General features: G+C 47.7%; 69 protein-coding genes (1 of these 69 running past the window's edge). 31 read left to right on the top strand and 38 right to left on the bottom strand.

What is annotated here, in order from left to right:
• Nucleotides 1-650 carry the 3' portion of a GGDEF domain-containing protein gene (locus tag ACQY6I_RS15155; RefSeq protein WP_428242334.1) on the top strand. Its footprint begins 649 nt before the window's first position, so only the last 650 of its 1,299 coding nucleotides appear in the window; the start codon falls outside the window, past its left edge; the stop codon is at nt 648-650.
• On the opposite strand, the gene ACQY6I_RS15160 is transcribed toward ACQY6I_RS15155, so the two are convergent.
• Complete coding sequence (locus ACQY6I_RS15160) at nt 647-1,549, bottom strand: LysR family transcriptional regulator (protein WP_428242335.1); 903 nt, start codon at nt 1,547-1,549, stop codon at nt 647-649. The two genes, ACQY6I_RS15155 and ACQY6I_RS15160, sit on opposite strands and share 4 nt — an antisense overlap.
• Before the next feature lie 99 nt (nt 1,550-1,648).
• Between ACQY6I_RS15160 and ACQY6I_RS15165 the strand changes: the two genes are divergently transcribed.
• Both ACQY6I_RS15165 and ACQY6I_RS15170 read left to right on the top strand, forming a co-directional pair.
• Nucleotides 1,649-2,242 carry a DUF1993 family protein gene (locus ACQY6I_RS15165; RefSeq protein WP_428242336.1) on the top strand — a complete coding sequence of 198 codons (594 nt, stop codon included), beginning with the start codon at nt 1,649-1,651 and terminating at the stop codon, nt 2,240-2,242.
• A 200-nt stretch (nt 2,243-2,442) separates the two neighbouring features.
• Complete coding sequence (locus tag ACQY6I_RS15170) at nt 2,443-3,141, top strand: glutathione binding-like protein (protein ID WP_428242337.1); 699 nt, start codon at nt 2,443-2,445, stop codon at nt 3,139-3,141.
• 68 nt (nt 3,142-3,209) lie between these two features.
• On the opposite strand, the gene ACQY6I_RS15175 is transcribed toward ACQY6I_RS15170, so the two are convergent.
• The gene (locus ACQY6I_RS15175) at nt 3,210-6,221 is read right to left on the bottom strand and encodes a putative Ig domain-containing protein (protein WP_428242338.1); all 3,012 of its coding nucleotides are present in this window, start codon (nt 6,219-6,221) and stop codon (nt 3,210-3,212) included.
• A 444-nt stretch (nt 6,222-6,665) separates the two neighbouring features.
• Here ACQY6I_RS15175 and ACQY6I_RS15180 point away from each other — a divergent pair, with 444 nt between their 5' ends.
• Nucleotides 6,666-8,108 carry an SLC13 family permease gene (locus tag ACQY6I_RS15180; protein WP_428242339.1) on the top strand — a complete coding sequence of 481 codons (1,443 nt, stop codon included), beginning with the start codon at nt 6,666-6,668 and terminating at the stop codon, nt 8,106-8,108.
• A gap of 100 nt (nt 8,109-8,208) precedes the next feature.
• On the opposite strand, the gene ACQY6I_RS15185 is transcribed toward ACQY6I_RS15180, so the two are convergent.
• Nucleotides 8,209-8,637 (bottom strand): MAPEG family protein, encoded by a 429-nt coding sequence (locus tag ACQY6I_RS15185; protein WP_428242340.1) that lies wholly within the window; start codon nt 8,635-8,637, stop codon nt 8,209-8,211.
• 329 nt (nt 8,638-8,966) lie between these two features.
• Between ACQY6I_RS15185 and ACQY6I_RS15190 the strand changes: the two genes are divergently transcribed.
• Both ACQY6I_RS15190 and ACQY6I_RS15195 read left to right on the top strand, forming a co-directional pair.
• Nucleotides 8,967-9,560, top strand: a complete 594-nt coding sequence (locus ACQY6I_RS15190; RefSeq protein WP_428242341.1) for a TetR/AcrR family transcriptional regulator — start codon at nt 8,967-8,969, stop codon at nt 9,558-9,560.
• Between the two features lie 103 nt (nt 9,561-9,663).
• Nucleotides 9,664-10,344 (top strand): type 1 glutamine amidotransferase domain-containing protein, encoded by a 681-nt coding sequence (locus ACQY6I_RS15195; RefSeq protein ID WP_428242342.1) that lies wholly within the window; start codon nt 9,664-9,666, stop codon nt 10,342-10,344.
• 90 nt (nt 10,345-10,434) lie between these two features.
• Here ACQY6I_RS15195 and adhE read toward each other — a convergent pair whose 3' ends face one another.
• Together adhE and pflA are read right to left on the bottom strand one after the other, a co-directional pair.
• Complete coding sequence (gene adhE / locus ACQY6I_RS15200; RefSeq protein WP_428242343.1) at nt 10,435-13,122, bottom strand: bifunctional acetaldehyde-CoA/alcohol dehydrogenase; 2,688 nt, start codon at nt 13,120-13,122, stop codon at nt 10,435-10,437.
• 343 nt (nt 13,123-13,465) lie between these two features.
• Nucleotides 13,466-14,260 (bottom strand): pyruvate formate-lyase-activating protein, encoded by a 795-nt coding sequence (gene pflA / locus ACQY6I_RS15205; RefSeq protein WP_428242344.1) that lies wholly within the window; start codon nt 14,258-14,260, stop codon nt 13,466-13,468.
• 483 nt (nt 14,261-14,743) lie between these two features.
• Here pflA and ACQY6I_RS15210 point away from each other — a divergent pair, with 483 nt between their 5' ends.
• Nucleotides 14,744-14,968, top strand: a complete 225-nt coding sequence (locus tag ACQY6I_RS15210; RefSeq protein WP_428242345.1) for a 2-hydroxymuconate tautomerase family protein — start codon at nt 14,744-14,746, stop codon at nt 14,966-14,968.
• Between the two features lie 109 nt (nt 14,969-15,077).
• On the opposite strand, the gene ACQY6I_RS15215 is transcribed toward ACQY6I_RS15210, so the two are convergent.
• The gene (locus tag ACQY6I_RS15215) at nt 15,078-16,331 is read right to left on the bottom strand and encodes a hypothetical protein (protein WP_428242346.1); all 1,254 of its coding nucleotides are present in this window, start codon (nt 16,329-16,331) and stop codon (nt 15,078-15,080) included.
• Between the two features lie 103 nt (nt 16,332-16,434).
• Nucleotides 16,435-17,871 (bottom strand): protein adenylyltransferase SelO, encoded by a 1,437-nt coding sequence (locus tag ACQY6I_RS15220; RefSeq protein WP_428242347.1) that lies wholly within the window; start codon nt 17,869-17,871, stop codon nt 16,435-16,437.
• A gap of 132 nt (nt 17,872-18,003) precedes the next feature.
• On the opposite strand from ACQY6I_RS15220, the gene ACQY6I_RS15225 reads away from it, so the two are divergent.
• A complete protein-coding gene (locus tag ACQY6I_RS15225) occupies nt 18,004-19,299 on the top strand; it encodes an NAD(P)/FAD-dependent oxidoreductase (protein WP_428242348.1) in 1,296 nt (431 codons plus the stop codon).
• Between the two features lie 151 nt (nt 19,300-19,450).
• On the opposite strand, the gene ACQY6I_RS15230 is transcribed toward ACQY6I_RS15225, so the two are convergent.
• Entirely contained in the window at nt 19,451-20,119 is a 669-nt protein-coding gene (locus tag ACQY6I_RS15230) for a 2OG-Fe(II) oxygenase (RefSeq protein ID WP_428242349.1), read from the bottom strand.
• A gap of 96 nt (nt 20,120-20,215) precedes the next feature.
• On the bottom strand, nt 20,216-21,265 hold the full coding sequence (locus tag ACQY6I_RS15235; protein ID WP_428242350.1) for a hypothetical protein: 1,050 nt from the start codon (nt 21,263-21,265) through the stop codon (nt 20,216-20,218).
• Nucleotides 21,266-21,451: 186 nt separating this feature from the next.
• Between ACQY6I_RS15235 and ACQY6I_RS15240 the strand changes: the two genes are divergently transcribed.
• The gene (locus ACQY6I_RS15240; RefSeq protein WP_428242351.1) at nt 21,452-21,949 is read left to right on the top strand and encodes an NYN domain-containing protein; all 498 of its coding nucleotides are present in this window, start codon (nt 21,452-21,454) and stop codon (nt 21,947-21,949) included.
• Here the strand turns inward: ACQY6I_RS15240 and ACQY6I_RS15245 are convergent.
• The gene (locus ACQY6I_RS15245; protein WP_428242352.1) at nt 21,946-23,154 is read right to left on the bottom strand and encodes a type III PLP-dependent enzyme; all 1,209 of its coding nucleotides are present in this window, start codon (nt 23,152-23,154) and stop codon (nt 21,946-21,948) included. The two genes, ACQY6I_RS15240 and ACQY6I_RS15245, sit on opposite strands and share 4 nt — an antisense overlap.
• 250 nt (nt 23,155-23,404) lie before the next feature.
• Here ACQY6I_RS15245 and ACQY6I_RS15250 point away from each other — a divergent pair, with 250 nt between their 5' ends.
• The 10 genes from ACQY6I_RS15250 (at nt 23,405) to ACQY6I_RS15295 (ending at nt 34,762) form a co-directional block, all read left to right on the top strand.
• The gene (locus ACQY6I_RS15250; protein WP_428242353.1) at nt 23,405-23,749 is read left to right on the top strand and encodes a hypothetical protein; all 345 of its coding nucleotides are present in this window, start codon (nt 23,405-23,407) and stop codon (nt 23,747-23,749) included.
• Between the two features lie 80 nt (nt 23,750-23,829).
• Nucleotides 23,830-24,405 (top strand): DUF2796 domain-containing protein, encoded by a 576-nt coding sequence (locus ACQY6I_RS15255; RefSeq protein WP_428242354.1) that lies wholly within the window; start codon nt 23,830-23,832, stop codon nt 24,403-24,405.
• 44 nt (nt 24,406-24,449) lie between these two features.
• The gene (locus ACQY6I_RS15260) at nt 24,450-25,151 is read left to right on the top strand and encodes an ABC transporter ATP-binding protein (RefSeq protein ID WP_428242355.1); all 702 of its coding nucleotides are present in this window, start codon (nt 24,450-24,452) and stop codon (nt 25,149-25,151) included.
• Nucleotides 25,148-26,407 (top strand): ABC transporter permease, encoded by a 1,260-nt coding sequence (locus tag ACQY6I_RS15265; RefSeq protein ID WP_428242356.1) that lies wholly within the window; start codon nt 25,148-25,150, stop codon nt 26,405-26,407. Before ACQY6I_RS15260 ends, ACQY6I_RS15265 begins: the two co-directional genes overlap by 4 nt.
• An 18-nt stretch (nt 26,408-26,425) precedes the next feature.
• Nucleotides 26,426-27,025 carry a DUF3299 domain-containing protein gene (locus tag ACQY6I_RS15270; RefSeq protein WP_428242357.1) on the top strand — a complete coding sequence of 200 codons (600 nt, stop codon included), beginning with the start codon at nt 26,426-26,428 and terminating at the stop codon, nt 27,023-27,025.
• 306 nt (nt 27,026-27,331) lie between these two features.
• Nucleotides 27,332-28,630 carry an extracellular solute-binding protein gene (locus ACQY6I_RS15275; RefSeq protein WP_428242358.1) on the top strand — a complete coding sequence of 433 codons (1,299 nt, stop codon included), beginning with the start codon at nt 27,332-27,334 and terminating at the stop codon, nt 28,628-28,630.
• A 73-nt stretch (nt 28,631-28,703) separates the two neighbouring features.
• Entirely contained in the window at nt 28,704-29,633 is a 930-nt protein-coding gene (locus ACQY6I_RS15280; protein WP_428242359.1) for a carbohydrate ABC transporter permease, read from the top strand.
• A complete protein-coding gene (locus tag ACQY6I_RS15285) occupies nt 29,630-30,475 on the top strand; it encodes a carbohydrate ABC transporter permease (protein WP_428242360.1) in 846 nt (281 codons plus the stop codon). Before ACQY6I_RS15280 ends, ACQY6I_RS15285 begins: the two co-directional genes overlap by 4 nt.
• Nucleotides 30,476-30,494: 19 nt before the next feature.
• On the top strand, nt 30,495-33,518 hold the full coding sequence (locus tag ACQY6I_RS15290; protein ID WP_428242361.1) for an alpha-mannosidase: 3,024 nt from the start codon (nt 30,495-30,497) through the stop codon (nt 33,516-33,518).
• A gap of 47 nt (nt 33,519-33,565) precedes the next feature.
• The gene (locus tag ACQY6I_RS15295) at nt 33,566-34,762 is read left to right on the top strand and encodes an ROK family transcriptional regulator (RefSeq protein ID WP_428242362.1); all 1,197 of its coding nucleotides are present in this window, start codon (nt 33,566-33,568) and stop codon (nt 34,760-34,762) included.
• A 15-nt stretch (nt 34,763-34,777) separates the two neighbouring features.
• Here the strand turns inward: ACQY6I_RS15295 and ACQY6I_RS15300 are convergent, their stop codons facing one another.
• From ACQY6I_RS15300 to ACQY6I_RS15340, 9 genes are all read right to left on the bottom strand, one after another.
• Nucleotides 34,778-35,890 (bottom strand): winged helix-turn-helix transcriptional regulator, encoded by a 1,113-nt coding sequence (locus ACQY6I_RS15300; RefSeq protein WP_428242363.1) that lies wholly within the window; start codon nt 35,888-35,890, stop codon nt 34,778-34,780.
• Between the two features lie 78 nt (nt 35,891-35,968).
• Nucleotides 35,969-36,493 (bottom strand): menaquinone-dependent protoporphyrinogen IX dehydrogenase, encoded by a 525-nt coding sequence (hemG, locus tag ACQY6I_RS15305; RefSeq protein WP_428242364.1) that lies wholly within the window; start codon nt 36,491-36,493, stop codon nt 35,969-35,971.
• 53 nt (nt 36,494-36,546) lie between these two features.
• Complete coding sequence (locus ACQY6I_RS15310; RefSeq protein ID WP_428242365.1) at nt 36,547-37,020, bottom strand: hypothetical protein; 474 nt, start codon at nt 37,018-37,020, stop codon at nt 36,547-36,549.
• A 409-nt stretch (nt 37,021-37,429) separates the two neighbouring features.
• Nucleotides 37,430-37,819, bottom strand: coding sequence for a hypothetical protein (locus ACQY6I_RS15315; RefSeq protein ID WP_428242366.1), 390 nt, complete (start codon nt 37,817-37,819; stop codon nt 37,430-37,432).
• 237 nt (nt 37,820-38,056) lie between these two features.
• Nucleotides 38,057-38,596, bottom strand: coding sequence for a hypothetical protein (locus ACQY6I_RS15320; RefSeq protein ID WP_428242367.1), 540 nt, complete (start codon nt 38,594-38,596; stop codon nt 38,057-38,059).
• A gap of 865 nt (nt 38,597-39,461) precedes the next feature.
• Nucleotides 39,462-40,646: an MFS transporter gene (locus tag ACQY6I_RS15325; protein WP_428242368.1), complete on the bottom strand. Its 1,185-nt coding sequence runs from the start codon at nt 40,644-40,646 to the stop codon at nt 39,462-39,464.
• A gap of 330 nt (nt 40,647-40,976) precedes the next feature.
• On the bottom strand, nt 40,977-41,792 hold the full coding sequence (locus tag ACQY6I_RS15330) for an ABC transporter ATP-binding protein (RefSeq protein WP_428242369.1): 816 nt from the start codon (nt 41,790-41,792) through the stop codon (nt 40,977-40,979).
• Nucleotides 41,793-41,794: 2 nt separating this feature from the next.
• Entirely contained in the window at nt 41,795-42,850 is a 1,056-nt protein-coding gene (locus tag ACQY6I_RS15335; RefSeq protein WP_428242370.1) for a FecCD family ABC transporter permease, read from the bottom strand.
• A gap of 12 nt (nt 42,851-42,862) precedes the next feature.
• Nucleotides 42,863-43,156 (bottom strand): hypothetical protein, encoded by a 294-nt coding sequence (locus ACQY6I_RS15340; RefSeq protein WP_428242371.1) that lies wholly within the window; start codon nt 43,154-43,156, stop codon nt 42,863-42,865.
• 199 nt (nt 43,157-43,355) lie between these two features.
• Here ACQY6I_RS15340 and ACQY6I_RS15345 point away from each other — a divergent pair, with 199 nt between their 5' ends.
• Nucleotides 43,356-44,438 carry an ABC transporter substrate-binding protein gene (locus ACQY6I_RS15345; RefSeq protein WP_428242372.1) on the top strand — a complete coding sequence of 361 codons (1,083 nt, stop codon included), beginning with the start codon at nt 43,356-43,358 and terminating at the stop codon, nt 44,436-44,438.
• Between the two features lie 128 nt (nt 44,439-44,566).
• On the opposite strand, the gene ACQY6I_RS15350 is transcribed toward ACQY6I_RS15345, so the two are convergent.
• The 5 genes from ACQY6I_RS15350 to ACQY6I_RS15370 form a co-directional block, all read right to left on the bottom strand.
• Complete coding sequence (locus ACQY6I_RS15350) at nt 44,567-44,827, bottom strand: hypothetical protein (protein WP_428242373.1); 261 nt, start codon at nt 44,825-44,827, stop codon at nt 44,567-44,569.
• Nucleotides 44,828-45,474: 647 nt separating this feature from the next.
• Nucleotides 45,475-46,455, bottom strand: a complete 981-nt coding sequence (gene yjfF / locus ACQY6I_RS15355; RefSeq protein WP_428242374.1) for a galactofuranose ABC transporter, permease protein YjfF — start codon at nt 46,453-46,455, stop codon at nt 45,475-45,477.
• Complete coding sequence (locus ACQY6I_RS15360; protein ID WP_428242375.1) at nt 46,448-47,461, bottom strand: ABC transporter permease; 1,014 nt, start codon at nt 47,459-47,461, stop codon at nt 46,448-46,450. Before ACQY6I_RS15360 ends, yjfF begins: the two co-directional genes overlap by 8 nt.
• A gap of 20 nt (nt 47,462-47,481) precedes the next feature.
• A complete protein-coding gene (locus ACQY6I_RS15365; RefSeq protein ID WP_428242376.1) occupies nt 47,482-48,987 on the bottom strand; it encodes a sugar ABC transporter ATP-binding protein in 1,506 nt (501 codons plus the stop codon).
• Nucleotides 48,988-49,067: 80 nt separating this feature from the next.
• Entirely contained in the window at nt 49,068-50,033 is a 966-nt protein-coding gene (locus ACQY6I_RS15370) for an ABC transporter substrate-binding protein (protein ID WP_428242377.1), read from the bottom strand.
• 499 nt (nt 50,034-50,532) lie between these two features.
• Here ACQY6I_RS15370 and ACQY6I_RS15375 point away from each other — a divergent pair, with 499 nt between their 5' ends.
• Both ACQY6I_RS15375 and ACQY6I_RS15380 read left to right on the top strand, forming a co-directional pair.
• Nucleotides 50,533-51,048, top strand: coding sequence for a cysteine hydrolase family protein (locus ACQY6I_RS15375; protein ID WP_428242378.1), 516 nt, complete (start codon nt 50,533-50,535; stop codon nt 51,046-51,048).
• A 175-nt stretch (nt 51,049-51,223) separates the two neighbouring features.
• Complete coding sequence (locus ACQY6I_RS15380; RefSeq protein WP_428242379.1) at nt 51,224-51,979, top strand: SDR family oxidoreductase; 756 nt, start codon at nt 51,224-51,226, stop codon at nt 51,977-51,979.
• Nucleotides 51,980-52,061: 82 nt separating this feature from the next.
• Here ACQY6I_RS15380 and ACQY6I_RS15385 read toward each other — a convergent pair whose 3' ends face one another.
• Nucleotides 52,062-53,744, bottom strand: coding sequence for a hypothetical protein (locus ACQY6I_RS15385; RefSeq protein WP_428242380.1), 1,683 nt, complete (start codon nt 53,742-53,744; stop codon nt 52,062-52,064).
• A 32-nt stretch (nt 53,745-53,776) separates the two neighbouring features.
• Complete coding sequence (locus tag ACQY6I_RS15390; RefSeq protein ID WP_428242381.1) at nt 53,777-54,586, bottom strand: hypothetical protein; 810 nt, start codon at nt 54,584-54,586, stop codon at nt 53,777-53,779.
• Nucleotides 54,587-54,906: 320 nt separating this feature from the next.
• On the opposite strand from ACQY6I_RS15390, the gene ACQY6I_RS15395 reads away from it, so the two are divergent.
• Nucleotides 54,907-55,902, top strand: coding sequence for a helix-turn-helix domain-containing protein (locus tag ACQY6I_RS15395; protein ID WP_428242382.1), 996 nt, complete (start codon nt 54,907-54,909; stop codon nt 55,900-55,902).
• Nucleotides 55,903-56,167: 265 nt separating this feature from the next.
• Here ACQY6I_RS15395 and ACQY6I_RS15400 read toward each other — a convergent pair whose 3' ends face one another.
• From ACQY6I_RS15400 to ACQY6I_RS15410, 3 genes are all read right to left on the bottom strand, one after another.
• Nucleotides 56,168-57,457: a hypothetical protein gene (locus ACQY6I_RS15400; RefSeq protein ID WP_428242383.1), complete on the bottom strand. Its 1,290-nt coding sequence runs from the start codon at nt 57,455-57,457 to the stop codon at nt 56,168-56,170.
• A 262-nt stretch (nt 57,458-57,719) separates the two neighbouring features.
• Nucleotides 57,720-58,736 (bottom strand): amidohydrolase family protein, encoded by a 1,017-nt coding sequence (locus ACQY6I_RS15405; protein WP_428242384.1) that lies wholly within the window; start codon nt 58,734-58,736, stop codon nt 57,720-57,722.
• Between the two features lie 168 nt (nt 58,737-58,904).
• On the bottom strand, nt 58,905-59,528 hold the full coding sequence (locus ACQY6I_RS15410) for a CatA-like O-acetyltransferase (protein WP_428242385.1): 624 nt from the start codon (nt 59,526-59,528) through the stop codon (nt 58,905-58,907).
• Between the two features lie 60 nt (nt 59,529-59,588).
• Here ACQY6I_RS15410 and ACQY6I_RS15415 point away from each other — a divergent pair, with 60 nt between their 5' ends.
• Nucleotides 59,589-61,268: an alkaline phosphatase family protein gene (locus ACQY6I_RS15415; RefSeq protein ID WP_428242386.1), complete on the top strand. Its 1,680-nt coding sequence runs from the start codon at nt 59,589-59,591 to the stop codon at nt 61,266-61,268.
• A gap of 65 nt (nt 61,269-61,333) precedes the next feature.
• Here the strand turns inward: ACQY6I_RS15415 and ACQY6I_RS15420 are convergent, their stop codons facing one another.
• Nucleotides 61,334-63,496 carry a M4 family metallopeptidase gene (locus ACQY6I_RS15420; RefSeq protein ID WP_428242387.1) on the bottom strand — a complete coding sequence of 721 codons (2,163 nt, stop codon included), beginning with the start codon at nt 63,494-63,496 and terminating at the stop codon, nt 61,334-61,336.
• 661 nt (nt 63,497-64,157) lie between these two features.
• Here ACQY6I_RS15420 and ACQY6I_RS15425 point away from each other — a divergent pair.
• Nucleotides 64,158-65,306 carry an iron-containing alcohol dehydrogenase gene (locus ACQY6I_RS15425; protein ID WP_428242388.1) on the top strand — a complete coding sequence of 383 codons (1,149 nt, stop codon included), beginning with the start codon at nt 64,158-64,160 and terminating at the stop codon, nt 65,304-65,306.
• A 59-nt stretch (nt 65,307-65,365) separates the two neighbouring features.
• On the opposite strand, the gene ACQY6I_RS15430 is transcribed toward ACQY6I_RS15425, so the two are convergent.
• From ACQY6I_RS15430 to ACQY6I_RS15465, 8 genes are all read right to left on the bottom strand, one after another.
• Complete coding sequence (locus ACQY6I_RS15430) at nt 65,366-66,442, bottom strand: threonine aldolase family protein (protein WP_428242389.1); 1,077 nt, start codon at nt 66,440-66,442, stop codon at nt 65,366-65,368.
• 1,194 nt (nt 66,443-67,636) lie between these two features.
• Nucleotides 67,637-68,236 carry a hypothetical protein gene (locus tag ACQY6I_RS15435; RefSeq protein ID WP_428242390.1) on the bottom strand — a complete coding sequence of 200 codons (600 nt, stop codon included), beginning with the start codon at nt 68,234-68,236 and terminating at the stop codon, nt 67,637-67,639.
• A gap of 692 nt (nt 68,237-68,928) precedes the next feature.
• Nucleotides 68,929-70,263: a cellulase family glycosylhydrolase gene (locus ACQY6I_RS15440; protein WP_428242391.1), complete on the bottom strand. Its 1,335-nt coding sequence runs from the start codon at nt 70,261-70,263 to the stop codon at nt 68,929-68,931.
• Between the two features lie 845 nt (nt 70,264-71,108).
• Nucleotides 71,109-71,969: an HDOD domain-containing protein gene (locus tag ACQY6I_RS15445; protein WP_428242392.1), complete on the bottom strand. Its 861-nt coding sequence runs from the start codon at nt 71,967-71,969 to the stop codon at nt 71,109-71,111.
• A gap of 1,027 nt (nt 71,970-72,996) precedes the next feature.
• Complete coding sequence (locus ACQY6I_RS15450; RefSeq protein ID WP_428242393.1) at nt 72,997-73,707, bottom strand: DUF4386 domain-containing protein; 711 nt, start codon at nt 73,705-73,707, stop codon at nt 72,997-72,999.
• Nucleotides 73,708-73,950: 243 nt separating this feature from the next.
• On the bottom strand, nt 73,951-74,925 hold the full coding sequence (locus tag ACQY6I_RS15455) for an NAD(P)-dependent alcohol dehydrogenase (protein WP_428242394.1): 975 nt from the start codon (nt 74,923-74,925) through the stop codon (nt 73,951-73,953).
• A gap of 135 nt (nt 74,926-75,060) precedes the next feature.
• Complete coding sequence (locus tag ACQY6I_RS15460; protein ID WP_428242395.1) at nt 75,061-75,621, bottom strand: outer membrane beta-barrel protein; 561 nt, start codon at nt 75,619-75,621, stop codon at nt 75,061-75,063.
• A gap of 237 nt (nt 75,622-75,858) precedes the next feature.
• Nucleotides 75,859-78,480: a LuxR C-terminal-related transcriptional regulator gene (locus ACQY6I_RS15465; protein ID WP_428242396.1), complete on the bottom strand. Its 2,622-nt coding sequence runs from the start codon at nt 78,478-78,480 to the stop codon at nt 75,859-75,861.
• Between the two features lie 179 nt (nt 78,481-78,659).
• Between ACQY6I_RS15465 and ACQY6I_RS15470 the strand changes: the two genes are divergently transcribed.
• The 6 genes from ACQY6I_RS15470 to ACQY6I_RS15495 all read left to right on the top strand — a co-directional run bounded on the left by ACQY6I_RS15470 (nt 78,660) and on the right by ACQY6I_RS15495 (nt 87,042).
• The gene (locus ACQY6I_RS15470; RefSeq protein ID WP_428242397.1) at nt 78,660-81,062 is read left to right on the top strand and encodes a putative bifunctional diguanylate cyclase/phosphodiesterase; all 2,403 of its coding nucleotides are present in this window, start codon (nt 78,660-78,662) and stop codon (nt 81,060-81,062) included.
• 187 nt (nt 81,063-81,249) lie between these two features.
• Nucleotides 81,250-83,652 (top strand): putative bifunctional diguanylate cyclase/phosphodiesterase, encoded by a 2,403-nt coding sequence (locus tag ACQY6I_RS15475; RefSeq protein ID WP_428242398.1) that lies wholly within the window; start codon nt 81,250-81,252, stop codon nt 83,650-83,652.
• Nucleotides 83,653-83,863: 211 nt separating this feature from the next.
• Nucleotides 83,864-84,925, top strand: a complete 1,062-nt coding sequence (gene chvE / locus ACQY6I_RS15480; protein ID WP_428242399.1) for a multiple monosaccharide ABC transporter substrate-binding protein — start codon at nt 83,864-83,866, stop codon at nt 84,923-84,925.
• Nucleotides 84,926-85,307: 382 nt separating this feature from the next.
• Nucleotides 85,308-85,868, top strand: coding sequence for an HNH endonuclease (locus tag ACQY6I_RS15485; RefSeq protein WP_428242400.1), 561 nt, complete (start codon nt 85,308-85,310; stop codon nt 85,866-85,868).
• Nucleotides 85,869-86,015: 147 nt separating this feature from the next.
• A complete protein-coding gene (locus ACQY6I_RS15490) occupies nt 86,016-86,477 on the top strand; it encodes an FKBP-type peptidyl-prolyl cis-trans isomerase (protein WP_428242405.1) in 462 nt (153 codons plus the stop codon).
• Between the two features lie 253 nt (nt 86,478-86,730).
• On the top strand, nt 86,731-87,042 hold the full coding sequence (locus ACQY6I_RS15495; RefSeq protein ID WP_428242401.1) for a rhodanese-like domain-containing protein: 312 nt from the start codon (nt 86,731-86,733) through the stop codon (nt 87,040-87,042).
• Nucleotides 87,043-87,142 lie beyond the last annotated feature (100 nt).

Raw genomic sequence — 87,142 nt, forward strand, 5'->3', positions numbered from 1 at the left:
AGGTGGATATCAGTACCAATGATGAGACCGGTCGTCTGGGTCAGGCTTTTAATGCTATGAACGCCCGTCTGGTGGAGGCCTATAACAGACTGGAGGACTCCCACGCCACCATTGCCAAACAGGCGGAGGAACTCAAAGAACTGAGTATTCGTGATAGCCTGACCGGCCTGCACAACCGCCGTTTTTTCAATGAGGAAGTGGACCGCCTGCACCAGGAAGCATTGCGCTATCACCGACCCTTTTGCATCGTACTCGGAGACGTGGACCATTTTAAAAAAATCAATGATCGTTTCTCTCATGCTACGGGTGATCGGGTATTACAGCAGGTTGCCGATATTTTAAACAACTCATTACGGGACACTGATGTGCTGGCCCGATATGGTGGCGAGGAAATGGTCATTGCCCTGCCCGGCACAACGCCGCTAGAAGCACAGGAGCTGATTGAACGCATTCGTAACCGCATCGAAAACCACCCATGGCATAAGATCTCTGAGCAGCTGGCGGTCACCATGAGCTTTGGTATCTGCGACGAACTGGATCAGCAGCATTTCGAACATATGCTGGTACTGGCGGATGAACAGCTTTATCTGGCTAAAAACGAGGGACGCAATCAGGTCCGTTGCCTGAAACAGCCATCGCAGACTCACTAGGCCCTTGCCATATACTGATGGAAGCGGTCCACCAGAAAATCCACCAGAGCCCGCACTCTCAAAGGCAGATACTGGGTATCGGTATAAATGGCATTCAGCGGTACCCGGCTGCCCTGATAATCGGGCAGTAATGTCACCAGCCGTCCCTGGTCTATGTCGTGTTGCAGATCAATTCGTGCTTTATAAAGAATGCCGGCACCATTCAACGCCCAGTGATGCACCAGCGAACTGTCGTCACTGCTGCGGTCACCTCTCACCTTCACCGTTACGGGACACCCATCAGAATAAAAAGTCCAGTTGGATGTCTGCCGTCCACGGTTAAAGATGGTCAGGCAGTTATGAGCCGTCAAATCTTCCGGTACTACAGGTTTTTCCCGGTCACGAATGTAGTCAGGGGCTGCACACAGGACTTGTTCCACCTCACATAACCGCCGCGCTACCAGGGTGGAGTCCTGCAATAGACCATAACGAATGGCCAGATCAATCCCATCACGCCACAGGTCATGCAGCCCATCAGACGAGTGCACGAATATCCTGACCTGCGGATACGTCCGATGAAAATCGTCCAACCATAGTGACAGCAGCTGTCGGGACAGATCGGTCGGAGCGGATAGATGAATATCCCCCTGCAACGCACATTTCCCGGTTCGTACCTGTGCTTCTCCGTCCGCCAGCGTCGACAATGCCCGACCGGCGTATTCCCGGAATAACTCACCTTCGGCCGTTAACCGAATGGAACGCGTGGAGCGTTCAAACAATCTGACAGACAGATCCTGTTCCAATCGCTTGATCCCGGCACTGGCAGCAGCAGGTGTCAGATCCAGCTGACGCGCGGCCAGACTCAGATTGCCGGTTTCTGCCGCCCGTAAAAACAATCGCAACTCTCCAAGACCATACATTTTCAAACCTCATTTGAAAGTCATTAAACAATAACCTTAATTATCAAATTCATTTTAATACTGCACAATCACCCAATCACTCTGCAATGAATAGAAAATATGACGCTTTCTTTCCAACTGCCGCTCACGGCCATCCTCCATCGGATGCTGCAAAACACCATCGGCTGTCTGCATAAGGCCCGCGATCATGCACAACAACACGGTATGGATGAAACCGAACTGCTGAATGCACGGCTGGCTGCAGATATGCTGCCCATGCAGCAACAGATTGAAATAGTAACGACTGCTGTACGAGGCACGTTGACAAGGCTCTTGGCTGCCGGCCCTGACGACGCTGAAGATCCGGATTACGCCGTCTTCAATCGTGGGGTCGGTGCCAGATTCGACCCTCCCGTCAGCACTTTTGATGAACTGATCAGCAAGATAACGACCTTGCTCGACTGGCTGGCTACACTGGAAAATGAACATACACAAGCGCTACAACCGGAAAGCATCACGGTGCAAATGCATGGACAAGCACGTCTCTTTGAACGTCAGGCATTCATCATGCACTACTTTCTACCCAATTTTTACTTTCACCTGAGCATCGCCTACGGCATTTTGCGTCATTATGGCGTTGCGCTTGGAAAACAGGATTACGAAGGAATGCCGGTCTATCAGACTATGGATATGACCTCATTGCCACGACCTTAAACCGTCTGACGGTTAGGGGCCTCTGAAAAATAGGAATAGTTTTGATGCAGGCGAGGAAGCACCACTCGCAACACCGCAATTTACGGGCGTAAATGAGGATGTGAGACGGGGGCTGACAACGTCCTGCGCGAAAATAGGCCATTTTTCAGATGGTTCCTTAGCTTTGTTACACGCTATCAGACCCTATATTGGAGAGCATCATGCTTGAATTGTTTTACTGGACCACTCCCAACGGACACAAGATCACCATCTTTCTCGAAGAAACCGGACTGCCTTATAAAATCACGCCTATTGATATTGGCAAAGGCGATCAATTTGGTGAACGTTTTCTAAAACACTCGCCCAACAATCGGATACCGGCCATAATTGACACCAATCCAGCAGATGGCAGTGAATCGGTTTCGGTATTCGAATCCGGTGCTATTTTGCAATATCTGGCGGAAAAAACCGGACAGTTTTTACCCACAGAACTGCATGCCCGCTATGAAGTACTGCAATGGCTCAACTGGCAAATGGGTGGACTCGGCCCTATGGCCGGACAAAACCATCACTTTAGCGTCTATGCACCGGAACGCATTCCCTATGCAACTGAGCGCTACGTTAAAGAAACTTCACGTCTGTACGCCGTGCTCGATAAACAATTGGCCGAGCGCGAATACATTGCCGGGGAATATTCCATTGCCGATATGGCGTGCTATCCGTGGGTGGTACCTTATGAGCGACAACAGCAGGATATCAACGCCTTCCCACACTTAAAGCGCTGGTTTGACCGCATGGCTCAAAGACCGGCGGTGATCAAAGCCTACGAACTTGCCAAACAGATCGTCCCGGAGGCTAAACCATTCAGCGAAGAAGAGAAAAAAATGTTATTCGGACAAGGTGCGGATCGGGTCAAATAACCCCCAGCCGCTAAATAAAAAAAGAGAACGCGGCGACCTGGTATGATTGCACAGACCGCCGCAAAAGGTTAGTTGGTGGAGACAACAAAACCTTTACTTTCTAACCTGGAAATCGCCTCATCAGCAGCGGATGTTGGTGACGCATCGTGAGTACGATATACATAAACACGACCGTATTTCACGTCCGGTATGGTATGACTGAGATAGATCAAAAGCCGATCAACCTCATCCGCATCAAACCCCGAACTTCCGCCCTGCCCCAAAACCAAATGATTCAGCTTGCGAGGTGCCCAAACAGGTGACTCGCTGAATGCATCAATGGTATTTAGCCCCATGATATAAAGCGTGCGAATATCATTTGCGCGCAGCTGGGCCAGGTCGCCATACACGGTATTTTTGCCGCTTAATACCAGGTCATCAATACCTTCAGGCAGAGAGGCAATATCGCCGGTTATGGTGTTATGCCCGTATACCCAAATTGAGGAAACTTGAGAGCCTATATCAGCGAGGTTACCGGAGATTGTATTATCACCAGCAACACTGAATGACACCACTCCACTGGGAAGATCCGCAATGTTTCCAGTGATGGTATTTGAATTGGTAACGTAAAAAACAGTCACCGAATCCGGAATATCCGCGATGTTGCCCACAATATTCTGATCAGTTTGTAACAAGACTGTTTTTATCTGTGCCGGTAAATCAGCAATATCACCAGTCAATGATACTTGACCCCCCCCCTGTAGATACACATATTGCAGAGGGTCAGGCATTTCGGATATGTCACCGGTAATATCGGTTCCACTGCCGCCAAGATATAAAGTAGTTAATCCTTGGGGTAAGTCTTTAATTGCACCGGTAACCCCACTATAACCGCCCAATTGCAGTGCTTTTAATTGGGGATTCAGAGCCTCAATCGTACCCACAACGTGACTTTCAGTCCCTGTTACGGTTATTGATATCAAGCTGTCGGGAAGAGATTGCAGAGACCCTGTCAACGAGGCAGAACTCGAGAAATTGACCGATTCCAAATTAGTGAGGCCTGCCAGCCGGGATACATCAAAGCTGAACGTCGCCCTTGAATCAACATCCTGACGATAAGATCCCAGATTTTTTGCAGCATTCAAACCATTGGAAAATGTAATCGTAACACTACCCGCGATTGGCGAAGCATATTCATGAGTCACCCCATAAGTACCACCCCCTAAATCCGTAGATACGACATCCAACTCACTACCATCATTCCAGTTTATTGTCGCTTGACCGCTGTGCAAACCTAACAAAACTCCAAATTTACTGGTTTTGTTAAACGGCAGGTTGAGGGATTTTTCGGATATGTTTTCAACAACATAGGTCACACTGATAGCATCCTCATATCCATCCATATCAGTTGCCGCAACAACAAAATGATAAGTGCCAGGCACGGAGGGGTTCCCCGTAATTCTGCCAGACTGCCCATTACTTTCGAGCGTTAACCCACCCGGCAATTCGCCTTCTGCAATGGAATACACCACAGAGTCTTCGCGAGTCAGCGGTATAAATTCAATCGGCACCGGTTGATCCGTCACGGTGTAAATATCCAATTGATCATCCATGACGCCAACAGGAACACTGGTGATATTAATAGCGCCTCCAGTGTTCGCTTTTAATGCAACAGTCAGTAATTGACCGATTTCCGCGGTAATACTTTCCGAGGTAGCCATCGCATAGGCACCGTCATCGTAGCGAATAAATGCGGTAATTTGGACTGGAGTGCCAGTGGGAATGGGTAATGCATCGGTGGTATCACCCACACGCAGAGTGGTGGTTGCATTCTTCCAACTTAAACGACTTGCTGTGGCAATAATATCGGCCGTACCGACGGTGTCCCCGAGAATCGTTACTTTCACAAACGCAGTCGACGCGATTAAATCCACATTCCACCAGGAAAAATGACTGACGGTGGCCCTCAGGGCCAGCCCGGTGAGTGAATCTTCAGAGGCAACCACTTCACCGGTACCTTCCTGTTGCCAGATACCGGTTGATTCATTCAGATACCAGATGGGAATAGTGTGGCCAACGGCGATATCACTGCCATCCTGGTAGTGGCTGGCATACATTGGCAGCAACACTTCAGCGCTGGCACCGGGAGCCAAATTAATGGTTTTACCATTCTGGGTAAAATGATATTCGACCGTACCCAGACTGAAAATCTGCGAGGGTTCATCCTCACCTTCGGCCACGCCCGAAAAACTACCTGGGAAAGCGGCCATTGAAGCCGGCTTTGAGACGTTGACAGGGGTTATCGTCAACTCGACATCGCCTTCAACCGGCTGGCCGTCAGCGTCCACAAAATCGGCTTTATCAAATGTCACGCCTGCGCCGGCGGCGGCAGACTGAGTGGTCACACCAGGATCACTGATGACCATCACGTCACCGCGCTTAATCAGCGTGACAGTAATGGACACCTCGCCATCGGCTGGTGGAGAGAGAATCGGTACAACCTGAGTGGAATAACCGGGTGCGCTGACATTTAAGCTAAATGATTCCTCAGCAGGCAGCAAAACACTGAATACACCGTCACTATCGATCTGAACATCGGCTTCCACCGGTATGCCAGTCTGATAAACCGTAATGGTACTGTCGGCGACGACGAGTCCGGCAATATCCACAACCCTTCCCAAAATACCGGATTCAAATTCAGGCTGCTCTGCTCCCGGTCCGGGTGCAGTATTTATCATGGCATAAAATGCGGATAGATCAGAAATACCAACCTGGCCATCACCATCCAGATCTGCGGCCGGATCTTTCGACTCAAATTTCAGCAGAAAAATATCCAGGTCATCCATGTTCACAATATTGTTATTGTCGTAATCCGCATCACACACATTGCCATAACCGTCGTGATCAGAATCGAGTTGATTCGAATTTACAACTTCGCGGCAATTATCGCGTGTGTCCGGTATGCCATCACCATCGGTGTCATAGGCAACTGCTGCCAGACTGAATACAGGTAGCGAAAAGAATAATATGAAAACAAGTAAACAGAAATTAGAAAGAAAATTGTGCTGCCGTTTCGGCATAAAAGAATCATGTGAAAACATACTTCCTCCTTAAATGATCATTACCCCATCCCTACTACCGAGGCCATGTGATGCTAGGTTAGATATTACTGATATTCAACACCCCCTCTACCAGACCACAAAAAAGTTGATCTGACGCAGTTTTGTGTTGGCTAACCAAACTGGGTATTAATCACTCTTCCATACCTGTTGCTCTGCCGGCAGGCATTCTGACGGGTCTCGTTCAGGGCATTATCGGCACCGCCCAAACCGGTCACCAAAAAGGGCTTTCAAAACTTTTTTTAAGCCTTCAAAAACGTTCAATCTGCACTAAACTACTAATCAGGTAATCAAATAGATTGTTTTGATTTCTCGGAGCGCTCATTGGCTCTGCCAATGGTGTGGTGCATCTGTGCATCACGTTATTAACCCGGCATAAATACTTGCCGGGTTAATAAGACCAATAATCGACTGCGGAATACGACCATGTCGATGCAGGTAAAACAGGAAAACCGATCCTGGTTCGGGTTGTTATTGGGGCCTGTGGTCATGCTGATTATTGTTGTTCTTCCGGCTCCGGGAGGTTTGTCGGACGCCAGCTGGCATACTATTGGCCTGACGTTCTGGATGGCATCCTGGTGGATTACCGAGGCGGTTCCAATTCCGGTCACATCCTTCCTGCCTTTGGTGATCGCACCGCTACTGCAAATCAATCACATTAATGCCGTGGCGGTCTCTTACGCGCATCCTTTGATCTTTTTGTTCATGGGCGGATTCATGTTATCCATCGCGATGGAACGCTGGTCTTTGCACAAACGCATTGCGCTGAAAACCATGCTGCTGACCGGCAGCAAACCCAGTCAACAGATCGCCGGCATCATGCTGGTCACCGCATTTTTATCGATGTGGATGTCGAACACTGCGACCACAGTGATGATGCTACCTATTGGCCTGTCCATCATTCAGATGACACAGTCAGACGAACAAACTGATGCACCGTTTAACAAAGCTTTGTTATTGAGTATCGCTTATGCTGCTTCAATCGGTGGAGTGGCAACGTTAATTGGCACACCACCCAATGCCTTAATGGCCGCCTATTTAAACGAGAGTTTTCACATCAAAATCAGTTTCGCCAGATGGATGATGGTGGGTATCCCACTTACAGTAGTGCTATTGCTCAGTACCTGGCTCTGGCTAACAAAAATGTTTTATCAGGTGGACAAAAATGTCACCCGTTGTTCCAAGGTAACTTTTCGTTTGCAGTTAAATGAGTTAGGCCCGGTCAAACGAGAGGAAACCGCGGTGTTGATTATCTTTTCCCTGACCGCACTGGCCTGGATGTTTCGACCAATCATTGCCAAAGTAACCGGACTACCTCTGGACGATACGATTATTGCCATGCTCTCCGCCAGCCTGCTGTTTGCCTGCCCTATCGATAGACACAACCGGCGTCTGCTCAAATGGAAGGATGCAACCAAGGTTCCTTGGGGTATTTTGTTGCTATTCGGCGGTGGGTTGAGTTTGGCAGGTTTAATCAAATCATCCGGCTTGGCCGACTATATTGCCTTGCAGGTAGAAGCACTCGGAACCCTGCCACTATGGCTAATGACGATTGTCGTTGTCGCGATCATCGTGTTTCTGACAGAAATTACCAGTAACACGGCTACTGCTGCCGGTTTCTTACCACTACTGGGTCCCATTGCCATGTCAATCAGCAATACCCCCATGTCATTGGTTATCCCAGCTGCCATTGGTGCCAGCTGTGCGTTTATGATGCCTGTGGCGACACCTCCGAACGCCATTATTTTTTCTTCCGGTCAATTGCGTATTGCCGATATGGCCAAAACCGGGCTGGTACTGAATCTGGTCGCCATCTTCTGGATCAGTCTGCTGGGGCTGACGCTGGTTCGATGGGTATTGAACTTCTGAGCCAGGGAAATGGCACTTCCGATAACCATGATAACTGATTCATGGCACTGCCCTTCCATACCATAGCCGCCGCCAACAGCACTATGAAAATCTCAATACCTCAGCGGATAAAAAACATGGCGGCATTAAACGTTAACCCAAACAGTGGAATATTAGACAACGTATACAGAACAAATCTGATTTCAATACGATTACCGAGCACTTGAACCAAACTGTGTGCAATACGCAGACACACATATGCCCAGGCCAAATACAGGTTAACCTCATTGCCACTTCCAATCACCGCGAGGGAAATAGCCAGCGCATAAAAGATCGTCGGCTGCTCCATCAGGTGATTGTAGTTATCGGCTTTCCAGCGCACGGACGGTGGCAAAGCCGACATCTGCTGTCCTTTCAGTGCGTTCGGGTCCGGTTTGATTCCAGCCTTGCGCATGGCCGGCAGACGGGTGGCATACATCCAAACCCACATGACCATCGACCATGCCACCAACGCGATGACCGGTGCAATCATCTCAACACTTGTTTCCATTGTTTCAACCTGCTGCTGTGAATGTCGCCGATGATTATTGAATGGGCAGCTGAAAATCACAATGACACAGTTATTGCCAAACTCAATGCTGTCATTATGAGCACCCGGTAAGCGATTGACGCAGGCACCATTTCCATTGGTTTGCCACCTGTGCATGATGAGATTTAGGGAATTCGTGCAACTTTGCCGGATTTTAATGTCGCATTGCGACGCAGATAATGATTTTGTGGTTCCTTAAGTGGGCAGATGAATAGCACCAGCCTGTCACAGAGATTTCTCTAAAAAAATACTAGACGACTGGTCTATTTTGAACTAGGATGCCCACCATTATGACGAAACATTCAAAAGACAGTCGCCAGCACATACTCGAAGTTGCACAGGAAATTATCAGCTGCAAAGGCTTCAGTGCGGTTGGCTTGAACGAAGTATTGAAAGCAGCAGCAGTCCCAAAAGGGTCCTTCTATCATTATTTCGCGTCAAAGGAAGCCTTTGGCGTTGCCATGCTGGAAGATTATTTTGAGCAATACCTGATCACCATGGAACAGATTCTGACGCGCAAAGATTATCCGGCGATCGATAACCTGATGCTGTACTGGCAGAACTGGCTGGAAACTCAGGGAGGCCAGGAAGCCTGCGGCACTCGTTGTCTGGTGGTGAAACTGGCGGCCGAAGTCAGCGATTTGTCCTCGGCCATGCGCGCAGTATTGCATCAAGGCACGCAAAATATTATTGCCAGACTCGCAGAGGCAATGGTTCGGGGTATTACAGAAGGCAGTCTGAAACTGGCACCGGATACAGCTTCGGCAACAGCAACAACGTTGTACCAACTGTGGCTCGGGGCAAGCCTGATGGCTAAAATCACGCACAGCTCTGATCCGTTACACAGTGCCTTTGAGACCACCAGGGGAATGCTGATCCCCTGACAATGCAATCACGACAGCAGGTATCTACCTGCATTTTTTATCACTGAAAATTAGACGACCGGTCTATTTTAAAATCAACTGACAATTTCAGGAGCATTTCAACATGCAAATTTTAATGGTACTTACCTCTCACGACGAACTTGGCAACACAGGTTACAAAACCGGCTTCTGGCTGGAAGAGCTGGCAGCCCCTTATTATGTTTTCAAAGATGCCGGCGCCACCATCACTCTGGCGTCTCCAAAAGGTGGACAACCACCACTGGATCCAAAAAGCCACGAGCCGGAATCCCAAACCGATGAAACCCGTCGTTTTGAAGCCGATGCAGAAGCAGTCGCCGCCCTGGCAGCCACGAAAAAACTGCAGGACGTCAACATGAATGATTTCGATGCCGTGTTTTACCCAGGCGGTCACGGACCATTGTGGGACCTGGCCGAAGACACTACCTCCATCAGCCTGATTGAACAGTTCGCCAATGCAGACAAGCCCGTCGCTGCGGTCTGTCATGCGCCTGGCGTACTACGCCATGTAAAAGGCAACGATGGCCAGCCTCTGGTCAACGGCAAATCCGTGACCGGATTTACCAATACGGAAGAAGCAGCCGTGCAACTGACAGATGTCGTGCCTTTCCTGGTGGAAGACATGTTGAAGGAAAATGGCGGTGATTACAGTAAAGGAGCCGACTGGATGCCACATGTAGTAACAGATGGCAAACTGGTGACCGGTCAGAATCCAGCATCTTCAGCCGATACCGCTAAGGCTTTGCTGGCATTACTGCAAGCTTGAGAAGATCGTTCGACATAAAAAACACCCGGCAGGGTATCCTGTCGGGTGTTTTTATCAGCCGATATCAGTTATCGGCAAGAGCTAGCTGTCTCAGGCAGCGGGTTCTTCAGATTTTTTCTGGCTCTGTTTGGCAGCCGCATCTTTCACCGGTTGTACCAGCGCTTTAGGTTGTCCGTAAAAGGCTGTTACATACAGGTCTTTGATTTCACTGATCATCGGATAACGAGGGTTAGCCGGAGTACACTGATCATCAAATGCTTCTTCTGACAACAGATCCAGTTTGTCCATAAACTCTACTTCATTCACACCAGCGCCACGAATGCTTTTCGGTATGTTCAGTTCGGCTTTCAACTCATCAATCGCCGCTACCAATAGTTCCACCTTCTCGTCAGCACTGTTGCCACCCAGTTCAAGGTAATCGGCAATCCGGGCATAACGGGTTTTGGCCTGTGGATATTTATACTGCGGGAACGTACCTTGTTTAACCGGTACATCAGTTGAGTTGTATTTCACCACTTCACTGATCAACAGCGCATTAGCCAAACCATGGGGAACATGGAAATGCGCACCCAGTTTGTGAGCCATGGAGTGACAAACACCCAGGAATGCATTGGCAAATGCGATACCCGCCATGGTTGCAGCATAGTGAACTTTTTCACGCGCTTTAGGATCATCCTTACCATTTTTGTAAGCGCTGGGCAGATATTTGAACAGCAACCGAATCGCTTCCAGTGCCTGGCCATTGGTAAACTCATTGGCAAACAGGCTGACATAAGCTTCCAGCGCATGGGTCAAAGCGTCGACACCGCCGTAGGCAGTCAAGCCCTGTGGCAGGCTCATCACCAGATCAGGATCAATGATGGCCATGTTCGGTGTCAGCTCATAGTCGGCGATTGGATATTTTACGCCGGTTTTTTCATCGGTCACTACCGCAAATGGTGTTACCTCGGAACCCGTACCAGAAGTGGTAGGTATGGCAACCATCTGAGCTTTAATACCCATTTTCGGGAAGTGATAAATACGCTTACGAATATCCATAAACCGTAGTGCCAGATCTTCGAAACGGACTTCCGGATGTTCATACATGACCCACATGATTTTGGCTGCATCCATCGGTGAACCACCACCAAACGCAACAATCACATCTGGTTTGAAGGCATTACATTTTTCCACGCCTTTGTTAACGGTACGCAGTGTTGGATCAGGCTCAACATCATAAAACACATCGGTTTCAAGCCCTTGCGCATGCAGAGCATCAGTGACCTGCTCGGTATACCCCTGATTAAACAGGAACGGATCGGTAACAACCAATGCCCGCTTTTTACCTTTCAAATCACTCAGCGCGACAGGCAATGCACCTTTACGGAAATAGATATCTTTGGGGATTTTATGCCACAACATATTTTCACGCCGGCTCGCAACAGTTTTCACATTAATCAGGTGTTTAGGACCTACGTTCTCAGAGACAGAGTTACCACCCCAACTACCGCAGCCCAATGTCAGTGACGGAGCCAGTTTAAAGTTGTACAGATCACCAATAGCACCCTGTGAAGCTGGCATGTTGATCAGGATACGACCGGTTTTCAGACGGCGACCAAACTCTTCGATACGTTCACGATTGTGATCCTGATCGGTATACAGGACAGATGTATGACCCATACCACCCAATTCAACCAGTGCTACGGCTTTGTCCAGCGCCTCATCAAAATCTTTGGCCCGATACATGGCCAGAGTGGGAGAAAGTTTTTCATGAGCGAAAGGCTCATCGAGATCAATGGCATCACACTCAGCAATGATCACTTTGGCTTCTTTGGGGACTTCAACACCACCGATAGCTGCCACTTTGTAAGCAGGCTGTCCAACAATTGCCGGGTTCATTGAACCGTTGACGATAACTTGTTCACCAACTTTCTTTTTCTGCTCAGCAGACAGAACATAAGCGCCACGAGCCTGGAATTCAGATTTAACCTGCTCATAAACACTATCAACCACAACCACAGACTGTTCAGAGGCACAAATGACACCATTGTCAAATGTTTTACTCATCAGCACTGAGCTCACTGCCTGTTTAATATGTGCGGATTCATCAATAACCGCTGGCGTATTACCAGCACCAACACCAATAGCTGGTTTACCAGAAGAATAAGCCGCCCGTACCATGCCGGGACCACCAGTGGCCAGAATCATGTTAATGTCAGGATGGCGCATCAGATGCTGGCTCAGATCCACAGTCGGTTCTTCAATACAAGCAATAATGTCTTTAGGGGCACCTGCCGCAATGGCCGCATCCATTACAATTTTTGCTGCCAGAGCAGTACATTTTTTTGCTCTTGGGTGGGGAGAGAAGACAATACCATTACGGGTTTTCAGTGCCAGCAGCGATTTGAAGATGGCTGTGGATGTCGGGTTAGTGGTCGGTACCACACCTGCGAGAATACCAATAGGCTCAGCCACTTTCATGATGCCGTATGCGGTATCTTCTTCAAGAATGCCACAGGTTTTGTCGTCTTTGTATTTGTTGTAAATAATTTCAGAAGCAAAATGGTTTTTGATCGCCTTATCTTCGGCAATACCCATTCCGGTTTCTTCCACCGCCATTTTGGCAAGACCGATACGCGCATTATTAGCGGCCAGTGCAGCCTGACGAAAAATCTCATCAACCTGTGCCTGCGTAAAACGGGAATATACCCTTTGAGCAGCTTTTACCCGTTCGATCAGAGCATCTAAATTTGCCAGGCTTTTATCCGGACTGGATGCTTCAACTTTTTTATTGGCCATTTTCAGGGCCTCCTATAACTACCAAGAAAGTCATTTTCATTGACAATCAGCAACAATGAATTGCCATTAAATGTAGAGGTATCAGCATTTTTCCTATTGACTCAGATCAGGTTGAATTCACGGAATAATTAATTATTTTCAAAAAATAATTATGAGCCAAAATACATAGAATATGCCTTTAAAATCAAAGACATAAAGAACCCTTCCGATACTGTTTAAAGACCGGAAAATTCACCTGTAAATGTTTTTTTGTATTTATTTTTGGATGGGTGTTTGTGGAATTTTTAAAGCACAGAATATTTCTGTACTAACTATCTATCAGATAGTAATCATGTATACGATATCAATATTCTCCAGTAGCAAGACCATAACTGTTAAAAATAGCACTAATGCGTTTCATAGTGTCAGATGATGGAGGCGTCACACCATTCAAGGCATATTCCTCACCCAATTCCTTCCACTTGTGTTCGCCCAATTGATGGAATGGCAACAGTTCAACTTTTTCCACATTCCCCAGCTGTGCTACAAAACGAGCCAACTCATCGGCATCATCTAAATCATCAGAATATCCGGGCACGACCACATAGCGAATCCACACTTTTTTCTCACGTTCGGCCAAATAACGGGCAAACTTCAGAGCGTACTGATTGGAAACCCCAACCAATGCCTTATGCCGTTCCGGATTGATCTGTTTGATGTCCAGCATGACCAGATCCGTAAAACCAAGTAGAGCATCGAGCGTGTCATCGTAATGTACGGCGTAACCATTGGTATCCAGACAGGTATGAAAACCCAGGTGCTTAAGGCTCTTGAACAGACGATACACAAATTGCGCCTGTAACAACGGTTCACCGCCAGTGACGGTCACCCCCCCTTCAGACATTTCCATAAACGGCTGATAAGGAACAATTTCCTCCACCAGCTCACCGACTGAACGCAGCTCTCCAGCATTCAGATCCCAGGTATCACGGTTATGACAATACAGGCACCGGTACAGACAGCCCTGCAAAAACACCACAAAGCGGGTGCCTGGACCATCGACAGTACCAAAGGAATCGGTGGAATGAACGCGACCGAGCATGTGGTCGGCATCCATTTCATCTCCCGCAACGGGAATCAGGTTTTCAAGTCTGGTCATAAATACTCCTATATTGGCTGACACTATAGCAGCTTTGTCCTTATCAAAATTGCCTCAGGTCAGTCTGCTAAAATGTTGTCGATCACGCAGAACAGGCGTATTGTCGCTATCTGCAACACAGCATTCCCAATTCAGCAACATGGAAATTCTGCTATTCCTGGCAGCGGATATATCCAGCCATCATTATTCACTGCGAAAGCCACTCCAACAGGATTGCATTTCCTCTGTTCAATCTTATGCTAGGGCCTGTCTACACGAGTTTCGTTGAACCTGTTATTGGCTAAAAAGGCTGCAATTAAGTGACGCGGCATTCCGACGGTTAACGTGAAGCTTAGTCATGCTAGGCGAACGTTGACCAACGCAAAGTGCGGCCTTTTTAGCCATAACCCTTCGGGCTGAGGCCGATGAAATGAGTGTAGACAGGCCCTAGTCGCCAGCAACTACTGCAACATCAACCACCATCTCAATTACGAGGAACTTTACATGCCTTACGTCAATATCAAAATCACCAAAGAAGGTGCTACAGCAGAACAAAAAGCAGAATTGATTTCTGGGGTCACACAATTGTTAAAGGACGTTCTCAATAAAAATCCCGCCACAACCGTCGTCGTAATTGATGAAGTGGAAACTGACAACTGGGGCATCGGTGGTGAACAGGTGACCGTTCTCAGACAACAGGCAGCGCAAAAACAACAGGACAAGTCCTGAAGCAGACCAATCTGCGCAGGCAACCAGGAAAAGATGACGTTCCTCAAAGGTACAACTGATAGATCAAAGTGCACATTGGAGATGTTTTTGTGTACGCGGCACGAATCCGCTATAACACCCAGGCGTTAACGAGCGACGCCACTCCCCACATCACAACCGTATAGTGCCAGTTGTTTTTGATGATCGCGCCAGCGGTAGCCTGATAACGGCTCATCAGCGCCAGACCAACACCGGTCAAAGGACTGGTGCCGGTGGAAATGGCCCAGCAGGACAAATATAAAAACCCCAGACGAACTGGATCAGGGCTCAATGGCAATAACAATGGACTGACCACGGACACACTGACAATCGGATGAATCCCTACCATTCCAGCCGTAATCATCACCGCCAGTACAACACTGAATAACCAGGAATCAAACTCAAACCCTGTCAGATCAAACACATTCGGATACAGTAAAATCAGGGCTTTGATGCCTGCAGAAAAAATACCGGCAGCCAGAAACAGCGCAAACTGACTGCCAATGTTAGCCAGCTTATAATTGATAAACTCATGTACCAGATACAGATCAGGACCGCCTCGCATAAACATCATTGCTCCGACAGGTGCCAGCAGGCAAATTAATACCAGCACGCTGATACCTGACCAGATGGAATGCGCCACCATCACGGCCACTGCCAGAAACAGTGGCATGATCAAACTCTCAACCCGAATTGGATAACCCTCGAACACCGCTTTTCGGTTCAGACTGACCTCCAGAATGGACAGTCCTATGCCAATCAGGGCCATCAACAAGCCGGGCCAAAGCACCCCCTGCCAATTCAGGCCTGGCGCATAGGTAAGGGCCACACCGGTGGCCACAAAAAACGGTGACCACCACGCTGCGGCGGAAAAACTCCGCGCCAGAATAACCCGCTGAGATACACTCAGAGCACCGTTGCGCTGCAGTCTGTCTCCGAACACGAACAGCACAGACAAGTTAATAACCGCCCCCAATAAATGCGATCCAAAGGCGGTTGTCACTAGTGCCCGGTTCCCCTGCGGCAATATTTTCTGCTCACTTTCAACATTGGCCAAAGCCAGGAAAGAAACCGCGACAAACATTCCCAACAACGGCAGGTTAACGGCGAAAATCTGCTGCCAGGGTAACCATAAGCCCTGAGTGCCGGCAAACAGTAACGCTGCTCCCCCTGTTATCATCAGAATCGTGGATTGTCGTTGACCATTCCTGGCGATAAAACGCCACATTAGCGCATTGCTGATCCAGGCGGCCAGCGCGGGAGCCAATACAGGAATCCAACCGGCAACACTCATTAAATACAAAATCAGAGTACTGAGAACGATCCAACCGGTATATTTTTTCATGTTACAGCTTAGTGTGAGGAAATATTGAAGTGGCAATTATGATACCAGAAGCCTATGCGGATTCCCCGGGAATATTTACAACAAACCGCAAGCAAACGCTCCGTCAGGATGAGCAACTAACGGCCAGTGATTTGCTCCAGTCCGGTGGTAATTGCGCATAAGAGGCCAGTTCAGGGTACTCCTGAAAAGGTTGCTGTAAGGCCGGCAACAAGGCATTAATTAGCGTGAAATCTTTTTTCTCCGCCGCTTCAATAGCCTCCTGAGCAACCCAATTACGCAATACCAAATAAGGATTATGACCTTGCATCTGTTGTCTTCGCGACGTTGCAGATGTGTCGTTCAATGCGTCGGTATAGTGTTGCCACCATGCGTCAAAGCCAGCGATGTCCAGGGTAAAGTTCCTAACATCCGGTTTGCGCTCATGAAGTTCGGCATGAGTCAGCCCGGTAAAACTGAAATGATAATCCATCTGCCCGCGCTTCAATAACTCAAGCCAGCCAATGGTTAACGATTCGCGCTGTTCCTCCGCCAGTTCTGCTATGCCCAGCTTATGGGACATCAGCGCCATATAATGACGTTGGTAACCGTCATTGTAACCATCGACTGCCTGCTGCAGAGTATCCACGGCCACCCAGGGAGTCAGACAGTTGCCCAACTGTACCAGGTTCCATAATCCAATCTTTGGCTGTTGATCATAAGCATAACGACCATAGTCATCAGAATGATTACAAATGAATGCGGGATCAAAGCGATCCAGAAAACCAAACGGACCATAATCGATCGTATCACCGAGTATGGAGAAATTATCCGTATTCATCACACCATGGCACCAACCCTGTGCCTGCCATCCGGCAATGAGTCGGGCAGTGCGTTGAACAACTTCGGTAAAAAAAGCGGCAATCGGTTCGGCACTATTCAGGCACTCGGGAAAATATTGCTCCAAAGTAAAATCGATCAGAGCCTTCAACTCTTCATGCTGATTGGTATGGAAAAAAAACTGATAATGACCAAAGCGCAGAAAACTACGGGCTACCCGGGTCACCATCGCGGCGGTTTCTCTGGCTTCACGAATCACCACATCATCACTGCCGGTAATGGCCAGCGCGCGTGTTGTGGGAATGCCCAGTCCGGCCATATTTTCACTCATTAAATATTCCCGCACGCTGGAACGTAATACTGCCCGACCATCACCCATCCGGGAAAAAGGTGTCATTCCCGAACCTTTTAACTGCACTTCCCAAATCTGCTGATCGCGATCTTCCAATCCGCCAATCAACGCTGCCCGTCCGTCTCCGAGTCTTGGCGTGTAACCACCAAACTGATGTCCGGCATAGACACTGGCTACCGCATCAACACTACGATGACCACTCAACAAAAAAATATCGTCTTCGCGTAATGGCTGTATTTGAAAAGTTTCGCTGAGTTGCGAATTTTCACTGACTAAATAGGGTTCACTGATTTTCTGAAGCGAAACTGGCACCAAATACGGCCGGTCCAACTGTCTAAACGGAAGGGGTTTGAGAATTTCGTGTAATGGCATAGGATGACAACTGGATCGTTAGCAAAGAACCCTTATTATCAATCTTACCCATGCAGTCCTCAAGTTTTGATCAGGGATTATTCCAATGTGACGACATTGGAATAATTCTTGGAAAATGCGGGGTAAATCATTATGAAAATTGTGGTTGTTGGAGGAGGAGCCGGTGGATTGGAGCTGGCAACCAAACTGGGAAACAAACTCGGTAAAAAGCAAAAAGCAGATGTCTTGTTAATCGACAAGAATCAAACTCACCTCTGGAAGCCGTTATTGCATGAAGTGGCTTCCGGCACTATGGATTCCGAAATCGACGCTGTCAGCTATCGCGCCCATGCACATAATCATAGCTTCCGTTTTAAGATCGGCACTCTGTCCGGCATTAACCGGGAAGAAAAATACATTCACCTGCAACCAGTCGTCGATGATGAAGGCGAAGAAATCCTGCCGGAACGCAAGGAAAGCTACGATATCCTGGTACTGGCTATTGGCAGTATTTCAAATGACTTCGGTGTTCAGGGAATTCGTGAGCATGCAATCTTTCTGGACAGCCCGAAGCAGGCCATCCGGTTCCAGCACAAACTGGTGAATCAGTTTATCCGGATCAACAGACGTCTGGAACAAGAGCCCAACACCTCACTGTCGGTGGCCATTGTTGGCGGCGGCGCCACTGGAGTGGAACTGTCTGCCGAATTGTTCAATGCCCGCCACTGGTTCTCTCTATACGGACTAAAAAACGTAACCTCTGAGCACCTTAAAGTCACCCTGGTCGAAGCCGGCCCTCGCCTGCTGCCTGCACTCAGTGAACGCATCGCCGCGTCGGTACACCAGGAATTATTGGATCTTGGACTCGATATTCTCACCAATACACAGGTATCACAGGCAGACGCCGGTAAACTACATACCGCTGACGGTAAGGTCATCGAGGCTGATTTGATCGTCTGGGCCGCAGGTGTCAAAGCGCCGGATTTCCTGAAGGGTTTTGGCGGCCTGGAAACCAATCGTATCAATCAGATTGTGGTCAATGCTCATCTGCAACCGGATCAGGATGAAAGTATTTATGTGATTGGTGATTGCGCCGGACGCCAGATTGACGAAAAACGCTGGGTACCTCCACGCGCGCAATCAGCTCATCAGATGGCCAGTCTGGTGTATCACAATATTCTGCTTTCGCTGGCAGGCAAACCACAAAAAGATTTCAAATATCAGGATCATGGCTCGCTGGTTTCTCTCAGTCGTTATACCGCCATTGGTAATCTGATGGGCAACCTGACCCGGGGCAGTATGAATATTGAAGGTAAACTCGCACGTATGGCGTATGTCTCACTGTATCGAATGCATCAATTGGCACTACATGGCTGGACAAAAATGATACTCATGACGTTGTCAGAAAAAATTAACAAGATCATTCGTCCCAGACTAAAACTACACTGACATATCGGCTGATTGTCTGCCCTTCAGAAACCGAAGGTAAAACGACATCGAACATGCTCTAACATCATGTTCGATGTCACCTTGGGTAAAGATCGGCCAGAGACTGAAAGCATCCACCACATTTTCATCAATAAAGTATCTTTTTTGCCTGTTACTTGGGAGGATCCACTTTGTCTTCGGTGGAACTGTTCAAACGGAACCAACCGGTCACGCTATAGCGATGCTTGTGCGCAAGCTGCACTTCATGGGGAAATTCTTCACTCATAAAAACCACAAGAGTCCCGTAAGCAGGCATCACTTTTGTAAGAATGTCGTCGCTGTCCTCGCGATAAATGACCAGTTCACCACCATCCTCAACCATCCACCCGGGGTTCAAATAAGCAATTACGGTCACAATCCGATTAGCCTCACCACGGAATGCGTCACAGTGCTTCTTATAAAATGAACCCGGTTCATAATGTGCCCAGTGGGTTTCGAACGAAAATAACCCCAGAAACAGCTCGCGATTCAAAAATGTCTGCAATTTCTGCGTCCACTGCAACCAAAGCTGTTCGGCTGCGGTACGCCCATCGATCCAATGTATATTGTCCCGGCGAATAAAATGGCTCTGAACATAGTTATCCTGACGTCCAACACCAGCTGCTTTAAAGTGCCCGGTTCCATCGGTGATAACCTCGGACAATAAAGATTCGCTTATGTCCTCTGGCAAAGCGCCAGGAATGACACAGTAGCCTTGACGGGTCAAACCATCCGCTATCTGGCGAAAAACGATATCACCGCTGTTAAAATCATCAGAAAAGAGTAGCCTGACGGGGCTCATTGAGAAGTTGCTCCAATAGAATAACGCGTCCTTTTATGGCTACCGGAGAACTTTGTCAATCAATATTTTGCGCCGCTACCATGGCAGCGTTCGATATCAAAAAGGATGCTGAAACTGCCAGTTCAAACTGATCGTCTGAGTGGTCTGCAAACCATCATCGGTTGACTGTATACTGGTCCCCAGTTCCAACTGTACGTCCTGAAAACCGGTATACAAAAACCACAAATCTGTGGCGATCAAATCCCCCATTTTATAACCCGCATAACCTTGCATAGTCACAACCGGATCACCAATGTAGGCACGACCGCGAAGATTGCTTTGCCAGTTTTCCGCAATGCGTCCATGTTGCTGTATAAAGACTTCTGCGCCATCGGAACTGATATCTTTTTCTTCATCACGACTGTAAAAAGAGTTAATCGCCAGGGCACCAAACTCAAAGTGACATTCCCCCGAAGCATCAAGACAGACACCTGCACCCACGGCATTGCCATAGTTGCGAATCTGGGAGTATTGTCGGTCACCTTCACCACCGACATGATTGACAATCACATCAGCATGCAGACGCAGCCGGCTGAATTGCCAGGTTGATGCCCAACCAATCTCAAACTGCTCGGAGTGATCCTGTTCCAATATCGACTGCCAATCAATCCACAGATCAGACGCCAACCATGAATAATCGGCCTGCCACTCCATTCCCTGATCAAGCCGGCCATTCAAGTTTTCATTCACATCCAGCAAAGCGGGATGAATTGGATGTCCAGATGCTAAAGTGCCAAAACTCAACAACTGCCGATGCTGCTGCAAAGGAATCTGGTAACTGCCCAAAAAACTTTGTTCATTATCGTTATCGCCATATTGCTGGGTGATCAACACACCAACGCGCGCCCGCGCACCTTCTTCATTGGTGTAAGACAATGAAACCGGCATCAACCAGCCAAACTGAGTATGACCATCCACTTCGTCGTGACTGAACTCATAGTTATTGAGCAGTGCCTCTGCTTCAATATCAAGCTGCGGGCCCAACTGCCATGTTGAGCTGTCTGATTTACCCCACCACTCACTATTGGTTAGCTTTAGTGCCTGAGCAGAGTGTGTTACTGTTGAAATCAAAAAAAGAAAAGCGAGCAAAAAACTGTTTGTTTTCATACATCAGCTATAGTCAATTATAATTATTGAATGCGCTGACGTTAGAGGCAAACCGGAAACGGGTCAAGTTTTCATAAAACCGGGCTATTAATCATCTGCAACAGTCAGTATCGTTTCAGCATGAACGAATATAAGAGCCACTAATGAAAAATAGAACCGGATACAACCAAGCCACGGGAATTACGAGTGAATAATAATAAGACGAATAACCGTATCGCTGTATTTGTAGATGTGCAGAATATCTATTACACCGTCAAACACACCTACCATTGTCATTTTGACTATCACAAATTCTGGTCAGATATTTCCAGTCAGGGTGATATTGTCAAAGCCGTGGCATATGCCAGTGACCGCAACTGCCCAAGACAGATTGCATTTCAGAGTATTCTGCGCAACATCGGTTTTGAAGTGAAGCTGCGCCCTTATATTCAGCGTCGTGACGGCAGCACCAAAGCGGATTGGGATGTTGGTATTACGATCGACATTATTGATTTTGCAGATCAGGTGGACACCATCATCCTGGCATCTGGCGATGGTGATTTTCAATTACTGGCCAACTATATTCGGGAGCGTTTCAACAAAGACTTTAACGTCTATGGCGTTCCCTCCCTGACCGCCCACACATTGGTGGAAGCGGCCAGTAACTATCACCCGATTTCAGAGCAATACCTGCTCAAGCATTAACCGGCGATGAGCGATTCGGCATATCGTTCTGCTGAATACTCGTTCAACACAACCATTTGTGCCCGCTTGAAGAAATTAAAGTCGGTGGCGGTTGCAGACGTGTAGGCGCCCATCATCCGGCCGATAATCAGATCACCGTTGGCCAGCTTGGGTAACATAATATCTTCTGCAATAACATCGATGCTGTCGCAAGTTGGTCCGGCCAGCACAGACGGTTGACGCTCTCCATCCCAGTACATGGCGTCCACCGGGTACTGACCATGATCAAACATGATTCCACTGAAAGAACCATAAATACCGTCGTCCAGGTAGTACCAGATTTTACCTTCGCGTTCTGCCTGCCCCATTACAGAGGCGACAGAAGTCACCGCAGGTGCACATATAAAACGACCCGGCTCAGCAATAATCCGAACAGTTTCCGGAAACGCTGCCAAAGCCTGCCGGATTGGCGTGCAGAATTCATGGATTGGAGTGACATCTTCCATATAACTGACCGGAAAGCCACCACCGATATCCAGCATGCTCAATACCGGCAGACCCAACTCGATCACCCGTTCAAAGACAGCATGGCAACTTTCAATAGCATGGACATACTTCTGCGGATCCGTGGTCTGTGAACCCACGTGGAAAGACAAACCTTTGATCCGGATACCCCACTCAAATGCCTGTTTGATCAGCTCAATAGCAGTCGCCGGGTGACAACCGAATTTCTTCGACAGATCAGCAACCGCATCAGCATTGCGGAAACTCAGGCGAATCAGAATTTCCGCTTCATCTTTATGAACACGGAACTTTTCCAACTCGTTAAGACTATCGACCACAAATACATGGCAGCCATAGTCCAACGCATCACGGATGTCACGATCCCGCTTAATCGGGTGAGTATGAATAGTGGCTTCAGCCGGCACGCCACATTCGCGCACCAGCTCGACTTCACCTGTGGTAGCAAGATCAAAACTGGCACCTTCGTCCAGCAGCGTTCTGACCACAGCAGGATGCGGCAACGGTTTCAGCGCAAAATGCAGAGTTACATCCGGTAAAGCATTCCGAAGCTCACGATATTGTCGGCGAATAATATCGCAATCCAGAATCATCAACGGAGCACCGTGGCGCTTGACCAGTAACTCGATCAATTCCACTTCAGAAAGGTCAGATAGATTAACAGACGCATTTTCATGAGACGCGTCAAAAATAGAGATGGTCATGAGCACAACCCTCTTGGCAATGATGTCAACGGTACACTTCGAGCGGCATCGAAAGCTCTCTAAAGCAGTCAATTCACTCTTGGATAGTTGCTCATTGCCTTGTCGCCTTTTGGGAAGTGGCGATGTACTCGGATTGGCTATCTACAAGAAGCATGCGAAGTTTAGGAAAAAAAAACAGACACGCAACATTTTTTTTCGTTGGATTCGTAATTTTTTTTTAATGATTTAGAAAGAGGTCTGGCCATTGCAAATGTTACAAAGTAACATCGATTGCCCTATGGTCATGAATGTAGTTATGAAGCGTTATTCCAGATATCTGTTGTTGATCCTGGTGCTGGGAATTGTGATGCCCTACAGCATTGCTCTACCTATGCATGCGTTCAGCCATTTACTGGACTTTCATGATAAAGCCAACACTGCAGACAAGTGCGATCTGTGCCAGCTGACTCAAGGAGGGGCACTATTGTTCGTGCCACCTGGCATAAACAGTGTGACCTTGAAGCAATCTGTACTGCCCTTTTCAGCCATTCCGAAAAATGCTATTACCGCCTCCCTCCAGAGTACTATTCGCGCACCTCCTGTCCTCATTGCCTGAACAATTATCTCAACATTCTTCAAACAGCAGATGCCTTACCGGCTCTGTATTTTTTGTTATTTTACAGACAGGTGATTCCCATGAAAAAAATATTGATACTGACCGCTGCTCTTGGCAGCAGTGTTTGTGCATTGGCCGCAGATGAACACCGCCAACATGGCGCACATGAACACGGTGCCGCCAAACTCATGCTGGCTCAGGATGGAAAAGACTTTCAAATCTCTCTGGACACCCCAGCGTTCAATATCTATGGATTTGAACATAAACCGGACAATGCACAAGAGAAAGAACTGGTGGACAACGCCAACGCGTTGTTGAAACAAGGTGAAGAATTGTTCCTGTTCCCTAAAGACGCACAATGCTCCTTGCAGGAAGCCAGTGTCGAAACTGAGCAACATGAACACGGTGATGAAGCCGACGAACATGAGCATGAACACGGTGACGAAGCTGACGAAGATGAGCATGAACACGGCGGCCACAGCGATTTAAACGTTGCCTGGCACTTCAGCTGTGCCCAACCTCTGGAAGCCAAAACCCTCACACTGACACTGTTTGATGCGTTCGATAACCTTAAAGACCTGGATGTCGAATACCTGACCGATTCAGGTCAGGGCGCAGTCGAACTGTCACCCAAAAAGCATACATTTAAATTCTGACACTCACGCAACCGGGGCCGTTCACGGCCCCTGGACTGACGATCATGACCGTACAAACTGCCTTGAAAATCGATCAGTTGGAATTTGGATGGCAACCGGGCAAAACCATTCTGAGTATTCCAACGCTCACCCTTAACCGTGGGGAGTCGTTATTTATTCGCGGCCCCAGCGGCAGCGGTAAAAGCACATTACTGAACCTAATGAGCGGTGTACTGAGACTCCCCAGCGGAAACATCCAGTTACTAGAGCAACCGTTCTCGTCCTGGAATGACAAACACCGGGACCAGTTTCGTTCCGATCACATCGGTTACATTTTCCAGCAGTTTAATCTGCTGCCGTACCTCAGTGTACTCGACAATGTCCTGTTGCCCTGTCGTATCTCTGCGCATCGCCGTGCCCGGGCGCAACAACAACACAACACGGTTGAAGAGAGCGCCCGGACATGGTTGAGCCTGCTCAATATTCCTTCCCGTCTGTTTGAACAGAAAATTTCCAACCTTAGTGTAGGCCAGCAGCAACGGGTTGCAGCAGCACGCGCTCTGATCGGCGAACCAGAGATTATCATTGCCGACGAACCCACCTCAGCGCTGGATCAGGACAACGTGGACAACTTCATGGATGTGCTGACCTCTCAATGTCGCAATATCCGCAGCTCGCTGATTTTTGTCAGCCACGACCGACATCTGTCGCAGTTCCTGGAACATATCCATGAACTGCCCGGCGACTCACAGGAGGAGGTTATATGAACTGGATGGCACTGGCCTGGCAAAGTCTCCGGAACCGAAAGTCCACAGCCATACTCACATTATTCATGATGGCGTTGAGTGTGTGCATGGTATTGACAGTTGATCGTATCCGTACCGATACAAGAGCAAGCTTTTCTAACACGTTGTCCGGCACAGACCTGCTGGTCGGAGCACGAACCGGCAGTCTGAACCTTTTATTATATTCGGTTTTCCGAATCGGTAATGCCACTAACAATATCAGCTGGCAAAGTTACCAGGAGCTGGCACATCAAAAAGATATTGCCTGGACCATTCCCATTTCTCTGGGAGACTCTCACAAAGGCTTTCGGGTAATGGGCACCAATGACCAATATCTAAAACATTATCAGTATGGCAACAAACAACCGTTGAAAATTGCCCAGGGAAAGTGGTTTAACGATATCTATCAAGTGGTGCTCGGTGCCGAGGTTGCCCGCAAACTCAATTATCACATCGGCGATGAGGTAATCATTTCTCACGGTACTGGCAGCGCTTCATTCAGTCAGCACAAAGACAAACCATTTACTGTCAGTGGTATTCTGGCACCAACCGGAACTCCGGTGGATCGCACACTGCATATTCCTCTTGAAGGCATGACGGCAATTCACGTTGACTGGCAGGCCGGAGCAAAAATACCCGGGCTCCATATCAGCGCAGAAAAAGCCAGAACTCTGGATCTGACACCGGACACCATCACCGCATTTCTGGTGGGCATGAAATCGCGTCTAAAAACTTTCGCCTATCAACGCGCCATTAACGATTATCGGGCAGAGCCTCTAATGGCCGTAATTCCAGGCGCGGCCTTACAAGAACTCTGGCAGCTGATCGGTATTGCCGAAAACGCACTGATCGCAGTTTCAATCATGGTTGTCATTACTGGCTTAATGGGTATGTTAACGGTTATTCTTTCCAGTCTGAATGAGCGCCGTCGCGAGATAGCTATTTTCCGTGCACTGGGTGCCAGACGGCGGACCATTTTATGGTTGCTGATGGTGGAATCTGGCTTTTACGGTATAGTTGGTCTCATTTTTGGCCTGTTACTGCACTGGCTGCTTATCGCTCTCGCCAGTATCTATGTACAAAACAGTTACGGTATCGGGCTGACAGTCGGCATACCAGCCAATAACATGTTGATCGCATTGGCAGTCTTTGCAGCCGCGTCGGTGTTGCTGGGACTCATTCCAGGATACCGGGCTTACCGGCAATCGCTGACCGACGGCCTAACAACCCGAACTTAACGACTGGAGGTTTTGCAGATGAAAACTCTGCTTTTGATTTTTACCATGCTGTTGGTATTTCCAGCCTGGGCTGCCGGTGAAAACACCGGTGGGCTCAGCGACGAGGAAAGTAACTATGAGCCCAGCCCACAACAAGTGATAAAACCCAGTCGCAAAGGCTTTAGGGAAATTAGCTGGGACGATCTGATTCCAGCTGATTTCGATCTGTCCGCACTGGAAAACAAGATCCTGCAGAAATACGATATCAACAAATTGTCGGACGAAAGCAGTGATGCCCAAAAACTGTATCAGGAACTGCAGGATGCCTCTAAAAATGCCCCCGTGGTGAGCGAACTCGACGGCGATATGATTAAGATTCCCGGTTTCGTGGTACCACTGGACATGACTGAGGATAAAATCCGTACCTTTCTGCTGGTCCCCTATTACGGAGCGTGTATCCATACCCCACCGCCGCCATCCAATCAGATTGTCTTTGTGGACACCCAGGAAGCATTCAAGCTGGGCAACACCTTTGATCCGGTCTGGGTATCGGGCATGGTACAGGTGCAGACTCAGGATTCTGACCTTGGGACTGCCGGTTATACGGTTTACGCCCAGAAAATTGAGCCATACCTGTAACACCAATGCTGGCCTGCTTTTACAAGTGGGCCAGCCTCGGACACTCCCCTCTTAACTCATCGTATTTTTCCCCTGCACCAGCTCTCACATTACCTGAGAAGCTCCGTCCTGCGCCGCCTCCAGGTAAACACAACCACTCTCAGACGAACGGCTCACTCTGTAAACACATCGAACTTTCCAATTTTCATATTGACATCGAATCAAAGTGATTTAACCTATTAACCATCACCTCGGCTCGTTTAAACAACAATAAATCAACGCTGCTGATGGATATGAGTTTCACCAACACCCGCGAGGAAAATAACAATGATAAAGAGGTTAGCCACACTTTTGACCGCGACAACCGTGCTCTGCTCTGCAAGCTATCTGCAGGCTGCAGATCTGGTGAGTAAAGACCGGGTTGGACTGCCAGATGCCGCCAACAAAATGGTTTTCCGAATGACAGGTGACGGGCCTGGCAGCAACGACCCTGCTTATGCCGCCGGCTATAAAAAACTGTATGGCGACTTCATCCGCAAACATCCCGACTGGCAGATTGAACTGCAAATGATGTCCGGCGATATCGGTCAGGAACAGGCTCGCATGCTGGAACAAGCCAAAGCTGGCCGCGCCCCGGACTGCGCTGCGGTGGATTCTTTCGTACTGCCTCTGTTCAAAGAAGCCGGGGTACTCAAATCTCTGTCACCTTATTTCTCTCAGACAGAAATCGATCAATTATTCCCGTTCGTCAGAAGTGGAGTTACCGGCAAAGACGGCAATATCTACGCCTGGTGGTGGAGCACCGACCTGCGGGTCCTGTATCGCAACAAAAAAATCGTGCCTGAGGCACCGGAAACCTGGGAGCAGCTGAAAGCCGCAGCTCTGGCTAGTAAGAAAAAAGGGATGGAAGGTATTCTGTTCAACGGTGGCCGCTATGAAGGCACTACCTTTGACTGGTTAAACAACTTCTGGGCTCAAGGTGGCGACCTGGTGGACGCCAGCGGCAAACCCGTTTTTGGAGTGGGTGAAAATCGCGCCAAATTCATCAAAGCCGTCAACTATTATCGCGACCTGGTTAACTCTGGTGCCGCCCCCAAACGGGTTGCCAACATCGGCAACTATGATGATTTCAACGCTGCCGCCGCTGCGGGCACCACGGCTCTGTTTGTCGGCGGTAACTGGCAACTGGCGCAACTGAAAAGCACACTCGAACCAGAAGATTTTGCCAACTGGACCTTCTCCATGCTGCCTGGACCAACAGCAGATCAGCGCTCAACCGGCACCGGCGGCTGGACTATAGCGTCGTTCTCGGATGACCCGGCCAAAGTCAAAATGTGCGCCAATCTGATCAGAGATATTTACATGGGCCCGGCCAACGCACTGCAGCAGCAGTTGCCCACCCGCGCAGACCTGTACGACAAATATGATGTCTTTAAAACCCCGGCCAACAAAGCCTTTGCCAAGGCTCTGCAATATGGCAGAGCACGCCCTGGCGCGCCGATCTATCCGGAGATATCCAACCAGATTCAAATCATGATGGGTGACGTTCTCACCGGCACCAAAACCCCTGAACAGGCTCTGGATGCCGCATTCAAGGCTACCATGAACGCTTACGAACGACTGTAGTGCTCCTTAGTCCCCACCGGTCGGCCATCGGCCGGCTGGCGGGGGCTTTTTTTATCGTTATAAGGAAAATCATATGTCCAGCCATGCACTTTCCAGCAGGACGCAGATGACAGCACGCAGCGCCCGTCCCCATGCCCGGCCCAAAACCCTGCCATGGGTGTTGCCAGTAATCGTCGTTCTGGCTTTATTTTATTTGTACCCGGTATTTGACGTATTTCGCTTCGCATTTACCGATGCCACGTTGCTCAGTGACAGCGACCACTACACCCTTGAGAGTATTGTTCAGACACTGACCCGCCCGGATATCCTGCCAGTGCTCGGCGTCACCTTTTGGTTCACCGCCGCCAGCGTGATCGGGCAGCAGGCGTTCGGCCTGGCCATGGCCAGCGTCATCGTACGGGGTGAGAAAAGACGCCTGCGCGGCACAACGCTGCTACGCACGACTGCTCTGGTCGCCTGGGTAGTACCCGGAATCGCCGGCGGCATCATCTGGAAAATGTTGTTCAGCGAAGCCCCGTTTGGTGGCTTCAACAGCATGTTGAGAATGATCGGGGTAGGACCAGTGCAATGGCTTTCTGATCCTCATATCGCGATGTGGTCAGTGATTGTTTCGAACGTCTGGCGCGGAACGGCCTTTTCCATGGTAGTGATGTACGCAGCGATGAAATCCATCGATCCCGTACTGTACGAAGCAGCCGAAGTGGATGGTGCCAGTCCGGCGCAACGGTTCTTTTATATCACCCTGCCACAACTGCGCACCGCCATTCTGGTCAATATGATTCTGATCACCATTCAGACTCTGAATACCTTCGACGCGGTTATCTCCCTGACGGGTGGCGGCCCAGGTCGCGCTACTGAAGTACTATCGCTGTACACCTTCAATGTCGTCTTCCGAAATTACGATCTGGCCGGTGGCAGTGTGTTGTCAATCGTCATGCTGCTGATCTCAATGGTATTGGCAGTAGTCTACGCAGGCTTTATTCCGAAGGAGGATCAATCATGATGAGTGGACGTGTTCAGGCTCGCATCGGTGACGCCTTCAGCTATCTGTTCATTATCGGCTCGCTGGTGTTTTTTGGCGGCCCATTGTTGTGGTTGCTGTCGTTGGCCCTGAGAGGTCGCAAGGAAATATATCTCGGTGCCGCCCGGTTTATTCCCAAGCACCCGACTATCGATAACTTCATTGCCGTGCTGTCATCGAATCAGTTCCCCACCTATCTCTGGAACGGCCTCAAGCTGTCCACTCTAGGGGCGTTGGGCTGCCTGATTGTTGCCGCACCGGCTGCCTACGCATTTTCACGATTTAAGATGCGTGGTAAGGGGCTGTGGATGATGTTATTGCTGGCCGTACAGATGATTTCGCCACTGGTCATCATGGTGCCGCTGTACCGCTACATGAGCAGTCTGAACTTAATTGACAGTCATTGGGGCGCGATCATGGTCTATATCGCTCTTGGTGTACCGCTGGTGACTTGGCTGCTCAAAGGTTTTATCGATGGTATTCCGGTCAGTCTGGACGAAGCTGCACTGATCGATGGCTGTAATCGCTTTACCGCTTTCTGGCGCATCATTTTGCCACTTGCGGCACCGGGTATCGCTTCCGCGTTCATTATCACCGTGATCACTGGCTGGTCACAGTTTCTGGTGCCCTTTCTGTTGATCACCAAAGAAAGTCTGACGCCGATAGCGGTCGGCATTTTCAACTACGCCGGCTCACAAAACGATTCATCAATGCAGCTGCTGGCTGCGGCCTGTCTGATCTCAGTCGTACCAGCCATCATCGCATTCCTGACCCTGCAACGCTTTATTTTAGGTGCCATGACCGCGGGTGCGGTCAAAGGCTGACTGAATAGGAAAATTTCAAATGGTTCATAGCTTAACTTTACAACAACGACTTGAACGTCATCAGGTTCGCCTGGAAGAACTGGTCTACTGGACCGAAAGGCAAAAACAGCCGCTGACGAGCCTGACCCTGGAAGGCGAATCCGCCAACGTAGGCACCCCCTGGCCCGGTACTGACGGCGTGTTCAGTTTTACCGGAACAGGAACCGTTCCGGCAGACTGGTCACTGGCCGACTGCCGACTGCGCATGAACCTGGGCGGCGAAGGCCTGGTCATGCTCAGTGACGATCAGGGCGCGGCAACGGGTTACGGCATCGACCCCTATCATCGCTCCTTTCCACTAAAATCCCATCGGTTCAGTTTTACCGCCGAATGTACCGCCCGCCTGCCGTTTGGTGAGCCGGTCAGAGCGCCTCGAATTGAATGGGCCGAACTGGTATGGGTCGATACCGCAGTGGAACAGCTGCATTTGTTGATGCAACAGATTGCCGAGGCTGCCGAAACCCTGAAAGATCACGAGGTGGTGCCACACCTGCTGGACTTGGCGGAAAAAGCCTTCTATCAGCTTGACTGGCCGTCCGCTACCGAGCACTACATCAGTCGTACCGCACAAGCTCCGTTACAGCAGAAAATCTGGCAACTGCCAGCGACCCGTGGTGAAACTAATGAGTTATCAGAGTCTCAACGGCAAAATGTCCTTGAGATTTATCAACAATTGTTGGGAGAGTTGGCCGAATTGCAGAAGCGCTTTCCACCGGAAGGGGAAATCGCCCTGTCCGGTCATGCTCACATCGACCTCTGCTGGCTCTGGCCCTATGACGAAACCCGACGCAAGCTACGCCGCACCTTCCATACAGCGCTGTCGTTGATGGAGCAGTCAGCGGAGTTTCGCTTTAATCAGTCCACAGCCCATTATTACTGGCAGATTTCCCAGATGGATCCCACCTTGCTGGAAAAAATCACTGAGCGGGTCAAAACCGGACAATGGGAAACCCTCGGCGGGCTATGGGTGGAACCGGATACCAACATGCCTACGGGTGAAAGTCTGGCCCGCCAGGTGCTGTACGGACAACAGTTCTTCGAGCAGCAGTTTGGTATTCGCCACGATACGTGCTGGATGCCGGACTGTTTCGGCTTTACCGGTGCCCTGCCACAGCTGTTGCAACAGGGTGGGATGAAGAATTTCTTCACCATTAAGGTGAACTGGTCAGAAACCAATCGTTTTCCCGCCGATCTGTTCTGGTGGGAAGGGCTCGATGGCAGCCGGGTACTGATGCACACCTTTGATAATCCGATGCAGGGTTACAACGGCTTTGTACACCCTCATGGACACCGCGAAACCTGGAAGAATTTCCGTGGTAAGGACAAGCATCCACAAACCCTGTTAACAGTTGGCTATGGCGATGGCGGCGGCGGTCCGGTACCGGAAATGATTACCCGGGAAGAACAGCTAAAAGTGTTTCCCGCCTTACCAAAAGCACGTTGGGCAACGGTTAAGGATTTTTTTGCCAGTGCCAACCAGTCCGCCGAGCGGAAGGCTCTGCCGGTTTGGGCGGGCGAAATCTATCTGGAATTGCACCGTGCCACGCTGACCACTCAAGGCCGGGTCAAGAAAGCTCACCGGGACGCCGAACAGGCACTCATCAGCGCTGAAATTGCCGGCTCCCTGGCACACATGTTAGGTGCCGATGCTCCCGATTCACTGCGGGATCAATGGCGCTATGTGCTCAAAAATGAATTCCACGATATCCTGCCAGGATCGTCTATCCGCGAAGTAAATATTCAGGCCGTCGAGGAACTGACAGAGGTCATCCATCAGGCGGGCGAATATCAACAAGGGGCTATGCAGGCATTGGTTGGACAACTGCCCGCCACCCATGGCGAGCATTTAGTTGTGGTCAATCCATCGCTGGACTGCCGTCCGCTCGAAACCAAGCTGGACGATGGTTCGGTACTGTCCACCGATACCTTGTTGCCGCCTTTGAGCGTTGCAGTGGTCGACCCGCAACAGTTACAACCGGCCGGAGCTTTGAGCGTCAGCGAAACCCATCTTGAAAATCGCCATATCCGGGTGTTGCTCAACGCCGATGGCACCCTGGCCAGCATTCTGCACAAAGCCAGCGGTCGCGAGACTTTAGCTGACCGGGGCAATCAACTATGGGCCTATACTGCTGACAAACCGCGCAACTGGGATGCCTGGGATGTAGAAGAGGATTTCGCCGCCCGGGGTGAGGAAATTATCGACCTTCAAAGCCTGCAAGTGGTGGAATCCGGTAGTCACAGAGTCGCCATCCGGCTGGTCCGCCAGTTCCGCGATTCCCACATCTGCCAGACCTATTCACTGACTGCCAATGGTAAGCGACTGGACATCCACACCGAACTGGACTGGCACGACCGGCGGATTCTGCTGAAGACCCTGACACCGGTGGCTGTCAAAGCCCGCGAAGCCACTTGTGAATGCGCCTACGGTGTGGTCAAACGCCCAACACATGAGAATACCTCCTGGGATGCAGCCATGTTTGAAGCGGCTGCCCACCGCTTTGCCGATCTGTCGGAGCCTGGTTTTGGTGTCGCGCTGCTGAATGACGGCAAATACGGCCACAGCATTCGTAACAACGTACTGGCTCTGAGCCTGCTGCGCTCCCCCATCTATCCGGACCCACTGGCTGACGAAGGTGAGCAGCAATTCACCTACGCCCTGTATCCACATAGTGATGAGTGGTATCGCGGTGGTGTCAGAGAAGAGGCCGAAGCATTGAACCGACCATTATTGATCAGCGAATCACAACCTGCGGCAACCGGTCTGTACCAACCGATCAAATTGTCCGGCCCGGTCTCACTGTCCGGTTTCAAACCGGCCGAAGATGGTCAGGGTTTGATTCTCCGGGTTTACGAGCCGGCGGGTGGTCGCGGTAGCCTGGAAATGGGACTGACCAAGGGTTGGAAAAATGCCGGGCCGGTCACCGTTCTGGAGGAGCCGATGAACGTCTCTGCGAATAGCATTAAACCTTTTGAAATCAAGAACTTCCGCCTTTGCAGGGATTAGCAGTGTTGTTATCCTGAGGAAAATTGATTGCTTGCGAGGAATATGGGTTGTCAGATCTGACCGGATCAAACGCTGAACAGGCGGCGGAACACAACAGAGCCGTGGTGTTACAGGCCATTTATCGCAATGCACCGATTTCCCGGACGGAACTGGCGCAGCAGGCGGGTCTTACCAAGCAGGCGATCACCCGCATTGTTGACCGTCTGCTGGATGAAGGACTGGTTATGGAGGCCCGACGCCGGCAAGGACAGCGCGGGCAACCGGCCATCGAACTGGAAATTGATCCTGAAGGGGTATATGCCATTGGTGCCAACATCGATCGTGATCATCTGACGGTGATTGCGATGGATGCCACCGGCACCGTCCGTGGCAGAATTCACCACGAAAAACGCTTCATACTACCCGACGAATTCTCCGTTCTGATGGAAGATGCCATCTCCTCGTTCAGCCGCCGCCGGATCGTCGACGAAGCAAGACTCGCAGGAATTGGACTGGCCATTCCCGACTGGCTCGGAGAAATCCCGGTCATTGGCCGACCAACGAGCTACTGCCAGTGGAATGATTTTGAGGTTCGTAAAACCCTCGAAACCCTGACCAGCCACCCGGTGTTTATCGACAACGATGCCAACTGCGCCGCCATGGGAGAACTGGAGTACGGTCTGGGCACCGAGATTTCCAGCTTCTTTTATATTCTCGCTAATGCCTGTCTTGGCGGCGGCCTGATTCTCAATGGCCGTCAACACCAAGGTACTACCGGTTTGAACGGAGAGGTCGGCTGGCTGCCAATTCTCACCGATGAGGGACCGGCAGCCGGGCAGATCCGCCCCCTGGGTGAACAGTTTTCACTGTTTCTTTTATACGACCATCTGGCCCAGCATGGCATACAGGCCAGCAAGCCGGCGGACCTTTTGAAACTGGGCAACCAGGGCAATCAACTGATCAGCCGATGGCTACGACAGATCAGCCTCAAGGTCGCCGAAGCCATTTTACATATCGGTTTGATTGTAGACCCGGCAGCCATCGTCATCGGCGGTCGTTTCCCGGTAAAACTTATGGATGAACTGGTGGTTTATCTGCATGAAGCGTTGTCTGACTATGGCACCGAACTGCCCTCTCTGCACCGGGCGGTATCGTCTGAAGATGCCGCTGCCCTTGGTGCGGCAACCATGCCGCTGGCACACGCTTTTAATCTGAGCTCGGCCCAGTCAATTCAGCTGACCCGGGTACCGCTGACCAGCAGTTAAACATGAGTTGCCGGTTCAATAACCGGCATAAGGCAACAGCCGCTCCTGAAACGGCAACACAGCGGCGCCGGCTGCGATACCGGCATGAACAAAACTGGCCGCACGAACATCCGGCATCCAGGTGGACATTTTTCGGTCCTGCTGCTCAGCCCGCATTTCCTGTATCAATCGCTCGATCATTTGAGTTGGCAAATCACCACCAATCAGAATCACCCCAGGTGCCAGAAACCCGGCAATGGCAATGGTGGCATCCAACAGATGCACAGCTGCGTTACGGGCCCACTCTTCCAACTCGGGTGTCCAATCAAATGGAGTGCTCGCCGATGCACTCAACAGATCCCAGGCTAGGGGTGGCAACAGCGGCTGCAATGTCTGGATCGACAGAATATCATTGAGCTGCGCCCGGTCTCTGCCAGTTCGCATCAAGCCGATCCGCCCAGCCAATCCATGAAATCCCTCAAAGGGCTGTCCTCCGACCAGCAAACCGGCACGAACTGTCTCGTCGATCACCACCAACACCGCACCATCACCGGTATTGTGATGCCCTAAAAGATGTTCGGCCATCACCGCAGCACCAATATCGCGACGCTGATAACACGGTAAGTCCCCGACAGCATCCTTGATCAGATCAAAGTCGACATCCACGTCAGCATCAAATACGACGCCTAGTCCGACGCACTTACCCTGATTCTCAGCCAATAGCCGAAACTCCTGAAGTCCGCCGATCAACGCCGGTAGTTCCATACAATACTGGTGGCGGCGGATATGACCACATAAATCCAGCAGTACCAGTTCACTGTGATGGGACCGGACTCTGACCCCAATGGTCAGAGCACCATCGGGATTGAGTAGAAATTCACTCTGCGTATAACGCTCGCCTTCATTCTTCTGCCGTCGCCGCTCATCAACGTAACCCGCTGATTGCAGCTTGCGCAGAATTGTAGTGAGGGCTGTCTGGGTCAGACCGGTCAAAACCGATAATTCCTGACGCGAGTATGGGCCATCCCGACGTAATGCCTCCAGCACAACGCGCATATTGCGATTGGCAATATCCAGGTGGCTGTATCCGGGGCCTTCTGCCTGGGCGGTTTTTTTTTCCTGTCGGCGACGACCAAACAGTCTGTTCATATTGAGGGCATTATTATTTTATGGGAGCCGGTTATTTTACGTGAAAAACCCTGACGACCAAAGCTGAAACCATACTGATCACTGGGCCAGCTGCCGGCCAAACTCAGTCACTGCATCCCAGTCGGTATATTCGATCACGGTATCCGGTGCTGTCGGCCCACCGGTCATCCACATGATGAGACGGATCATCTGCCGGTCCCAGAAACGGTACAACGGATAATTCAGTTTACCGGCAAATATTGCCACCTGATGAGGTTGCCAGGAAATCTGCTGCAGGAACTTGCGCACATAGGGGTTTTGTTCAGGCAGACGTTTGTTGGGCTTGCGTGCCACCAGATTGACCGAACAGAATGCGCTGTCGGTCTTATTCAGATAATCCCTGTGAACACGAATAAAACGATAAACTTCTTTAGCATGATGACCATAACGGATACTGGCGGCAATGACGACGCGATCAAAATCAATCAATCGATCGTCACCTTGTTCAGCCAATGCCTTAAGGGTAACAGAATGCCCGCATGACCCGATCACCTGCTGCAGGTGCCGACATATCTTTGCGGTATGTCCATCAGTGGTTGAATAGAGAATCAGGATGCTGGCCATTTCAGTTCACACAAGCGTCCGGCAACATCAACGACGACCGGAATGGGAATCAATTACTGTAGACGGACACAATCATACGCTTCATCTTCACTACGGAAGCGAAAATGCCGTTTGTTCAGTTCGACAATCTCAGACTTTTCCTCTTCGTTCAGAGGTATAGCATTGGCGCTGTTGAGCTGTTCGGCCATCTCCGGGTGAGTGTTGCTGGTAAAATGCATCGAGGTGGTGACATCAAAGACAGACTGCTGCTCAATTCGCCAGCTGCCAGTACCCGTAAACTGAAACTCAGCGTTAGATTCCATTGCCGAGTTAACCTGGAAAGTACCGCTTGCCTGAGAAGTACCGTCAGACTGATAAGTCACCTTCATGTCCATATCCATCTTCACACCATCCTCGACAGAACTCATCGGACAGCTCCAGGTACCAACAATCAAACTCCGATACTGCTCATCACTGTCCATTTTGGTGTTTTGCGTTGCACAACTGACAGACAAGGCTGCCAGCAGCATGACATTCAGTTTGTTCATATTTACTCCATTCAGCTCGGTTTGAACGACGATAATGATTCAATGGCATCTAGTGTAATGTCTCAAATAAAACGCATATTTAAATGGGCCGCCGAATTCACTTCGCAACTCTACGTTAAGTTCAGCAAACGGCGTCCCACTCTTCGAGAAGCCCTCAAGACACCCACTACTTCGTTCCAGCTCTTGACAAGGGAGTGGCCATTGCCTGCGAGCTGCGCCTCGCGGTGAACATCTTAAGATGCTTTTTTAATATAGGTTTTATTCAAGACACTACACTAGCCGGCGGGTAGATTAAACAGAACAATCGAGGATGTCTTGCGTCAGGACAAAAATAGTGTCAGCAGTCACATTATCAACCACAATAAGAATGAAAAAACCGGCTACTCATGCAGCCGGCTCCAGGTTGGTTTCAATCGAGGAAATAAGAGGCGTTCAATAGATATACACTGGTGCACGCGGTCGATGTAGAGGTTTTAGTGACCGACAGATAACCACCATTGGTCAGATTGTTTTTTATATCAATCGCCGCATCATACAGAGCGCTGGTGGTGGTCACATAACAGGAGAACGTATCTCCGGCGCCATCACGACCAAAAAATGTCACGGTACTACCCGCAGTTCCATATGCACCGATATAGGTTGTCGACGTTGAAGCGGCGGTGTTGTAGCGGTTGCTCATCGAACCGTACAAAGATGTGCTGCTTGCGTTGACATATCCGGTTACATGATAACCACTGGCAGTGGCAAGACCCGCAATAAGACTTAATGAAAATGCGGTGAGTAGTGTTTTTACGTTCATTGTATCTCTCCTTAAAAATTACATAAGCTGGTACTTCCTGATCCGCTTCGTTTATTGTTCACATGATGATATCTTGGCGATCCTTCGTCGTGATACCAGCATTCCCAACACAGTTGCATTGGAACATTGCCCGGAAAAACATCATCTATGACCGGACATTTATGGCTTCCCTGCCATCCTTATACGTCTGCCGTGACCACCTGACAGCCGTACAATTCGAATTTTTTTGGAAAATCATCACAAAGGTGGGACACCATCCACCAACTCAATCTCACCTCGATTGAAAGCCTGATGAAACTGCTCCAGCAACTCCACCCGCTGTTGTTCGGTCAGGTAGCCCATCAATGGCGCCATGGTTTCCGTGTCTCTGGCCTGCCAGCGGCCATCTGCAACCGCCATGGCAATAATATCGGCGGACTCCTGATAGGCCTGTTCCGACAATTGCGGATCAACGTCATTGACCGTTTGTTTAGCTATTTTTCGAGGACCAGTTTCCCCCCAATCCACGGCAGCTAACTCCTGTCGAATAATAGTGGCAATCGTGTCCTGCAAGGAGTCGCTATCCAGCGTTCCGGAATAATCCTGATAAACATAACCCTGTTGGTTGGCACGCTTCAGTATCTGTTGAATTTCAAGCAGCTGGTCGTATATGGCATTCTGACGTTGCAGGGAATATTGGTTATCTGACTTCATACGGCTTTCGATCCACCGCATCCCCGACCATTGACCGGTCAGTACGATCAAAGAAACCACTACTAATAACATCCCGTTTTTCATAATATCCTCCTTATTCCGCGGTTTTCTATTGTTATGACATTCAATAATTATCCAAACAGGCGCGACCATGACCGGTTAGAAGAAAGACAAAGTAAAACGGAAAAAGTGGAAAGGGTTTCATGGCTATGCTCCTTCGTAGCGATTCATGACTTCCTGTTATTGAACTGGCTTAGAATTTTCTGGCAATCTCGACAATCAATTTGAAATATAATTACCTATCTCTCAATAGCGTAGAGACACATACCGAAATCTGAAAAAATTATCGTATTAACTGATAAACAAATATTGAACTTTTGACAAGGAACAACGCAAGGATCTTTTTTTTATAAAAAACCAGCTTATAGAATTCATTCCAAAAAACTCATAAAAATCCAGCATTTATTTATTCGATCGGTCACACACGATACAAAAGTACACCTTTTTTAACCGTTCAAAATACTATTTAGAAAATTAATGGAAACTGTCGCTATTAATTTAACAACCTAAAAAATTGTTAATCATATATTTTTCCGTTTTCAATTTATCAACTCGTCGAAAGACGATTCTAAGGAGCCTCTGAAAAATAAGAATAGTTTTGATGCAGGTGAGGAAGCACCATTCACAACACCGCAATGTACGGGCGCAAATGAGGATGTGAGACCGGGGCTGACAACATCCTGCGCGAAAACAGGCCATTTTTCAGAAGTTCTCTAACTATAAAATGCCGTAAAACTACGGGTCATCCCTGCGACAAATTGAACAGTTAAGACAGTTGGGTCAATAAAGAAAGACAGAGGGAACAACAGTGAAAGGAGAAAGGAAGGGAGGAACAGAGACTCTGAATAACGTCGCATTAGCCAGATCGTCGACGTTATTCAACGATCTTTTATCCGTTGGGCAAGCAACGTACTTGTCGATATAAGCCATATCCAGCAAGCACACCCGTTATGGCCAGGCCCAGCCATATCCATTGCCTTGGTAGCGCTTCCAGTGACAGCAGCCAGCCAATGAGTACATTTCCCAGAAATGCTGCCAAGCCCCCTAAACATGAATATAAGCCATAGTAACTACCCAGTTCCGATTTATCACAAAACTTAGGTACGTAGGAACCTAAAAAAGGTAATATCAACATGGAACCCAAACTGAATAACGCGCCATATAATAAGAAATTTGCCGCGGGCCAATGATCAAAGCTGATCAAAAAACAGAGAAATGACGCCCCCATCAACAACAAACCAAGTCCCATCGCTCTGGCACTGCCAATCGAATTCGTTGCCCAGCGGTTCAGTGGCAATTGCAATAATATGCCCATAACCGATGAGGTCATAAATACCCAGGTAATGACTTGTGAACCAAGTTCTCTTGTCTCAACTTCATGAGGTAACGATAGATACAACTGGTGAAAAAATAAGTGGAAAGCACAAGCAAATAAAATGAAGCGCATAAAAGAAGTATTCTCCAGCATACTCCCCCACTGTCGCCAAAAAACCTGTCCAGTGGCGGAACGCTTCTGCTGTTCAACCAGTTCTGGCAGAAAACGCCACTGCACCAGAAATAACATGGCAAACAATGCAGCCGATCCGACCCCCACCCATGCAAAACTCACACTGACCAATGAAATTCCTAACAGTGGCCCCATAAACATTCCCGCTTCACGGGTCCAGTTCTGCATCGCGAATATCCGGTCCCGGGCATTCTGATCTGAAGCCTCATGGGCAAGATAGGCGCTGCTGGACGGCGTAAATAATGCCCCGGCAAAGCCCGTCAAAAATGCCCCCAACAACAGTAACGGCAGGTTAATAGCGATTCCCAATAACGCAAAACCCGCGACTCGTACCAGGCAACCCAATAAAATCAATCGTTTGTAACCCAGATAATCACCGAGCGTACCGCCGACGAGAAACAATCCTTGCTGGCTTAATACACGCAAACCAATCACCAGACCGACATGCCAGGGACTCAACCCTAGAGTGCGCTGCAAGTGATCTGCCAGGTACGGCAGCAACATGTAGAAGCCAAGGTTGAACGTGAAACCGTTTAGCACCAAAACACGGCCGGCAACTGACAACATTCGCCAATCGGCTAATAAGTGATTTATATTCATGAAAGGAGTTATTTTAGACCAGCCAAATTCGCGTCATTACGCATTGTATTTAAATGAAAGGTTAAACGAATATCAGCGGAACTTTTATTAATTTCCCTATCAACGAAAGGCTGACTCCCCATAGGCCCGACATTTCTGAAACTTAACCAATATGTCGGCCCCCTTTGGGCAAACATTCTATCAGAACCTGATAGAGCTGCAGTGTGTGATATAACCTTATTCCACATATTCTCGTTCTTTCAACTCTATTGAATCTCTAAATAACTACCTGTATCGGCAACATTATTCAGAGAGACTTTATTTTTCGTTAACGGCTCGCTTGCCACGATAAACTGTCAACTCATCCACATAGGATCTTTGTGTTCGGATGAACGGCACACCCATGCAGTCTGACTGAACATCTGCTTTAACGCCATAGACTTCATACACCAGTTCTGGGGTCAAAACCTCAGCCGGAGCCCCTTGCGCCACCAGTTTACCGCCTTTTAACACCAGTAAATTATCTGCATATTGTGCAGCCAGGTTCAGATCATGCAGAATCATCAGCGATACCCAGTGCTTCTGTTTGGTTTGCTGGTCAAGATGATCCAGCAAAACCTGCTGAAAGTGCAAATCCAATGCGCTCACCGGCTCATCGAGCATCAGGATTTCCGGCTTACGCATAAGTGCCTGAGCAAATAACACCATCTGACACTGACCACCACTCAACGTGCGAACATCTCTGTCTGCCAGTTGCAATAGTCCTATCTGGTCCAACGCATGCAGAGCTTCTTCTATCAAACTGTCCCCAAGCCTTAGTGACAGAGCATTGAGTTGTCCCAACAATACGACTTCAAGCACACTCAAACCGACATCCAAACGAATGTCCTGAGGCATATAGCCAAAGTGCTGGCGCCAATCATTGAGCGTTCGTTTCGTCAATAATTGACCACCAAACAGTACTTCTCCCTGCTGGGGCTGAATATCGCCAAACAGGGTCTTCAGCAAAGAGCTTTTACCGGTTCCATTCGGACCGATGATGACATGTGTCTGCCCTGGTTGCAGACAAAAGTTCATATTATCGGCGAGCACCAGATCATCAAACGCCAAACACAGGTTACGGACTTCTAACATACTTATCGCCTCTTACCGATGATCAGCCAAAAGAAAAACGGTACGCCAATAATCGCAGTGACAATACCAATTGGAAACAAAGCCCCCGGCACGATAATTTTTGATAACACTGATGCACTGGATAGCAGAAAAGCTCCTACCAATGCTGATAATGGCAGGAAGTAACGCTGATCCTCTCCTACCAACATGCGCGCAATATTAGGTGCCACAATACCGATAAAACCGATAATGCCAACAAAGCTGGTCACGGTTGCAGTCATAACCGCCACAATCACCAATGTTTTGAGGCGCAACCGCGCTACATTAACTCCCAAACTTTTAGCTCGCTCTTCGCCTAAACGTAACGCGGTCAATTTCCATGCATCCTTCATCAGTATGCCAATACAAACCAATACCACTGCCGCCGTAATCGCCACATTGGACCATGTCGCTTTAGTTAAACTACCGAATAACCAAAACAGAATCTGCTGGCTGAGTTCTGGAGAAGAAATAAATTGCACCAGGGATAACAAAGACTGAAATAAGAACAGTAAAGCAATTCCTGCCAGGATCAGTTGTCCGGAGGTAATATGCCGCATCATGGCGAGACCGAATAACAGGCTCGCCGAAAACATGCAACAAACAAAAGCACCCACTGGTACAGCAACCTGTGATCCCAGTCCCAGAGACCCCAGATACAACATCAGTGCCGCACCAAATCCGGCTGCTGCCGCCATGCCGAGAGTGTAAGGGCTCGCCATAGGGTTGTTTAACAATGTTTGCATCTCTGCTCCTCCAACCCCCAAAGAACAGCCCACCATGACAGCCATGAGCGCGATAGGCAAACGCAGGTTGGTGACGATTACCTCCGTTGTTGGAGCCACTTCAATCGGTAGACCGATCATTTTCAAAAGCGCATCGGCCACATCACTCAGGCCCAACATGGAAGGACCGGTAGCGATATCCAACATGAAGGAGAGTAATAATACAAATAACAATATGCTCAAAACAAACCAGCGCCGCTTTTCATAGTGGCGCTGGGCACTGACCGCTTTTGCAACAAGAGTTGAATCTAACATTAGTCCGTAATCTTAACTGGAAACATGGTTATAGGAATGGCCGGTTGGTATGCCTTGTAAAACGGGAGATGACTCTGCGTGCCTTGAAACAGACCGCTTATCCACTCCATGCCCCGTTACCGCAACATTGGATTTCATCGCAAATTCGGCACCGGAAATATAAGTGACGCCCGGCTCAGGCGATATAGCCTGCTTGCGCTCGGGGCTAATTGACCACAACAAGCCCATAAATATTGCGACATAACCCGGCGCCTCACATTCTGCAGGTATATCCACTGATACTTCGCTTTGCCAACAGCTCTTCACCAATACATACCCCTAAATACCTGCTTTATGACACAGGAGAGATTTGCGATACAGCCAGGCATTGACCTCATTTTCACGACCCAAACAAAATAAATGATAATAATTCTCAGAAGCATTCTATATAATATCATTACAAGCTCAAGCCTTCACAGCTAGTTTGTTGACTTATTTACTAAATTCATCGCTAAGGATCACACCTATGCTCAAGAAGTTGATGGCACTCTCCGCTATCGTAATAGCCTCCGCGAGCCTTGCCGCCGAAACCACCATTACAGATATTCTGGGTCGCGAAGTAACATTTGATGCCCCGGCCAAACGGGTCATTGTCGGCTTTTACCCCGAAGATTACATGGCAATCGGTACAGAAGCCGCCTACGATCACGTAGTCGGCATGTCCAAATATATCTGGCAAGCACGCCCTGCAAACTGGGAGATGTATGTTCGGCATCGCCCATCCCTTGATGACATTCCTGGTATCGGTCGGGTGGATACCAAAACGTTCTCCGTTGAAAAAGTTATCTCCCTTAACCCGGATTTAGTCATGCTTGCCGACTGGCAATACAAAGGCCTCGGCAGTGATATCGAGCGCTTGGAAAATGCAGGCATCACCATCGTCGTTGTGGATTACAATGCACAAACGCTGGAACGCCATATTAAAAGCACAGAAATTATAGGTGTCATTACCGGTCAGGAAAAACGTGCACAGCAAATTGCACAGGAATACGCTCAAAACCTCAAATCGATTCAAGAGCGCCTTGAGAAGGCAAAATTACCCAAACCTAAAATCTATACTGAGTACGGGGCTGCCGGTGTGAATGAAATTGGTTACACCTTTGGCAAAAATATGTGGGGTGCCATTTCCACCGCGGCGGGAGGCGACAATATATCCGCCCCATATATTGAATGGTGGGGCAAACTCAACCCTGAGCAAATCATAGCCGCAAACCCGGATATTATTGTGATCACCGGGTACGAATCCGGTTCCAGCGAAGACTCAATGGTTATGGGACAAGGTATCGACGAAGATCTGGCCAAGGCCCGTTTGGCAGGTTTCAAACAACGTAATGGCTGGTCCACTCTGTCAGCGGTTAAAAACAATCGTATGTTTGGCGCGTATCACGGAGCCTGTCGTACCATTTTTGATGGTGCCATGCTCCAGTTTTATGCCAAAGCCATGTATCCGGAACTGTTTAAAGACCTCAACCCTGAAGCCGCCTATCTGGATTTCTATAAAAAATATCTTCCAGTCACGCCAAGCGGAACGTTTATGACCGGCCTCTAAGCTGGTTATCTGCATAACCTGTCATTGCGCCAGGTTATGCTTACAGCTTGATGCGATAGGGATTGCTTGAAGTATGTACCTTCCACATACGTCAATAACAATTCCTTCCTATCAAGCTCTGTTTATAGTTATTTATACAAAACAAGCGTAACCGCTTTAGGCGCATAACCCAAACAACCATCAACCCTTACAACCACAGGCTTGCCGGTAGTCAAAGCAGTGATTGCAACACTTAGCATGGCTTTTCCTCCAGCCGTTGAGACATCGATGAGAGCCCTATCGTTATAGGCACAATCTTGAGATGGAATATCCGCTTCAAAGTAGATATCGTGAACATCAGTGTATCTCGATTCAATCTTGGTCACAGTCGTTTGTGAAGTTTGATCCACAGCCTGGGCTGCGGACGATATGGCTAACAGAGAAAGTCCAAGTTTTATCAATTTTATTTCATGATCCTTGTTTCATTTATGCTTGTGTTTTGCGTTTTACATATAGCAACGTTAAGTACGTATTAAAGTTTAGCGTCCATTAAAAGCTATTTAAATCCAGTCTATTTGCCTAACAAGGGAAATTGGACCATACAAGTCCGTAAGCTCTTAAATGTTACCAAGTAGAGACTGGAAAAATTAATTATTTTTCAATGACTGACCAGCCGCTTTCGGAACACGATTAGCACTCGCTAATGGCTTTGTCGTCGTATGCTTAGTGGCGCGGTATGACCTCCCCAACCCAAGCTGTCATCTTGGCCCGACAGTATTTTTCCGCTAACGCTTGCAATTGTTCGCCCCGCTCCGTCAACCACGTCATTTGCTCACTGATAATGCAATACTTAGGGTTGTGACACGAATCCATATAGGCTTACCGCTATCCATCAAAGATTTTATTCAGATATCGTGAACAGTTTTCGCTGGCCCTAACAGGTTAAACCTGTTCGGTAGCACTTAAGCAAATAACAGAATCAAGGGGCGGGATAACGAGGAGGGAATTTCAAGCGGCATGACACTCATACCGCTTGCATTTGCAGGACATCAGCAGGCTATGCCGATTCCCGGTTACCAGAGTAACGGCGTACCCAGTGAACGATGACTTTTTGCAGGATGATGAACAGGAACAGCAGGCCACCCACAGCGATTTTGGTCCACCAGCTGTTCAGAGTTCCATCAAAGGCAATAAGGGTTTGGATGACACCCTGGATCAGGCCCCCCAGGAAGGTGCCGAAAACAAAACCGACTCCACCAGTCAGCAGGGTTCCACCAATCACTACCGCGGCAATGGCATCAAGTTCCACACCGACGGCTGCCAGGGGATAGGCTGATCCGGTGTAGATGGCAAAGACCACTCCAGAGAGTGAACTGAAAAAGCCGCTCAATGCGTAGATCCTGATCTGCGTGGATTTGACCGGAACACCCAAAAGTTCTGCTGACTGTTCATCACCTCCCAACGCATAAACGTTCATGCCAAAGCGGGTTCTGCGCGCAACAATGATACCTATTGCCACAGCCAACAACATGACAATGGCAATAAAAGTCAAACCACCGCGCCCTGGAACGGATATATAAATATCAGCCAGTTCAGAGATAAACGGATGGTTGATCGGCACCGCATCCAGGTTGATCAGATAGGCCAGACCACGAAACAGGAACATACCTGCCAATGTGACAATAAACGGCTGTATCTCAAAATGGGCGATGATGTATCCCATGATCGCGCCAAAAGCGGTCCCTACCACAAGCGAAATGACCATAGCCAGAATTGGATGCATACCAAAACCAGTAATCAGCGAAGCCATGAGCACACCAATAAATGCAATCATGGAGCCAACGGAGAGGTCGATCCCACCGGACAAAATCACGAAGGTCATACCGACCGCAGTAACGATCAGAAACGCGTTATCGGTCAGCAGGTTCGTCAGAACCAGTGAATCACGGAAACCCTTATATTCCACGAATCCGTAACCATACAGTACGAAAAACACCGCCAGAGTTGCCAGCATGGGTAATGAACGTTCATTAAACATCTTTGCGCGCTCCTTTTCTGGCCAGATAAGCAGAAATCGTTTGTCGGGTTCGTGGCGACTGAATCAGTAACACCAACAGTACGATGGTCGCTTTAACAATCAGATTATATTGAGCCGGTAGACCACTGGTGAGGATGGCGGTGGTAAGGGTTTGAATAATAAGCACCCCAATCATGGTCAATCCCAGATAAATACGCCCGCCACTTAAGGAACCACCTGCGATAACCACTGCCAGAATAGCATCTAGTTCCAACCACAGTCCGGCATTGTTGGCATCGGCGCCGCGAATATCTGCAGCCAGAATAATACCTGCAATGGAAGCACACAGTCCGGAGAACATGTAAGCGATGACCATTAATGTCCGGGCTTCGATGCCGACCAACCGGCTGGACCGGGCATTGGCACCGATGGCTTCAATAAACATTCCCAGTGCGGTCTTACGCATCAGCAGCATGGTGAAGGCGACGATGGCAACGACGATCCAAACCCGTATCGGTACGGCCAGAAAGAATCCGTTACCAATGGCATTGAGAGTATCTGAATGGAACGTGACAATTTGTCCGCCGGTGATCATCTGTGCAATGCCTCGCCCGGCTACCATCAGTATCAGCGTGGCAACGATCGGCTGTACACCCAGTACTGCAACCAGAAAACCATTCCATAAACCACAGGCCACACCTGCGCCCATGGCTGCCAGCAATACCACGATGACCGGCCAATCAGTATTGACGGTCAGTACCGCCGCCACGGCACCACATATGGCAATGACTGCCCCAACGGAGAGATCGATTCCCTTGGTACCGATCACCACTGCCATGCCAAGTGCAACGAGTGCAGTAGGAGCTCCACGATGAAGTACGTCGAGCAGACTGCCATAGAGATGGCCGTCTATCATTTGGAGTTTTAAGAATCCGGGAGTCAGCAGCGCTGTTCCCAGAATGATGACCAACAACGACACCACAGGTCCGATGGCCTTTTGATGTTTTAACCAAAACTGCTTGTTCATGATGACTGCTTGTCCGTTATTTATTGGGCAATGGCATTAACAATTGCCTTCTGACTGATCTCTTCACCGGCCAACTCAGCAACCTTTTTACGATCACGCAAAACCACAACGCGATTGGCAAATGCCACCAGTTCTTCTAACTCTGAAGAAGCGACCATCAAACCCATACCCTGATCACAAAGCTCCTTCATGATTTCGATGATTTCATGGTGCGCACCAACATCAATACCGCGAGTCGGTTCGTCCAGAATCAATATTTCGGGATGAGTAATCAGCCAGCGAGCCAAAATCACTTTTTGCTGGTTGCCACCACTCAATTCACCGATGGGCTTATCCATGTCCGGCGTTTTGATCGCCAGCCGGGAAATCATGTCTTCGACCAGCTGTTTTTGTTCCGCCATGGGAATAGCGGACCACCAGCCCCGATTTGCCTGCAAAGCCAGAATCATATTTTCCCGAACACTGAGTTCGGCCACGATACCATCGTGTTTACGATCTTCGGGACAATAGCCGATCTTATTACGAATGGCCTGCCGCGGACTGCTGATATCACACTGCGCGCCACGAATCTGAATACCGCCCTGATCAGCATGACGGGCACCAAACACAAGATCACACAATTCGGTACGACCGGATCCCAACAAGCCCGCCAGCCCGACAATCTCACCTCTGGCAATCGACAACGATACTGGGCTTAGGTGGCGTTGTTTCCCCAGTCCGGAAACTTCCAGCAGAGACTGAGCATCACCATTTGTAGCCTGGGAGGGCCGACGACTGCTTTCGGCACTGAATGTTTTACCGATCATGGCACTGATAAGCTGCTCTCTGGGCAGTTCAGAGGTGACATAGGTACCAACATGTTCACCATTGCGTAACACGCTGATGCGGTCTGTAATTTCATAGACCTGATCCAGGAAGTGCGTGACAAAAATGATACCCATACCCTGGCTTTTCAGCTGACGCATCAGATCGAACAGACGTTCGATTTCGCGTGAATCAAGACTCGCTGTTGGCTCATCGAGAATCAGCAACTTGGCCTCGGTACCAATAGCACGGGCGATAGCAATCAATTGCTGCACGGCTACGGAGTAGAAATCCAGCTGTCGGGATGGATCAATATCGAGCCCAACCCGTTCCAGCATTTTGCGGGCAGTCTGTTCGGCATTGCCCCAACTGATCAGACCGAATTTTTTGTTTTGATGCAGCAGGGTCAGATTTTCAGTTACTGTCAAAGTAGGTATCAGGTTAACTTCCTGATAAACCGTACTGATGCCCAATTGCTGCGCATGACCGGCATCGCGGGCCATAATTTCTTTTTGGTTTAACAGAATCCGACCTTTATCGCGTCGATAAACACCGGTTAATACTTTGATCAAGGTTGATTTACCCGCACCGTTTTCACCCAACAGTGCGTGGACTTCCCCAGCAGATACACTCAATGAAACATTATTCAAAGCCTGTACGCCGGCAAATCCTTTGGAAATGTCTTCAATCTGCAACAGTTGCTGATCGAGATTTTGAGTCATTATCTGGATCTCCGCCAAAAACGATTGGAGTGACAGGGGTGACGGCAAAACCGTCACCCAATTAAGTCAACCACACACAATTACTTACGTTTCTGGTATTCCTCAGCGGCGGTATCTGGCAGATACAAAGGACCATTGGCTTTGATCCATTTGTCTACAGATTCACCTTTGTTCGATGCATCGATTGCATCAAATGCAGGTCCACCCAAGTGAGGGTTCAGTTCGATGGTTGCGTTGGTTTCGCCATCAGCCATGGCTTTGAAGATATCCGGTACCGCATCGATAGACACGATGATGATATCTTTGCTAGGTTTCAGACCAGCTTCTTTAATAGCCAGAATGGCACCCAGAGCCATGTCATCGTTGTGAGCAAACACGGCACAAAGGTTCTTGCCACCGTTTTCAGCTTTCAGGAAGCTTTCCATAACTTCTTTACCACCGGCACGGGTGAAGTCACCAGACTGTGAACGGATGATTTTCATGTTAGGGAAATTACTGATCACGCTGTCGAAACCACTTTTACGATCAATCGCGGCAGAAGAACCAACAGTTCCCTGCAATTCAGCGATATCACACTTACCGTTGGTTCTTGCCGCCAGCCAGGACGCCGCCAGAGCACCTTCCTCTTTAAAGTCGGAAGCCACTTTGGTCAGATACAAACCAGGATCACTATCAACACCGCGATCAATCAGCACAACCGGAATTTTCGCCCGTTTGGCTTCTTTCAATACCTGGTCCCAACCGGTTTCAACCACCGGTGCCAGGAGGATGCCGTCAACCCCCTGGGCAATAAAAGAACGCAAAGCTTTGATCTGATTTTCCTGCTTTTGCTGGGCATCAGAGAATTTCAAATCAATACCACGACGCTGGGCCTCGGCTTTGATTGATTCTGTTTCAGACGTACGCCAGCCACTCTCAGAACCAATCTGAGAGAAACCGATCGTCAATGCCAGAGCAGACACTGACAGTAATGGAAGGGTAACGCCCGCCACCACCGCCAATAATTGTTTTCTCAATGAACGCTTGTGAGAACTAGAGCACTTCATATAGCCTCCGGGGTTATTTTTTTTGTTAGTGGAGCTCAATCATCATTGCGTACATCAAAACCGCTGACAACTGACCTGACAAGCATTTAAAGCCAATTTTTGGAAAAAATAATCACCCATGGATTATGTCGATAAAATTATCCATGTAATTAGCAAAAAAACGTGCCTGAGAAGAGCAATGGAAGTTTACTGGAGAGCAAAATGCCAACAAAGCAGCCCGACTATCAAGGGCTTTTACGATTCCTCAGGACATTATGTACAGCAAAATCGAAAGCTCTCTCGCGATAGCGAAATAATCTATGCTGGCACGAATCAGCACCGCTCTGCATGCAGCATTTAAAGCTGTCAATGACGTGTTTTATATTATCACCATGACGGACTCGATCTTAGTCTTGTTTTTTGGCCCGCTACCATCGACTTATGTCTTATCTGCAACTCGTTCAAAAGACATTAACGGAGATAATTTACCGGTATCGTTATTCATTCCTCAGAGAACATTATGAAACACACTGCATTGATCATCATTGATATTCAGAATGATTACTTCCCTCAGGGAAAATTTCCCCTGGTAGACAGTGACACTGTACTAACCCGAATCATGCATCTGGCCAACCAGGCCATATCCGCTTCAATGCCGGTTGTACTGGTTCAGCATATCGGCAGCCCTGACGGTCCATTTTTTTATCCTGACGACGAAGGGACCGAAATACACTCGCAGTTGAAACAGATGCTGGCGGGCGCCCCGGTGATCACCAAGCAACATGCCGATGCGTTCTGGCAAACAGATTTAGCCCACACACTCGAAACACTGCAGGTTCAGAACCTGCTCATCTGTGGCATGATGACCCAAAACTGCGTCACTCATACGGCCATCTCAAAGGCAGCCGACAACTATAAAGTGGCTGTCGTCACGGATTGCTGTACGACGGTCAGCACGTTGTTGCATCAACTTGCCCTGGCAGCCCTTGCGCCGAGGACAGAACTGCTGGAATCCAATGACGTTTTCGACAAATAGATCATCGTCACGGTGGGCCGACCCAGGATAAATGCAATGCGGCAAATTTTCAGACCTTATGCCTGCGGCCCCCGAAGTATCATTGCCGTCCCATCACAAATACCGGATCAATCTCGTTAACCACCTTAAAGCGCGCTAGAGTGCAGCGAATAGTTTCTGGCGGATGGAGACCATTTTGACCAAAAAAATCTTCCTTACCGGAGCCAGTTCAGGCATTGGCCGACATCTGGCCGGTGAATTTGCTGCTGCCGGCCACGATCTGGCCATCTGTGCCCGTCGGGAATCATTATTAACAGAACTGTGTGAAACGCTGCGCCAGCGTTTCCCAAAGTGCCACATAGTCTCTTTTGGTCTTGACGTAACCAATTACGAGCGGGTGGCAGACGTTATGAAACAAGCACAGATCGAACTTAACGGTCTGGACACTGTCATCGTTAACGCAGGCATAGATAAAGCCGGAAAAATCGGCAGCGGTAACTTTAATAACGACCGCCAGGTTGTGGAAACCAATGTTTTGGGTGCGATGGCAACCATTGATGCAGCAGTCGCATTGTTCCGACCGTTGAATCACGGCCACATTGTGGTCATGGCGTCTGTTGCCGCATTTTGCGGATTACCGGGAATGGCGTCGTATGCTGCCTCCAAAGCAGCCATTGCCAGCTACGCCCAGAGTGCCCGGTTCGAATTGCAAAAAAAGGGCATAAAAGTGACCACGTTGTATCCTGGATTTATTGATACCGCGATCAATCAAAACATTGCCAGCCGCCCCTTCCTGGTAACCGTCGAGCAGGGCAGTCGGAAAATTGCCCAACTGATTGAGCGAGAGGTCAGCGAGTCAGCAGTTCCGGCCTTTCCATGGAAAATTGTCGGTTGGCTCCTGCGCAATCTGCCAAACTGGCTACTGGTCAGAATTCTCAAGGCACAACATTGATACCAGTTGATAATATATGAAACTGTAAACTGCTGACCTGTTAGCAGGGTCAGCAGTTATGGATGGATGAGCGGTAATCAGATCACCAAACATTGTCCAGTTGCACTGCGACGCTGGTAGCTGCACCACTACTTTCTTCAACTGTAATTTGATATGAACCGTAATTACTGTAACTGTGGGAAGCCGTTTTGCTTGACTTGATATCCTTCAAAGACGAATACGATCCATCTCCCCAATTGATACGATAATCCCGTGGATGATATTTTGTAACAGAGTTCATACAGTTGCGTATCGACACCGGCAAAGTAACGGTCTTTTCTCCATATCTATAGGCCGGCCTTAACAACGGTGACATAGCCGTACTGTGTGGCTTCACAAAATCAATCAGATACAATCCCGTCTGCCACAGCTTCCAATACTTGGGCTTAAGGATATATCCACCAAACACCTTCGATTCAGCAGTCAGGCCTACTTTAAAATCCAGCGTCCCTAATCCGGCTTTCACCGTTTCATTACGCCCGTCGTTATTTCCATCACCACAAGTATTGCCATAATAGCCATATAACTTTATGGGGAAAGATGGCTTGGCACCTATCTGCATGTAGAAGAACCAGTTGCCATACACGATACCCCGAGCCGCTACCTGAACATATGGGTCGAGCTCCATACTGGCACTCAATGCCCCTCCCAAAGAATTGCTTAACGAGCGATTAAGATTACGATGACTGGCACTTTTCTTTATACAACTGTGGGTCGAACAATTGTAATGAAAGTTACCTGCATAATGAATTGGCTTCATAGCCGAAACAGTACCGCTGGCCGTTAGCTTAATCTTACCGGTCCCCACGTGAATGGGTAGTTTGACCCGTACCAGTACAGGTATTGGACCTACCGTGAACACTTTAGTCAACAAGGTAGGTTCTGCCACTCTCCAGCTCTGATCACCAAAGCTTTTCTGCACCGAACCAATCAGAGAAAACGATCCATCCACATCATAATCGACATCGGCATCCATTGCTCTAAGACGAAACTTATAAGGAATACAAAACTTCCGCTTATATTTATAGTCCACCTTAACATCAACATCGGCATCGACAGCAACATCAGCTTTTGCCTTCAGTCTGGCACCACTTGAACCAAAATCCTTATCCAGAGAATAGGTCTTATCGATAGCTTTTGAGAAACTCTTGGATTTATTTCTCCACCCCGAACATCTGCCGAGCAAGCCAACGCCGGCCAGATTCTGACCCTGAGTCATATAGGAGCCATCGCCATAAAGCTCGGAAAGCTGTTCGTCCACGTCATTTTCCAGCCCCATTTTTTTTATATACAACTGGGCTTCTTTCTCATTGGTAATAGACGCAGCCTCTTTATTGATCACCCATGCATCGAAACTGTCAGCGCCAGGGCGGTTAGTATCACTGCTTTCGAAATCACCATCTGTCAATGCCACATTCGGTGCCAGCCATTGAATCTCATCCTCGGCAATTTCTGCTTGTAACTCTTCTTTTTCGGAGGCCGGCAAACCACCATACAAATACGCATTTTCGACACCTTTAGCACTGTGAATATAGTACAACTCCACACTACGGTTGATGCCCTTATCATCTATATACGATATCTCGTTGAGCTCAAATCCCTCTCCTGAAATAAGAGCTCTGGAGTCCAGCGTTTGCATCGCGGCACCGGCCGAGAACGAAACAGCCGCAAGAGCAATGGCCAACACCCCTGACCAACTCCTGGTAAAAAACCTTGATAGCTTCATGATTATTTCTCTTCCTTAGGAATTGACGTCAATTACCAGATGATGTCGTCATCGCCGCCATTGTTGATATCTTCACAGGAACCTTCGCACTCACCATCATCATATATAACGGCATAGGAACCACCGGTATCAATGGCCAGTTGCTTTAACTGCTCAACGTAGTTTACCTTTGATAAACTGGTCGGCATTTTCATAAGCAAAGGAGCTTCCGTTTCCGTATTCACTAAAGTCTTCGGCATCAGATTCAGTCTTCCACGTCTCAAATAACCATAGAAAAGCTTAATTTGGGGATCAGCTTCAAGCTTCGGACGAACATATTGTTCAATATAATTATTTCCACCACACACCTGAGAACTGTTTTCCTCAGCATCTGTAACCACCATCATGTGCAGATCATCACCATCTACGTAATTTTCACGCAACTGATCTGCCGCCATACACAGTGCATCACCCAGTGCGGTTGAAGAACCGTTGCAGGAAACAGTCTTCAGTTTTGTTTCAAGAGCACCAAGAAATTCATATTTCTGCATAGAAGTGAAGTCACCAACCTCACGCATCCCCCCGGTCAATGATTCCATATGACCGGATCGATCAAAGGCAATGACATCCAGATAATCACCTTGGAGGGCGTTAAAAAATTTTGTCGTTTTTGTCAGCACAATATCTTTTGCGAGATCACACCGCGTCGGAAAAATATCAGCATTACTCGACGTTCTTACGGCCCCCATTGAGCCACTGACATCCAACAATAGTATTCCCCCTGTATCTTCAGACGCCTCCGTCACGGAACAGACAGACAAAAGCGCACCCAACATAACTGCTGATTTCATATTCAGATTCATATTTATATTCCTTATGGATTTTTTCTGTTTTAACACCTGCTGTTCGATCAGCCCGATCAATCATAAGCACATCCATCTGCAAGTCTTGTCTATGAGTGCATACAAAATTGGTCATTCTGGCAAAGCCGGATCACTCTTATCATGACCAGCCATAACCGCCATATTTTCAGCTATCACAAAAAATAGGGCCTTACAATCCACTAAAAATATGAGTTTCCCACTCGTCATATTTTGGCGAGGCTCATTGAAAAAAAATTTGATATACCGGAATGTATATTCAGGAGATTGAGGAACAATCACTTGAGCAAGGGAGCAAAAAAATGCGGAAATTTCTAATTCATAAGCATGGAAGCCAGACGCTTAGCACACAACACATTGCCAGACAGGAGCGATTTGATTTCTGGATGGAGGTTGTCTGCCGGGAATTCATCAAAATGGATTGTCGATTACTGACAGATAATGACTTCAACGGATCGCTTCGAAATCATCGTTTGAATGAAATCGGCTTCACTGAAATTCACTCTCAGCCTCAGGCGTTTATTCGCACCAATCGTCATTTGTCCCACCTTGACGAAGATCCTATGCTGGTCAGCATTCCAGTTTATCGGAATGTTAACCGAACAATCGATTCGCGCAGCTTTTCGGCATCAAGAGGAGACATAACGTTATTTGACAGCGGCAGAGCCCAGGAACTCGTTGTCGCCGGAGATTTTGAAGGGTTGATCCTGCGTGTCCCCAAATCCAAACTGTCTCAGTTTCTGAAACATCCTGAAGATTACGGTGGAAGAATTATTCCAGTAAGCCACAGTATGGGCCTGCTAACATCCAACTTTATCAAGACTCTGGCCTCGCAACTTGGAAACATACAGCCCGATACAGCAACCTCCATCGTTGACAACTTCCTGCAGCTACTGGCCACATCATTGCAGTCTATCTACAAACAAAAACCCGTTGATCAGACTACTGCCTTAAAAAATATTCTGTTAAGTCAAATCAAGGAATACATTGAAAGCCAACTCCACAATGTGTTTATGACCCCACCACAGATCGCCCGGAACTTTGGTATCAGTCTCCGGTCACTGTACTTACTGTTTGAACAGGATGAACAAACACCATCACGCTATATCCTTAATAAACGTCTCAGTCATTGCTATCACGCGCTTCAAAATATCGAGTACATACGCCTCAATATTACCGAAATCGCATTTAAATATGGGTTTAATGATGCTTCACACTTTTGCAAAGCCTTTAAAAAGAAATATGGTTTAAGTCCACGGGCCATCCGCAGTCATTTTCTTCGTTGCCTCAAGCATTGAAAATCGTATGGCTTCCACTCAATCCATGACATCAGCATTAGGTACGTAGATAAAATCAGTCAAACAGAGCAAAAAAAAGACGAATACTCAAAAAGAATATTCGCCAGAAATGGTCTTAACGACCAGACATGCTCAATTACAATCAGAAAACCCATCAACAAAGTTATTGGGGACACTAAAAAAAATAGTACTCACTGGTAAGAACAATAACTATTAAAAAATTATTTAGGGGCCTCTAAAAAAAGGCCTATTTTTCAGAGGCTCCCTAGTTCTTCACCAACTTTCCGCCTGAGGCCAGGGTATAATTTCCGGTCAACGAACTACCGTTTGTATCTGTCATTGTATGGTAGTAAATCGTCACACCTGCGGGTGCATCGACATTCGCCAGAACACTGTCCTTGAGGCGAGCACCGAGGATCTTATTGACATAGGAGTCGGAGGTTGCCATCCAACGGCTGCTTTCATCCACTGACAGATCCACTTTGCCGGCATTGTCGGTATTTATACCACCACGTAATATCGACGTATCATTCAGGCTCATAGTGACCGAACTCTTGCTATCTGTCACCACATCACCGTTCAGCTCCTGCTGGGTGGCATCAAAGGTTACCTTGCCACCTTCCTGTCCCCATTGGGGTAATGTACCGGGTTCATTTTTACCCGGCGCGACCACTCGCAAAAGAGTATTACTGGCATTCATCATATCGACATTGGTCAACGACACTTTGGCGGTTGTATTGGTTACAAAAAAGGCCGCTCCGGAAGAACTGTTAGTCAGAGAACCATCAATCATTTGAAAACGTCCTTCACCCTGAGCTGATTCCCCTGGATGACTTTGATAAAACATTACCCCGTGTTTTTTGTATGCGGTGATATCTGCACCATCCAGAGTGATTGTGTTTTTACCTTCAATGACCGCTGCTTCAGACCCAAAAGCTACATAGTTACCAGCGTATACCTCAATGTTGCCAGTACTGTATATACCGGGCGAACCTTCTCCCTGGGTGGTGGCAGTCACATTGGTGGCCTTTACAGTGCCACCACCATGACCAATGGCAAGTGCCGCACTATGTGCTCCCTGAGTGGAAATGGTGGAATTGGATACTGTAATGGCACCGCCAGATATTGCATGAACGCCTCTGGAAGATCCTCTGATTGTCGAAATCGTACAGTTTTCCACTTGAATGAGAGAACCTTCACCATATGCCACTACGGCGTTAGCCCCTTCCCCACTGGAGTACACAGAGCATTCATTCAGATCAACATGACTGCCCTCAGTTGCCAGTAGCGCCGCATTATTACCGTACATATCACTTGAATTAACGTTGGAGGAGGATCCGGTTTTATTCAGATCTCCATCAGTCAGCGAATAATTGCCGCCAGAAAACACATAAATAACGGATTGATCAGGTTTGGCTGTCTGATAAGTCTTCGTCTGCTGACTGGTCACCTGACCCTGTTGTTGATATGCGCCACTTGGTTTTACCGGTGTCATGTGTTCATCGGGTGGTTTCAGAAAAGTTTCTCCAAGTGTTCCAGCCGACGATGGACTCATTGTTATTCCAGAATCAGCCAGTGCTGTTCCGGTGAGCAGATTTATTATCAACGCGAGATAAAACCAATGTGGGGAGAAACCCAATCGTCGTACTTTGTTTGAAACCAACATCTACCATCCCCCAAAAACCGTTCCCATAAAGCGGTTTGAATTTTGGGCGCATGAGTGTCAAATAATAAGCATTGAATGTGTAAAAACTGCGGAATTACAGATTGGAAACAGAGGGGCCACCCGCGACGCAAAGGTACGGGTGGGTAATATATTACTCAGCCAGTTTCAGGCGACTAAACACTCGTAACGCATTTCCAGAGAAAATCATTTCCTTTTGTTCGCTGGATAATCGGGTATTGTTATCAATATAACGCTTAGTATCATCAAAGTAATGTCCGGTTTCAGGATCAATACCGCGCACAGCCCCGATCATTTCCGAAGCAAAGAGAATATTTTCTGTTGGCACAATATCCAGCAGCAGATCGATACCTCGTTGATGGTATACACAGGTATCAAAATATATGTTTTTCAGCGCAGACTCTTCTAAAGGTGCATATCCCTGATCCTGCATCAGGCCGCGAAATCGCCCCCAGTGATAAGGAACAGCCCCACCACCATGAGGAATGATGATCTTCAATGTTGGAAAATCCTTAAACACATCAGACATCACCAGTTGTTGAAAACCGGTCGTATCCGCGCCCAGATAATGGGATCCGGTAGTATGAAAACAATCATTACAGGCAGCACTTACGTGAATCATTGCCGGCACGTCCAGCTCACACATTTTTTCGTAAAGGGGATAAAAAGACCGGTCTGCCAGTGACGCATCTTTCCAGAAACCACCGGATGGATCAGGATTCAGGTTGCAACCAATAAAGCCCATTTGCTCGACACAACGCACCAGTTCCGATACTGATTTTTCAGGTGCAACACCTGGAGACTGAGGCAACTGCGCAACCGGCGCAAAATTCTGTGGAAAAAGATCGCAGACCCGGCGAATCAGGTCGTTTTGATGTTCAGTCCAATATTGACTGGTGTATTCATTACCAATGTGATGCCCCATCCAACTGGCGCGTGGAGAGAATATTGTCAGATCCGTACCGCGCTCCTGCTGCAACCGCAACTGGTTATTTTCTATACTTTCGCGAATCTCATCATCGGTAACATTAATCGTACCTTTTTCACCCATAAATGCCGGATCTTTCGCAACAGCGTCTTTCTGTTGCTCACGATACTCACCCACTCCAGGCGGTGTCGTGGTGTAATGACCATGACAATCAATAATCATAACGCATCTCTCTTATTATTCTTGCAGATGGAAATACCAGGGCCCGCTAACGCTCATTTCATCGGCCTGCCGAGAACCTGTAAACTATGAACAAGTATTCTGTCTGGCTGCATTAAATGCCATTACATTTTGCGTTACAGCTATTGATTTTTGATATAGCAGCGATCTTTAACCAAACTGATCCAACAACTCCTGAACCGTCTGATAATACTGACCAACATGAATACCATCCATTAACCCATGGTGCACCTGCACACTCAACGGCATCATTACTTGATCGCCAGTACGAAAATATTTTCCAAATGCCAGCCTTGGAATAGAGTCTTGAGGGTCACGATGAGCAGGGTGTTTCAGGCTTGTAAACGATACCCAGGGTATCGATGTGATATACAGCAGATCCTTTCTGGATGAAAATGTCACTGTCGGATTGGCCTTAACCGAATTCACGCTGGTATTACTATCCGCTATAAACTGGTTAAGTTGGTCCGAATATTCCAATCGACAATAACTGAACAGATCGCCACCCGTTTGCATGGTAATAGAGGGGTGTACAGCATCATATTCAACCACACTTTCCCCTTCAATACGCAGCCGGAAATCGGTACGCAGATTGGCAGCATGGCTTAACAGATGCACCATCGCCAGAGTAAAGGAATAGTTCTGTTTTTTGACCATAGCAAGATAACGAGTGATATCAACATTGGCGCTCAAGTTGAAATGAGGGAAGTCGAAGTCTTTGAATAACTTGAAATGCTGATAACGGGGCCATTGTTCTAAATCGATGTATTGCACATATTTCTCCAACTGGACATGATAGAGCCCACCTGCCAGATAGATCATTCGGAGAGAGTAATGTCATCAAAGTTGCAGCAGATCAATCATGTAGTGGTATTGATGCTGGAAAATCGCTCCTTTGATAACATGCTCGGCTGGCTGTATGACCCAGACAATCCCGAGCCATTCAGGCACGCTCCTCGACAACAGAGCTTCGCCGGTGTCAGCGGCCTGTCACTCAGTAACCCTCTACCTGACGCATTTGCCCGGTCAGGCGCAAAGGTGGTCCCGTATAGTAAAACAACCCGAATGAGCAGTCCAAATCCAGATCCGGGCGAAGAGTACTATCACGTTAATACCCAGCTCTATGGCCAATGTATTCCAACAGCCAATCGTCGCTTTCCATTTAACCGGCCACCATACAATCTACCGGAGCCTTTGCCGGCAGAGGCTCCCATGTCAGGTTTCCTGCTTGACTATATCCATCAGTTACAAAGCCAACCCGACATAACCAGCCGCTCGCTATTTCACCCACTACTCAATCGGGCAATGGCTCATTGCCGAATTCCACCGGCTCGCAAACGGCCGGATGCAAGCCTATATGAGCAGATCATGACTGGGTTTACTCCCGAGGCCGTACCCGTGCTCGCAACGCTGGCCAGGGAATTCGCAGTCTGTGATCACTGGTTCAGCTCAATTCCCAGCCAGACTTTTGGCAACCGTTCGTTCGCACACTGTGGAACGTCGCGTGGCTTTGTCAACAACTCTCCAGTTCACAAGTGGCTGCTGCATTCTGCTCCCAGTATTTTCAATCGCATGCACGAGCACGGTCGCAGTTTTGGCATTTTTTATGACCCTGAGGATGTCCTCAGTTTTACCGAGTTGCTGCAGCCATCGATCTGGTCCCTTAACAGGCATGTTCATGATATGAACACTTTTTTTGATCTCGCCTATACGGGACAGCTGCCGGATTATAGTTTTATCGAACCTCGGTTGATGATCGATAATAATGATCAGCATCCACCAGCCGGAATTCCTCCATATCTGGACCCGATCGATGTATCCAGTGTACTCGCCGGTGAACAGTTGATAGCAGATGTGTACCATGCCCTGCGACACGGCCCTGAATGGGAACGAACCTTATTGATCATTACTTATGACGAACACGGAGGCAATTTTGACCACTTACCACCACCATCAGCAATTGCTCCGGAAAAATCTGCTCCTGCTGGTGAACAAGGTTTTTGCTTTGACCGACTGGGAGTTCGGGTGCCTGCAGTCATAGTGTCCCCATGGGTTCGCGCAGGAACGATTTGCCAGACTGTTTTCGATCATACCAGCATTATCCGCACCCTATGCCAGAGATGGGATCTTCCTGCTCTGACCGAACGGGACAAATATGCCAACAGCCTGGATGAATTACTGACGCTACAGACAGCACGCAGGGACTATGTACAGGTTCAACCAAGACCGTATCACCGCCAGACTACCAACAAAGACCAGCCACTCAATCCATTTCAGCGGATTCTGTTAATGTTGTCGGTCAGCATGGTGTCCTACTGTCGATTCAAAAGAAATCGCACCCGGTTCGCGAGAATAAAAAGTATCTGCGCATGGATACATAATGAATGGGTTCTGATGAAGATCAAAACTCAAGGGCAGGCCGTGGATTACCTAAACACCCAATATCCCTATATTCGACAAGCTCAAGATAAACTACAGCCTGACGGGCAAACAATAAAAAAAAGAGGGAAATAATTTCCCTCTTTATAGCTATCATACTTAACCGGAACAATAATCCCGGCTAAATGATGTTGCGTTGATTACTGATAAGACCATTCCAGAGTAACCCCTGAGAATGCACTATAAGCTCTTATACCAATATACCAAGTATCAGCAGCTGGGCTATCGACAGTACAGCTTTCAGTATTGTCGCTGCCTGCGGAACGACAATCATAGCTGAGTCTGCTTGGCTGCGAACCTTTACGGATGAACAAATCTGCATCACCTGTACCACCATCGGTTGTAATGTCAAAAGAAGCCACCCCGGAAGGAATAGTGATTGGGAAGTACAGCCAATCGCCAGAATCAGCACTCAAGTCGGTTTCAGTTCCGGAATCCCCTTCACCACCGCCATTATCACTTCCAGTGGAATAGCTGGCCGTCAAAGTCGCACCGGAATATTTTGAGTAACCACGAATCATAATGTAATAGGTGTCCGCACTGGGTGAAGACACAGAGCAGCTTTCATTGTTACCAGATTCGTATGGACGACAATCATAAGTAGTCGTGGTTGGCAGTCTGCCTTTACGGGTATACATATCTGCATCACCCGTTCCTCCTGCCATTACCATCTTCAGAGAGGTCGCATCAGCAGGCACTTCGATTGAATAATACGTGACACTACGGACAGCACCAGACAAGGAGACAGGTACACCGTTTTCAATTGGCGTAACCGTTTCATCACCACCGTTACCACCATCACCGCCAGTGCCACCACAAGAACTAGTATCAACACCAACAGCACTGAACGCAGCGTATACCGCATCCACATCGTAAGACAAATCGCCAGCGGCACTTACGACACCACAGGCCGCATCACTGAAGTCACTGTTTGAACTCCAGTAGTTCTGGTTAGCCAGTACAAAGACATCAAACGCTTTATGAGTATCCCAACCGCTGGTTTCAGCAAGAAGGTAAAATGCTTTATTAAATACACCAGAACTATAGTGCACATCCAAACCAGCGTAATAGTCAGACGCATTATCGATAGAACTACCGTCTCTGGTTGGATCATTCATGTATCTCAGTGCACCGCTGGATTTAAAGATCTGCTCACCGACCATCCAGTCATTGGTACCTTTCATGTAAAACTCAGCAGCCTCACCCGCCATGTCTGAGAACGCTTCATTAATACCACCGGCCTGGCCACTGTATCGCAGGTTTGAGTTCTGTTCAGTAAAGCCATGACTGACCTCGTGAGCAGCAACATCAAGACTGACCAATGGAAAAAAAGTACTGCCACCATCACCGAAGGTCATCTGAGCGCCATCCCAGAAAGCGTTCTCATAATTACGATCATAATGTACCCGCATCCGTAGCTTATGAGTCAACGGCGCAACGTTGTACCAATCGCTATACATATCGAAAATCACACCTCCGAAGAAATGCGCATCATTCAAAGGAGAGTATGCTCCGTTGACCTCCTGATAAGTATTCTCTGGGCAATCAAACGAAAAGACAGAACCACCGGAAGTGCGGTTTTTCATATCGATTGTATCGACATTACTAGTACTCATTTCACAGTCGCTATTAACTTCCATTTCAGGAAACTCAGTACCGTAATAATACTTTCCGGTTTTGGTGTTACCACCAGGGCCAACAGCATCCCGATGAGCCAGACCATCCCACTGTTCCAAAACCTCACCAGTATGTGCATCGATAAAGAAAAACGGACGAGTCGGCTCAGAAGTGTATTCCACCCAGGACACCAGGTAAGCCAGGTGTGCTTTATTTTGAGCGTCAACATAAATGTACAAAGACTGATTCAGGTTCTCAGCAGAGGATTTCAGAGTAGATAAGCTTAACGCACCAACTGTGACACCTTGAGTAGAGCGATCAACAATTGCCTGCGTCATCGCAGTGTTAACTGCCGCAGTACTTTTGATACTTGGTTTGACTGAGGTTACATCAGTAGAAATGTCAGATAACACCTCGCCACGAAGATTAACAGCCACTCCTTGAGCAGAACCCGTTACAGTCACTCCCCAAACAGGAACCCCCTGGTATGACTGCTGATAACGCGTAATGGTTCTTCCATTTGCCAGTGTACGAGTACTTACAACGTCCAAAGATGCATCGCTATTTGCTGCAACTCCATTAGAGAACATTGCCTGCGTCGCAGGAACATATTGAGCAGCCTGAGCGGAAACAGCTATGGCCAAAGCCAATGGTAGGCTTACCCCACTAGAAATTTTTATCTTCACTTGTTTATCCTTCTTAATGGTGACGAAATTTGATAGGACATAGATGAACCATACAAAGTTTATATGATTTATATCCGTCAACTAAAATTTACATCTATTCTTTTTTGGCTGAACAACTAAAGACAACTGGATTTCTATTGTCGAATTCCACTTTTCAAAACCGTTTCAGAAATATCGAGACCTAAGACTCGAATAAGCCTTAGCATGCTTATCTGATATCAACATGAGAATCACATCTATAAAAAATTGTGATCTCATTAACAATAATTTAAATAATATTTTCAAACTGTCAACATTACCTTCAAAATAAAAATGCTATGAGCGCACGAATACTCAAACAACATTAGCATCATTCTTAATATGGACAAAGTCCATAAAGTACCTTGTTTTACGCACTTTTCCCTTTTTATCAAACGACTAGAACACCAATGAAAACAAGGTCAAAAAAACAAAAATCAGCATTCACCATTCTTTAGTATGAGGAAACAACCTTAGAACATCCGACAATCCAAAAAACATTTAAATAAACGATGTCAATACAAGCTGCATCGAAAATTATTTATTATTGTCACGACACGCTGACAACCATCAATATCACTTTAATTTCGCTGCATTAACGTACCCTCCAGTTTCAATCGAACTTAAACATGAGGGCTACAACATGAGCATAAATCGATTCTCTGTTCCAAGAGAAATTATTTATGGTGAAAATGCCATAAAAAGACTGGCCGAACTACGGGGAAAGCGAACCGCGATTGTTACCGGAGGTAACTCAATGCGACGCTTTGGCTTTCTCGACCGGATTCAAACGTTATTAACGGAAGCAGGGATGGAATCCATTATTATCGACGGCGTCGAACCCAATCCCTCCGTCGCCACCGTTCATCGTGGAGCAAAATCGATGATAGCATTCGAACCCGATTGGATCGTTGCAATCGGCGGTGGTTCCGCACTTGATGCTGCAAAAGTCATGTGGTGTTTCTACGAACACCCTCAGATCAGCTTTGAAGACATCATTGCCGTGGGCTCCATGCCCCCTTTACGCAATAAAGCCCGTTTTGTCGCCATCCCATCCACCAGTGGCTCAGCATCTGAAATCACTGCTTTTTCTGTGATTACGGATACTGAAAAACATATAAAATATCCCATCGTTTCAAGCGATATCGTGCCGGATATAGCCATACTTGACCCGGAAATTCCTGAATACATGCCAGCGCATGTTACCGCTAACACCGGTATGGATGTCATGACTCACGCACTGGAAGCGTATGCCTCTATTGCCGCAACCTCGTTTACCGATCCATATGCTGTGGAAGCTATCCGACTGGTTTTTGCCAACATTGAAACTGCCTACAAAGAACCACATAACAAAGCAGCCCGGTTCAATATGCATAATGCTTCTGCATTGGCAGGTATGGCGTTCACCAATGCGTCACTTGGACTGGTTCACTCGCTGGCCCATAAAATAGGGGGAGAGTTTGGTGTTACGCACGGTCTGGCAAATGCAATTCTATTGCCATATATCATTCGCTTTAACCGGCAGTTCACCCAAAAGTATGAGCAACTGGAACGACTACTTGATATTGATAATATCGCCCAAGAAGTCAGCACACTGAATTCAAAATTAAATATTCCAAATTGTTTTAGAGAATGTTCTGAAGTTAAATTTGACGAATCTTTGTTTCGGGACGTCTTACAACATATGAGTGAAAATGCTCATGCAGATCCATGTACTCTGACCAATCCCGGAAAACCAAGCGTAGAAGATGTTAAAGCTATATATATGGCGGCTTTTTACGGTCAAGAATAGCCGTAGAGGAAAAAAGAGTCAGATCGCAGAACGGTAATGCCGTTCTGCGATGAATGCTGTTATTGTACCGGGCTCTCGAAGTATTGTTTGACGAGTTTACAAAATTCCTCTCGATGCTCATCACGTGTACAGAATGACGTCACCATCCTGACCACTTTTTCATCTTTGCTTAAATGACACTCCGGAGCAATCTGATCAGGATACCATTCATAAAATACAGCACCAGATTCGGTCAAAAACGAAACCAACGCACCAGGCATGATCATAAACAATTCGTTAGCCTGTACCGGCCAAGCGGACTCTATTTGTTCATAACTTAGCAGCTCTTCTGCCAACATGGACGCTTGATGGTTAGCATGGCGAGCAAGATCCAGCCAATGGTTATCTTGTAACCACGCAGAGAACTGTACACCATAGACTCTTCCCTTTGACAACAGGTGACCGGTTCGTTTTCGCCGATGTTCAAAACCAGCTGCCAGCTCTTTATTGAAGAATATCACTGCCTCCGCGCACAGAGCGCCACACTTGGTCGCTCCCAACGTCAACACATCAATGCCTGCACGCCAGGTGATATCAGCAGGCGAACAATCCAATGCAGCGACAGCATTGGCAAAACGGGCTCCGTCCATATGTACAGGTAAATGATGTCGCTTCGCCACCGTGCACAATTCAGTCAACTCTTCAATTGAATACACCAGCCCGGCCTCACTCACCTGAGTAATGCTCAAGGCACCTGGCAAAGGATTATGAGGAGGATGATAAGCATCTCCTGTCATATACTGATCCAGCTGATCAGCAGAAATTTTACCTTGTCCCTGTGAAATCGGCTGTAACCTTGATCCGGAAGTAAACAGCTCCGGTGCAGTGGACTCATCCATATAAATGTGCGCACCACCATGGCAGAGAATGGTTTGCCAGGGCTGTACCACGCCAGCAAGAGCCAGACAGTTGGCCGCAGTACCTGTGCCAACAAAATAAACCTCCGCGTCACATTCAAATAGCTCACATATTGCCTGTACGGCTTGCTGAGTCCATTGATCCTCACCATATCCCGGGGTAAATCCATCATTGGCCTTCACCAGAGCTTCCAAAATACGGCTTGAGGCTCCCGCCTGATTGTCACTGCCAAAAAACACTGTTTCTCTCCTTCATACTAATGATATCTGGATGGTACGGATTCCCTGTCCGAGCTCCAACCGCTTTTTTGTCACCGTAACATTTTCAAGCAACGCTAAAGAACTGACTTATCTGAAACATCACCCTCTCTACATAACCAAAGCAGCGACAGCCCTGGCCCGCATCTTGATTGGTTCACATACAGATATCAGGTAGATTGTTATTCATCGAATAATATGGATCGCCATCAACGCAACAGGACACCTTTATTAACCCATATAAAAATGAGGTTGAATACACGGATCCCCCTCATAAGCAATGCTTTATAGATTAAGCGCTTGAGCGCCAGCCTGCACACTAGCCTTGAGATCAACCTTCAAATAGTCAGAGATCAGGTTAAACAATGGACTTGATCGTACGCATCTTTGGCATCTTCAAATATATACAGAAAATGATCACATAATATCGGTCATCACATCCCTCTGACCGCTGAAACACAAACTCCCGACACATAATCCGAGCTTACTTATCCTGTTAACAGAAAAACCCAAGACAGGATCGCTTACAACTGCAAAGCCAATATAGCCAAGGTCAAATTCTATATTTAACTTAAAAAACTTATAGTTTTAGTATTCCTAAGAATATAAACAGAAAAAACGACATTACACATCCAGTTAAAAACCCGAGCCGTTAATATCTGGATAGAAATATTTTCAACACACGACGTTTAGTTTGAGAAAATAAACTATTTGTATACCCAAAAAGTTCAAATGATATTCATAATTTTGAAACACTATCCCGATAATTTTTTGGTATTTTATAAAATCAAAAATTTAAATTTAAAAAAGACGGTAGGTTTCCGTCTTTAAACAGATACCAAACAAGCCAGACCTCAAAAGGCAAAAACAGTCCTACCCGCTCTACATCAGAGCAACAGATATATACCTTTAAAAACCAAGAAAGAAACCTTATGTCATGACCAACCAAAACATAAAGCAATAATTATTTGAGGCCTAGCTTCTCACGGAGACTGGAAAATTGACCACCTGTAGAAGGCAAAGAAATGAGGAAAATGACTATTTTTATAGATAAAAATCGTAAAATCATGGAATTGTCATACAAGAGAGCTAACGATACATGGTATCTGCCAGGTACACCGCTTATCCTAACTGGAACCTGGCAGGGATGAGGTAAAAAGGTACCGAGTGGCGCAGTTACTGAAGGATTCCCTTGAACTTCTTGCGGTCCACTTTAGGATCAAGATCCTTATATTGTTTTAATTTCATCCGCAGTAATTTCATGAATGCTTCACGGTCAGGTATGTTTTCCAGGAGCTCTTCTTTCTCCTGACGCTTCAACTTCCTTTGTTTAGCGAAGCGGTTTACAGCCATCTCCCAAGCTGCTTCGTAGCCATTGAGGCGGATTGAAAAACGTTTGATATCAATCTTAGGATTCATATACGTTTCAACCACAAACACTGGTGCAAAGTTCCAGTATGCCTCTCCGGAATCCCTGATCCTGTGCAAAACATCAATCTGAATGCCTATCCCAGCCGGTAAACCTATATCCAACAACCTACGGTTATTACGGGAGGAGCGTATCTTTGCGAAAGTGGGATACTCTCGCTGCAGCTCTTCGGCCAGCGCGTACGCCTGCTTTTTCGCCTCTCTTTTACCGAGTTGTTTAATACTGAAATAGTGGGACTTCTTGATATTAGCCTGAAAGACCCGATAGCCAACAAAACCGCCAGCATGTTCGCCGACATCATAAAATCGTACATTTGAGTAAGGTGTGGTTTTCTTTTTTACAGCCATAATATATGCCTGGAGTAGCAAAAAAACTTTTTATGGTTGTCCCTAAGAAACAGCCGCTGCTGCTGTACCGTCAATATATATCAGATTATTTTACCAAACTATTGCCCAGCTAATCATCTAATAAATTGATTTTACGGAAAATTAACAGGTATTTTTTGTCAATTGCCCCAAAACAGAGCGAGTGCATCTATATGATCGTTCGAGAATATTATCGACTATCATTTACAAGACAAACTCCTGAAGCATTTTCATACAGCCATGTCCAGCTTCGGAGTTTTTCTAGTGACTCAATGCCGTCATAACTGAAATAAAATTGCCTCTTCGGTAGATAGGAGTACCGTGTTTCATAAAACTTTTCAAGCCCGTTAATAGTTTTTAATCAAAATAGTATTATTATTTTTAACATATTATTAGATATCGTTTACTTTAATCTTTTAAACCTGATAACAAAACAGTAACCACACCTGGAAATCAACTTCAGGAACCCTGTAAATCGGCAAATTTACCTCTTTACTCTATGAAAATTGTTTAGTTTTTTTTAAAAAGATTATCAGTTTTTTATGAGAGCGAGAATGATGATCAGGAACAAATTATCATGATCATCACCGCAGTAGAGAAGTTAAACCCGGCGGAGCCATTCCTTGGCACTTGCAAACTTCGCCGGGTTTGATAGTCAAATCATCAAATATATATTAGTTACCATAACAGGATGGTGAGATAAAACTTCCGTCGTGATTACCCTGGACCCCAAAATAAGTACTGCTACCAACTCCGAGACTACCATTCCAGTTAACACTATCTGCTAGTACTGTTACCCCATCAGCAGTCAAATCTGCATTCCAGAAGTTAGTCAGCTCAGGTGCCTCTTGATATTCCAGGCTAACTTGCCAGTGCTCAACAGGCGCGTTGCTGATATTGGTGACTTTAACCTCAAGTTGATAACCCGTGCCCCATGTATACTCAGAAGTCACTTCACAGGAGACCAAGGAGTCATCACCGCCATTATCACCACCGTTGTCACCACCGTTGTCACCGCCGTTGTCGCCACCGTTATCACCGCCATTGTCACCGCCGTTGTTGTCATCACCGGTAAACACTGTTGCTGGTTGGGCAGTAGCCCGGATACCGTTCTCACCATTAATCAGGCGATCACCCCACTCAGAAAGATTGTTCAGATTAAAATCAAGTGTAATATCAAGTAGCTCAGACTCCGGGCTACCAGAGTTGCCAGACCATGACCAACCGATATAGCCAAGCCCCATTTCCTCAGAAAGGGCCATAATAGAGTCCACATCTACACTGGCACCCTGATAACCTACGGAAGCGAATTCGCCGATTACCAATGGAACCTGATTGGTATCCAGGAACTGGGTAATGTAGTTGTATACCGAATTGTAATCGGGGTATATCTGGTACATATGCACACTGAAAACGGTATTATGCAAATCATCTGCAGTCGCAACAGTGGCTGCGTGCTTCAGCATAACCTGCTCCCAATCCTGTCCCCAGCTAGGAGCATCAATCAGCAACGTATGGGTCAAACCGCCATCACGAAGGCGCCGAATAGCATCCATATGATCATTAATCCAGACACTCGATGAGACGTTATTGCCAATGGGTTCATTTCCGATATTAATGATGACGTAGTCTTCTTCACCTTCCAGCACACTGGCGATATCCAGCCAATAATCCACCGCATTATCAAGGGAAGCAGCAGCACTCTCCTCACCGTAACCAGTGGTATCATGCACCTCCAGTACTGCAATCATCTTGTGTGCTTTTAGTTGTTGGATAATATCTGCAACCTCACTGGCTGAGGTCCGATTCCAACGATAACCATTACTCAGAACAACTCTAACAGTATTCGCCTTGACACTAGCAATATCCTCTATTGCCTGAGTAGTTCGATTGGTAAACCAAGTATGGGCGTGGTTGATTCCGCGCATGACAAAAGGGTTACCATTGCCATCCAGCAGTTGCGTTCCGGAAACTGAAAATCCAGCTTGACATGATATTGAAATCAACATAATGACAGCTGTTTGCCAAAGCGCTTTAATCCAAAAATTTCCCGGAAAATGAAAATTCTGCATGAGCATATTCTCCAATTTAGTAGTAGTGACTTGATACCCCTCCCGACAACATGCACCCCTGCTTACTGTATCATGGTTTCTACAATACCAATGCGTAGGATGCTTTGGTCTGGTCGTTATCAGGTGGGCGGATATAAACCATAGAACGAAGCAAATCCATTCAGCTTTACGTACAACAATTGGAATCGACATACTTCTGGATACGTGACTCTCGTATCTCGGCTCGGTTAAAACCGTGTATACCAGAAGTATTCTGAACTGACTTCAGCGGGGGCGATCAGTAAGCTGATCAGACATTACACATCGATGCCTGAAATCAAAAAACGCTCACATCGTAAGTGACAGTACTGCTTTGAGGGCTATTCAAATGCATATAACTACCTTAAGTCACTATGCTCTAAGAAATAAGCCTGCCTTATTGGTTGTCAATATTTCTCTAAAACCGGCAAATCACCTTCATATAAGTTCATACCTAAAAACGATAAGGGTTATCATACAACGAGAAATGGATTCTTCAGACAAACGCGCCCCAACCAGCAACTCAGGCTCTGGAATATAGCAATTCATCCAGACAGGCAAAACAGCTTATTCGGACGACGCCTAAGGCGGCAAAAAGTCGCCAGTCCCCGCAACATCCACGTTAACAAGAGGAAACCGGAATATTCCTGCGCCCTGGTGATGAGTTGGTTTTCCTGAAATTCCTGAAAACACAAATACACGATGGCTTGGGACAACTATCATCAAGGTAGATTTGCACGATATCGAAATAACAAATACGACGACTAAACAGTCAACAATTTTTGTATTGACCGAATTTCTTCCTCATGATCATTGACCAAAGCCAGGACCCCGTATTGATCAACATCTTGTGCCGCCTGAGGCAACTTTCGATAAGCCGCGACGTCACTAATCGGGGGTAAATGATGGTCTGGACTGGTTCGCTTCAAAGCGCAATACAAACCCAAATTAACCATATCAACGATACTTAACTGATCAGAAAGACTATCAAACCAGCAACCACTGGACTTTATGACGTGAATCACCTGATCATCGAGCATCCATTTTTTTAGCATGATGGCCGCCAGGCTCTTGCTATACTCTTTGCAGAGCAGATCAAATTCCTCCGTACTGGGAAAATCATCCACTTCCTTTAAAGCACTCAGTATCGCCAATGTCCCAAGCTCTATTAACAATCCTGCCATGAGAACCTCTTCGACATTGACACGGGTATACTTTTTAGCTATCAGAGCACTGATCCCGGAAGTCAAAGCTGCACGCTCCCAAATCTGGCTATAAACTTTTTTCATACGGATGGAGCGAAATACGAACAGGCTCTTGATCGAATATACCATAGCGAGACGATCGACTTTCTCTCGACCCAACACCCCCACCACGGCGCTGACTGTATTCGGCGGATGAGCTCTGTTATAGAGAGGACTTGCCGCTGCAGACACCAACAGCGCCACAAAACCAGGATCGCAGGAGCAGATTGCAGCCAATGCTTCGTTGCCGACGTTAGGATCCTTCACTGCTTTGCGTAACTCAAAAGTGGAAGCAGGCAATGAAGGCAACTGCGCCGGATCCGCCATCACTTGCTGTATGACAGAACGATAAACGCTGGAATGGTGATCAAAGTAAGTCATTATAATTTGCGCCGGTTGAGACCAATAAGCCAGCCCAGCCGCACCTCTATAACCGAAATGGCACGATACCTTTGTCAATGAATAACTTGTCCATATGGTGCCGCTTCAAATGGTTTACTGCCAGACAAACAACGGTTATATCACGGATATTCTCTGGGTCCCAACAATCATCTGGCTAACTTACGGCTAATTCCCAAAAAAACAGGCAACTTACTGTTTTAATTACAATTCATACGTTTTTGAGCAATAGTAACCAGAGGGATAATTACCGGTCTGTCGTCGATATTATGAAAGCTAAACCCCTGACGACAAGTGATAATTTATCATCACATTATTGAATTGAAATATTTTCATTGCAGGCAATTTATTCTTTATATTTCAAGCTATTTTTGTATCACCAAAAAACAATGGGAAAGGCTCACAAAAAGAACACTTTATTGTGCAAATTTCCAACTTCTGAACAATTTATTATCAAAATAAGTTTTTTCTGTATCAGGAGAAATTTTCATCCGGACCCACCAGTTCCAACGCTATTTCTAAACCATTAAATTATCAAGATAACTAAAAACCCAAAACAACAAAATTGAAAAATCGTTTCAATTATTTCTTAAACTCTCAAATCATATGGAAGGTTTTCGAAAAATGAAAATATCTACAGGTGCAGCTCATCTATAGATGAGAAAATGACTTAACCTCTAAAAAATAAGCGATTCCATGCAAAAAATTACTGGATTTAGAAAATCACTAACCAAGAAATTTGAAATACTAGCTAACCATGATAGTCAATAGAAAAAACATGAAAAAATATTTCAATAATTACTATTTTTTGATTTTTCAGGACAACACATGCGGCATGCCAGAAACCCTAAATCTGTTTTTGCTAGAGAAGTGAATAACTAGGGCCTCTAAAAAATGACCGGGTATCGAAGGTCCGTCACTCAATGGGCAAAGGCAGCACATGATGCGGTGTGGTTATTTGCCCGGCGGGCGATTGAAGTGATACAAGGGCTCACTCACAAGGTTTACTTCAGACACAATCATTTCGCTCGTCATCTGAGAGAACACTGGCAGATTTTCTTTTTCCACCTGATAGCAGCCAGATACACAAAGAGGTTTCTACCACGAAAGCCACCACATAGGACGGCTGCACCAGATCCACCCATTGCGGTGTTACGAAACGGGTGAAACTGCCAGTCAGATAGATCAACCCGGTTGCTACCAACCCTATCCCAAGTACCACAGGCAGTCTGACCGAACGCATAAACAACACTCCAAGCAATACATTGGAGATACCAAAAAAAATCAACCCAAGGTCATAGCCATAACGATGCAAATCCAAAAACAGCATGATCAGCGACTGTTGTTGCAAATCATCTGTAACAGTATTGATCACCAGCCAGGGAGCATAGTAGTTTAACAGATTCATCCCCAGCACCGCCGTTTGAATCATACGGAAAATAGCTACCAGCATGGCGAACATCTGACTGGACGATTTGAACAGGCAATAGAACAGCCCCGCGACCGCAGCATCACACAGCAGCATCAGAACATCTGCGACAAAACCGGACTGATATAATAATGCAGACTCTTTAATATTAGACACAGTGGTAATTGGATCATCATTGACGATGAGTTCACCTCGTACAAAAACTTCGCTGAACAACCCGCATGCAATAATGGATAGGTATAGAACACCCGCCACGCGCCCTACAACAGGGTATCTGGTAATTGAATTCATCTTTGGATTCTCACAAGTTAGCCATTGGGTATTTGAGGTGGGTACACCTCGCTTTAGACCGAATGCAGTACAGATACTGCATTCAATTCCAGTGGAATATATTCAAAATGACTCTAAAACGGGGCGTATTCATGATTTCTTTCCCAGCCGTTTATCCAGAGACATTTTCAATTACCGCAAGCATTCCAAAACAGACTTTTATTCGCCATCCTTCAGTGGAGTGCATCGCAGTGTTTATCATCGTCACTGAATAACAATAACCACATTGCCACGTTTATGTCCGGTATCCACATAGCCATGTGCTTCAACTATCTGCTCAATAAAATATTGACGATCAATGACTGGCCGGTATACACCGTTTTCCATTAATCGCGCCAGGAAACGCAAATCCTCGGCACTCTCACGGGCAACCCCGGTCACCAGTCGTCGCCCCCTTCGTCGTGAGACCAGCAACGCTTTCCAGTTATCGGAAAGATCAGCCACGACTGCCAACAACCGCCCCTGAGGAGACAAGCATTGTTTTGATCGTTGCCAGGGAGCCGTTCCCACCGCATCCAGGATCAAATCATAAGTTTCACCATCGTCGGTGAAGTCTTCACGATGATAATCAATGACTCTGTTAGCACCCAAACTCCGAACCAGATCTGAGTTGGCACGACTGCACACGGCAGTCACTTCGGCACCGAAGTATTTTGCCAGTTGAACCGCTGCCGTTCCCACCGCACCCGAGGCACCGTTAACCAGCACCTTCTGGCCAGAGTGGATATCACCATGGCGACGCAGGAAATCCAACGCCGTGGTTCCGCCAAAAGCCAGACACGCTGCCTGTTCGTAATTAGCATTAATCGGCTTGTGGGCAATCGCATCCGTTTCGCCCAGAGTACAATATTCGGCATGCCCGCCGAGTCGGCTTCCCGTGAGAGCAAAGACCTGATCACCCGGTTGAAATCGAGTAACGGCAGGACCTGTCGCAATCACTTCACCAGCAATTTCGACACCCAAAACAGATTTTCTGGGCCGAAAAAAACCGAAAGCCAAACGGAGAATCAGGCTATATCCTCGGGGCACTGACAAACTGCGGATACGCCAGTCAGCAGCGCTAACAGTACTGGCATGCACTTTAATCAACACCTCATTGGCCTTCGGAACGGGAGTTTCAATATCCCTGATTGAAACGACTTCAGGGCTTCCATATTGTTCAAAGACAGCGGCTTTCATTATGTCTCTCCTGGCTCATCGAACTGCATCACAATACAACGACAAGCATTTATGTTTGTCCTGAACGATAAAGCCGAAAAATTATCCATACAACAAGACTGTTTCGGCTTCAATAAACACCTGCCGTTATCTGACTTACCAGTGATATCCGAGACTGATTCCGGCATGAATGCCACCACCATTGCGCTCATCGCTGGCAAGATTAACGTCAGCATAGGAATAACGGATATCTAAGCCCATTTTGAACTGACGGCTCAAATTCATCTGTACGCCAGTACCCAGCCATACTCCTGCGCCATGGTCTTCATATTTTACAGTGATGTCAGATCGAACCTCCTCCTCAGCGTAAACCAGCGCCAGACCTCCACCTATATAGGGAGTAAACAATCCCTCACTCAAATGACAATATTTACGTAAACCAATATGTGCCTCGGCGGTGTAGTCGGTCACACCAACGGCCCCATCGTCTTTTTCATTCCCAGTACCAAAAATATCGAAGGCCAGACTGACAGGCCAACTCTGAGGTCTGACATCCAACAATATACCGATAGAATCCTGCTCATCATGATGAGACCAGTCATCTCCCAACCATTTGTGGCCCAGTACACCACTCAAGTTTCCGGTCGCCAGTGTGACTGGTGCTGCCAGCGCCAACAGCAAATAAGAGCCTAGTTGAATGACCGTATGTTTACTCATGATTACATCTCCATTGTGTAATTAAACTGATGTTCAGTAGCACTTTCCGAAGGCCACTGATCATTATCTTGATAACATTTTGCGAGTTTGAAACTCCAGTTAGCAGAAATGTTATTTGCGTACCGAACCCGGCATCGCTCTTGACAGCTTGCCGTGCTCGGAATAGAGATTATTCAGTTGAAGTGAGTTTCACATCACCACATGTGGTGATTTTGTGGGGTGATCAGAATGGAGGGTTTAGGGAATCAGGCCCAATTGCCGGGCCAGAGTAACAGCCGCACGGCGGTTATTGACATCAAGCTTTTGATAAATGTTCTTGGTATGAGTACGCAGTGTATTCAAAGAGACAAACAACCTGTCAGCAATCTGCGGGCCACTCAGATCACCAGCCAACAGAGTCAATACTTCCAGCTCACGCTCGCTCAATGACTCACCCGAGGACTGCCCGGCTGGCACAGCCGTTGTCATGATCACTACTGCCAATGATTCAAATTCAGCATTGATAGCCACATAACCAGCCTGGCCAGCAAGCGTCGCTGCACGAATAGATGTCTGCACCGCCAATTGCGTCTGACCGGCCAGTCTTTGAGTCAGGGATTGCAACCACAGGAGTTCGATGAGAGATCCATCCCGTTCATCTGCCTCAACCGTCTGCCTCATCCTACCCAGCATCGCCTGCAAATCAGCCAGCGTCCCTTGCTGCCAGCGGTCTGGTTGTAAAAGGTACCATCGGGCCAACGTCAGATATTCGAATTCACGAGGATAGGGAATGTCATCCGTCAAATGCAAACCCGTGCTGTCGGCCCAATCAGCCACCCGATTGAACATTCCTTGGGCCAACCACAACCGCGCCTGCCAAGCAGATACCGGACGAACATCCGGAGCCGGACCAGCCAACTGCAACTGCGCGGCCTGAGCCAGCAAATAAGCAGCTTCTGCAAACTGCCCTTGAACCTGTCTTATCCGTGCCATGGCAATATACCAGCGATGGCGGGACTCCAGCAGTCCGGCCGACTCGCCAAGTTCACGGCTGCGATTCAACTGCTCAATGGCAGCCTCCAGTTCGCCTCTTTCCAACAGAATCTCACTGACAAGCACATGTACATCGGCCGTTCCCTGGGGAACCCATTCCCCCTGACCAGAGGCCAATTGCAGAACACTTTGGCACGTTTCATAGGCCTGTTGCAGACGCCCAAGAGCCATTTCGGTTTCAGCCAGCAAATAGCTAGCACTGATGATCGCACTGATGTCCGACGATACTTTCATACTGGCCACACCGTCACTGATCGCCTGTCGGGCAGCTCTGACATTTCCCATATTCCACTGGGCGAGTCCAAGCAACACACCGGCAGAACTGCGCCAAACAAAGTCCTGCTCGGGCAGACATTCAAGCGCTTGGTGAGCATGTTCAATAATGCCGGCAAAATCCCCCGTTGCGCCGGCATAATAGGCCCTTCCGATGGCAACAATCCCAGGTATCTGTGCCAGTGCGGCTTGGTTTGACACACTGATGACGTCTGTCTGCCCTGCATCCATTGACGCAATCAGTGTTTCCGCGGTCGACAAATATGAATCAGCACGATCAAGATCGGCAGACAACAAAATCAACCCGAAATAACCACTGAGCACCGGCCGGCTACGAATAACAGCATCCGGTAACTGTTGCATCCAACACGAAAACACATGCTCCGAGGCAGTCAAACGCAAGGTCGGCCAGCAACACTCCACCAGACTCGCGACGCGCTCATAATCAAGCGCCTTCAACGCATGGTAAATGGCATCTTCAAAATCACCCTGTTGTTCGAACCATACGCTGGCGCGAAGATGTTGTGATGCAGACGATTCATATTCAACCTGCAACCGGGCCTGCAGGGCCTCAGCAAACAAATGGTGATAGCGATACCAATGGCGCTCGTCATCCAGTGGAATGACAAACAGATTGAGCTGCTCCAGAGATCTCAGCACTGACCGACCATTGGATTGTCCAGTGACAGCATCGCACAGATCTCCGGACAGCCGTTCCAATATGGATGTCTGCAGCAGAAAACTACGCAGGGATGCCGACTGTTGTTGCAGTACCTCTTCCACCAGATAATCAATAACAAACCGGTGGCTGCCAGTGAAAGCTTGAATGAATGCTTCGCCGTCATTGCGCCCCTGCAATGATAGCGCCGCCATTTGTAAGCCAGCTATCCATCCCTCGGTGCGCACTTCCAGTGCCTGAATATCCGCTTCGCGCAGCTTAAGTTGCATGGTATGACCCAAAAACTCCGCCGCTTCTGCAGTGCTGAATCGCAGATCAGCAGCACGCAACTCTGTCATTTCTCCTCTCACCCGCCAGCGAGCCAGTGGAATACCTGGGTCTTCACGGGTACAGATCACCACATGCGCATTGGGAGGCAAGCGCTCAATCAGAAAACCAAGCGCGGCATCCACCTCTTCCTGATCAATAACATGATAATCATCCAGCACGAGCACAAACTCCGTTCCGAATGCAGTCAGATCATTCAACAAGGCGGTCAAGATCGTTTTTATCGCTGGCAACTGCGACAATTGCAACAGTGCCATCGTCCGAGCCGTACAGCGTTTATCAATGGTGGTCAACGCAGCAGCCAGATAACGGACAAACCGTAATGCCTCTGCATCAGCCGCCTCAAGCGAAAGCCAGGCACCGGCACATTCACACTGTCCGATCCATTCATTGATCAAAGTGCTTTTACCAAATCCAGCCGGTGCGGAAACCAGCGTCACACGGCCACGCAAACCGGCATTCAGACGCGCAATCAAATCCCGGCGAAACACCCGACCCTGTCTGAGCGGCGGCTGATATAACTTACTCGCAAGAATCGTATCGGGCATAGTGAGCAGAAGTTCCTGGACAATGAAAACTGGAAAATCATAACAATGGTTTAGGTGCTTTTTAGGGTTCCAGTACGGCACTTGTCAACCATTCGATAAGGCTTTAATTCTCAATTCTGAGTTGACCGGAATGGAAAGATACCGTATTGGTATCCAACTCCTTACACCAAGAGCGTTTTATGGTTGCACTCTATATTGCTCACGTGGTGCTCTATGCGTTGTTCGCGTGGTACTTTTTAAGGCTCCCGAATGCTATTCGTGAAGTCTCCTTTTATGGCTACCTGACAGCACTGCTGATTCTTGGTGGATTTGTGGGCTCAATCTATTCAATTCCCATTAGCGAACACATCCTGCTATCTGGCGGAAATCTGCTGTATGGCGCCTTTATGATGACCGTCACGCTGTTCGTTCTGGCAGAAGCTAATCTGATCATTCTCAAACACGTGGTAAGACTGGTCATCATTGCCGATCTGTTTAATTTTTTACTGGCCCGGCTGATGAATCTCTCGCTCAGCCAGCCTGGCATCGTCAATTCGTTTAACGTTCCGGCCGGCCCGTTCGAAGTATCCGCAGCGTTTATTATTCTCGGAGGGGTCCTGATCATTCTGGAACTGCTGTTCCTGATCATCACGTTTGAATGGTTGCGTAAATATATTCGCCAAAAAAACATATTGGCATTTTGCTACATTCTGCTGTTCATTGGGGTCATTTGCGCCGATGGAGCTCTGTTCCCACTGATCGCTTTTGGTTCGAATGCCGAGGTACTACAGATTATCATTGGCAATCTGCCGGGTAAGATCCTGCTGGCCAGCTCATTCAGCGTTCCACTGTACCTGTTTGCCATTTTCTACCGTGAACGATTTGAGCGCTATATCCATCAAGCACCCTTTGAGTGGTCGCTGATGATTCAGAACAGTAGTCAGCTGATGCAGGAGATGGCACATCACAAACGCCTCCAACAGCAGTCCAGTGCGTTCTTTGAACATTCTTCAGAAGGTATCGTAGTCACCGATGCCGATTTTGAAATTATAGACGCCAATCCAGCGTTTCTGCAGATGACCGGCTATCAACAACTTCCACAGATAAATCTTTGGACAATCGTCACACAAGTGGAAAAAGAATCGGTTTCCAAGCAACTGGAAAACGGCCACAGTCTGCAGGTTGAGGCTTGTATGATAAGCCGGGACGGCACCCTGCTATCGACAATGATGTCAATCAGCCCACTGTTTGAGAAAGGTAGACTGGTCAATCATGTGACATCTCTGGTGAACATTGATGACCTTAAGAATATTCAGCAACGCCTGGCGTTTCTGGCAGAACACGACGTTACCACCGAACTACCCAATCGCCGCGCCCTGGAACAAACCATTACCGGCATTACTGCCGACACAGCCTTAATGATCGTCGATCTGGATCACTTCAAAGATGTTAACGACAGCTATGGCCATCCGATGGGAGATCATGTTCTGGTAGAAACGGCCCAACGACTGCTGGCGATCAATGAGGGGCAATGGTTTCGTATCGGTGGCGATGAGTTTGCTGTTCTGCTCGACACCAATATCAACACTCAGGCACTGCTCACTTATGCCAGTATCATCCAGCAGCAGCTTGTACCAGTATTCGAACTACCCAACTACGCTCGTATACATATCTCCGCAAGTATCGGTGTCAGCCGTTATCCGCAATTGTGCAAAACGCCGGAGCAACTGTTACAACAGGCTGATGTCGCCTTATATCATGCCAAACAAACCAAACGTGGTAGCTTTACGCTGTACAATCAGGACATGAGCGAAGCTCTAAAACAACGACTGGAACTGGAAAATGCACTTAGGGATGCTCTACAGCAAGGTCACCTGACGGTCTATTTTCAACCACAGTGCAATGTTCAAAATGGTCGTGTGACCGGTGCCGAAGCGTTGGTTCGTTGGCTCGATCCCGATAAGGGACTGATTCCGCCATCAGACTTTATTCGTTTGGCAGAAGAAACGGGGCTCATTGAACAGATCGGTGAACTGGTTTTGCGCCAGACCTGTGAACTGGGGAAAGCGTGGTGCACCCAAAACCTGCCTGCGCTGAAACTTTCCGTCAATATTTCTCCTTACCAGCTACGTTTCGTCAATCTCGTGGACATGACCCGACGCATTCTTACAGAAACCGGCTTTACCGCCGAATGGCTGGAGTTGGAATTAACCGAGAGCGCGATAATGGAACGGGAACAGGAAGTTATTCCTCAATTGTTGGCGCTAAGAGAAATGGGAATCAGCATTGCCATCGACGACTTTGGAACCGGTTATTCTTCATTGGCTTACTTAAAAAAATTTCCTCTCGACACACTAAAAATTGACCGTAGCTTTCTAGAAGGTATACCTGCTAACCGGGATAGCCGGCAGTTGACCCAAACCATTATCAGTCTTGGCCACAATCTGAATTATCAAATTGTGGCAGAGGGAGTTGAAACACAAGCCCAGCTTGACTTTCTCAAACAATACGGTTGTGACACATATCAAGGGTATTTTAAAAGTCCGCCATTACCGGCACCGGCGTTTATAAAACTGATTGATCCGAGAGAACAGCTGGCTTAATTAAGGCCACAGCTTGACAGGTGATATTTTTTGTTCATTTTTGCCCCGCCTAACATACATATGACCTCATTTGTCACAACGCCTTAAAAAAAAGACGTTTCCGGAAGTATACGACACCCAGAGTTTGACCAACACGCAACGATATCGTATTCATAGCGCCCCCTGGTACTAATGAATGATTCCCAATATGCCTGAACTTTATATAGCTCATGTTGTGCTATATGCCTCATTTGCGCTTTATCTGGTCCGTTTGCCAAACTTCGTCCGCGAAGTCGCATTTTATGTTTACCTGACCGCGCTGATTATCCTGGCAGAATTTGTTGGGCGTACTTATACCATTCCGATCACTGATAGCCTCACAGTATCAGGCCATAACCTCCTGTATAGCGGGTTACTGATGACAGTCATAATTTTTCATATCGTCGAACCACATTTGATTGTCTATAGACATATGCTACGGAAATTTTTACTGATTACCCTGTTCAGCGTGGTATTGATAGAACTCCGGCATGGCTTATCACTCTTTCATCCCGGAATACAACCGACTCACCCTATCCACCTGTCATTGACCGTGCTGCTATCAGGATTTGCATTAACCCTTCTTAAAATATTGGTACTGCTCTATCTTCTGACCAGAATACGCAAACTTGTCCGCCAGCCCATCTTGCTGGCAGCCGCTTACATTGCCTTGTTTGTTGCCATTCTGCTGCTGGATGTAGAAATGGATTCGCCAACAAACTACAGTAATATTCCTACCGTGGTGATGACTGATATGTCTGCAAAACTGATACTGGCCGTATCATTCAGTCTGCCGCTGTTATTATTCTTCGTCCTCTACTGGCCCAAATACATTCTCTATATTCGTGGGCACACCATATCACGCACACTTGACACAATGACGGATGAGCGGCTGATGACATTAGCCATCAAAAGCGAACGCCTGCAGCAAATATCCTCAGCATTCTTTCAACATTCTTCAGAAGGAGTGGTGGTAACAGACCGTTTTTACACTATCGAAGAAATGAATCCGGCATTTTGTGAAATTACCGGACTGACATCCGGTGCCCAAACACACTTCTGGGATATTATTCAAACCGATGACAACAAAAGCATTCAAAAACAACTTGATGCCGGCCAAAGTATCTGCACCGAGGCATACATCGTAACCGGTCATACTCTCAAAGATATCATGGCATCCATCAGCCCGATCTTTGAAGAGAATATAATTGTCGGCTATGTAGCCACACTGCTGCGTATCGATGAGCTGAAAAACACTCAAAAACGGCTTGCCTTTCTGGCGGATCACGACGTCACCACTCGCCTCACTAACCGACGAGCGCTTGAGCAACTACTGAACAAAATCAAAAAATACGATTGTGCCACGCTGATTATTCTGGACATTGATCATTTCAAGGATGTCAATGACAGCTATGGCCATCCTCAAGGAGATGAAGTGCTGAAAGAAGTGGCCATGAGGCTGCAACAAAACGACGACTTTTCCCGAAAATGGTTCCGAATCGGCGGCGATGAATTCGCCTGTCTGGTGATGGAGGATATCAACATCGAACAAGCTTGCGAATTTACCAGCCACTGCCTGAGCCTGTTACACAAGCCGGCACTGAATCTTTCCAACCATGCCAAAGTCCACATTTCTGCGAGCGCGGGCGTCACCCAGTATCCAGCTATCAGCTCAAGCCCATCACTGCTATTGCAACATGCCGACGCCGCCCTTTATCAGGCAAAACAAACCAAACGCGGCAGTTGGCGACTGTATAGCAAGGATATTTCCGACTCCTTACGGCAACGGCTGAAAACCGAATCCGCCCTGCGCGACGCCATCAACAACAACCAGCTGGAAGTCTTTCTACAACCACAGTGCGATGTTAAAACCGGAAATATCACCGGTGCCGAAGCTCTGCTCCGATGGCGGACTCCTGAAAGCGGAATGATTCCTACCGAACAATATATAAAATTGGCAGAAGAAACCGGATTGATTGAAATGATCGGTGAACACGTCCTAGCCAAAACCTGTCAACAGGGCCGGCAATGGCTGGATCAGGGATTACCTCCAATCACATTGTCGGTCAACGTATCACCGTATCAGCTGCGGTTTGTCAACTTAGTGGAAGTCACAACGAACATCCTGCAACAAACCCGTTTTCCGCCACACTTACTGGAACTGGAAATCACCGAGAGCACCTTAATGGAACGGGAAAAGGATATTATCCCGCAGCTGCAAACATTGCGGGATATGGGCATCAGCATTGCCATCGATGACTTTGGTACCGGATACTCGTCACTGGCGCACCTTAAAAATTTTCCTTTTAATACCTTAAAAATCGACCGCAGTTTTATCGAAGGTATTCCCTCTGATCCGGACAGTGTCGACCTGACCCAAACGATAATCTCACTGGGGCACCGTCTCAATTTCCGCATGGTTGCTGAAGGCGTTGAGACTGAAGAGCAACTCGCGTTTTTGCGCCAAAACCATTGTGAAACTTATCAGGGTTACCTTAAAAGTCCGGCCGTGGAAATGAGAGAATTTGCAGTATTACTGGAACGGGAAAATACCCAACTCAGCCACTCATAAATAAGCAGCATTTTGCAGATGAGATAATTTTCGAGTTTTATTCGGCTCTAGAATTTATTTTTCCATATCTGTTTCAAATCCTTTTCCTTAATTTATTTTGTGTGATAAATTAATTACTGGAGCATCAAAAATGTTCCGGTAATTTTTTCCTTTTCAAAAACAACAACATAGATGTCTACCAGAGCATTCTGGCCGGACTCAAGGAGAAAACATGAAATCTGTCTTACTCCGATTTACCCATCTGATCTGTCTGCTCGCCCTGGTGGTTTCCGCCAATGCATCTGCCGCCGGAAAAGTCGGTATTGCTATGCCGGAGAAAACAATTGCCCGCTGGATTGCCGATGGCAACAACATGGTTGAACAATTCCATGCAGCTGGCTATGAAACCATACTACAGTACGCCAATGATGACCTGCCGACACAGTTGGCACAATTGGAAAACATGATTCTCAATGACGTCGATGTATTGATCATTGCCGCTATTGATGGCACAACTTTGTCCGGAGTCCTGTCTCAGGCCGCTGAAAGGGATATTAAAATCATCGCCTATGACCGCCTGATTCGTGGTTCTGCCAACGTCGACTATTACGCGACATTTGATAACTTCCAGGTGGGTGTGATTCAGGGCAGCTATATCGAAAATGCACTCGGTTTGAAATCTGGTAAAGGTCCTTACAATATAGAACTGTTTGGCGGCTCACCGGACGATAACAACGCCTACTTCTTCTACAATGGCGCCATGTCTGTGCTGCAACCCTACATTGACAGTGGCAAACTGGTTGTTAAAAGCGGGCAGATGGGAATGGATAAAGTTTCCACTCTGCGTTGGGATGGCGCAACCGCTCAATCACGTATGGATAACCTGCTCAGCGCCTACTATACCGACGCCAGAGTTGATGCCGTGCTGGCCCCGAATGACGGCCTGGCTATAGGGGTCATCTCCTCCCTTAAAGGGCTGGGCTACGGCAGTAAAGGTACACCGATGCCGGTCATTACCGGTCAGGATGCTGAGATTCAATCCATTAAAGCCATAATCGCCGGCGATCAGTCTTCCACGGTATTCAAAGATACCCGTGAACTGGCAAAAGTAACGGTTAGCATGGTGCAGGCACTGATGGAAAACGGTACACCACAAATCAACGACACCAAAACCTATGACAACGGTGTCAAAGTGGTACCAAGCTACCTGCTCAAACCCGTCAGCGTGGACGCCAGCAACTGGAAGTCAGTGCTGATCGACAGTGGTTATTACACCATGGATCAGATCAAGTAACCAAAATAATCAGTCGGGTGATAAAAGTTAGCTACCTATACATTTATCACCCTTTCTGAATCATTCCTGCTCAGTATCACCTACCAATCGTCAACATTTTTCTATTGCACTCCCTGGTCAATCATAGCTTTGACCGGCCTTGCAGCTCTGTTGATCTATCAACAACCATGATTGATTTTCGAAAAAAAACCCCGGGTTATCTGAAAAATATAAAAACCAATATTGACTCAGACAAACGTAAAGGTTATTTGTCGCTGATTAATAATTTGGCAACATAACTGTCTGATTATTAATATGAAAATATAAATTCCCATATATCTGCGCCAAACAACGGCCAGGTACGGATGAGCATCAGCACTTTAACTTGCAAAAGGTCAGTGAAATGAGCAACCGTATTAGGATATTAAGATTAAACAAAACCGGGCTACCGCAGGAGTGGATTACCCGGGAGGAAGCCGCAACCCTGTATGTCAAAGAGCAGGTGCTGTGGACACTGGGCAGTGAGCACCTGCGAATCAATGGCGGCCACAATCGTTCTGGCCAACGCTCCTATCTATTACTTGCCCCTATCATTGCCTGCGAAGGCGAAATCTCAAAACACCACTTCGTACCCGCCCTCAGCAACCGCTTGTTATTCCGCCGCGACCATCACCGCTGTATGTATTGCGGCTTTCAATTTGATGACCGGTCACTGACCCGGGACCACATTATTCCCAAAGTACAGGGCGGTCGTGATAACTGGACCAACGTAGTAGCAGCCTGCGTACGCTGCAACAATCACAAAGGCGGACGCACCCCCGAACAGGCAGGCATGGGGCTACTGGCCATTCCATTTGCACCAAACAGATTTGAATTCATGTACCTTGCCAACCGCCAGATCCGGGCAGACCAAATGGAATATCTGCAGTCACGCTTTAGCGGTCAACGAAGCTGGGCTGCCTGACCCAGCTACTAGCGATCCCCCTTCCCGGCTGAGCAGGTCTGTCTTATCGGTGCCGGATTTGTTAGGCTTTGCGCCTGTTAACTGCGCGTTTGTCGTTTTTATCTTCATTCCCGCCCAAACCAACTGCCGCAATTTAAAGAGGACGGCATTATGATCGAAGACAATAAAGTTGTATCCATCCACTACTCCGTGACCGACGAAAATCAGCAAGTGATTGACAGTTCTGAAGGTAAAGACCCGTTAACTTACCTGCACGGTGCCGACAACATCATTCCCGGACTGGAAAAAGCGCTGGCCGGCAAACAGCCTGGTGACTCATTTTCTGCCGTTATTCCGCCTGCTGAAGCCTATGGCGAATACAACGATGCCATGATCCAACAAGTGCCAATGAACGCGTTTGAAGGTGTGGATAAAGTTGAACCCGGTATGGCATTCAATGCTGAAGGTCCTCAAGGTCCTATTCAAATCGTCGTTACAGAAGTCAACGGCGACGAAGTCACCATTGATGGCAACCACCCTCTGGCCGGTAAAACCCTGTCGTTTGATGGCACCGTCGTCGAAGTGCGCGAAGCCACTGAAGAAGAAATCAGTCACGGTCACGTACACTGATACGCTGTTTTCCAGTGTCGGAACCCTTTCCGGCACTGACTGCACAATCCCCCACTCCCTAACCCCCCTACCCTTGTCACAAATCCGACAATTCAAGCACAGCCGGCTAGCAACGCTGCAGGTATGACAATCACTTTACTTATCGACTAACGCTAACTATTTGAAAAAGCGGGATTTTCCCGAACACTGCCGAGAACCGGAATGGCAGCATTATTGCCAGCTGAATAGCCTACACCGAATACAGGAATCAGCCATGCACTCAACTGTCAAAACAATGCTGGTCACCGAACTGACCAAACATCTATCAGATCCAAACGTATTGTTACTCGACTGCCGCAAAGCCGCAGACTATCAGGCCGGTCATATTGATGGCGCTATGAACTCTCATGACCGACTGGTGGAATCATTGATTCGCAAAGGCGATAAATCCCGCAAGATCATCATCTATTGTTATCACGGTCACAGCAGTGAGCACCTGGCAGAGCTGTTCAACGGCTTTGGATTTACCGACGTCTATAGCGTTCAGGGAGGCTATGAAGCGTGGACCCGCTGCACAGCCGTTTGAGGTGAGAGGAATCAGTTGGCCCGCAATCCGATAGCGATCGTCTGCATGGGCACAAAACCAGGCAATTGCTCAACCCGTTGCAACCAGGCTCTGATCGCCT

Origin of the sequence: Gynuella sp. (assembly GCF_050297175.1) — a bacterium.
In the GTDB taxonomy this organism is placed as follows: Bacteria; Pseudomonadota; Gammaproteobacteria; order Pseudomonadales; family Natronospirillaceae; genus Gynuella.

What these genes read in the sequence shown, in the direction of transcription:
- ACQY6I_RS15160 (WP_428242335.1), bottom strand. Translation starts at nt 1,549, where the DNA reads ATGTATGGTCTTGGAGAGTTGCGATTGTTTTTACGGGCGGCAGAAACC.
- ACQY6I_RS15165 (WP_428242336.1), top strand. Translation starts at nt 1,649, where the DNA reads ATGACGCTTTCTTTCCAACTGCCGCTCACGGCCATCCTCCATCGGATG.
- ACQY6I_RS15170 (WP_428242337.1), top strand. Translation starts at nt 2,443, where the DNA reads ATGCTTGAATTGTTTTACTGGACCACTCCCAACGGACACAAGATCACC.
- ACQY6I_RS15175 (WP_428242338.1), bottom strand. Translation starts at nt 6,221, where the DNA reads ATGTTTTCACATGATTCTTTTATGCCGAAACGGCAGCACAATTTTCTT.
- ACQY6I_RS15180 (WP_428242339.1), top strand. Translation starts at nt 6,666, where the DNA reads ATGTCGATGCAGGTAAAACAGGAAAACCGATCCTGGTTCGGGTTGTTA.
- ACQY6I_RS15185 (WP_428242340.1), bottom strand. Translation starts at nt 8,637, where the DNA reads ATGGAAACAAGTGTTGAGATGATTGCACCGGTCATCGCGTTGGTGGCA.
- ACQY6I_RS15190 (WP_428242341.1), top strand. Translation starts at nt 8,967, where the DNA reads ATGACGAAACATTCAAAAGACAGTCGCCAGCACATACTCGAAGTTGCA.
- ACQY6I_RS15195 (WP_428242342.1), top strand. Translation starts at nt 9,664, where the DNA reads ATGCAAATTTTAATGGTACTTACCTCTCACGACGAACTTGGCAACACA.
- adhE (WP_428242343.1), bottom strand. Translation starts at nt 13,122, where the DNA reads ATGGCCAATAAAAAAGTTGAAGCATCCAGTCCGGATAAAAGCCTGGCA.
- pflA (WP_428242344.1), bottom strand. Translation starts at nt 14,260, where the DNA reads ATGACCAGACTTGAAAACCTGATTCCCGTTGCGGGAGATGAAATGGAT.
- ACQY6I_RS15210 (WP_428242345.1), top strand. Translation starts at nt 14,744, where the DNA reads ATGCCTTACGTCAATATCAAAATCACCAAAGAAGGTGCTACAGCAGAA.
- ACQY6I_RS15215 (WP_428242346.1), bottom strand. Translation starts at nt 16,331, where the DNA reads ATGAAAAAATATACCGGTTGGATCGTTCTCAGTACTCTGATTTTGTAT.
- ACQY6I_RS15220 (WP_428242347.1), bottom strand. Translation starts at nt 17,871, where the DNA reads ATGCCATTACACGAAATTCTCAAACCCCTTCCGTTTAGACAGTTGGAC.
- ACQY6I_RS15225 (WP_428242348.1), top strand. Translation starts at nt 18,004, where the DNA reads ATGAAAATTGTGGTTGTTGGAGGAGGAGCCGGTGGATTGGAGCTGGCA.
- ACQY6I_RS15230 (WP_428242349.1), bottom strand. Translation starts at nt 20,119, where the DNA reads ATGAGCCCCGTCAGGCTACTCTTTTCTGATGATTTTAACAGCGGTGAT.
- ACQY6I_RS15235 (WP_428242350.1), bottom strand. Translation starts at nt 21,265, where the DNA reads ATGAAAACAAACAGTTTTTTGCTCGCTTTTCTTTTTTTGATTTCAACA.
- ACQY6I_RS15245 (WP_428242352.1), bottom strand. Translation starts at nt 23,154, where the DNA reads ATGACCATCTCTATTTTTGACGCGTCTCATGAAAATGCGTCTGTTAAT.
- ACQY6I_RS15250 (WP_428242353.1), top strand. Translation starts at nt 23,405, where the DNA reads ATGTTACAAAGTAACATCGATTGCCCTATGGTCATGAATGTAGTTATG.
- ACQY6I_RS15255 (WP_428242354.1), top strand. Translation starts at nt 23,830, where the DNA reads ATGAAAAAAATATTGATACTGACCGCTGCTCTTGGCAGCAGTGTTTGT.
- ACQY6I_RS15260 (WP_428242355.1), top strand. Translation starts at nt 24,450, where the DNA reads ATGACCGTACAAACTGCCTTGAAAATCGATCAGTTGGAATTTGGATGG.
- ACQY6I_RS15265 (WP_428242356.1), top strand. Translation starts at nt 25,148, where the DNA reads ATGAACTGGATGGCACTGGCCTGGCAAAGTCTCCGGAACCGAAAGTCC.
- ACQY6I_RS15270 (WP_428242357.1), top strand. Translation starts at nt 26,426, where the DNA reads ATGAAAACTCTGCTTTTGATTTTTACCATGCTGTTGGTATTTCCAGCC.
- ACQY6I_RS15275 (WP_428242358.1), top strand. Translation starts at nt 27,332, where the DNA reads ATGATAAAGAGGTTAGCCACACTTTTGACCGCGACAACCGTGCTCTGC.
- ACQY6I_RS15280 (WP_428242359.1), top strand. Translation starts at nt 28,704, where the DNA reads ATGTCCAGCCATGCACTTTCCAGCAGGACGCAGATGACAGCACGCAGC.
- ACQY6I_RS15285 (WP_428242360.1), top strand. Translation starts at nt 29,630, where the DNA reads ATGATGAGTGGACGTGTTCAGGCTCGCATCGGTGACGCCTTCAGCTAT.
- ACQY6I_RS15290 (WP_428242361.1), top strand. Translation starts at nt 30,495, where the DNA reads ATGGTTCATAGCTTAACTTTACAACAACGACTTGAACGTCATCAGGTT.
- ACQY6I_RS15300 (WP_428242363.1), bottom strand. Translation starts at nt 35,890, where the DNA reads ATGAACAGACTGTTTGGTCGTCGCCGACAGGAAAAAAAAACCGCCCAG.
- hemG (WP_428242364.1), bottom strand. Translation starts at nt 36,493, where the DNA reads ATGGCCAGCATCCTGATTCTCTATTCAACCACTGATGGACATACCGCA.
- ACQY6I_RS15310 (WP_428242365.1), bottom strand. Translation starts at nt 37,020, where the DNA reads ATGAACAAACTGAATGTCATGCTGCTGGCAGCCTTGTCTGTCAGTTGT.
- ACQY6I_RS15315 (WP_428242366.1), bottom strand. Translation starts at nt 37,819, where the DNA reads ATGAACGTAAAAACACTACTCACCGCATTTTCATTAAGTCTTATTGCG.
- ACQY6I_RS15320 (WP_428242367.1), bottom strand. Translation starts at nt 38,596, where the DNA reads ATGAAAAACGGGATGTTATTAGTAGTGGTTTCTTTGATCGTACTGACC.
- ACQY6I_RS15325 (WP_428242368.1), bottom strand. Translation starts at nt 40,646, where the DNA reads ATGTTGTCAGTTGCCGGCCGTGTTTTGGTGCTAAACGGTTTCACGTTC.
- ACQY6I_RS15330 (WP_428242369.1), bottom strand. Translation starts at nt 41,792, where the DNA reads ATGTTAGAAGTCCGTAACCTGTGTTTGGCGTTTGATGATCTGGTGCTC.
- ACQY6I_RS15335 (WP_428242370.1), bottom strand. Translation starts at nt 42,850, where the DNA reads ATGTTAGATTCAACTCTTGTTGCAAAAGCGGTCAGTGCCCAGCGCCAC.
- ACQY6I_RS15345 (WP_428242372.1), top strand. Translation starts at nt 43,356, where the DNA reads ATGCTCAAGAAGTTGATGGCACTCTCCGCTATCGTAATAGCCTCCGCG.
- yjfF (WP_428242374.1), bottom strand. Translation starts at nt 46,455, where the DNA reads ATGTTTAATGAACGTTCATTACCCATGCTGGCAACTCTGGCGGTGTTT.
- ACQY6I_RS15360 (WP_428242375.1), bottom strand. Translation starts at nt 47,461, where the DNA reads ATGAACAAGCAGTTTTGGTTAAAACATCAAAAGGCCATCGGACCTGTG.
- ACQY6I_RS15365 (WP_428242376.1), bottom strand. Translation starts at nt 48,987, where the DNA reads ATGACTCAAAATCTCGATCAGCAACTGTTGCAGATTGAAGACATTTCC.
- ACQY6I_RS15370 (WP_428242377.1), bottom strand. Translation starts at nt 50,033, where the DNA reads ATGAAGTGCTCTAGTTCTCACAAGCGTTCATTGAGAAAACAATTATTG.
- ACQY6I_RS15375 (WP_428242378.1), top strand. Translation starts at nt 50,533, where the DNA reads ATGAAACACACTGCATTGATCATCATTGATATTCAGAATGATTACTTC.
- ACQY6I_RS15385 (WP_428242380.1), bottom strand. Translation starts at nt 53,744, where the DNA reads ATGAAGCTATCAAGGTTTTTTACCAGGAGTTGGTCAGGGGTGTTGGCC.
- ACQY6I_RS15390 (WP_428242381.1), bottom strand. Translation starts at nt 54,586, where the DNA reads ATGAATCTGAATATGAAATCAGCAGTTATGTTGGGTGCGCTTTTGTCT.
- ACQY6I_RS15395 (WP_428242382.1), top strand. Translation starts at nt 54,907, where the DNA reads ATGCGGAAATTTCTAATTCATAAGCATGGAAGCCAGACGCTTAGCACA.
- ACQY6I_RS15400 (WP_428242383.1), bottom strand. Translation starts at nt 57,457, where the DNA reads ATGAGTCCATCGTCGGCTGGAACACTTGGAGAAACTTTTCTGAAACCA.
- ACQY6I_RS15405 (WP_428242384.1), bottom strand. Translation starts at nt 58,736, where the DNA reads ATGATTATTGATTGTCATGGTCATTACACCACGACACCGCCTGGAGTG.
- ACQY6I_RS15415 (WP_428242386.1), top strand. Translation starts at nt 59,589, where the DNA reads ATGTCATCAAAGTTGCAGCAGATCAATCATGTAGTGGTATTGATGCTG.
- ACQY6I_RS15425 (WP_428242388.1), top strand. Translation starts at nt 64,158, where the DNA reads ATGAGCATAAATCGATTCTCTGTTCCAAGAGAAATTATTTATGGTGAA.
- ACQY6I_RS15435 (WP_428242390.1), bottom strand. Translation starts at nt 68,236, where the DNA reads ATGGCTGTAAAAAAGAAAACCACACCTTACTCAAATGTACGATTTTAT.
- ACQY6I_RS15440 (WP_428242391.1), bottom strand. Translation starts at nt 70,263, where the DNA reads ATGTTGATTTCAATATCATGTCAAGCTGGATTTTCAGTTTCCGGAACG.
- ACQY6I_RS15445 (WP_428242392.1), bottom strand. Translation starts at nt 71,969, where the DNA reads ATGACTTACTTTGATCACCATTCCAGCGTTTATCGTTCTGTCATACAG.
- ACQY6I_RS15450 (WP_428242393.1), bottom strand. Translation starts at nt 73,707, where the DNA reads ATGAATTCAATTACCAGATACCCTGTTGTAGGGCGCGTGGCGGGTGTT.
- ACQY6I_RS15455 (WP_428242394.1), bottom strand. Translation starts at nt 74,925, where the DNA reads ATGAAAGCCGCTGTCTTTGAACAATATGGAAGCCCTGAAGTCGTTTCA.
- ACQY6I_RS15460 (WP_428242395.1), bottom strand. Translation starts at nt 75,621, where the DNA reads ATGAGTAAACATACGGTCATTCAACTAGGCTCTTATTTGCTGTTGGCG.
- ACQY6I_RS15465 (WP_428242396.1), bottom strand. Translation starts at nt 78,480, where the DNA reads ATGCCCGATACGATTCTTGCGAGTAAGTTATATCAGCCGCCGCTCAGA.
- ACQY6I_RS15470 (WP_428242397.1), top strand. Translation starts at nt 78,660, where the DNA reads ATGGTTGCACTCTATATTGCTCACGTGGTGCTCTATGCGTTGTTCGCG.
- ACQY6I_RS15475 (WP_428242398.1), top strand. Translation starts at nt 81,250, where the DNA reads ATGCCTGAACTTTATATAGCTCATGTTGTGCTATATGCCTCATTTGCG.
- chvE (WP_428242399.1), top strand. Translation starts at nt 83,864, where the DNA reads ATGAAATCTGTCTTACTCCGATTTACCCATCTGATCTGTCTGCTCGCC.
- ACQY6I_RS15485 (WP_428242400.1), top strand. Translation starts at nt 85,308, where the DNA reads ATGAGCAACCGTATTAGGATATTAAGATTAAACAAAACCGGGCTACCG.
- ACQY6I_RS15495 (WP_428242401.1), top strand. Translation starts at nt 86,731, where the DNA reads ATGCACTCAACTGTCAAAACAATGCTGGTCACCGAACTGACCAAACAT.